The following is a 115,343-nucleotide window of genomic DNA, read 5'->3' as shown; positions in this document are numbered from 1 at the left end:
GACCGAGGCGCGCAGGAGGCTGAGAACGTCGCGGACATGCGCGGTTCTCGTGATGCTCATTCCTCCGACAAAGACATACGGAATCCCCGCCGCGATGAGTTCGGCCTCTATCGTGCGACTTCTCCATGCGGTGCGCGTCAGGATCATGATGTCTCCAAGCGCCGTTCCGCTCCCTCTGACGGACAGTACATCGCGGACGATCCATCGCGCTTCGTCGAATTCTCCGAAAAAGTCGAGGAGCTGCGGCGTCATGCCGTCGCCCCGGAAAGCGCGGAGTTGCCTGCCGTACCCCAGCGGAGAGGCGGAAAGCAGCCAGTTTGAAAGATCCAGGATCCGCTGCGTGGAGCGGTAGTTCGTTTTGAGCTTCAGGACTGTCCCTTCCGGGATTCGTTCCCTGAAAGAATGGACGTTTCTGAAGTCGGCCCCGCGGAAGGCGTAGATGCTCTGGGCGTCGTCTCCGACGCAGAAAAGGCGCGTCGGTTGTCGCATTCCCTCGAGGATCTTCCACTGGATGGGGTTCGTGTCCTGCATCTCGTCGACGAGAATGTGATCGTACAGGCCTTTCACGTACCGGGAGGCATCCGGCGAGCTGTGGATTTTCTCCGCAAAAAGACAGAGGATATCGTCGAAATCCAGATAATGGTATGTTCGTTTCAACTGCTCGTAGAGCGAGAAGATCATCATCGCCTTGTCCATAGATTCTTCGTCAAGCGCGGTGTATTTCTCGAGATACGTCTGAATTTCCCTGCCGGTGTTCCGCGCATAGGAAAGGATGTCCAAGAGTTCCCGAACCCGGGGGAAGCACACGGACGGTTTCTTTCCCGCTCCGAACACTTCTTCGAGTGACAGCCGGAAGAGGTTCTCGGCGTCGTCCCGGTCGATGACGGTCGCGGCGTCGAACGAAAACAGCCTCGCGGCGCGGCGCATGGCGATGAGGCAAAAGTGATGGAACGTTCCGGCCGTGATTCTGGAGCTTTCTTCGCCAACGACCGATTCGATGCGGTTACGCATCTCTTTCGCTGCCCGTCTCGTGAAGGTCATCAGGAGGATTCTCTGCGGAAGGACGCCGGAACGGATGAGATGAATCGCCCGCGCAATGATGGTTTTCGTCTTCCCCGTTCCGGCTCCCGCAAGGACAAGGATGTCGGAATCCGGGCAGGTCGCCGCCGCCATCTGTTGTTCGTTGAGCCCCGGATAGCTGAGCGAGGAAGTCGCGGAAGCCTTTGTGTCATGAGAGTCCATTACAGCATTCCCCCCTTGGGAAAGCATCGCTTCCACAGAATCTTCCCCGCTCTTTCCATATCGACTGTTTTCCTGAAGGATTATGAGGCGGCAGGCAGCACCCACGATTTGCCGATATCAGACATGTTGCCGTCTGTCGCCCTGGCGGGCTTGAGCATCAGCGTATTGTGCTTCATATCGCGAATGAGACGCAACGAAGGGCACATCTTCTCGATGAGTTCGAGATCCCTTTCAAGCTGTCTCATTGCGGTTTTTTTCACCTTGCCGCCTTCGTCATATCCCACCCCGTTGATGACGGCATGAAGAGGCGTCGGTTTTCCGAGTCTCATCTTGCTTTCGAGAAAGACGAAAAGGTTGTTGATCCGCACGAGTCTCGAAGACGAAATGTCCCTGCTCATCCACGATCACTCCTTTCATGAATATGCCCCTCGGCGCTTCGGCGACACGCCGATTTCGGCAACGACGATTCTCCGCTTGTCCCGCGTTCGGAGCATCCCCCAAGATACTTATGAAGGACATAATTCCCCCAAAACGAAACAATGTATCCTTTTTGCTTTTTGTCGAAATCGATGTCGAAATAAAAGTCTTTGTTGAGGCTTTCGATATCTTTTTTCATCCGCGCCTTCGCCGATTTAACGTTTCTGCCGTCCTCTCCATACCCCGCCATTCTGGCGAGTTCCTCCGAAGAAACCGGAAGGCGTCGTCGTTCGCAAACTTCCAAAGAACGCACAAGGTTGTTGAACCTTTCGACTCTGTCTGACGAATGTCCGTCCATACGAAATCACTCCTTCTTTTTTTCGCAATTACCCGTCACATACAAAAGTTACGGCCTTCGCTGGAGAGAAACGTATGGGAGACACACGGAACACAATGTCAACGCTATTTGCACATACCACGACGCAACAAAAAAAGGTCCTCCGCAGAAACAAAGATCCGATATTCCCGAAATCGGGACTAAAGAATTTTCGTTCAGTCAGAAGACCTTTAGCGCTTTTCTCTTTTTCTAAAAAATCATCACAAGGGATTGGGACCGCCGACGCGCATTCTTCGCAATAAAGAAGGCTAATGGGAGAGGAATTATACATCTTTTTTGCCGACTGTCAACAGAACTGTTGAACGCATGAGCAATAATAGCACAACACGGCGACATCTTACGTCGGTGCGGATGTCTCTTTTCGGACGTTCGAGCGTGGCCGGGAACGATCCTCCCGACTTCCGGCTCCCGCCCGCTTCCGGAACAACCTTCAACGGGAAGGTCCGTCCGAAAGCGTTGCGGAAGCCGGTTCCGCCCGGGTGAGAGCGATCAGCTCCCGGAAGCTGCGACCAGTCGCCCGCGAATATCCTCGAGATCGAAACGCGTCGCTTCGGGCAAAGCCATAAAGCGATCGGGGTGACACGTCAGGATCAGAATCTGAAGCTTCTGCGCCGCATCGTCGATGATCTCGAGAATCCTCTGGAATCTGAGGGGATCGGTCGCCATGAACGCGTCGTCCAACACGAGCAACTGCCGTTCGTCGTTCCCCACGGACGTCGCCAGCGCCAATCGGACCGCGAAGTGGAGCTGTTCCTTCTCTCCTCCCGAAAGCGAGTCGACGTCAACCGTCTTTTTGATCCCCCTGGGGAGAAAACCGGCGGGTTTCAGGGACTCCTCGAGGATCAGATCCCCGGAGGGACTTCCGACGATCCGGGAATAGATGCCGGAAGCCGTTTCCGTCGCCTTCCGCGTGACGGTCTCGGAGAGTTCCGACCTGCATTGACTGAAGGTATCACGAAGGAGCCGGATCGCCTCCGCCTCGAGCTGTTCTTTCCGGTGCTGTCTCTCGAGTTCCGCGAGACGCTCTTCGAGGACAGCGACCGTGCTGTACGCCCCTTTCGGGGAGATTCTGTCGAGGAGCGCGTTCTCGCGAATGAGATCTTCGTTCGCGGACGTGTGCTCTTCTTCTTTTCTCCGAAGAGCGTCGAGAAGCTTTTCGAGCTTCTTGACAGGGTTCCCGCCGTATTCTCCGAGCTTTGTCCGGTACGCCTCGGCTTTTTCGTTCGCGGAATCCCACGACATCAGAAGCTTCGTCAGGTCAGTCCGGCGTTGCTCGATCGTTTTCCCGTCGCCCTCGAGCTTCCCGAGGCGCTCCAGGGCTGACTTCAGATGCTTTTCTTCCGTCGTTTTCTGCTGGCGAGCGAGCAACAGCGCCGCGTTCTTCGCCGAAAGAGATTCATTCCCGGCTTCACGGCATTCTTCGGCTCTCCGCACTCTCTCGTCAGCGCCGGCCTTTCGTTCCGCCGCGTTGCACATACGCTCCTTCGCGTCGGGAACCTCTCGCTCCCATTCAGGGAAACTTGCGAGAATCCCGTCTTTGTCGCGGTTGAGACCATCCCGCCCGGCGACGAGTTCTTCAAGGGTATCGTTCCCCAGGATGCCGTTCAGTTCCGCCCGCTCGCGTTCGATATGCTGGTCGAGAGACGCCCCTTCTTCGAAGAGATCCTCGATATCCGACTTCTCGGATTTTCCGAAGGCCGACGTCAGCTTCCCGACGAGACGTTCCGCCTTCGCTACCTCTTCGCGGGCTTCCTCGACCGAATCGCACGGCCCGAATGCGCGGATGCTCCCGAACGACTCCACGTCGATGCGGACTTCCGGAGCGCCCTGCACTCGCGTGGCCTTTCCCGCCTCAAACGTGACACATTCCTTCTCGCCACCGGCCTCCACCCGGCCGGAACAGGAAACCGCCGGCTCGATCTCGAGCGTAATGAGCGATGATTCGAGGCGGACTGTCGCCTTCTCGAGATCCGAATACGCCTTGCGGATCTTCCGGATTCCCGCAAGGTCAGGGAACGCTCTTGAGGCCTTCTCGTTTTCATGTTTCGCGAGAAGCGTCCGGACGTCATTCGCGGCCCTGATCTTTCCTTCGAGGAGGTGGAGTTTCTCCCGCAATTCGACAAACCGACTCGCCTCGCCGGACTGTCGGAGCAATTCGTCCGCCTCCGTGCGTTCGTTGCGTGCGGCCTCAAGCTCCCGCGTCGCCAGATCCACCCGGGCGCGAACGTCCTCGAGTTCCGCCTCGAGCTTCGGCATCGACGCATCGAGTTCCGATAGACGCCGCTGCGCCGAGTCCCGCTCCTGCGTAGTTTCTTCGATTCTGTCGATCTCGGCTTTCAGGCGTCCGTATTCGGATTCCGCCGTCCTTGCGACGGATGTCCGCCTCTCCAGCTCGGCCGTCAGTTGCGTATATTCCGTCGCCTTCGCCTCGATTGCGGCGTGGTCTGAACGAAGGACGGCGATTTCGTTCCGCAACGTCGCAACCCTTTCCGAAAGCTCCTTCACCTTTTCGGAAACCGATTCGGCCTCGAGTAACTCGCGTTCGGAAACCCCGAGATCCTCCCTGGCTCTCTCGATCGAGCCGGACACGCCCGAATCCTTTCTTTTGCCCGTCGGCGTGAAATGGATCGCGTAGCGGTCGAGAAGCCGCGTTTCGACGCCCCTCGTCTGGTCGTCGATCACCTGCTCCGACAGCGATTGACGAATATCCGAGAGCAGGTCGCCGGAGAGGTCGCCGAGTTCGAGCCGCCCCTGCGGCGCCCAGAGGACCTGAAGAATCCCCCAGTGCTCCGGCCGCGACATGCCTCTCTTCGGAACGTCCCGCGTGAAGAGATTCCGGGTCATCGCATCCGCATGCGGCCCCTCGGCGAGTGGACTGTATTCTCCGTTCTCCATCCGCTCCAGGAGCGACTCCGGCTTGTCGAGGAACCCCTTTCTGACCCGGTACCGCACCTTTGCGACACTGAACTCGACCGTCACTCTCGGGGAAAGGTCACGCCCCCATGGGCGCAGCTTCTGAAAGTCCTCGCCTTTCGTCGTGTGATTGTCCATCAGGGCGCATCGCAACGCCTCGAAGAGCGTCGATTTTCCGGTCGCGTTCGGAGCGTACAAGATATTCACCCGATCGGAAAAGGGCCCGATCTCATTCTTCTCAAGAAGGCACCGCCAGTTTTCGACCGTAATGGAATGGAGAATCATGCTCTCGCCTCCTTAATGAGCGAATAGAGTTCAAGCAACGCTTTCGTCCTGACCCTGGAATCGACCGACTCCGTCCGAAGCCGTCTCCCGACCTCCCGCAAAACGCCCGGAGGAAGCTCCTCGATCCAGGAATCGTCTTCCGGGGCGGGGGCGAGCCCTCCGAAATCCGTTGCTCCCCAGAAGAATCTCGACGCGACGACACTTTCGATATCGTCGAGGCGCTCCCTTCCCTCCGGCGTGATGAAACCCGAGAGCTGAAGCTTCAGAAGCGTCGATTCGGCGTTTTCCATCTCCCGAATGCGCGAAAGGATGCTCTGCAGATCATCCGACCTCGAGATCCGTTCGTCGACCGTCACCCAGGAAAGAGCGCCCGTCCGCACCGGAGTCACCGACGGCGCAGCCCCTCTTCCGTCGATTTCGACAAGCGACACGTTCCCGCTGTCGCGCTCTCCGAACGACGTCGCTTCATGAGTTCCCGGATAGGCCATACGTCCGGCGCTTCCTTCCGCGCCGAACACCGCAAAAGAATGCCAGTGGCCGAGCGCAAGATAATCGAGACCGGAGCGCGCGGCGGCGTCCCGCGGAATGGGGTGGTCCCACTCTCCGATAGGCGCGCCCTCGACGGAACCGTGCGCAAGGCCTATGGCGATTCGTTCTTCGTCCTCCGCATGAATCCATGCGGTCGGGTCCTTCGCGGACTGCTTCTCCGCAAGCGGACAGGGGTAGAGGACTGCGCCCGGCAACGGATACGGCGCATTCTCCCTGAAGACGACGACGTTTTCCGCCGCCTGCCAGGAACGATCCTCCCACACCGATCCCGGAACGAGAGGATCATGGTTTCCCGGAATGATGAAAACCGGACAATGGGCTCGTTTCAAGATATCCACGACCTTCTGGATGAGGGCGCGGTCCACGCTGTTATCCTCGAAGAGATCACCCGTAATGAGGATAAAATCCGTCCGGTTCTCCTGCGCAATCTGGAGCGCCCTTTCAGCAGCCGAAAGGCGTTCTCCGCGGATACGCTCTCCCATCGCGCCGAATCCCGTGAGTTTCATTCCGATCTGCCAATCGGCCGTGTGAAGAAACCGCACCATTGAATCTCCTCCTCCTGTCCCTCGTATACGAAGATTGTATCGAACGCCGACGACCGGTTACGGAGTTCACCCGGACGAAATTCGGGGCAAATAGAAAAAGCGGGGCGATCGCGGCGTGAATCCCCGCGATCGCCCCGCTTCCGAGTCATTCCGACAAAAAAGTCTGAATTACTTCCGGATCAACGAGAAGAGAAGCGGCGCAGCCAGAAGGATGACGAACGGAGACGCTCCGACGGTGCATCCGCCGCCACCCGAACCTGCCGCGGAAGACGCGGCCCGTCCGAAGACGTAATCGGCGTTCACGCTCTTTCCGAGCACCCTTCCGCTCCGACGGGCGCTCGCGTTCTCATCGTCGAAAAGCGTGAAGTCGAACCGACTGTCCTGTCCCGAACCAAAGATCCTGATCCAGAAGGTCTTGCTCGTCACCTTCAGTCCGCCGTTCAAATCCGCCCGCGTCAGCGAGTAATTGTCGTTCAACAGGACATTGCCGGCGCCGTCCCGGATCGCGCCGCTATAGGCGAAATCCGTCACAACCTCATATCCGTCGGTATCCACGTACGACCCGATCGTGATGGTTCCGGAATCGTAGACATAGAGATTCCCCCAGGTCCCCTCACCGCGAACGTTCCACGATCCGCCGAGTGAAGGGATCCCGTTCCCGCCGGCGGAATCCGCAGAGACGGGAACCTCGTCGCAGAAGCCCGCAAACGATGATGTCGCAAGAAACACCAAGACAACCGCCGCGAAAGCAACAATTCGTTTCATTCATCGTTCCTCCTTTTCGTTTTCAACTCGTCGATTGACGACGACATGAAAAAAGGGCCTCCGGGAAAACCCCGGAAGCCCATTCCACAAAGCGCGGATAATAAAAACGCCCCAATCGGATCAGCTATCGTTCCGTTTATCTATGGCCTATCCCCTCCCCGACGGAATCCAGAACGAACACATTTCCGTCAAAATGTCCGAATCCTCTCCACCCCCTTTTGTCTGTCCAGAGATCGAACTCGTGCGTCGCAGGCGGCTTCGGATTCCCTTCCAGCGTCTTGAAATCAAGGCGCTTCACGTTGGCATCGCCGCTCCTTCCGGACTCCAGAAACCGGGCGAGATCGTCGAGGCGTTCGTTGAACTGTGACCGTCGCTCCATGTCGAAATCCTTCATCGTCTCTTCGGCGGCTTTCGTGAAACGGATTTTCGCGGACGACGACGGAAGAACCCTTTCAGCGTACAGATCAGGGCGAATCCGGCGCCAAAGCAAATCACCCCAGGGGGAAAAGACACATTCCTCTCCGGCGCAATACACCAACGTCTCGGGAAGCGACGCGCACTCCGCCCGCTTCACTCCGTCGCTCCAACCCAGACGCCGGAAGAGGTCGATATTGTCGCGAATCACCCTCTTCGTGCCATCGTCCAGGTCGAGCGGCAGGCGGGGAATCCGAAGAAGGGACTCCTCTCCCTCGAACACGTAGACGCTCTCGTCGGCGAAAAACATCCCAAGAGTCTGCAAAAACCCCTGCAAGACCTTGAAGCCGCCGACGAGATTGAAGACGACGCGATACTTCTGGTCACGATAGCCCCTGATCGTCTCGTCGCACCATCGCACGAGGCGGGACATCCCATCGCGGAACGAGTCCGCGTTCTTCGTATTCAGCCCTTCGACCGCTTGCGATTGCGCGCTTTGATTCTGCTTGAGCATCCAATCGACAAGAATCCCGGCCACGCATTCTCCCTGATAGGTGTCCGTATGCAGGAAGATATGGGTGTTCCGGTTCGCGTTCGAGAGCGTATTCCCGTAGTACGAGATCAATCCGTGAAGCTCCGCACTCACGCGTTTCACGTCCTCGGGCGAGGAGGAAAACAGCTTTTCACGGACACACCGCACCCGGTCGTCCACCTTCTGACGATCTTCCTCGCTATACTCCCGTTTGCCGTAATTCGCCGTCCTTCTGAGAAGATCCCTCATTTCCCCGTCCGCACCGTTCGTCAAAGAACTCGTCCCGCATGACGACACCATCACGAGTTGCTCCATTCCATCACGCTCCTTCCATCTCGATCACGACAACCACAACTGCAAGAATCCCCCTTTACGCCGCATATATTATGAAGGGGTCTGATCGGACCTTGAGAACGCACTCTTATTTTGAATGCCCCTGTCGCTCAACGATGACATGAAAGCCTCGGCGATTTCCATGAGCATACGCTCCTGCACCCTCTGGACGACCTCCTTCAGGGTGCTCTCACTTCGAGCGAGCGCCTTGGCGACGCGGCTGTGTCGTTCGACATGCTCGCTGACCCAATTCAGCGGGTCGCCGGCGTACGCGTCGCTCGAGCAGACAGCATCAACCAGGACGTCTTTGTAGTGCGTGTTTCCGATGATCGCGTCAAGGCAGCAATCCGCCGCCCAGAGGCCCCAATCATCGTCGATCGTGCACCTGGTGCAATCCGTCAGGAGCTTCCGCACCCAATCCGGGGCATCGGGGCGCAATCGGACGAAAAGTCGGCCTTCGTCGTTATTGTATCGCTCAAGAAACGAACTCACTTCTTTCGCACATTCATGAATTTCCTTCCATTCTTTCGATTCCCTGTCCATGTCAATTTCCATTTCCATTTCCTTGCCCATTCCCTTTTCCCCCTCTCCGTATCGTAGAGCCTTCATAACGCATGCAGTTTCCTCGGGAAGAAGCGCCTCCCCCGGCGAAACGGCGCACTCCCGCGCCTATGTTTCAGCCCCAACACGACTCGATCGAAAAATGAGCCTGACCCCCCGCATCACGCCGCGCTTCGTGTGTACTATGAAATGTTTTAGTGAATATATGTGTGTATTGCATGCAAGCGTTCTCCGACACGGCTTTACGCTCGAAAATTTCTTGATCACATTCGCCGTTGCTCCTTCCGCGGCACGTTAATGGCAAGGCCAACGGAAGCGTATTCGACGAATCAAAACAGCTCTCCTTGGACCGGAACGGCGTTCTTCTTGTGGTTTGCGTGTATCCGAATAAACTCTTCGGGCGAAGACATCGCCGCGTCGAAGAGCCCACGCACCACAAGCGCTTTGTAGAGGGCGGCGGACGCGGCCTGACAGTTTATGGATTTCTGCGGGTTGAACTCTATGTCCGAAAACCCGTCGTATTCCAGTATTTTCGCCGCCAAGATCGGATTTTGTCGCAACGCCGACACATAGAGCCAGTCGTAAAACACCGTCTGCGGATATAGCGGCCAATCCCGGTTGTCGCACCGGAATCCGATGAGCTGTCCCGATGCCCTCACCCTCTCATCCTTTTTCGCTTCCCTCGAATCCTTCAGGTAGATGTCCGTGAACGGACCGCCGTTTGAAAAGACCTTACTTCCCTGAAAAAGCGCCTCGACAGAGGCGATCACGTCATCTATCAGCTGTACCCGCAAATTGAACGCACTCAGCAGAACTCCGGTTTCGTCTTCCGACTTGCCGGATATTTCCAGAATCCTGCGTATGCTTTTCGTTTGCGCGGCAGCCTCGTGCAAGGAGCGAATCGACCTCTGTTTCTGGCTCTTCGACATCCCGGGATGCCAGACGAACTCGACCGGTATGGCCGTCACCAAAACCGGACCGCTCATACTTGGGATAAAGACAGGTCTTTGAGCCATAATCAAAAAGAAAAACAAGGTACATCGAATCCATTTTGATTCGACGGTTGCTTCAACGATCTCCAGCGCCAAGAATCGTAATCGCTTCGCATCTTAAACAGTTCAGAAATTGGTTCCACGATTACATTTTTGCAATTACGAATTAGTTGTTTGTCGGAATCACATTGCACAGCTATTTTATCTATATACTTTTTCGGAACTTCATTTCGAATCATCACTTCCGCCTGAGGATCAGTCGTAAACGAATCCGGGATGCATTTGCTCCGTTCTGCCTCCGTAAACATTCTCTCAAAAGCCTTGACGGAAGAATACCCGTCCTCCTGAAACTCCCGAACTCCGACACAAGCGGCATTGGTCGGAACAAATCTGCAATCCAGCTCCCAGAGCGCCTCTTTCCTGATTAACAGAACCGCCCACCCGGCAACATTTTTCTTGACGAACACTCTTTTCTTCCAGAACATCCCGCAATTCGGAAAGCTTACAGAGAACGAAATCCAGTCGAGCCCCCCGTCAAACCGTTGCTCATCCGTACAAATGAACGGTACGCCCGCAAGAGCGTTTCTGGAACGAAGACCGATCCTGAGGATGGATTCCACGTTTTCGATAGGCGTGAAATGCACCAGGTGACGTATCCCTCTGGCGTCGACGCGCGATCGCATCGGCTCTGAAAGTTTCCATCGCAGCTCTTCGGTAAGAATACGTCGTCGCCGCAACGCATCCTCGCGTTGGCGATCCTGAAGCGCTTCATAGAGACTGTTCTTTTCCGCCATACAGACTCCTCCTCCTCTTGTCCCCTTATTCATTCCTGAGTCCCATGCCGGCACGCGCACACAGCGATTTGAACCTTCACCTATTTATGGTGTCTTTCGGAGAAGATTCTCAATGCCGATACCATTCGATTTGAACACACCGGGGGAATAGTTTGGGCGAAGCTTCTGTTTCGTTCATGGATACAACGAAATCCATCGTCACAGCGCTGAGATATTTGTCGCAGACGAGAAACGGCGGAAAGGCAATGCGGTCTTTCCATTGGACAAGCGCGAGTTTCAACCCCGATACGGTTCGATTTGAACTAGCTATCAAATTGTGTTTAGTTATACAAAAGAGTTTCAACCCCGATACGGTTCGATTTGAACTCGCGTGGATCAGCAATCTCTGCCACTGTCACAAAGTTTCAACCCCGATACGGTTCGATTTGAACGCATGGGGCGGATGAGTCTCTTCCAGTCGTGCGGGGTTTCAACCCCGATACGGTTCGATTTGAACTTACAGGGGAGAACGAAAAAGAGTACCTTATTTTGTTTCAACCCCGATACGGTTCGATTTGAACTTCTGCTGGTTTTGACAACGCAAATCTGATCACCAGGGAGAGCCGAATTTTGACCACCGCGATCAATCTTCCACGCCTGCCGTTTTGAGTTGTATGTGGCTTCTCTTTCTTCCCTCCTTCAGCGTTTCCTTCAGCCTGTAGCTCTCCCACGCGCACTCGATGATGTACGCCTTGTGGGTCAGGCGGTCGAGCAAGGCCGCCGTCATGTTCGGGTCGCCGAAGACCTCCGTCCAGCTGCCGAATCCAAGGTTCGTCGTGACTATGACCGATCCGCGTTCGTGTCGTTCCGCGAAGACTTGGAACAGAAGCTCGCCTCCTTCCTTCGAAAAGGGGACGTATCCGAGTTCGTCCACTATCAGCAGGTCGTACCGGGTGTACTTCCCCAGTGTCCGGGCAAGGGTTTTCTCCCCCCGGCTCTCCAGAAGTTCGTTGACGAGGTTGCAGGCCGTCGTGAACCGCACCCGCATGTTCTTCCGACACGCTTCTATTCCCAGGGCGGTGGCGAGGTGCGTCTTCCCACAACCGCTCTTGCCCAGAAAGAGGACATTCCGATGCCGGGAGATGTAGTCTCCTGCGGCCAGTTCCCCGATGAGCCGCCTGTCAAGCTGCGGGGCCTCTTCGAAGGTGAATGTTTCCAGTGTTTTGACCAGGGGGAACCGGGCTTCCTTCAGCCTTCTCTTTTCCCTGTTCTCCGAACGGATCTGGAGTTCCACTTCCGTGAGGTCCAGAAGAAATTCTTCGTAGCTCGCGCCCCGTTCCTCGGCCTGGCGGAGGCGTTCTTCAAGGTGTCGGGCTGCGTTGCCGAGGGTGAGGCTCCTCAGGTTTTCATGAAGCTGCAGGAGGAGTCCCGCGTTCATTGTCCGGTCTCCAGAGCGGAATAGGCCGATACGTCCGCCGGAGGAAGCACGGTCCACCGCGCCGACTCGAGGGGACGGACAAAATCCTCCTGCCTCCCGGCCGTTTCAAGCAGGCAACGGATTCCGGCGGCGTTTCCCAGTCCGTTCTCCAGCGCTCGTTCCACCGCGTCTTCCACCTGCTTTTGCCCGTAATTTCTGGTGAGGAGCAGGACGTCGATGAATTCCTTGATCCCCCGGTTCTCTCCCCGACGTTCCTGAAACCGTTCCAGAAGGGTGTTCATGGATTCGCTCCACGTCTTTTTCCATTCCGTTAGCGGGCGGGCGTCCCGGAAGGCTCCGGGTCGTTCCCGGAGCAGCTCCAGATAGTGGTCCGCATCGAGGATCCAGTGGTTGTTTCCGTATTGTCGTCCGTGGACCGCGAGCCGGGTTTCTCCGCTGTAGACCGATATCGTGTCCACGGTGAGGATCGCCCTGAGCGGTCGCCCCGCGTAGGAGGCGGGGACGGAGTACCGGTTCTTGTCCACCATGACGGTGGCGTATTTGTCCGCTTTCACCGATACGGTCTGTTCGTTGCCGTAGGGGTAGCGGGGAAGCGGCATGAGGGTTTTCCTTTCCGCCTCGTGCAGTTCCCTCACGCTTCCTTCCCGGCCGGTGATCCTGTGGGAGCCGTAGGCGAGACATTCCTCCACAAGCCTGTCGTTGATGTCTTCCAGACTTTCTCCCTGGGGGAGGGGCACAAGGAAGTTCCTTCGGGCGAATCCCACGAGTCCTTCGACTCCGCCCTTTTCGTTTCCCCGTCCCGGCGAGCAGAAACGGCCGGTGAAGGTGTACCAGGAGCGAAACCGGACAAAGCTTTCCTGTTCTTTCCGCTCTTTTCCGAGGAGGACCTTCTTCACCGCCGCGGTCAGGTTGTCAAAGATCACTACGGGAAAGACTCCGCCGTAATAGAGGAATCCCCGGCTGAGCCCGTCGAATAAGGCCTGCTGTCGTTCGCAGGGGTAGAGCCGGACAAAGGGGTTTCCCGAGTACTTCGATCTCATGCAGAAGCATTTCACCCGCACAGCTTCTCCGCCGAGGATCACCGCGGCGGTTCCCCAGTCCGCCTCCGCTTCCCCTCTCGGTGACGGCTCCAGGGGGATGAATGCCTCGGAACAGTTCAAGCCGAGCGTTCTCTTGACCGCCGCAACGTGACGCCGCACCGTCGTTTCGCTTCCTGCAAACCCGCATTCGTTCACCAGACGGGTGTATATCCGCTTCGCCGTATGGCGCTGCTTCTTCGGACTTTCAAGGTCCCCTTCCAGCCATTTGTAAATGATCTCGTGATAGGGGCCGAGTACGGGATACGGCTGGGTCTTCCGTGCGGAGTATCCCGTAAATTCCCCCCGCAGAACTTTCTTCACCGTGTTTCGCGAATGCCCTGTCTCCCTGGCTATTTCGCTCACGTTCTTGCCGTAGACTCGCTGAGCCGTCCGTATGTATTCGTATTGATCCACATTGAGCATCCTTTCCCCTCCGGTTTCATCGTCGTGCTGTTCGTCCCCGCCGATGATATCCGGAGCAAGGGTCAGGTGGTCAATTTTCGGCTGTCGTTCGCCTCTAAAGTGGTCAGTTTTAGAGTACCCCTATCTGTCACAATAGAAGTCGCGTAACCGAGTGGTTTCAAGTATATTGAGAGGTGCTCGGGAGGTGCGATGGAAATGAAACGATACAGCCCTGAATTCAAGGAAGCCGTCATCCGGAAGATGATGCCGCCGGCGAACGTGCCGATCATGCGACTGGCGGAGGAGAGCGGTGTTTCCTACGTGACCCTTGCGAAATGGCGGGAAGAGGCGCGAAGCGGCGGCGAAGCCGCACCCGGAAACGGAGAGCAGCCCGAACGCTGGAGTTCCGAGGACAAGTTCCTGATCGTTCTGGAAACGCACCCGCTCAACGCGGCGGAACTCGGGGAATACTGCCGCAGCAAGGGGATCTTTCCCGAGGAGATAGAAGCATGGCGGGAGGCGTGCCTCCAGGCGAACCGGCGGGATCTCCTGAAGCGGCAGGAGATGCAAAAAGAGATCCGGAGCGAGAAGAAGCGGAGCAAGGCCCTCGAGAAAGAGCTGTTGCGAAAGGAGCGGGCGTTGGCGGAAACGGCGGCGCTCTTGACGCTGAGAAAAAAAGCGCAGGCGATCTGGGGGGAAGACGAGGCCGACTGATCAGCGCCCCTGATCGCCTGAAAGCAGTGGAACTGATCGACGAAGCCCATCGGGACGGAGCGAGGCTGCACATGGCGTGCCGCGAACTTGGAATCACCGTGCGCACCCGGCAGAGATGGCTCAGGAACAGGGAACCCCATAGGGTGAGGGAAGACGGCAGGAAAGGCGCGAAACGCAGGAAACCGACAAATGCGCTGAGCGACGACGAGAAGCGTAACGTGCTCGAAATCGCGGACAGTCCCGAATATGCGAGCAAACCGCCGGCCCAGATAGTGGCGGACCTCGCGGACAAAGGGCGCTGGGTGGCGTCCGAATCGACATTCTACAGGATACTGCAGGGAGCGAACCAGCAGCACCATCGGGGCAGATCGAGGAACCCCGGAAAACGGCCGTCCCCGTGTCACGCGGCAAGCGCGCCGAACCATGTATGGACCTGGGACATAACCCTTCTGGCGTCGCCGATTCGCGGGGCCTACTACTACCTCTACATGGTCGTGGACATCTTCAGCCGCTGCATCGTGGGCTGGGAGATCCACGAGGAAGAGAGCGGAGAATGCGCGAAGCGACTGATCCGGAAGGCATACATCAGAGAAGCGCTCTGGAAAAACGAAACCCCGCTGGTGCTCCACTCCGACAACGGAAGCCCCATGAAGGCGTCGACCTTCAGGGCTACACTGGAGAAACTCGGCATATCAAGGTCATACAGCAGGCCGAGGACAAGCGACGACAACGCGTACTCGGAATCGCTCTTCCGGACCCTGAAATACCGGCCCGAATACCCGCCCTGCGGATTTGAAAGCCTTGAAGGCGCAAGAGAGTGGACCTACGGATTCGTTCATTGGTACAACGAGATCCATCGTCACAGCGCCTTGAAATACGTGACGCCGGGACAGCGACACCGGGGAGAATCCGCGGCGATTCTTGAGGCGAGAAAACAGGTGCTTGAAGAAGCGAGGCGAAAAACCCCGGAACGATGGAACACCCGACCGGTGAGGAACCTTGAGGAAGACACAGTGGTATGGCTGAATCCTGAGAAGGATGAAAGAGCACGGGAAACTTTAACACCGGAAACGCGACATGTCGGTTGACAGACACCGGTACCAAAACCACCGAGTGGCGGAAGCATGGAGCGGAGGTCGTTGTTTCAACCCCGATACGGTTCGATTTGAACGCGCATTGACCGACTGGATGCTGCGTGCTGGATTTGTTTCAACCCCGATACGGTTCGATTTGAACTACGTTGTTTCTCTGGTATGGTTGCTACACGTGAGTTTCAACCCCGATACGGTTCGATTTGAACCTGTGCCCTCGAAAGTTCGTGGGAGTGGGAATTCGTTTCAACCCCGATACGGTTCGATTTGAACGTCCTGTGCCCTCGAAAGTTCGTGGGAGTGGGAATTCGTTTCAACCCCGATACGGTTCGATTTGAACAGTATACGAGGTTGCCGTCATAATCGGCAATCTCGGTTTCAACCCCGATACGGTTCGATTTGAACATAGGTTTCTGTCTATGGCCCCCGTAACAAGGGCGTTTCAACCCCGATACGGTTCGATTTGAACCTTCACTTCTGACTGACGGGTTGCCTCATGGAACAGTTTCAACCCCGATACGGTTCGATTTGAACATACCGCTTCCCACAGTACCACTGGATACCCAGTGGGTTTCAACCCCGATACGGTTCGATTTGAACGCGTTCGGGGGCATTCCCCGGACGTTTGAAGTGGTTTCAACCCCGATACGGTTCGATTTGAACACACCTGCCCCTTGCCTTCTGGGGCGGAGACGTTGTTTCAACCCCGATACGGTTCGATTTGAACGTTTATGTACGCAAGCATGGAGGTTTTAAAAGAGGTTTCAACCCCGATACGGTTCGATTTGAACTTTGTAGTCCGGAATGTCCGTGTACAGATGTACGTTTCAACCCCGATACGGTTCGATTTGAACCGCACCACAAGGAGGAATTGGTTATGCACGCAAGTGTTTCAACCCCGATACGGTTCGATTTGAACTACAAAAACCACTTTACAAACACGTTTTTAGTTTCAACCCCGATACGGTTCGATTTGAACCTTTCGGTTCGGCTGGCGCTTGGTGAATGGAAGGTGGTTTCAACCCCGATACGGTTCGATTTGAACGGTGGGAGGACGGGTGGGAGTTTTAGTTAGGGGGGGGTTTCAACCCCGATACGGTTCGATTTGAACCCACAAGGGAGAGATTGATTATGTACGCAAGTCTTGAGGGTTTCAACCCCGATACGGTTCGATTTGAACTCCCGGTGGAATGTAGAGCGAAAGAATCTATTCCGGTTTCAACCCCGATACGGTTCGATTTGAACGCGCGTGGCCTATCACTGATCTGAAAGGAGAGATAGTTTCAACCCCGATACGGTTCGATTTGAACCTATGCCGTAGCGTTGATCCTCGTGCGTTTGGAGAGTTTCAACCCCGATACGGTTCGATTTGAACGCTGGCGCTTGGTGAGTGGCGTATTCTGCACAATATGTTTCAACCCCGATACGGTTCGATTTGAACGAACGTGGTATCCAAGAAGGAAAAAAGGCGGATAGGTTTCAACCCCGATACGGTTCGATTTGAACCCCGTTCCCCCTAGTGGTGCCGTTTGCGTCACCTGTTTCAACCCCGATACGGTTCGATTTGAACAGAGAGAGTGCCGTCAAAGCAGCGCCCGCTAACGAGTTTCAACCCCGATACGGTTCGATTTGAACGCGGGATCAGGGGGGCTTCGGCTCCCCTTCTTTGTGTTTCAACCCCGATACGGTTCGATTTGAACTGCCGTGCATGGAGCTGGTCGAATACGTGTTGAGGTTTCAACCCCGATACGGTTCGATTTGAACATAGCAGAAGGAGGAATGAAAATGATCCTGAACCTGGTTTCAACCCCGATACGGTTCGATTTGAACGTAGAACGCCTGACTCAAGTGAGGCCGCTAGAAGCAGTTTCAACCCCGATACGGTTCGATTTGAACCCGTGAACCCGGTTGACAAAGAAGCACCGGAAGGTTTCAACCCCGATACGGTTCGATTTGAACCACGTTAGCCCCAATGTTGGGGGCTCCAGAGATGTTTCAACCCCGATACGGTTCGATTTGAACTTCCGAACGCGCATGACGTGCGTAAGGTCGAGGAGTTTCAACCCCGATACGGTTCGATTTGAACCGAGATGCGCATAGCTTGCGATAACCTTTGCCCCGTTTCAACCCCGATACGGTTCGATTTGAACATCGTATACGGCCTGTGTGCGCAGATCGTCCGGGATGTTTCAACCCCGATACGGTTCGATTTGAACTCTCAGCGAGCGCGACAAAGGATCTGCCGCCATGCGAAAGTTTCAACCCCGATACGGTTCGATTTGAACATTCGTTGTTAGAGGTGTTAGGGTGCAAATGTTCGGTTTCAACCCCGATACGGTTCGATTTGAACCTTGTTTTGTGCTTGTAGACTCCGTTGACGGTGTCTGTCAACCGACATGTCGCGTTTCCGGTGTTAAAGTTTCCCGTGCTCTTTCATCCTTCTCAGGATTCAGCCATACCACTGTGTCTTCCTCAAGGTTCCTCACCGGTCGGGTGTTCCATCGTTCCGGGGTTTTTCGCCTCGCTTCTTCAAGCACCTGTTTTCTCGCCTCAAGAATCGCCGCGGATTCTCCCCGGTGTCGCTGTCCCGGCGTCACGTATTTCAAGGCGCTGTGACGATGGATCTCGTTGTACCAATGAACGAATCCGTAGGTCCACTCTCTTGCGCCTTCAAGGCTTTCAAATCCGCAGGGCGGGTATTCGGGCCGGTATTTCAGGGTCCGGAAGAGCGATTCCGAGTACGCGTTGTCGTCGCTTGTCCTCGGCCTGCTGTATGACCTTGATATGCCGAGTTTCTCCAGTGTAGCCCTGAAGGTCGACGCCTTCATGGGGCTTCCGTTGTCGGAGTGGAGCACCAGCGGGGTTTCGTTTTTCCAGAGCGCTTCTCTGATGTATGCCTTCCGGATCAGTCGCTTCGCGCATTCTCCGCTCTCTTCCTCGTGGATCTCCCAGCCCACGATGCAGCGGCTGAAGATGTCCACGACCATGTAGAGGTAGTAGTAGGCCCCGCGAATCGGCGACGCCAGAAGGGTTATGTCCCAGGTCCATACATGGTTCGGCGCGCTTGCCGCGTGACACGGGGACGGCCGTTTTCCGGGGTTCCTCGATCTGCCCCGATGGTGCTGCTGGTTCGCTCCCTGCAGTATCCTGTAGAATGTCGATTCGGACGCCACCCAGCGCCCTTTGTCCGCGAGGTCCGCCACTATCTGGGCCGGCGGTTTGCTCGCATATTCGGGACTGTCCGCGATTTCGAGCACGTTACGCTTCTCGTCGTCGCTCAGCGCATTTGTCGGTTTCCTGCGTTTCGCGCCTTTCCTGCCGTCTTCCCTCACCCTATGGGGTTCCCTGTTCCTGAGCCATCTCTGCCGGGTGCGCACGGTGATTCCAAGTTCGCGGCACGCCATGTGCAGCCTCGCTCCGTCCCGATGGGCTTCGTCGATCAGTTCCACTGCTTTCAGGCGATCAGGGGCGCTGATCAGTCGGCCTCGTCTTCCCCCCAGATCGCCTGCGCTTTTTTTCTCAGCGTCAAGAGCGCCGCCGTTTCCGCCAACGCCCGCTCCTTTCGCAACAGCTCTTTCTCGAGGGCCTTGCTCCGCTTCTTCTCGCTCCGGATCTCTTTTTGCATCTCCTGCCGCTTCAGGAGATCCCGCCGGTTCGCCTGGAGGCACGCCTCCCGCCATGCTTCTATCTCCTCGGGAAAGATCCCCTTGCTGCGGCAGTATTCCCCGAGTTCCGCCGCGTTGAGCGGGTGCGTTTCCAGAACGATCAGGAACTTGTCCTCGGAACTCCAGCGTTCGGGCTGCTCTCCGTTTCCGGGTGCGGCTTCGCCGCCGCTTCGCGCCTCTTCCCGCCATTTCGCAAGGGTCACGTAGGAAACACCGCTCTCCTCCGCCAGTCGCATGATCGGCACGTTCGCCGGCGGCATCATCTTCCGGATGACGGCTTCCTTGAATTCAGGGCTGTATCGTTTCATTTCCATCGCACCTCCCGAGCACCTCTCAATATACTTGAAACCACTCGGTTACGCGACTTCTATTGTGACAGATAGGGTTGATGGAAAGTTTCAACCCCGATACGGTTCGATTTGAACAATGGGTCAAGGATTTGGAAATGCAAAATGCGGATTCGTTTCAACCCCGATACGGTTCGATTTGAACTCTCCAGATCCTCGTGAACGCGAACGCTCCGGCGTGGTTTCAACCCCGATACGGTTCGATTTGAACTTTTTCTATCTAGTGAAAGGAGAGTGCTTCAAAGTTTCAACCCCGATACGGTTCGATTTGAACATCAGAGTTGATGGCAATGGCGAGGTTCTTTGGTTGGTTTCAACCCCGATACGGTTCGATTTGAACTTTTCAAGGCGTTCGCCTACAACGCATCATTTGATGTTTCAACCCCGATACGGTTCGATTTGAACGTTCGGAAGGTTGAGGATACTATCCTCAACAAAGTAGTTGTTTCAACCCCGATACGGTTCGATTTGAACTTGGCACATTCCTTCACAAAGGGTACAGGGATATTTGTTTCAACCCCGATACGGTTCGATTTGAACGTGTTGTCCCGAACAATGTCTTTGAGGGCATCGTGTTTCAACCCCGATACGGTTCGATTTGAACGTGCCGGCTGGCTCTCTTTGAAGGGAGCCACAAAGTTTCAACCCCGATACGGTTCGATTTGAACTCAAGCACTGACTGCATGGATTCAAGTATCTTGGTTTCAACCCCGATACGGTTCGATTTGAACCAGTAAGCGGGAGCCGAGCAAGCTGTTCGGCGTCTTCGAGTTTCAACCCCGATACGGTTCGATTTGAACCGGATTCCTCGCACGCATCCTGTTCGTTCCGCACACGGTTTCAACCCCGATACGGTTCGATTTGAACACGTGGGATAGGGCCATACAGCGCGGCATGGACGCCTGTTTCAACCCCGATACGGTTCGATTTGAACCACAATGCAGGATCTTCATGAGATGTACGAGGCGCGTTTCAACCCCGATACGGTTCGATTTGAACGGGGCCCCCTACCTGATGGGGCCTCTTGAGTCGGCGGTTTCAACCCCGATACGGTTCGATTTGAACTCTACCAAGACGGGGAAGTCAATAAACTTTTCCTTGTTTCAACCCCGATACGGTTCGATTTGAACCTGTGAGGTGGCGGGGATCCCCCCGAATGGGCGAGTTTCAACCCCGATACGGTTCGATTTGAACAACGTGTACCCGACGCGAGCGGCAGCCCGCGACGTTTCAACCCCGATACGGTTCGATTTGAACATGTTACAGTAATTGAATCAATGATCGAAAAAAGTTTCAACCCCGATACGGTTCGATTTGAACTGCTGAGCAAGACCCTAAAGAGGACGGAAAATTTTAGTTTCAACCCCGATACGGTTCGATTTGAACAGTAAAAAAAGCGGATTCAATTCGTGGATGTGTAAGTTTCAACCCCGATACGGTTCGATTTGAACCAATGATATTATGTTTGGTGCTATGCCATATCATTTGGAGTTTCAACCCCGATACGGTTCGATTTGAACGTCGATTCTACGTATAATGGAATGCTTTTGTCAAAGAGTTTCAACCCCGATACGGTTCGATTTGAACGTTTGAAGCGCGGCCGAATCATTCCGCGCTTGCGGGTTTCAACCCCGATACGGTTCGATTTGAACATTGTAGCATGCAGAGTGTTCTGTTTCTGGATACCGAGTTTCAACCCCGATACGGTTCGATTTGAACCGAGAAAATGGTTCGATTAGTAATACTGTTATCAGTTTCAACCCCGATACGGTTCGATTTGAACTCGAGGATCGGCTGGTGTCTCGGATTTGCTCTGCTGTTTCAACCCCGATACGGTTCGATTTGAACTGGCACTTGTCTGAATTGTAGTTGTTTTTCTATACAGTTTCAACCCCGATACGGTTCGATTTGAACTGGAAAGCGACTTGCAAGGAAGCGGCAATCGAAGGTTTCAACCCCGATACGGTTCGATTTGAACTTGCGGAAATTCTTGCAGATACAAAGACGACGAAGAAGGTTTCAACCCCGATACGGTTCGATTTGAACGCAATATAACAAGGTGCTATTCCATGAGCTTCCAAAAAGTTTCAACCCCGATACGGTTCGATTTGAACGCTAAACGTGTAGGATTTTGTAGTGGCAATATGTTTCAACCCCGATACGGTTCGATTTGAACCAAAGAATCACAGGCGGCCAATGCCAACGCAATTCCGTCGGTTTCAACCCCGATACGGTTCGATTTGAACCGTGAAATTGGGCGAAATTGAGCGCAATTTATGTTTCAACCCCGATACGGTTCGATTTGAACGTTGGCAACAGTTCACAACTGGCGGTGTGGTAGAGCGTTTCAACCCCGATACGGTTCGATTTGAACGCGCCGGCTGAGGTTCAGATCACGCTGAGCAAGTTTCAACCCCGATACGGTTCGATTTGAACAATGAGCAGAAAAGAGTATGTTATTCGCGAGTTTTGTTTCAACCCCGATACGGTTCGATTTGAACCAAAAACAGCAGCCTTGGCGACCTTGGCGGCCTTGGGTTTCAACCCCGATACGGTTCGATTTGAACTGATAGTGATGGTGTTGAAATGAGCAGAAAAGAGTATGTTTCAACCCCGATACGGTTCGATTTGAACCGGGTCAAGCTTGAAACCTGCTACATGGAAGGTGGGTTTCAACCCCGATACGGTTCGATTTGAACCCGGAGGACAGCGACTTGGCAGAGTCGCAGAGGGGGGTTTCAACCCCGATACGGTTCGATTTGAACGAAAGGAACTGAAGATCCGGTCCTGCGTGCATGTTTCAACCCCGATACGGTTCGATTTGAACGAAGATGAGGGAGGAATTTAGAATGTTGCAGAGTTTCAACCCCGATACGGTTCGATTTGAACTTTGATCGAAAGTTTGATCAAATTCGACTTTTCTGTTTCAACCCCGATACGGTTCGATTTGAACGATAAAAAAGAGGAGGCGATTAAATGCAGACACCACGAGTTTCAACCCCGATACGGTTCGATTTGAACTTATCGATGACGACGGCATCGAACTTTCGCGCAAAGAGTTTCAACCCCGATACGGTTCGATTTGAACTGGGATAACACCAGTTAGCGAAGTATTGCCCAATGTTTCAACCCCGATACGGTTCGATTTGAACTGGCCAGGTGCGGTAGAAGATGGAATCGCATTTCTGCGTTTCAACCCCGATACGGTTCGATTTGAACTAGTGTATGGGGGGGGCTTCGGCTCCCCTTCTTGTTTCAACCCCGATACGGTTCGATTTGAACTGGAAAGCAGTTTGCAAGGAAACAGCGGCAGAGGTCGTTTCAACCCCGATACGGTTCGATTTGAACACATCACGCTGAGCAAGCGGGACAACAGAGTGTGTTTCAACCCCGATACGGTTCGATTTGAACCGGACTCCCCCTCGGGGTCTACGCCTCCGCCGACGGGTTTCAACCCCGATACGGTTCGATTTGAACCCAATGCCGACTCCAGTGGGCAAACCTGCAGCCACCAACGTTTCAACCCCGATACGGTTCGATTTGAACCCGGAAGGAATGGGTGCTCAATAAGTTCGCCGCCGAGTTTCAACCCCGATACGGTTCGATTTGAACTGTGGAGGGCCCCGTCCTCCGAGGTTGGTGGAGTTTCAACCCCGATACGGTTCGATTTGAACGTTGATGTTGATGTTGATGTTGATGTCGGCATCGAGTTTCAACCCCGATACGGTTCGATTTGAACTACCAGATCAGGCAGACAGGGACAGATGATCGTCGTTTCAACCCCGATACGGTTCGATTTGAACGTACGTGCACTGCCGTTGGGCGGATCGACAGGTAGGGTTTCAACCCCGATACGGTTCGATTTGAACCAGTACCTGGAGGGCAACTTCACCCAGGAGCAGGCAAGTTTCAACCCCGATACGGTTCGATTTGAACCGAACGTCATGCTGATACGTCTCTTTCTGCTCAAGTTTCAACCCCGATACGGTTCGATTTGAACTCATTTCTTCGCCACAAACCATCACAGGCGGACGGTTTCAACCCCGATACGGTTCGATTTGAACTTGTGGAACCCTGAAGAATATGTAGAGGCAACTAATGCGTTTCAACCCCGATACGGTTCGATTTGAACGTTGATAGTGATGGTGTTGAAATGAGCAGAAAGCAGTATGGTTTCAACCCCGATACGGTTCGATTTGAACAGTTCTTGTGAGTATAGCATCCATGCGGCTCCAGGACAAATGTTTTCTTTCACAATATTGTGTCATTCTCATGAACGATATCCAGCATGATATTTTCAGCTCCCCCAAGGCTTTTCACGACACCAGTCTTCCTTGTGATTCAATATGCTATGTTTATTATTTTTCAGTGAATACGGAATCGACGAGTCACGGACCGACCCGTCGATTCCGTATTTCGTTCCCGAACGATCCCGGCCGGTAACTAGGCGACGAGGCTCATCGTCCCGGGCGTCTTTCCCCAATAGTCCATCGTCAGGTTCCAGGGGTACAGCAATTTGTACAGGACAACACTGTCCTTCGCGGGGTTGATGATGCTCGTCAGTGTGAACTCTATCCTCGCGAACGCTCCCTTCCCGACGTCTCCCCCGAAGACGCTCCGCTGCATCCAGTAGAGTTCTTTCGAGAGTTCCCTGTGGATCTTCATGTCCCTTTTGGCTTCAACATCATACACGATGATGCAGTTCAGGTTTTCGTCGAGGATCATGCGATGATGTCCACCCTTCCCTTGTCCCGTCCGAGAAGCTGCTTTCGCCAGGCGTTCGACGCTTCGGTCCATGCGAATACGAGCGAATCCTCTTCCGGATCGAGCATGGATGTCAGGTCCCTCGTGAGAATCCGCTTCTGCGTCTGGGACATCTCCCCCTCGAACGTGCTGTTCTGGATCCAGAACATCCGTTTGGAGAGCATCCGGTGGACCTTCTGCACTCTTTTGACGTTGACGTCATAGAACAACAGACAGTACATCCCTTTCTCCCCCTTTATTCGAGAGTCCAGTCGACCGTGCTCGCTCCGGCGAGTACGTCTTTCACGATACGGTTCGCAAGGTTCGACATCGCTCCGAGAAATCCGAGCGGCCATCCCTGCCGGTCACCGTTTTCTCCAGGTATCGTCTGCGCCATGACGGTCATCATCTTCCTCAGGGCTTTTCTGCCCTCTCCGTTCAGGTAGCACGCGCCCTGCTGCTCCGTCGTCAGAGCGGTTGTGAATGTTCCGTCTTCAACGAGTTTCCATATCGCGCAGTCCACGAGGAACGGCTTTATCGGTTCCGAGAAGTCTAACGCGAGCGAATGACGTCCAACGCCCGGTTCGTGAAGGAATCCTATCGCCGGGTTCATTCCCGATTCGGCGATCGGAGGAACACAGAGTCCGTAGACGATGCTGTTCCCGTAGGATATCGCGGCGTTCACCGGATCTTTCGGGGGGCGACGGTTTCTTCCGGAAAACCCAAGGTTTTCCGGAAGACGCTTTTGCAGCTCTTCGTAGAATCTCCGGCTGGCGGCTCCCTCGATGCCGCGAAGATCGTCGACATTCGCGGCGGCGTTCGTGCTTTCGAGCGCGTTTCGTAGTGTCTGCGCAAGCGCTGCGTTGTTCCATCGCGTGAATTGTATGTACCCCTGCAGGGCGGCGATTTTTCCGCGAACGATCGCGCGCGCGAAGCCCATCCGCATATATCCGGAGGCGCAAAGGACCTGACTGCGCCTGAGTATGCTGCGGATCCCAACGTCGCCGCCTGCCTTCCATCGGAGCGTGCAGTATGGCCCGCGATACCCGTGGATTACTTCTGTTGCGTTTTCCAATACGCTTCATCCTCCTCTTCAAACGCTCCTGTTTCCCGGCAGCAATCCATGAAAGGGCACCGTGCGCAAGTCCGGACGTTCGGTATTCTCCGTTTTCCGGCGAGCGCCGTTCGTATCGCCGCGTCGGATTTTTCCGTGCGCTGGACAACGATGTCGGTTTCTTCACATCTGAGGATGCCGAGCGTTTCGCCCTTTTCGAGCATCAACGCGAGCATCGCGCCGACCCATGCGGAGACCGGGGGCCAGGGCAGGACGCGAAGGACGAGGTCGCATCGTTCCGTCCGAAATGCCTCGCTGTCGAAGATGTCTTCCTGCGGCAGCTCGACATCCGTTTCCGCCGCCGTTTCATCCTGCATCCGCCACTGCATTTCGCGCATGTGGTCGGTGCGCTCTTCGGGAACGATTCCGCAGGTCCACCAGGCGACCGCCCTCGGGCAGAAGAGCGCGAATCCGGTTTCGAGCGCCTGCTCAAGCAGCACGGGGAATCTCCACGCGGTTGACCGCTCTGTACGGCGTTCCGGCGATGCAATGGGCGACGATCGCGTATCCTTCGCGGACGGCGAGACCTCGAAGGCTCCAGGTCCGCCCTCCGTCTTTGGCCCCGGGCCGGGATATGTGGCTTCGAAATCGTTCCGCGCGGCACATCGGGGATTCTTTGACCGGGGGAAATATGTTCCATGTGTCGATGAGTATGGGTTCGAGCAGGAAGAAGAGGTCTTCCGCAAGCGGCGGCAGAACGCCGTCTTCGTGAATCACTCCGATCCACGGGTCAAGCGAGAGGCGGGCGAAGGCTCCCATGACGACGGCTCTCGCAAGGCTCACCGCGATGTCGAGCGATTCCTTGTTCCACCCTTCCTCCAGTCGGCGCTGCGCGTCCAGCAATCGGAAGCGTTCGACCGATGTTCGCGTGCTTTCGAGTCCGCCGACGTAGGTTGCGCTGAGGATTTTGAGATAGGCGTCTTCCCACGCGTCGGCCTTTCCCGGGTTTCGCAGACGGGCGATTGCCGTGCGCAAGCGTGCGCCGCCACGGAGGATTTCCTTCGCTATTTTCCATCTCCTTTCGGGATCTTCGAGCGTGAGGATCTGTTCCACGTTCGCTTTTCCCGAGACGACTCCGGAATAGGGCATCCAGCTTTCCTGATAGATGCCGTTTTCGAACCCGTGCAGCGGGATGGAGTATTGGGACAACAGCGAGAGAAGCGCAGGATCGGGCTCGACCTCTCCGAAGGCGAATATTTCCGATATTTGCAGCACCGGGATCAGTTCCCCGCGCGGCTGCCCCTTTTCGCGGATTTCTATCGTCCCGTTCTTGCGACACAAGTGCGACGGCCGGGTGATACATATCAGACGCGGCATTCGCGATTCCTCCCCTCGCAGATCGTTTTCTCCGCAGGAATACGAAGGGCGCAGCCTCCGGGAGACTGCGCCCTTCACGTGTTCCGAACTGTGATCGATTGTATCAATGCGCGATGTTCACCATTCCGAATCCCATGCTGTTTCTGGAGCCGAATCCCGTTTCGTAGGCGAATCGCAGGATCTCCGGGTCGCCCTCCGCTTCAAAGGGAACCATGTGTCCGATGACGATTTCCCCCGGTTTGATGGTGATGGCTTTACTCGTTCTTCTCCGCTGTATATATGCAATGTCTGGGTGAAATATGCACTCGTTCTTTGGGTGCTCGCCGGTGAATGACTCCCATTTGCGCGCCAGATTTTCACCGATGACCTTCCAGAATCCGTCCGTGTCCGGCGAAAGATACCGGTGACGCAGGACGGGGTCGCTGACGCTCGCCACAAGCGGAGATATGGCGACGAAGCGTTTTCTGCCCCCGGAAAAGTCCTGCTCCCGGTCCGTGCTCACCGATTCGACCCTGGCCCGCATCCTTCCGATCGTGACCGTCTGCGCGTCGAGCAGTCCGTGAGCCAGCATTTCCGCTGTTCGGTCGGCAGGGGACGCGAATTTCCACTCCAGCCGTTTTGTTACGAAAACCAGCCTCCCGTTTTCGACCTTCGTCGTTCCCGGGCCGCCCCGCAACTGGCTGAACGTAAAAAGTTTGAACGGGCGGTCGTCCGAACTCCAGTGTCCGTGATCGTGTAGCACCTTGCTCCACTCGGGCGCGGCGTTTTCGAGGATTCCGTATATCAGGCCGACGAGAAGGTGGTTGTAGTTGACGGGGATCGTCGAGCCTTCGCCGATGCCGAAAGTTATCGAAAGTCGCATGGGCGGGTTACGTGAGTTTCTTTGACGTAACCAGATACACTTCTTTTGGCCTGATCTCGAGAATCCGGAATTGCCGGATCTCGCCCTTTTTCATCGTCGGCTCGATGACTTCCCCCGGGGGCAGAACGCATCGTATGTTGCCTCCCGTCTTGAGTATGGGATTGCCCTTATTATTGAACCCGTTCATGGTGACTTCAATAGTCTTTTCGGCTTCGGAAGCATCGCAGCAACCACCGGATTCTTTTGTATCCCCGACAAGCTTCATACGCCCATATCCCGCAAGAGTCTTGCCGCCGACGCCCCAGGATGAAAGGGCTTCTTTGAGAATTCGGAACGCCAGCGCAGCCCAACGGCTTCCGTTGTCGCTCGCTTCAGAACAGGAAACGGCGATATGGAACTGGCCCGTCACCGTAAGGAAGAGAACCGGGTTGGGATCGTCGTAATCCGTCGGGGCGCTCTTGCCTTTCGACGAATAATAGTCTCCGTGATGCGGCGTCATGACGTCTTTCATCAAGCCCGAAGTCTGTTGCGCAACGCTCTGCGGCGTGATCCAACCGTCGTAAAATGTGATGAAACCGGCTCCGTCCGCGTCGCCGAACAGGATTTTCGCAAACTCTCCCGCCTGTTTTGCCGCCCCTTTGCCGTTATGGATTAAAAAGTCGGGATTCTGCGGCCCCCAGACCTGGGAACAGTAGTGCGACGCAAGCCCCTTGAGCGCACTTCCGGGGATGATCGGCGTCCCATACGTATGTTCCAGCGTCAGTCCCGTTTCGAGGACGTTTTCCCCGCCGAGTCCGATCACCATGCGGCCTTCGGTCTCGAAAACCCCGTGGAGCGTTCGCGTTTTCGATGTCTCGATGCACTTTTTGCGACGTGCGAATGCCTGTTTGTAGAGTGTGTCCATTTGCCGGGAGGCGGTGCAGACGTTTTTGAACAGCTTTTTTCTCTCTATAGCGTGCAGGTCTTTTTCTCGGACGTTCGCATCATCTGCCTGTTTTGAATTGACGGGAACACGAAGATACCGCGCCAGCAACAGTCCGGCATTGGCGCATTCACTCCGGTCAAGGCCGGAGACGGCTTCCCGGCAGCATTCAGTCATTCTTCCCCGCTCCCTCCTCTTCCTTCAGCAGCGCCTGTGCGTACCGTTTCACCCATCCGGCGGCTGCGAGAACCTCCCGGGACAAAAGCATGTACGCCGCAAGAGGCTTCGATCGCGCATGAACCGTCAATTCGTCCAGCGGTTTGCCCAATACGCTTGAAATGTCTTCAAGAATTACGGCTTTCCCCTTCGCCTTGGCGAAGGCCACAGCCTGGACGAGTCCGCACGAATGAACCAGCGACGGAAAGGAATTCGCAAAGGAAAGGTAATCGCCCGCATCCTTGCCGGTTCGCTTTTCGACGCACCGGCAGGCAATTTCGGCCATCCGCTGCTCGCGGGTCCGCAGCACATCCTGCTTTTTGGGTTCGTTATTCGCCACGATTCGCCCCTCCTCCGAACAGGCATCGCACGAGTCCCTTGCCGACCGTCGTTTTTCCTCCGATCTGAAGATCGAGCGGTTTTCCGCAGAATGTCGCGAGGAGTTTTTCAGCGGCGGCGTCTTCCTTGTCGCCCTTTCCGTAGACTTTGTCGCACCAGACAAGACCGGCGAGGATCGTCTCCGTCGGCAGCGACTCCTCGTACCAGAGGGCGCCGCGAGCCACCGTCTTTTTCTCGTCATCGATCCGCACTCTGGCCGCGACTTCCGTTCCCGTTTCGCACAGGAATGAAAAGACGTCGTCATGAACGATCACGAAACGATCCCTGAATGTCTTCTTCCAGTCCGTATCCCCTCCAAAGACGAATGAGGCGATGCGATCAGCCCAGGCGTCCGCTTCCTGGGAGGGAAGCGCCGTGAAGTCCAGTTCTTCGAGATAGACCTTTCCGTCGAGCGCAATGGAGCTGTCTTTCGAGACGATTATCGCTTCTTCGCGTTTTCCGTTTTTCGGCGCTGCGGTTTCGTCCCCGTTGTCGCGCGCAAGCCTCGCAAGACATAATGGTGAAGTTACCCATGCGAAGGCCCCGGCGAAGCTGCGGATCGGAAGGCAGAGTATCCTGGCGTCGGTGAAGACAAGGGAGCCCGAATTGCCTTCGTCCCCGGCCTTGCCGAAAGCCCGGACCTTATCCGGATCTTTTTCGCGTTCGTTCTGGTCGGACGCGCCGAAGTTGTCGGCAAGGACGCCCTTGATCGCCGAACCCGGTACAAAAGGCCAGTTGGTGATCTTTTCGCGCATGATCGGAAGATCGATGTATCCCACTCCCCGGCCTGCGCCGACGTGGAGCGGGGTTACCGCATGCAGCCAATAGGTGCGTTCGTTCTTTTTCATGATTCGCTCATCACTCCTTGTCGAATGTGTGTTACCAGGTTCCCCAGAGAGTCAGCCCAAAACCGTCCTGCCGATCCTGTGCATCGTCGCAAACGGATTTCAGCCAAAGATCCGACAACGTCGCCGGATCTCCCTTTCCGACTTCTAAGAAATAGACGCTTCCGGCGGGAGCCATGCGTCGAAGCGCTTTCGGCCCCTGCGGCTTGCCGCGCTCGATGCTCCATCCGGAAATCGGCTGCCAGCGGTTGACGACCGCCGAAACCAGCCGCAGCTCGACATTCCCCCCGGGAGGCGTTCCGAAATACGCCCCGTCGCGTTCGCAAAGCCAGCCGGGGAGCCATCCTTTTTCGAAGGGCGCCGGCGAGGCGAGGATCATGCGTACCCGTTTCGTTTGAGGAAGATGTTTCCGAACGTCCGGAGGACACTCCCAGAGCGCATCATGGTCGCCGTCCCGTTTCCAATGGGCGAGTCGCCGTTCGCTGCCCATCGGATGGTGATCGCCGAGTCCCTTGAGCCGCTCGTTCAGGAACCCGTCCCCGGTCCGGGCGTCCATCGCCATGCGCAACGGCCGCAGTTCTTCCCCGGCTTTGCAAACGAAGGTCAGCCCCGATGTCGTAAAGAGCATCCCTTCACTGCTCGCCCCGCTTTCGGGGTCGATTTTCACGTGCGTTCTGCCGTCTTGTTCCAAGGATCTGAGGAATCCATCCTTCAACATGCCGCTTTCTTTTCCGTCGTTCGATTTCCAGGATGAGGCAAAGTCGTTTCCGAATGTCTCTTCCGTCAGCCACTTGGCCATTCTGTCAAGCGACCAGAAAAGGGGCGGCTTCAAGGGCTTGAAATCGGGTTCGTCCGTTCCAAGTCCTTTGGGGAAGCAGAGACGAATGCCTCCGGGGAGATTGGTCCCCTCACCTTCCCGAAGATCGTCCCCGGGGCGCAGGGGAAAGATCTTTCCGTCGTCCTTTCGAGCAACGAAATCCAGCGGGAAATGAACGAACATGTCCTTCCCTTCCATCGGGAACGGGCCGCGTACTGTGATGTCCTTGAGTTTCGCGATCATTGCGGGGTCGAATCCTCCGCCGAGCTTGCCGAGCAACGAGCGCAGCGATCCGGCTCCCACGGAGGGATTGAACCATTCCATCGTGCGCGCGCCGTTTCCCTCGCCGAAACTCCGGGCATCACGCGCGACGAGGGGGTCATGCGGTGTGATCGTCAGATGCACTGGTGCTCCCTCCTTTTGCCTTTCCGATGCTTTCGGAGATCCACTGGCCGATGATGAGTTCGTCGGCCAGACGCTCCAGGTCTTTCGCAGATGACACGCGCTGCACGATCTCTTCGAGGACGGCATCCTTATTCGGGATCGAGATTTCCTTCCGCTCGAAGATTCGCGCGAGGTCTTTCCGAAGCGCACTCGTGCACGCGTTTTCGTCCGTCCAGTTTGCGTAAAACGCCGCTGTCAATCGCAACTCGTAGCCGAATTTGAACGGAAGCTCGCCATTCGCGTAGGCATCGGCCCAGAAACGCAGCCTTTCGTCAATCGGGCGACTCCCGTTCTCCGCACCGGCAACGCTCCACCGTTCCCGCACGAATTGCGCCGAACCGCCCCGGGAGCGGACGACAACCGCAAGGCCGTCGCGTTCCACGTCCTTTCTTCCGTCCGCCTTCGCACGGCGCTCCGCATCCCGTCCCCATTCGAGGAGATCGGCGAGGTCTTCGAGCGCGTGACCGATCGCGATGCCCACCGATAGCGTCGGACTGTCCGAAACGCCCTGCTTGGGGCACGCATTTTGCAGCATTTTCCCAAAGTCGTCGTGAAGCTCTCGCGCGCAGGGTAGGGCCGTATCGCACGGCAGGAAGGCGAGGACGTCGTCCCCTCCGGTGTAGACGCAGACACCTCTGTGGTTTCTGACTATCGTCCTCGCACTCGACGCAAACTCCGACAACGCCAGTGAGATCGCACGGTGCTCATCCGGAGACTCTGCTTCCGATATCGCCTTGCCCATTTTGTCGCCGTCGGCGCAGAGGACGACGAAGTAGGGGGAGGGAGCGCCGAACTTCTTTTTCTGCAGTGTCAAAAGGCTTCCCCGGATCTTTTCGAGGATATCGTTCACATCGCTTCCGACCGGCGCTTCCTTTCCGATGCTCACGAGCCTGTCGAGATAGAGCGCCGTTCCCTCATAGGGGAATTCTTCGAAGAGCCCGCCATCCACGCGCACTCGCGACAGCGCTCCAAGCCGCACAAGTGCGTCGCACTGCTCCTTGATCGCTTCGATTTCGTTCCAGGCGGCGGATTCAGCCTTCAGTCCGCGGATCCACGGATCGACGGCGACGCGGGAAACAGACGGGAAATACCCCTTTCCCGCCGCCCGTTTGGTCACGCCCACGGCGCACAGGGATTCACCGGGTTTGATGCGCAACGCGCCTGTCGAGCGGGCGTTTTCTTTCAGAACCGTCTCGCGCAGACCGTCAAGCGACGATTTCGGCAGTCCGGCCTGCCCAAGGAAGGGCGCGAAGTCGCGACAGTTCTTCCGCGCGGCAAGCAGACGCATGACCCTGTTGCGGGCGTCCTTGTATTCCCCGTTTTCGACCGTCGCCCACGCGGCGTAAAATTCGACGACATCCGAAAGCTGTTTGTCCCAGACGTCGTCGCGGATCATATTTCCCGCTTTCTTCCGGGCTTCCTCGGCGAATTCCAGCCAGCGACCCTGCGCCGCGGCTTCCGCTCTTTTTGCCGCTTCTTCCGGGTCTCCGGTTTCGGCGAGGATGACGTTCGCAACGGTGAAATCCGAATCCGGCGCGAGATCGCCGGAAGCCGCCGGGTTCGGGAAGATCAGCTTTCCGCCGGCTTCTTTCACGGCGCGGGCCGCGTCCTTCGCAATTTCCGAGAGCATGTGGGAGCCGAACCACAGATCCCGCGTCCGGCGGGCGGACTTGATGAAGTCCTGCACCGGGCCGATGGAAATCGCAATGAGGCTCTGTTTCATGGTTTCACCTCCTGAAAGCCGTTTTCCTTTGCGAAGGACAGAAAGCCTTCGATAGCCGAACCACCGGGGGAACGTTTTACGTTTTTCCCAAGCGGGGCGCCGAGCGGGGACTTCGGATACGAGGCAAAACGCTCGTGGACTATCCCATCCCTCTTGAACACCTTCGGTCCGAGGGCGACCGATTCAAGCCGCGGTGTCCGGAGTTGGAGAATCATTGCCGCGGCCCGCCTCCCCTTGAAGAGGAGCGGGCGCAGAATCATCGGGCTTGCCATTCTGTTTCCGGCCGCACCTGAGACGAGAGGAAGCAGTTGCGTGTCCTGAGGATCCGTTCTGGACTGGAAGTGAAATATGATGGGCAACCCAAATGCCGCTCTCGGGAACCCGTCCTCGGGAATTGCGGCCATCCTTGCATGTATCTGATCCCGTTTGCGCGTGACCGCACGAATCGTTTCAGGCTCCGGCCACCTCGACCGCCCGGGACGGTTCAGCATGTCACCGGAATTCCTGCCGACTTCAGGTCCTTGCCGGAATGTCTGTAACAGGCGAATCGAGTCATTCCAGGAAGGGATAGCACCCGGTGCGCCGTTCTCTTTGAGAAGGATCGCGGTGAAAAGCTCCGGCCAGGCATGAACGGGACCATCCGCCGCGTGGCGGTACGTCTTCATTTTTGACGAAAGTTCCGAGGCGTCTTTGGGAGCGAAGTCTTCGCAGAAGACGGCCCCGCAGCCGCGCCGCGTCCGGGCGCCGAGTCCTCCGAAGTTGCACCACGCCCAGAGCGCGGCTTCGACATCGTTCCAGACGTCGTTCGGGCAGGAAATTCGAAGGTCGAAGACAAGATTCGTCCACGCTTCTCTGATTGGGATATTATTGCCGTCCTTCTCGCTCCCATGAAATGGGAATGTAACATACCCACCGTGATACTTCGCTTTCACGTAAGGTAACTTCTTCCCAGGGATACGATCGGCGCATCGTTCTTTTTCCCCTTTTGAGATCAGAGTCACGGAGACTGAGACTTTGCTCGGCTCTTCCGTCGTTCCCCATATCGCGCCTTCCCGTTCGGCCAGTCGCACGGCATCCGGGAACACACACCCTCGCGTCGCCCGCCACCAGAACCGCAGTTGTCCCCGTATGGAACTGACTCGCACCGGGGTCACGTCGTCCGGAATCCCCGGGAAGACGCCGCCGAACATCGGGGTCACCACTTCGACGCGATAGGTCTCTTCCCGCCTCCCAAGCGGAATGACAGCGTTCTCTCCGCCTGGAGCACTCGGTGCTTCACACGCGATCTTTCTCGGCACCATGGTCACTCCTTTCAAATTTGAGTTTCCTGACCTTTCATTAAATGATTCTCGTCTATTGCGACTCCTGTGTGCGAGGTGTTCCTTCGCACACAGGCGTTTCTTTACATTTTCTTTTGAATTATACTCCGCCTCCAGTACTATTGAAATGAAGGCTTTCGTCCTATTTCCAATTATTAAATTCGGCGCTTCGATGTCTACGCTTCCCTGCTTTCGCCGGTGTTGACGTTATAGTGCAGCATCTTTGTATCCGCAGAGGGGATGACGATATTCCAAGGAACTGTCCAGCGAACCCCCTCCCGTTTCGGCTCCAGCGTATATATGATTCCTTTGGGAGTATATGCGTACGACATTACGCGGACGTCTTCATAGATATGCGTGACGCCGTCGTGAAGCAACGCGAGTTCACCCGGGGCCACGACGCGGACCCATTCGTTTTCGTCGCTTCCTTCGAAAGATTCTTCGGTATATTCGTTTTGTCCCGTGGCTTCGTGAAGCAACGGGATTTCTGTTTTCATTTCGAGGATGCTCCGTGCGATGGCCGGAGCGTCGTTCTTTTCGGCAAGCCGCCCCGCTTCGTCGAAGATTTCCTCCAGGCGCGAGGGAATCTGCTTGGTGAGCCGCATGGATCCAAAAGCGGAATCGTAGATCGAAAAGCCGCGGACGGGGCGCCCCACGCCGAGCGGCGACGAATTGCCGAAGAAACTTCCCCAACCGACGTCTCCTTCCCTGATTTGACAAATGGCGCAAAAGGCGTCGCACACATAGCGCCCGACGTGATCGCGCATGATTTCTTCCGGAAAGGAGAATGTCACGCCGGTCGTGTGGAGGAAACGATTCAGCGGCGTTTGGGAGTAGCTGCTGGCTGTCCCGTAGTTTTCGTCACGGATCAGTTTTCGCCCGATGGTTTCGCGAAAACCGACAACCCGTTCTGAAACCTGGATGTTGCTTTCGCAGACGAAGGCCGAATCGGACTTCAGCAAGACGTAGGGATCCGGAAACGACGGGAAGACCGCTTTCTGGGTTTTGGCCGTCGTTCGCGCGATGGTCCGCGTGGCGCGAACGCTGATCTGTCCGGCGCCGTGCATGATCCGGTTCACGCGGTAGGGTTTCGCGAGGTAGCGATAGATCGCGCCGGGATACCCTTCGCGAAGAACCTGCGAATAGGTGAGGGATCCCATGTTCCCTCCCGCGAGCGCGACCTGGTAGTTTCTTTCGACGCACGTCCGCAGCGGAAACGCGTGGTGCGGGCTTTCGGAAGCCTGCTGTTTGAGGGGATACAGATCCAGCGGTATCGGCGATACCGGGTGACGCTCGTTTTCGAGCAGGTCGCGGAAGGCCTCGTTGAGATCAGAGAACGGCGCGTCGGAATAGGCGTCCGTCGCCGGATTTTTGCTTTCTTCGGCCGCGCACAGGACGTTTGCGTACCGGATGAATTCATTGTCCAGGTAGAGCCAGTTCGGCGACAGGGGACGGTCGAGGTATTGCCGGAGCCCTATCCGCGCGACCCGGTCGTCCGTATCGATCACGACGATGAGTCCGGGGCAGTGGCGCCCGGCTCTTCCGGCCCTCTGAAGAAAGGACTGGGCCGACGATGGCGCCCCTATCATGACGACGAGAGCGATGTCTCCGATGTCGATTCCCAGTTCCAGCGCGCTCGTCGACACGACGCCCCTCAGGCGCCCCTGCATCAACGCCTGCTGGATTTCGGAACGGCACTCGTCTTCGTAGCCGGATCTGTAGGGCAGAACGCCCGGTTGTTCGATACACTCGGCGCCGTTCGCCGTGTCTTCGTTCTCTCCGTCCCCGGGTTCTCCGTCACCGGGGCAGTTCTCGGAGGCTTCGGCCGAGTCAACAGGATACAACGGCGTTCGGGTTTCGGAAACAAGCTCCTCGACTCTCTTTCTGGAATCGGTGAAGACGATGAATCGTCCGGTGTCGCCGGATTCGTCGCCGCTCGCGATCCGCCTCAGAAACTCACGCACCGCGGCGCTTCTCGACGCCCCCGGGCAGAGGAGGATTGTCTTCCCGTATGTTCGGGCCCCGTCATCCTCCGGGCCGATCACGTCGAACGAGAGTCCCGTGAGCTGCCTGAGGAAGCTTTCCGGCGCTTCGATGGTCGCCGTGCCGGCGATAATCTGCTTCTCCCCGGCGAGCGCCCGGAATCTGCGGACGAGATAGGCCATGTTGGTTCCGAAAACGCCGTCGTAGATATGAGCTTCATCGAGGATGACCAGTCCCGCGTTGCGAAGAAAGGCGCCGGCTTCCGGCTCGCCCGCAGCGGGAAGAAGCCAGGCATGGAGCACATCGGGGGTCATGAGGAGGATTCGCGCCTTTTGAAGGCGTCTCTTCCGCTCCCGCACCGGAACGCTTCCGTCGATGATCTGGACGTCGAGCCCCGCGCCCTCGACGGCGGACCGCCATTTAATAGCCTGGTCGTGCAGAAGCGCCCGCATCGGGTACAGGGCGATTGCCGTCGATTGACGGTTTCTGAGAAGCATCGACGTGGCAAGGGCCGTGAAGACCAGCGTCTTTCCCGACGCCGTTCCGGTCGAGATACACACATTCCGGCCGTTGAGCCCGGCTTCGATGGCCGCGCTCTGATGCGAATACAGCCCGTCGGGGTATTCCCGCGACAACGCTTCCCGAACAAGAGGATGAAGCGCGGGAATCGGAGCGAATGAGGGGGCTTTCGGAGAAAGACCCGCCTCCTCGATGACCGGAATCCCAGCCTCTTCAAGCGCTGTTCGGACGAACTGATTCATCGTCATTCGTAACGCCTCCTTTCTGAGATTGTTGCGCCATATCACCTCATTCCGCTCGGACGCTTTCCTGCCCGCGGCGCGCGTTACTGACTTTTGCGCCGATATTCCCTGATGATTTGCCCGGCATTGCGACGATGCCCCTTCGAGGCCGCGCGCTTGACCTTCAGGCGGGCGCGCCTCGTCGACGCGGTGTACATCCATGAATCCTGCTTGCACATGGGCTTCCCCATGAGCCTCACTCCTTTCCGTACAAAGAGTACGCTTTTCAGACGACAGGTTATGTCGGTGTCCCTTTTCTCACAAAGGGGTATACTTGGATCAAGAGTATGCCTTCTATTTAATAATTCATTCGGTGAAGGAACGAGATGTGAAGGGGGCGGTTGTGTGTCGGGGACGAGAAAGGTGTGCATGCTGTGTCCAGTCGGAACGTCACTTGGTGGAAACCTGGACAGGAATGACACAAAAACGAAAGAGGCGACTGAAACGTTGTCCAAGCCTGAATCGGCGGCTCTTTTCCAACGGGAAAACGTTGATACGCAGGCATATCCCTTCTTATCGGGGTATCTGAATCCACGTTCGAAAGCGTCCTGGGAGCTCATCTATCGCGGCGTCCCAGAGGATTCGAGCGGTCACGTCAGGGCGAAGCGGTATCCGACGGCAGAGTTGCAGAGCACTGTCCGATGGCTGGCGGATCTTGAAGACAAAGATGCTTTCTCTCACCCCCTCTCGTTGCGTTTCGTCTTTTTCCATTCGGAAGCCTTGATGTCCAGAAAAACGGCGGAACTCGCCGGACTCTATCTTCAGCTTCTTCTCGGTCCGGAGAGAACAAACAACTTCTTCCGATCCTCTCTTGCAGAGAAAAATCCAATCGAGATCGAGGAACTCGCTATCAAGGTGAACGATCGCCAGTCATTCCTGAAGAGCGTCTCGGAACTGTTCGAGAGGTTCGATTTTTATCTCGAAGAGGCGCGAAAGAATGACGAAGAGGTGATCATCAACACTTCGGGGGGCTATAAAGGACTCGCCGCGTATTCGGTTCTCTACGCGCAACTTCACGAGCTTCCCGCCATTTACTCGTTTGAAGCCGAGGATTCCCGGTCTGTCGAGCTGGCAGCCTTGCCGGTTTCCTACGCAATTTCCGAACTCGACGAGGAGATGAATGTCCTCAAGGCGCTGCATGCAGGAGGACCGGAGGTTGAAGGATTTCTCGAAAAATGCGCGGGATCCCTTCCGCCATGGATGCACAGCCTTCTGACCGATGAGAGGAAGCCTTCTTTCGGCGGTCTCACGAAAACGCTTCTCGAGCGCCACGGAAAGAAACGCGAGTACGAAGGCGGACACGGCCGTTTTCTTCTTGGAAAGCTGCGCGATTGCGGGAGCGAAGGTCGCCGCTATGCCGAGTATCTTCAGAAGCGAATCGCCGGCAACTGGTCGGAGCTGTGGCTCGGCGACCAGATACCGGAAACCGTCGAACACAGCCGAAGACATTCCAAGCGCCTCATGGAGGTCGCGGGGAATCTTTTCCGCTGCGTCCCGGATACTCTGGAGAAACTTGGCATGTTTGAACCGAAAGTATTGGCGCTTTTCATTGCGTGCATCTACCTTCACGATATCGGACATACGGCGGTGAGTTTCCCGGTCCGAAAAGACGGGTCGGGTGCCTTCCCGCTCGGACTCTTCCCCTCTGCGGTTCGAGAAGTGCATCACATCCTTTCCCGCGACATGATCCTCGAATTCGCGGACGACCTTTTCGATTCCAAAGGGTCGGAGGAAGCCGCTCTTGATGTCGGTTTTCTCAAGAAGCTCGTCCCGTTGGTATGCTCGTATCACAGAGGCTATACAAAGCTGGAGAATGATGGCGTGGCCCAGCCAAATAGAGCGATCCAAAGCGTCGGTCGCTTCCTGTACGAAGAGAGCTTTGAAACGACATTGAGCCCTCTGGAGAAAACTTGCGCCTCAGAATATATATACAATCTATCAGTGAATAAAGTCTTGATTGCGGCCGCATTGTTGCGGATAATCGACGGTTGCGACGTTCAAGTGGACCGAACCGTCGATGCCGTGTATTTCGACGCGCGGAAGCGGCGCACGCTTCTTGAGGCGCGGCATCTTGGAAACCGTCTTGCCGGACTGAAGGGAACTCTTCCGGATTCTCTCGAGAAAACCTGTCTTGAAGTCACACAAACCGGAGAACGACTCTTCGGGAATAACTCCGAAAATGAAAAAGAATTTCTTGATGCCTTCGGAGAGACAATCAAAGGAATTTACCCGAAGGTGTTTGAGGCTCTTGACGCTCTCAAAAAGACGGCGGGCGGCATGCGACTGATGGAGAATCATTCGCCGAAACTCTTCCATGCCCTTTCGCTCGCGAACCGGGTCGCGTTCAAATGGGAACAGTTTCTTCACTTCGACAAGCACCGCCTCGTGAGCACAGTGCTCCCCGTTCCGGGCGACACAGAAAACAGCGTCGTGATGACGATCTTCCCGCAAGAAACAGGAGGGGATTCCAGGAAGGAGTTTCAGTCGCTTCGGGACGACAAACTGAAAGACATCCGGAAAGACATCCAGAATGAATACGACAAGGTTTCTCATATTTTATTAGGCAATCTTACGGTGAAAGTTGATGTCGCGTCCTCATCGGGCAAGCTCCGAACGGAAGAAAATGATGGCTCAATCATTCATTGACAATCGCATCCGTCCGTTTCTCGACAGGATGGAACGACTCTGCGGCGTGTCTTTCACGGTTGAAACGGCTTCTGCGCTTCGTTCGCCGTCGGGGGGCGCTGAAATGTGTTCCAGCGTCCTCGATATCAGGATGACGGATGACCGGATTCCGGAGCTTCCGCTCATGGGGGACTCCGGTGAAGGAATGCATTCGTGGACTCTACGATGGATTCTTCCCGTCCCGCTTCCTGAATCGGACGCTCCTGAAGGTGACGAACGAAATCTCTTCAGTCTGCCGGATGGTCATGCCTACAGGACTCCCCTCCTTCTCGTCCGCCCTGGGAGCGGGACAACGGACGCCCCGGAAGACAAGCCGGGGCTCGCATTTGACGCAAGCGATTCGCACGTCGTCTCTTCCTGGTGGCTCTTTTGCAGGAAATGCTGGAAGCATTTTGCGGATTCGGTGAACCGGGAGGCGTCCGAACCGATCCAAATGGATCAGATTATTCGTCTTGAGGCAGGTTTGAATGCCCCGTGGACCGATTCCCGCGCCAGGGGACGGCTGTATGCCGAAGCTCTTGGCGATGATTCAAACCCGCTTCTGGCGATCGAATGCGAGCGGAAGATCGAAATCAACTGGAGAGGAGAACACGGAGGCGAAACTTTTCGGCGTCCGCACGAAACCCATCGGCGCCGCATCTGTCCGTTTCAGACGCCGGAGTCGAAACGCATCGGGCTCTCGCTCCATCTCGCCGCGGATGCCGCATGGAACAGCGACTCGCTTTCGATCGACCGGGGGCGACAGACGCTTTCGATCGCATGCGGGATGATTCCGTATCCGAACCACACGGACGGCCCCCGCCTTTTGATGGGAGGGAAGAATCTGAAACAGGCGGAGACCGGCATCGCCGCGCCGGAGCCGCCGCGTGTCCCCGGTGCGATCGAGGGTAATGTGATGCAGGAGATCCCCGCTCTTGTCGATGGAAACCATCACGACGAAGCATGGCGTTTTTCCCCGTACCTCGGCAGAAACCTGATGGTTGCAATCATGCCGTACGAAGGCTTTACGTATGAAGACGGCCTTGTGGTCCGCTCATCGGCCGCTGAGGCGTTTCGGATTCCCGAGTATTGTTTCAGGCTGCGGAAGATATTCCGGGAAATATGCATTCCTCTCTCCGGCGGGCATGTCCCTGACGAGGCATCCGTCCGGCGAATTCTCGCCGATCGTTTTTCCGGCGTGAGGGGGAAAATATACGGTTTTTCGACTCCTCTTCCCTCCCTTGCGCCGCTCGCACGACAAACGGAACAGGGATTCAAGGATCTGGACTGCGGCGTGTACCCCTTTTTTCTCGAGGGAAAGCTCGCGGATATCGAAGCGGGAATGACGCTCGGACGCCCGAAGGGCGAAGACTCTGGACGCTATCTTCCGATCGATCTCGAGCTGACGCTTCATTTCGTCGCGGACCTTCCTCTGGGATTCGGGGACAAGATGACCGGACGCCACGGAAACAAGGGCGTCATCACCCGGATTCTCGAGGATCGGGAGGCTCCCGTCGCAATCATCGATGGAGAGGAAGTTCCCGTCGATCTGATGATTTCACCGTGTTCGGTGATCGGCAGGAAGAACCTCGGACAGGTTCTCGAGATGGTGCATGGTCTCCTGCTCATGAGAACGAAGTCGTCGGGTTCGTTCAAGGTTCCGTCAAACAGGCTTCTGACGTCGGAAGAGTTCGTACGGCTTCTTCCCCTGTTGAAGGAGATGGGGAGCGACGATTCGGGACTTTTCGAGGTTCGTCTCGCTGACGGGCGTTCGGCCCGCGCCTTTGTCGGCCCGCAATACTTCGCGCGGTTGCATCACCACGCCCTGCGAAAACTCCAGGCGCGCGGAGCGTACGGACCGGTTTCCTCATTGACCGGCCTCCCGGAGCGCGGCGGCGCGAGAACGGCCCAACGAATGGGCGAGATGGAACATTGGTCTGTAGCGGGATATCCGGTGAACAGCGGGGCTCTCCCTCTCGGCGAGAAACTGCTGTTCGATTTGCGGAAAAACCGTTCGGGGAGAGAAGAATCCGTATCTTCTTCAGGTACGGATTCTTTGCGTTCCTTCGTCCTGGATGTCCTGAGGCGCCTCGGGATGTCCGTTTCAACGACTCGGGGAGAACACGGGGAATCGCTCTCAATCTCCCGCCCGGGCGATCCCGGAATCGACGCAACGGCGGAACGCGAATGCGACGCGTGGGCGCTTCGCATTCCTGCGGATGAAAAGGGCGGACCGGATGTTCGGCTCGTATGCCGACGACTCCCGTCTTCAAGGACTCCGGGCGATGTCGCCCGCACGGCGCTCGGCGGAGCGGACATCCCGCTTCCCTTCAGGGCCGACGGGGCTCTTTGCGTCGTCCCATCCGTCCTCCAACGCATCGGGAACGAAGGATTTTTGGCGTTGCGCCGTCTCACCGACGCGCTCTATTCGTGTGACGCCGAGCTTGGAACAGGAGAGTCCATCTCCGAAAGCACCAAGGAAAAACTCAAGAATGAACTGAAGCGATACAGGGGATTCCTTTCGAGTCTTCTCTTCGGAAAGGAAGGCGTTCTTCGCGCGGATATGATGGGGCGGCGCTTCTCTTCGAGCGGGCGCGCCGTCATCATCCCGCATCCGTCTCTCCGTCCGGACGAAGTGTTGCTCCCCTGCGTCATGGCTGCCGAGATCCTCTCCGGCGCTCCGGACGTATCCAGGCGTCTGAATCTCAAGCACCGGCCGGCTGACTGCGACACTCTCCGGCAGGCCTTCGAGGATTCCCCCGTCTGGGTCCTTCTCATCAGGCAGCCGAGCCTGCACCGCCACAGCGTCCAGGCTTTTCGCGCACGCCTGTGGGACAGGCCGGTCATCGGCATTCCCCCCCTTGTGACACCAGGATTCAACGCCGATTTCGACGGCGATACAATGGCTGTCTTTCTACCGCCGGAACCCTACGCGAAAGACCTTCAGGCTTTTTCGATCCTTGAGAACCCGGGCCTTGTCGGAACGGGAGAAATCGCGTTCCAAAGCGGCCTCGATCTTGCGCTCGGCTGGCATTCGATGGCCCCCGGTCGCCGAAAAGCCTGGATCGACCGCCTGAAACCGGAGGACAGAACTCCGGAGAAGACGGAAAAACTCAAAGGATACCTCCCGCGGCTGATCCGCGAACTTGCCGACATTTCCTCCGATGCCCGGGGCGAGATTCTTCGGGACTTGCAGATGGATTTGTGCGCCGCCTCAACCGGCGCCGCGAGCATTCCGCCGCTCGATTTTGAACGCCTGGCGTCGCTCGGGCTTTCCGATACACCCGTTCCCGCTTCGCCGGAAGAAGAGACGAAGGCGAAACAGAACGCCGACAAACGGATTGATTCCGCCCTGCGACGCTTCGGCCGATCGGACATCAGCGTTCTCGTCACAAGCGGGGCAAAGGGAGATCCCGACGGGCTCAGGGCGATGACGGGTTTTCTGGGGCATCAGGACGTGTACTCGAAAGACCGGTTCGGTGAGGACATCTGGAACAACGATACGTGGATCAAAGGGAACCTGTGGAGAGGGCTGACGGACGACGAATTGTTCCGGTTTTCCTCCGTTTGCCGGGACGCCATGACGTCGAAGAAGCTCTCCGTCGCCGAGGCCGGGTATCTCACACGCCTGCTCGCCGAGGGGCTCTTTGAGACCGCGGTGACGCAGGAAGACTGCGGCGCAACGAAGGGGCTGTCGGTTTCGTTCGCGGATGGCCGTCTGTTCATCCGGGCGAACGGCGAGGCGATTCCCTTCCCGTCTTCCAACAATACGGCCGCCGATCTGGAACGTCTGGCCTGGGGGCGCGTCCCGACGGGGTTGAACACGCCGCTTTCCATGAGCGACCTGCAGACCGTTCTGTCGTTCTGGAACGCCGGCTCGGCTCGTCCGGAGAACGCACAGAACTCGCCTCTCATCGATCATCTCGTTCGGAATTCCGGCGTATTGCAGCTCCGCTCTCCGCTTTTCTGCACGGCGGAGGCGCCGGGGCTGTGCCGATTGTGCTGCGGCGCCGACATCTCCGGGAAGCCATACGACCGCAGAACGTTGCTCCCGATTGGAACACACGTCGGCGTGAACGCAGCGCAAGCCATCGGAGAACGGGGGACACAGCTTGCGATGAAACGCTTCCACAGCGTCGGCTCGGTCGCCGCGCCGATCGACAGATTGAAATCCGTTCTTCTGAAACATTCCGAGCTTTCCGGAAGCGAGGCGCTGCACATGAGATTGCGCGAACTTTTGACGGATGTGTTATGTGAATCGGGGAAAGAGCCGGGAACAGCCCGGAAGGATCTGCCACAGCAGTTCATCCACTACGAAATCGCGCTGCGCGACGCGCGTGGGCTCAGGCAAGCGGCGCTGGCTCGGGGAGACGGCGATATTCTGGCCCGACTCGCCTACGAACAGGGGCTTTCCGTCCTGGGAAAAATTGCCCCTTCCGAGAGCCGGACCGACACGTTAACGTCTTTCAAAAGCAGTCTGCTCTGGAACCAACCGCGTGACGGGAGGGACGATCGATGACGCCGATTCAGCGAAACCGGTCCGGAGAACGCAACACGGAGAGACAGAGAGATGTTCAGCGCAAAACGACGACCGAAACAGCACGGAAACACCAGCGGCGACGCGGAGTCTCGTCGATTTTTTCGGTTACTCAGGAAGACGAGGCGCTGCCGCTGGATCTCTTCGAGCCGGTAGTCGAAGATGAGGCGGAGTCACCCGACTTCGAGGACTTCGCGGACGATGAGGATGATTCGTTCATCCCGGAGGACGAAGACCGACATGACGCCGAAACCGGAAACGTTATGCCGATCTGGCTCTGGACGGGATCACGAATCATTTGGAGTTGCGGGAAGTTCGGCTGGGGCCTGCGGCATCGCGAAACGTTCCGCCGGGCCATAGAGCGCTTTCTTCGCATCCTTTCCGAGGACGCCGCCTTTCATCCCGCGCATCCGGCATACGCTCTCGGCGTCTTTCGGGGATCCTGGTTCCCTCTCCTCGATAATGCGAACGTCGGAAAGAAGAAGGGGTCTTGGGTCGAAAACTGTTCAAAGGCAGGTCTCCTCGTTCCCGGAGAACGGGGCATGATCCGGCTCGACAGGTTCTTCGCCGGACAGGGGCGCGGAGCCGCAAGTCTGCCCACGGTGATTGAACGGAGGATGATCGAATTTTACTGCGCGGATCTGAACGAACGCGGGACCGGGAAGCTCCTCTGGAAAAGCGACGTTCCGGAGCGAATCCTTGACGTCCACACGCGTACGGTCGAGCTTGCGGCGAAGGCGTTACGGGGCGTCTTCGGAGATCTGTTGCCGGAAGACGCTCTTCCGAACGTTCTGGAAGCATCGACGCTTCAGAGGAAGCGCTTCTCGCAATACCGGCAATGGATCTCGAACGTCCCTTCTTCAAATCGGAGGGGATGAATCGCCATGAGAAAGAAAAATGCTTCCGGGGGACAAGAAAGCACTGAAACGACAAGAATCCCGCAACAGAAAAACGACGACCTGAAACGTCTGACAGTCGGAATCCGTATGGGGCAAGACGCTGCTGGCGACGCTATTCTCGACCTTGTTCAGCGAGTCATCAAATATCTTGAGGGAACGGCGTCCGAGAAATCGGAGTTTGAAGGGATAAGGAATTCGGATATCACGGATCAGGATCGTCCGGCTTTTGATCTGTTGATCGGCACGCCCCGTCCTCTCAGGATCTTTGCGGATTCCAACAACCGAACGGCACGACCGGTCGTCTCTTCCATTCCGACGATCGTCCTGATTCCTCGGGATCACGAAATATGGGACGCCGATTTGACGGGCGTGCTGCAATCGAGCGTCTTCGATGTCAGGTGCGTGTGCAGGGTCCGTCGCCTTCTCACCGGCCCCGGAAATGAGTGGCCCGATCCGGAAGAGTTCGGAATGTTTGTTGAGGTTTTCAAGGTGCTCTGGCGGAACAAATTGCGGTGTCTCGAAATCGGCGAAGAACGAATGGTTAAGGACATCCACTGGAAGGCGCGGGTCTCTGAAGACAATTTGTCTCCGGGGTATACCAGCCTCTTCGCCGATCCGGGAACGCAATCAATGTCGCGCTCCGTCAAGGACGCGATCTCGCAGATGCGGGAGAAGGCCCGGTCGTTCGACATCGCCGCAGAGCATTTCGATCCGCAAGGCAACTGCTTTGAACGATATGAAACGGCGATACGGGAACGAAAGAAGGGCTCGGCGACCGCGGCCGTCAGGGGCGCACGCATCCCGTCGATCCTGCTTCTCGGACAGACGGGCACGGGGAAGACCCTGCTCGCGCGCTGGATCGCGCGAGAGATTCTCGGCGACGAAGCGTTCCACCGCGTCAATATTTCGACCTTCAACAAGGAATTGATCGACGGCGAACTCTTCGGAGTGACGAAGGGATCGTACACGGGTGCCGATTCCGAAAAGCTCGGTGAGTTTCTGAAAAACCGGGGCCGAGTCGTCTTTCTGGACGAAATCGGCGATATGGATCCCCGGTGCCAGGTGCGTCTCCTCACCTATCTCGACGAGGGAATGGTCCGTCCGCTCGGATGGAGCGGCGACCCAATCCCTGCGCCGTGTGTGGTCGTCGCCGCGACCAACAAACCCGTCGACCGTCTTGCCGAGACGGACGATGCAGCCTTCCGACGGGATCTATTCCACCGATTCGATCACGTCGTTCGCATCCCCTCTCTTTCGGAACGTCGGAAGGACATGCGGCTCCTCATCAGCCTCACGTTGCAGGAGGACGAGGTCAATCCGCAGAGGGCCGTCAAACGCATCAGTCTCGATGCGGTGTACGCGCTCGAGCAACGGGACTATCCGGGGAATTTCCGGGAACTCCGGAACGTTCTCCGGATGGCCTGCGCCCGCGCATTTCGTGAAAGAAGCGAGTGCCTCTGTCTCCGACATCTTCTGTAACAACGGAGAGCATCGTCTCTGTCCGGAAATGATTCCGGCCCCGATCACGGGAGCCGGCATCATTTTTTTCCGACATGCGGCGCTTTCCGACATGACGCCGTAAAGTGTCGCCGGAATGCGGTATTGTAGTCCTGTCGGAAGGACGAACGCAGGGGGGCTTGGGCTTCCCGAGACGAACCAACCAGGAGGGCTCGAACATGAAAATCATCGAAGGCATGAAACGTCTCAGAGTGATCGAAAAGCGAATGGAATCGCAGGAGCGAGCCATTACCGAGTATTCATCGAAGCTCTCCACTGAGATGCCGCGCTTCCGGACGAAGGAGGATCAGGCGAAAGAGGTCGCCTCCCTCATTCAGTCGAACAACGATCTGTGCGCGGAATACCTCAAGACGAAGCGCTCGATCGAATACACGAACCTGAAGGTGACCGTGGAGCTTCAGGGAAAGTCCTACTGCATTTCCGACCTTCTCGTGATCAAGCGGAAGCTGTCGAAAATGATGGTGGCGACCTACCGCTCCCTGAACGACTGCATGGCGCAGAGCCGCCTCAGGAGCGCCCCGAAGTTCGACGGAGAGACCCCGAAAGTCGAGGTCCTCTACGACGAACGGGAAAAACTCGAGAACATCCGCAAGTGGCAGGATCTCGAGGACGCGATCGATTCGAGGCTCGAGGTCGTGAACGCGACGACCGATCTGGTCGATATGGAGTAAGCTTCCGGGAGGAGGCGCTTCCGCAGGACTCCTCTCTTCCTTCCTCACGGTTCCGCGCACCTTGAAAAAAGAAGATGAAGCGGCGACGTAAAACGGAAAAATGGGAAAGACCCTGGTCGGGGTGAAGACGCTTGCTTGATACAACACACGCCGGATTTCTGCGGAATGGGCGTCGTGCAGCGCCCTCGCCTGCACCCTCAAGGCTCACGACTGAAGACTCAAGACTGAGACGGCCCCCACGTCGATAACCAGGGGATCACGACTCAAGGGTTATGATTCAAGCAGCCGATGATCGGCTCTTCGGAAGGGCCGGACATTTGACGGAAAAAACCGGATCCGGTGCGCCCTCTCTTTCCCGGGCATTCTCACCGCCGGCTGTCGTCGCTTCACTTTTTCTCAAAAACAACTAAACATGCAGAAACTCCAAGCGCCACGGGTTCGGGATGTCGATGATACGGACGATTTCCCCTTTCACCTGTGTCCGGCGAAGGCCGCTACCATTCAAAATGGACGGGCGGGAAATCCGCGTTGATGATCTCAAACCGCACCGGTTCCTCAAAATGAATCGCAAACATCGCCTGGAATCGTTGGCCGCAGCCGGTGCATTTGTATTCTTCAAGAATGGTGACGCTTTTGTAAGGGTTGCCGGTCGGCGGCAGGAAAATGTCGATGGTCTGCGTGATGTCGTTCGGATGGGAACAGGCGGGACAACGGACGATAAGTGCGGTCGCAGCACTCCCGAGTTTTTTTCCCGAGAATCGAAATTCGCCGCACCGGCACAGGACGGACTGTGTGTAATAGAATACCCACCAGACCGAATACTTCGGTTCCCTTCCCAGGCGTACATCCCTGAGATTTTCGAGAAGTTCTTCGATCATCCCGATGTCGCCTTTCAGCCTGTCGTCGCTCTTTTCCGAAAGCAGGTCCCTGAATTCCACGACGCGCTTCGCGACGTCGTCGAGATGCCGGAGAAAATCGTTGCGATGTTTCTCGCGGGCCTCCCGGAGCCGCGCCCCAGCAATTGTTTCCGCCTTTTCCAGGCTCTCTTTGTAATGCCGGAGCCTGTCGGTTTCCCGATCGTCGAGATATCCCCGCTCATCGGCGAATTCCAGCCCGGATAGCTCGTTGGAGCAATCCTGCACTTTTTCTGAAAGGTAATAAATATCGAAGAGAACAGATTGGAAATCCATGCGATCCTCCTCACTGTACGTGGCTCGTAGTTCTCACGGCTTTTGAAGCATCAAGCCCGTCTCCGGTTTTAGAACGGCGGGCGCATCGCCTCTTCGTCGGAAACGAGATGAATGGCTCCGGGATAACGGGGCCGGTAGTCGGGCGCAAGGCGGAACGACAGCCATGTGCGCCAGTCCCGCGAGTAGGCGCACAGGCCTTCGCCCGGCACGACGGGCATCGTCGATCCGTAGGAATCATGCAGAAACTCCGAGCGCCACGGGTTCGGGATGTCGATGAGACGGATGATTCTCCCTTTCACCGGCACGGCGGCAAGAATTTCGGCGAGGTTCATCTCGAAAATCCCCTTTCATACGGCATTTCGCGGACTCTCTCGAGGTATTCGCGGGGGCCAAAGATCCCAAGGCGCTCCATCAGCCCTTCCTGGAGGACGCGGGAATAGTTCAGCCCCGCGGCCTTGCTCTCGCGGTCCAGCCAGAGCGGAAGCGAGACCGCTCTCGTCGTCGCCTTGTGAAGCATCCGGTCCCGGTACGGCGGCATCCAGACGTCCAGAAGGACCACCACCGAATTCCTCCCGTGTTCCAGTTCAAGAACGGGCGTCGGACGAGGGGCCTCTCCCCGGTCTTCCTCCAATTCCCACAGACGTTTCAAAAGCGCCTTCTTCGCGTTTCGCAGGGCATCTTCATCATTCCGGCCTTCCGCGACGCATCCGGGAAAGTCGGGAAACGCGACGCCGATCCCTTTCCCCTCGCAGCGCGTGAAAAGGGCAGGATACACGTAGCTGTCGTTCATGTTTTCACCTCCGGCAACGCCTGAACGATAACATATAATATTATATGGGTCAAAGGCGACGACCTACGGCAATAAGGCCGTTTGAAAATCCGGGAGGGTAAAACGCAGAAAGCCCCCTCCTCCGTTGCTATACCATGTCGCTGATATGCAAAAACGAGGAGGCGGATCATCAATGAATATCTACATCACGGGGGACACGCACGGAATAATCGAGGCGCATCGAATCCTGGACAACGTCCATGCGTTTCCCCAGTTGCGAACGCTCGCGCCGGAGGATGTCGTCGTGGTTCTTGGCGACTTCGCTCTGCCGTGGATGGCGGACGAGAGAGAAAAAGAGATCATCGCCGGTCTTGCGGCCAAGCCGTGGACGACCGCGTTCATCGACGGCAACCACGAGTGTTTCCCGGCGCTGGCCTCCATGCCGACCGCGAATCGCTGGGGCGCGGACGTTGGCGTGATTGCGCCGAACATCCTCCACCTCAGACGCGGGCGCGTCTACGACATCGGCGGAACCACCTTCTGGTGCATGGGCGGGGCGTTGAGCATCGACCGCGCGATGCGCGTGCGGGGCGTCACCTGGTTCGAGGAGGAGATGCTCTCCCGCGCCGACGAGAAGCGCGGACTCGAGGCCCTCGCCGCGAGGGACTTCACCGTGGATTACGTTCTCACGCACGCCGGTCCGTGCGGCGCCTTTCCGGAAAACAACCTGCCCTATTATTACCAGAACGACGCGGTCGCCCGATACCTCGATTACGTGTATCGCTGCCTCGCTTTCAGGCGATGGTTCGTCGGCCATTATCACAAGGACCACGCCGGAAAGCGCATCCGTCTGCTCTACCAGGACTTCGTCCGGATCACCCCCGACAGCGACGGCGGCGTCTACAGGGATTCCGTCGTCTTCCACGGCAGCTCCCGCGTCCGCCTCGGGTTCACGGGAAGCCGCTACCCCGTCGCGAAAGACGACTCCGAAACCGAAGAAATGTAGCGCAACGAAGGGATCCTGCCAAATCCGGCAGGATCCCCCGAATTTTGGTGGGAGTAAAACGCAGATAGGGTCCGTCTCCCGGTCGTAGGATGAAATCACGGAACACAATACGAACGGGAGGCGACAGCGATGAAAGAAACCGCAGGCTTTCTCGGAGGAACGGATCTTCGGCGCAGAGGCTACCTCGCAGAGGTTCTCAATGTCCTTCGGGAGAACACGACAACGATCTTTTTGTTCAGCAAGGCGGATTCCTGGAAAGGGATCTACCGGACCGGAGATCCGTTCATTGTTCCCGGATGCGAGAACTCCACGCGGATCGATCCGCTCTCGGAGTTCATGGGAGGGCGCTTCGCAGGCAGGACTGCGGTCCAGGCATCCGACCACCTTGCGCAGCTCTTCATCAGCGACAGGGAGATCAGGAATTCCGGACAACTGAGCTGGTGGGATCAATGCGCGCGTCAGCTCCTCTCCGCTCTTCTCCTCACGTCGATGCGCGCATATGCGCATTCCGCCGGAGTCGACGAGCCGAATGTCTCGGGCCGGCTTCTCGGGCTTTTCAACGATCTTTCGGGTTCAAAGACGGACGATATGAGAAAGACCACGTTCGACCCGCCTGACTGGCTGGACTGCATCGAAAACGAAGAATCGAAAGCGACGATCATGAGGCTGATCGGACGGAACTCCTCGGTCACCGCCAATTGCATCATCGCGAGCCTGTCGCCGTATGTCGATTGCCTGAAAGCATTCAGCGGCCTGTATTCCGAGCCCGTCTTCCCCGCTCTCTCCGGCCGTCCGCTCTTCATCGACGTCTCCGCGTTACCGCTCAAGGCTGCCCGTCTGATTCTGGAAAGCGCCTTCGTCAATTTTCCGGAAGGGACGATCGTAGCGGCCGACCTCGAATCGTGGCGCGAAGAGAGCATCATCGAACTTTCGGATTGCGGAAACTCCGAGAGTTCTTCGGGCTGGGATCTTATCTGGACGGCGCGACGAACTGGAGGCATTCCCAACCAGGCGACCGGAATCGCTCCGAAGAGCATGACCTGGGGACATACGAGAGACGTGGAGATGCTCAGAGACTTTGCATCCGTCGTGAAGAATGTAACCGGCGAAGCCTCCGGGCGCCTCACGAGGCTTCCGGCGGAGGCTCCCGACGAACTCGACGAGAAAAAAGCGATCTTTCTCTCCCCCTCGGGTTTTGAACTTGTCGACATGCCGGAAGAAATCGCGCCCGGAGATCCGACGCCCGAACGGAAGCACTTTCGCACGCCGTCCTTTTCGTTGATTGAAACTGAGGGAGCGTACATCCGGAAAAGATACGAGGAAGCCGAAGAAGCGCCCGAGGAAATGTCCGAATCGGACTCCTTACTTCAGGCGTTTTTGGAATGATGCCCCGGCGATGCCGGAAAAAAGGAGGAAACCACGATGATCCCGAGCCATGAGACTCTGACGATTCAACGCATTGCGGCCGATCTCGCGAGAAAGGCGGGCGCGAAAAAAGTCTCCTACGCCCATATCAAGAAGGTGAAGTCATCAATCGACAAGAAGGTTTTCTCAGGGGGCGTTCCCCTGCCGCTCACGTACAGCGCCCGGAGATATTTCGCGAAATGCCTTGAAACGGATCAAAACAAGGATGACGCGGCGTCCGCCGCCGCTGCGACGTCGACGGCCGTAAAGCCCGTTTCGATTTTCGACTCCGTCGGAATCGACCTCACGGCGCGAATGGCGCAGATGATCGCAAACGGAGAGCCGCTTCCCAAAACGATCGGGCGGGATGAGATCGTAACCGCGATCATCGTCACCCTTCTGCGCGAGGGGAAGGGAAACGCGATTCTCACGGGCGTCGCGGGCGTCGGCAAGAGCGCCATCGCCGAAGAACTCGCCGCGCGCACCGCCAGGGAAGAACTCAAAGGTCGCCTGAAAGACGCGCGCGTCGTCCAGTTGAAGCCCGACCAACTCAAGACGCTTGCACAAAACGGAATCCTCGCGGAAACACTGCGGCGGCTCCTCAAGGAATGCCAGGCAGTGGGAAACGTCATCCTCTTCATCGACGAATTCCACGTCGTCATGAGCATCCCGGGGATGGCCGACCTCCTCAAGCCCGAAATCGCTCGCGGGGGCGTCCGTCTGATCGGAGCCACCACCCGCAGCGAATTCCGGGAACTGGTCCGCGCCGACGCAGCGCTCGAGCGTCGCTTCGAGATCATCGACGTTCCCGAGCTGTCCGAGGAGGCGAGCATCGAGGCGCTCAAAGCCAACGCCGGCCGATACGAGGCGCATCACGGCCTCCGGATCGAACCGGAAGCGATCGTCGAAGCCGTCCGGACAAGCGCTCGATACATCACGGCGCGCCGACTGCCGGACAAGGCGTTCGACGTCCTCGACAGCACGTGCAGCAGGAGCGTGATGAAAGGCCGCGACACCGTGACGGCGGTCGACATCCGCGACTGCGTTTCCGACATGACCCACATCTCCCTCGCCGGGCGGGAGGACTCGCACGCACGGATGCGCACGCTCGAGAACACGCTTCGCGAACGCATCATCGGACAGGAAGAAGCCATCCGTTCCATCTGCGACGTTTTTGTGCTTCGCGAAACGGACATGGCCCCGACGAATAAACCGGCGTCGCTTCTCTTCGCCGGGCCCACAGGAGTCGGAAAGACCGAGACGGCGAAGGCGACCGCATCGGCGATCTTCGGAGACAAGGACAGCTTCATCACGCTCGACATGACCGAATACTCCGATTCGATGGGCCTCTCTCGCCTTATCGGATCGTCCCCCGGTTACGTCGGTTATGGAAAGGGCGGGGTACTGACCGAACGCCTCCGCACCAGACCGGACTCCCTGATCCTCGTCGACGAATTCGAGAAGGCGCATAGTGATGTGCAACTTGTCTTCATGCAGCTTCTCGACGAGGGACGCCTCACCGACGGACAGGGCGAAACGGTGAACTGCGCCAACGCAGTCGTCGTGATGACGACAAACGCGGCTTTCACGGAAGAGGGGGCGATCGGGACAAGGCAGGCGGCTATCGGATTCAGCTCTGACCCGAAAACCGCGTACGAAGACACGGACGGCAAGGCGCGGCTTTTCCTGTCGAAGTTTTTCGCGCCTGAGATTCTGAACCGGTTCGACAGCGTCGTCCTCTTCAATCAACTCGGCAAGGGGGACATGGGGCGGATCGTCGATATTCGCATCGCGGAAGCGGTCCGGACCGCCGAGAGGAAAGGATACTCCGCAACGGTCGGCGACGATGTCAGGAGTCTCGTTATCGAGCGTTCCAACGTCACGCGGTATGGAGCTCGCGGCATCGTCCGAACCGTTCGGAAACTCGTCAAGCTGCCGATGGCCCGCTTCATGCGATCCGACGAAGGCTTGACGGAACGGCGCTTCACGCTCTCCGTCACGGAGAACAACGTGACGGCGCACGCCGCGCAGGAGCCGGAACCCGCGCCCGGCGGAACGGCGTCACAAGGGGGCTCTCAATGATCCTGTAACGACGGTTCTGCCGCCTGCGGCGTCGAAGAAGGGCCCTCGTGCAAACGGGGGGCCCTTCTTCGACGGACAGCCTGGAGAATAAATCCATGAAGTGCGGAAAGAACTATAATTACATCATTTTAATTAAACATTGTTGACGATTATAAATTTGCGTCATATAATTTCCATAATATCTCTTTCAAGGAGCTGGGCCAATGTCTGATGAACTCTGGAAACACCGCCGTTCCGGGGAGGAAAGCGCAAAGGAGAACGATCCCCGGAATCCGTATGAACACGACTACGGCCGCGTGATCCATTCGGCGGCGTTCCGTCGCCTCCAGAACAAGACGCAGGTTCTGGGCCTCGGCGACAGCGATTTCTACCGGACGCGCCTGACGCACTCGATGGAGGTCGCGCAGGTCGGCGCCGGGATCACGACGTATCTCAGCCGAAATACCGAAGAAGATCGCTCCAAATATCAGGCTATTCTGCCGGAAGACCGCCTGATCCAGGCCATCTGCCTCGCGCACGACATCGGCAATCCCCCATTCGGCCACGGCGGCGAGATAGCGCTGAACGAGATGATGCGTCAACACGGAGGTTTCGAGGGAAACGGCCAGACGCTCCGGATCCTCTCGAAGCTCGAAAACTATTCCAACGGCTTCGGCATGGACCCGACGCGGCGCATGTTGCTAGGAGTCCTCAAATACCCCGCCTCATATAGCGAGGCCTGCAACGAAGAAGCGTATTCCGGCGGCCCCAATCCGAAGCGCTTCAAGCCGCCGAAGTGTTATCTCGACGACGAGCTTGACGTCGTCAAATGGATCATCGAGCCGCTGGAGGAATCCGAACGCGAGCTCCTGACAAGTTGCTTCCCGAAGGAAGAGGGAAAGCATTTGAAGACGCGGTTCAAGTCGCTCGGCACCTCGATCATGGAGCTGGCGGACGACATCTCCTACGGCGTTCACGATCTCGAAGACGCCGTATCGCTCAGACTCATCACCGAAAAGAACTGGAACGAGACTCTGGAAGGCTTCAAATCGTCCATTCCGAAGGGGCTCATCGATCTCGACGGAATACGGGAAAATCTCTTCAGCGAACGCGAATATCTCGTCAAACACACGATCGGCGAGCTGGTGCATTTCTTCATCTCTAACTCGAAGATTATCGAACAAGATGCCGGCTTTACGATGCCACTCCTGAAATACATCGTGACGCTGAACGAGAATGCGCGCAAGCTGCTCGAATTCCTGACGAGGCTCGTCCAGGAAAGGGTCATCGCCAGCCAGACCGTACAGCTTCTGGAATTCAAGGGACAAAAGATCATCAAGCGGCTTTTTTCCGCGCTCAATGAAGACCCGAAGAGTTTTCTGAACGAATCCGCACGGAAGAAGTATTCCGAAGCGCCGAATGAACAGAAGATGCGCGTGCTCTGCGATTATGTCGCGGGGATGACCGACGAATACGCTGCGCGCCTGTACTCGATGATCTTCCAGCCGCGTTCCGGCTCGGTCTTCGACCGTCTGTAGCCGGCTTCCCGGACGGAGGAAGGAGCAGGCATGGATTCAAAACGGGACGGCCTTCTTGACGAGCATATCAAACGAGATATCGCCGTCGATATTATGTCGATGATTCTCGCCAAGAGACTGAGGGAGGGCGCAACGGATGAAGAGATGAAATTCCTCATGTCCGAGCGCTATGCGATGTACACCGGCGACGCGAAAACCATTGAAAAGATACTGACGGTGTACGCCGAGGAGATTCGCGACTCGTTCTAGCACGCTTTGGAGGATTCAAGGCCGACTCCCCGAGCGGATGGAAAAGGCGCCCGCGCCGCCGGAGATTCAGGTCGTGCTCGTATTTAGGGCAGACTCGTCAGGACTGGAGGGTATTGCATGAAACCGAAAAAAGACGCCCCCATCGAAGATACGTTTCCGCGGAGCCTTACCCCGGAACGCGAAGCGGATCTGTGGAGGACTTGCGTCAGATGTACTCTCAAGAAACGAGTCCAGAAAAATGTCGCATGGGCATACGAACAGATCTGTCGCGACAGTTTCTCGCCGAACCCCTCCTCTCCCGATGTTTTCGATGTCGACCCCCGCACGATGGCGGACCTCCGGATGGCCGTCCGTGCATTCTGGAAATATGTCGACGTGAAGAAAGCGCCGACGGCCGAGGATACAAAGACTCTTCTCGAAACCGTGATCCGCGCGTGTGAGCCTCGCAGCCAAAGGAATACGTCTTCCGAGCCCGAAATGAATAACAGAATGGAGCTCATTGTATTCGCGGAAAACAGAAATCTCTTCTCTGGCCCCGCCGGCAAGGCTGACTGCGCCCCTTTCGAGATCTGCGACATCGCGCCCCTGTATCAACGCGTCGAACCCCAGGTCGAGCGCATCCTGAAAAAGATAGAACAAGAGCCGGATACCTACTGGAGGAACACGCTCACGAAGGTTCAGTTTGTCAGCCGCGTCCGGGGCAAACGGAGGGGAACCTGCTACACGAAAGAAGTTTTCGATCTGCTCTGCGATTATGACGAATTCCGGACGATCCGCCGTATGAAAAAGCCGCGCTCCGCAGAGGAGAAGCAAGCGACGTGGAACTTCTGGAAAGCCAGCAAGAAGAAGCTCAGAGAACCGGCGGAATGGATGGACCGCGTGAGCGTTCCCGGTGTTGAATGTCTCCCTGACGAACCGGACCGATGAACGCCGGGGGAGAGACTTTCCGAAACGACGCAACGGATTCGTCGAATTCACGCCCGGAATTTATTGTGAAGCAGGATATCCGCCAGCCATAAGGGCATTTTGGGTGCGACCGACACAAGCCGGTCGAAATCCTCGGGCTCCATGTTTTCCTTGATGGTCTTCATGATGTCCTCGTCGACCTCTTTCGGGCCGAGATAGAGCAATGCGATGGCCGCCGCGCCGGCCATGCTTCCCATAATCGGAGCTATGGCTTTTTTTCGTGGCGCCGATTTCAGATATATCGGTTGTCCTTTATCGAATCGAAGCACGCGCGAACGTCCCGTAGTACAACATACTAGAGCCATCTGGTTTTGCGTCGTCAGCCTCAACGCGGAGAGCGCCCGCTCCGGGCTGACCTCGAAGACCTCTTCCGTCAACCGCGAGATCGCTTTCATGATTGCTTTTGGCAACGCAGATACTTTGCCGAAAAGCTTGGACATCTTCGGTAAAACGTACAACCCCCGCATCAGACGAAACAGTTTCTCCGCGCGAACCAGCCTCGACAACGCGTGCGAAACCGTCGTCCTCTTTCCGAGGTGCGATAGCTCGCACGTCCAGAAGGGGTTTCCCTCGCCCATCTGTCGCGCAAACTCCATGATGCGCTCGTCGATTCCTCCGGGCGTCTTCTCCGGGTTCTTCGTATCCGTCGAATTTGATGTGTTCATGAAATGACCTCTTTTTGCCGGATATAATACCGGTTTTTCTGATCAATACCAGAGAGCGATATTACGACCGAAGCCTGGGACGTTCCCGCCGCCGGATTCATATTCGTTTCGGCTCCGTTTCGCGGAACCGACACCGCGGAAGAAAAACCGGGGGGAGTAAAACGCAGACAGGGTCCTTTGGGGTGTTGTACGATTGCCCCGACGAAGAAGATAACGACATTATATCCCTAAGGAGGGGTTCTGATGAAGCGAGGTCTGATCTGCGAAGATGCGGCGGTTGTGCGGGAATGGTTCGACAGGGAGGTTGCCTGGAATCTCACACAGGGCAACCCGATCGTCGTCGTATCCGACACCGTTTCGAACCTCCCCGACGCTGCGGCCACCGCGCCGGTGTTCGCCGCCGGCGCGAATGTCGTCATCGACCCGGCGTTCGAATGCCTCCTCGCCTCCAGGTCCATTCTCGGAGCCGCCCTGCGGTTCTCTTGCTTCGCGCGCAGAAGAGAAGACGAAGCATCCGCGGATTTCGACACCTCCCTCTCCGCCGCGGGTTCTTTGCTGGAATCGCTTTTCACCGACGTCCTTCCGGCATGGATCGATGCGGGGGACACGGTGTCGCTGACCGAAGCGATCTTCCGCCGGTGCGCGGATCGCGCCGCAATCGACGACAACTACAAGATGCCGATGGGCATTCTCGAGACGATTCCGCCCGTCCTCCGTCAGGGGAGGGGCGGCGTCAAAATGCGCGAATGGGGGCCGAAAATCCTCCGCGTCCGCCCGTCGGATTTCGGCGGCCGATGGCATTTGCGTTTCCTTTTCGACGCGCTCCGTATCGCGTTGCAGCCGTTCACGATGCTTGTTCCCGACATCGACCGTCTCCCTGCGGAAACCCAGAGGGAGATCGAACGCTGCATGCGTTTCGGATGCAGCGTTCCCGAAACCGATCAGGACACGGCGTTCGGACTGTGGAACGCAGAAGGCTGCAATCGTGTCGAGCCGCTGCTGTACAACGAAGACATTCTCTTCGGACGGTGCCGGAAGAAGGAGAATCTCCGGCTCTTCCGGAAGCTCGTCAACGCCCGTCTGCGCACACGGAGCGGAAAAATCTCGTTTCTCGGCGAAAAGGATCCGACGGAGCTTTCGGGCGGAGTCCTGCTCTTCAAGCATTGGGGGCTCTGGTCTCTCGTGTCGACCGAGACGCCGCATCCCTATTATGCCGATGATGCCGCTTCCCGCGTCGAGTGGGAGGAATCCGAGGACAGGGACTCCGAAATGGAGAGCCTGAAAGCGCTGCTTTCCCGTGCGGATTGGCGCGACACGGAGGAACGCACCGCTCTTGCGCGCAATATCCTCACAGGCGAAGGCGCATTCGCCAACTGGTATTCTCCGGAGGAAAGAAAGACGTTTGAAGCGACTCCGGACACATTGGAGGCGTGGTTACTCCCTACGTCGCCGTATACCGTCATGCTGACCAAGAGCGAGACTCCGGAGGAGGATAGCGAGAGTCTTTACGAGAGGTTTGCGGAAATCGAGAAAGCGCAGGCGCTTTCCGATACCCCTGAGGGCTGCCTGAGAAAAATGGAACGAGAGGCGGAAACCAAGCGGAAGCGGCAGGAGCTGATGGATGCCGATCCCGAGTTTTCCGGGCTTGCGGAGCGCGCCCGGGAGTATGTTCAGCGGATTCCCGCCGAACTGCTCCCCCTCCGCGACCCACGGACGGAACCGCGCAACAGCGATGATGTCGATCCCGAAATCCTCCTGGAGATGGCGAAAGACTCCGCGATCGGGGGCATTTTCTTCGCACAGATTACGGGTATCTGCCCCCAGCAGTTCTACGCCTACCTCGGGACGCGGAGGGTGGGATACGTGCGCCTGAAATACGGCTGTCTGACCTGCGAGTACGACGGATGCGGGGGCGAGGTCGTCTTCCAGGCGACGACCGAAGGGTATGACTGCTTCGAGAACGATGAGGAGAATGTCTTCCTCGTCGCGATCGCGAAGGCGATCCTGCGCCGTTTCGTGGCCGATTGCGACAAGGTCGCGCAGACGCTTCCGGGAGGGGCGTCGTCCGTTCGCGCGCAAAAGTCGGAGGAAGCGGGTGCATGACGTGCGACCGGCGATGTTTTTTTCGACGGTGTTCTGCTGCTCCATGATGTTGGGTTATTTCGGGACGCCGTTTCTTGCCGCTTCGCGGCCGGAGACGGCGATGCGCCTCATGATGCGGACCGGGAAGGAACATGCCGGGGTGCAGGCTTTGGAGTGGTTCCGGTATGATGCGGAGAAGGGATGCGCCGAAGCGCAATACATTCTGGGACTGATGCGTGAGAGCGGTTGGGGGTTGCCGAAGGATGACGCAAAGGCCGCCGTTTGGTACCGCAAAGCCGCGGAACGCGGGCATGCCGCTTCGCAGTACAGCCTCGGCCTGATGGTCGCAAACGGCCGGGGCGCACCGAAAAGCGACGCGGATGCCATTGAGTGGTTCCGCAAGGCTGCCCGACAGGAGCTTCCCGACGCGCAGGTCCGCCTCGGCGTGGCGTACTCGGAAGGCCTGGGCGCGCCGCAGGACGACGCGGAGGCGATGAAGTGGTTCCGCAGAGCCGCCGAACGGGGGGATCCCCGGGCTTTGTTCCACCTCGGGCTGATGTACGCGGACTGCCGGGGCATTCTTTTGCCGGACGTGATACTGGCCGAAGAGTGCTTGCGCAGGGCCGCCGAACAGGGGCATACAGGCGCCCGGAACCAACTCGGCCGGTTCTACCTGTACGGCCCGGTCATGCTGCAAAACAGACTGCGGGCCGCTTCGTGGTTTCTGAAAGCCGCCGAACAGGGGGACGCCGAGGCGCAGAACAACATCGCCATGATGTACGCGAAGGGGACGGGCGTGCCGCTGGATAAACGGGAGGCCTACAGCTGGTTTTTCATCGCGGGGAGATTGGGCCACGCAGAAGCTCGCCGTCACGCCGAAAAACTGAGAGTTCATATCCCCGACGCGGAAGAGATCGAACGCAAGGCCGACGAAACGATCCGCCGGAACGGGTGGAAATGACGCGCCGGTTTCCGGATCGTCGATGCGGAAGTCTCCGGAGACAATTCCCGGGCGGTGACGCCGTTCACCATTCGTTGTTCAAAAACCGCACGACGCGCCGCTGCAAATGCCTTTCGATCGTCCGGAGTCTCTCTTCGGGAAAGGCGTATTCCGGATGCCTTTCAAACGAGAAGTCGACGAGCCGTTTCACTTGCCTGCGCTGAAGTTTCTTCAGAGAGATCGCGCAGAGTTCGGAGTACGTTTCCCTGTAGGGCGGCCTGCGCGTCTGCGCGTAGTTTTCGAGCTTTTCCCCGGTTTCGATCTCGTCGGCCATCGCGTAGCAGAAGAGCGACGCCCCGTTATCGAAGACGGGGGCCGGCGCGGTGATTTTTCCGATGCGGTTGTCCCTGAGGACGCCGAAGTTGCCGAAGTGCCGGTCCTGCTGGTACACAAGGGCGTCGAAGACGATCATGCTGCGGATCGCTTCCGAAAAGCGGGCTCCGAGACTATCGAAAAAGCTGATGCAGGCGAGGATGCCGCCCTGCGGAACGACGACGCCCGCGGACACGAAGGATGTGTCGATATCCGTGAAGAGTCCGCACCGCGACACGAGGCGCCCTTCGCGGAACGTCAGGCCGTATTCGACGGCGTCGAGCTCCATCTTCCGCGCTATCTGCGAGGCGAAATACTCGCTGTACGGTTCGAGCCCGGAGTTGGCGAAGCCGGAAGTTCCGCCCTTGTACAGGTAAATGCCGGTTCCTTCGATCCCCCACGCCTTCGGAAGCATCCCTCCGGTCGTGAGTTCCGGAGTGACGGAGGCGCGGCGGCAGGGCGTGGCGCGTCCCGTGAGGGCGACGGCGCCGAGGGCGTCGTCGAACGGATTTTCATATGCGTTGCATTCGGCGAATGATCCCGTTTCGTCCGACCGCGACACCCGGTAGCTGTCGTTGAGCGACACGCCCTTCGAGGCGTCGAGGATTCCCTTCATGTCGGACCGGCGAAGCCCGAGAGACTCCAGGATCTCGTCGGCGTGGTATCTGTTTTCCGGAATGATCCGGTCGCGCAGCCACGATTCGATCCCCTCGCAAGACGCCGTCAGGCCGTACGGGAACAGGTGCGTCTTTTCGGACAGCACGATCGCATCGCTCACGGCGCATCCGTTTCTCCTCCTCGCGGGGTCTTCCGGGGAGAGGACGAATTCGAGAAGGGGCTCGTCGTACAGCCGCAGCGTGTACCGCGCCGCGTCCTCCGGGCGTCGGACTATTCGAGCCATCGGCGCGCCGTGGCGGTTCGTTCCGTCACGTCGCTGAGGATCTTCGACGCGAGGGACGCGTCGATGCGCGATACGGGGAGCATCTCCGGAAGCGCGTCGTCGATTCGCGCAAGGAGGTCGAGCATCCGTTCCGCGCTCACGTATCGCCGGACGAAGGCGCAGAGCGTTTCAACGTCCTCCGGTTCTTGAACGGCGAGTCGGCGCGCCCCTTCGTCCGTATCGAACAAGAGCGCGAAGTAGGGCAGATTGTAGACCGCGAGGTTCGACACGTCGTACAGCGGCGCGGGGCGGAGTTTCATTCCGTAGGCGGGGGAACCGGACACGACGAACGAGAAGTTCCGAAGGTGCATGTCCGTGTTGCCGATGCACATCGAGAAGAAGAGCCCTTCCGCGAGACTCCCCCGGGAAGCCGCATCTTCTTCATGAATTGTCGTGACGAGTTCTTCCGCCCGGAAATCGTACTTCTCGCTGTCGCTTCCTAGGCCGGTCCCGCATATCACGGGCGCTTCGACAAAGAGTTCGGGTTCATCTCCGGCGACGTCGAACCTTCGCGACAAAAGCCCGTCTCCGATGTCCGGCAGTCCGGTATCGACGAGAACGCTCTTCGCGCAGTCGAGGCCGATCCGGGCGGCGAGCGAACAGAACAGATGCTCGTTCGCGACGAATTCCGGAAGCGACGCATGGCGCGACCACGAAGGGGCCGTCTTGAGGATCGCGTTCCCCCGCTCCCCCTCTTCCGGCAATCGGATGACATCCGGCCCCGCAACGACGACGATCTTGTCCTGCGTTCCGGAAAAGAGCGAAACGTCCCGGGCCCGCCTGGATGCGACGCTCCGGAGGACATCTTCAGGAATCGACAGCGTTCCGGCGACGACGTCGCCGAAAGGGACTTCCGGGAAGTGTTCCGGGACGTCTTTCGCGAGCGCATCGTCAAACGATAGCGCCGGGTGATCGCGGATCGACGTGAGGAGACACAGCGGGTCGGCCCGCCCGACCAGGCTGATCAGGCGGTCGTACCGCCGCCTCTCCGACAGGAGCGACTTGAAAACGCCGAAGAGCCGGTCGCTCTCTCCGGAAAGCCCGGGAAGGCATCCTAATGTCGACGCCCGCCCCGCTTCCGACGGCGCGAAACGGAAGACGCCCCGGTCGTCATGGGAGAGCGTTCCCGCATACGCCCCGCGGAAGTACACGGGAACGTCGCCGGATTCCCGGAGCGGAGAAAGCCCGTCGTTGCGTTCGCCCTCGCGAAGCCATTCGTCGCGCGAGGAGATCCATGAGGACATATTCATCACCGCCTTTGCATTGAACGATAACATATGATATTTTATATGTCAAAGACGCAGGATCGTCCCCGCCCCGGGAGACGAGAGCGCAACATCAGGAGAGATCGGAGGCGAGGGACACGACGCAGGCGGATTCCGGTTCGGCCGTAACGGACATTCTCGACATCCCGTGCGGCGCGGGAGTGTTCCTCTGCGCCGACCACCACCTCGGACACGAGGGCGTGACGGATTTCGAGGACCGCCCCTTTCCTTCGCTCGACGCAATGCGGAACGGTCTCATCGAACGGCACAACGCCGCCGTGACGCGGGACGATGCGACCGTGCTCTTTCTCGGAGACCTGTATTGGGGGTGGGTCGCCGAAGATCCGAAGCATCTGCGGATTGTCCGGGAGTTTCTCGCCCCGCTTCGCGGACGCAAACTGTTGCTGCGGGGCAACCACGACTGCTTCCCGGCGCCGTTCTATCTCGAGGCCGGGTTCGACGCCGTGGCGACGAAGGAGATCCTGCTGCGCTGCGGCGAACGGCGCGACCGGATCGTCCGGTGCGTTCATTCGCCGCAGCCGGTCGTCGGACATCTCGTTTCGGGCTTCGAGGACATGCCCGAAGGATACGGCCGCGTCGCCGCGGTGCTTGAACAGGGCGCGGCGCTTTCCGGCGAGTGGTTCTGCGGCCACGTCCACAGGACGTTCCGAAAGCTCGGCCCGATCGTGAACGTCGGCCTGGACCTCTGGGACTTCGCCCCGGTTCCGCTCGATGCGGCGCTGGCGCTCCTTGACGATCCGGCGACCGTGATTCCCGGGCCGCGAGGCTTCGTCCGGAAGCGGAATTTTTCGCTCTTCTACGACGACGTCTGACCGCGCCGTGCGACTGAAGGATATGACGACCGCGCCCGACTCGCCTCTCCTGGCGAAAAAGCGGAAACAGCTTGCGCTCCCGAGGGATCTCGACCTTTCGTCCCTCGTGCTGACTGCGGACTGGCATCTCTCGCACGCGAACATCCTCCGGTACTGCCCCAACCGGAAGTCCGCCACGATCGAGGAGATGGAAGAATCTCTCGTCACGCGGTACAACGAAATCGTCCGGCCCGGTGACGTCGTCATTTTCGCGGGCGACTTCTTCTGGAAGGGATGCAGGGGGGATTCGGCGTCGTCGGAAACGGTGCGGTTCCGGCTGGAGCGGATGCGGCGCTGTCTCGATCGGCTTCGCGGAAGGAAGTATCTCGTTCGCGGAAACCATGACACGTTCCGCGAAGACGAATATCTCTCCGCAGGCTTCCTCGGGTTCGGCGACGTCGCGGTCCTTCAGGCCGATGGGGACACGTTCACGGTCCTGCACTCGCCCCGGGATGTCGTCGCCCCGTATGTGAAGCGGGCCGGATGCGCCGGCGACCGCTATAGGGGCCGTCCAGAAGATTACGGGGCGCTAAGCGACGTTATCGCGGAAATTCCGGGGCGGTATGTAAGCGGACACGTCCATCGGCTCTGGCGGCGCATCGGTCCGTTCGTCAATGTCGGCGTCGACGTGTGGGACGGGCGCCCGGTGCGGTTCTGCGAAATCCCGCCGCTGTTCTCCCGGGAGACGCAAGCGCGTCCGCCGACATCGATGGGAGATATATGAATACATTATCTCGAACGACTGTATAACATACTACCTTATCTTTAAATTATAAAATATAATTTAAAATAGGAGGTCTTCGTATGAAACCGGGAAACGCCGCTCACAACGAGACGCCGAACCCCTTCGCCCTCACACCGGAGCGAAGGGCGGAGCTGCGCGAGATTCATGCCGGCTGCAACCACAAGAGGCGCGCCATGAAAAGCCTCGCGGAGGCATACGCGCAGGTGTGCAACGTCAGCTACACAAACGACCCCTTTTCCGGCGTTCTCGATGTGGATCCTCTCACGATGGGCATCCTCAGGGCCGCCGCCGAGGAGTACTGGAAACTCGCGCCCCGGGCGGAGGCGCCGACGACGGAGGAAGCGCTGAAATTCCTCGAAAACGCCGTCGAGTACTGCAACGAGCACCTTGACCGAAGAGAACGGTCTACCGACCCCAAGATGCAGAACAGGATGGAACTCCTCATTCTCAAGAACGACCGGAAATTCTTCTCCGGACCCCAGGACAAGGCTGAATTCGCTACGTTCGAGATCCGCGATATTGCGCCTGTCTTCGGGCTCGACGACTCCCGGATCAGGCACATCCTGAAAGCAATCTCGGAGGAGTCCGAAACGTACTGGAGCGACCGGCTCAAGGGCGTTCAGTTCGTCAGCCGCATCGAGGGCAAACGGCGGGAAACCTGCTATACGATCGAAATCTTCGATCTCCTCTGCGATTACGTGGAATACCGGAAAATCCTCCGGATGGCGACTCCTCCAAACAGAGAGCCCCGCTCAACCGAAGAGATGCTGGAGACATGGGACTTCTGGAAAGAGCGCAAGAATAAATACGAGGAGAATGTGGAATGGATGGAAAGCGTCGATCTTCCCTTCGTTCCGGACTCTCCCGACCGGTGAAGTTCGCGCCGCGCATACGGGAGATGATCGAAACGTCTCCCTCCGAAGAGGCGATCTTCACGAGCGACCTCGTCGCCCGGTGCGTGCGCGAGACCGGAACATGGCTTCCCTGCGCGTCATTCCGACGGTTTTATCGATCATGTCTCCCAGTCTGTACCGTTTCGTCCGGATGTACACGCCTCTGGCGCATCGTCGTACAACATCGTCCCTGACGAGCCGCCCAAGCGCCCAGTAGACGATTTTTCTCGCCCGTTCCACCGGAATTTCCGGGCGCCGTTTGACAAAAAGCCTGACGACATCCCCGGTGAGCAACGGCTTGTCGTAGGGACGCCCCCGTACGATGTTCCTGACGACGTGTTCGTATTCGCGATGTTCGACGGTCATTGTGCAACTCCTGTCAGCGCCTTGTCGAGCAGCGCGTTTCTGTTCCGAATTTCCCTGACGCTCTTCTCGACCGAGTGATCCGTTGATCCGACGGCGAAGCTGCGAAAGGACGTTGACGTAAGAAAACAGCCCCTCAAAACACGGGGGCTGTTTTCTTACAGAAGCGCGACGAGTCCCTTTGTTTCTAGGATATGGAGCAGCTTTCGAGCTGCCCCGACAGGCTTTTTCGCTCCTGTCTCCCATTTCTGCAAAGTGGAGACACTGACGTTCAGGAGGGATGCGAGATCCGTCTGCTTCAGCTTCGTTCGACACCTGAGCGCCTTGATGTTTTCCGCAGAATAGGTCGGGATCCTGGGGAGACACAAGGCATCGAATTCGTGCATGTCATCATCCGACAGGAGTCCGATGTCGTGCAAATCCCGAGCGGTTTCATGCACTTCCGAAAGAATCCGGCTCATGGTATCACCTCCCTGATTATATTTTTCTGAATCACTTTATTTAGTTCCTCATCTGAGTATCTCAAAAACTGCTCCGCCAATTTTGTCAGCGTCCTTTTTTCTTTGGCGGATATACTTGCTTTTTCGTTTTTGTTGAATCCGTAGAGAAAAAACCATTTCTCCTTAAAAAGAGTTGCTATAATGGTCCGTGCGCCTCCCCGTTTCCCCATTCCAGAAAGAGAGATTCGTTTCTTGTAGAGAGAGCCGCCAAGCTCAGCGTCAATCAGGCCGGCTTCCATTTCTCCAACCGCTTTGACCAACGAGGCATCCACAATGTCATTCTTGCGCATCCAATGCGAAAAGCTCTTCGTGCTGAAGATTCGGCTCATGGAATAATAATAGCACTGAGTGCTATTATTTCCTAGACCCAACACCCCAGTCGGTCTCACAATGCTCTTTCTCGAAGAAACGGAGAAAGCGATCCAGCGCCGCTTCATCACCGACTGCGAAAAGGAGGCCCCATGAACAACACCGTTCTCGATATCGGCGATGCGACGTATTTCGCCGCCGATCACCACTTCGGACACAGGAACATGCTCGCGTACGAGAATCGCCCGTTCGCAGACACTGCGGAGCTGCGGCGCGCCCTGATCGAACGGCACAACGAAACCGTTCCCGTGCGCGGCGCGACCGTCATCTTCCTGGGAGACTACCTCTGGGGGGAACGTGACGACGAGGACGAGCTCCGGAAGATCACGAGGCAACTTCACGGCGATACGAAGATTCTGCTGCTTGGAAACCACGACCGTCTTCCGACGGAGCGGTACGAACGCGTCTTCGACCGCGTCGTTCCGAAGGATGCGTCATTCTCCGTCCGCCGGGGCGGCCGCGAGATCGGGTGCGTCCACTCCCCCATGACGATCTACTCCGGCATCGTCCCGGACGCCGACGATCTGCCGAGCGGCTACGACATGATCCGCGTCGTTCTCGAGATCGACGCGCCACGTATCGGAGGCGAATGGCTCTGCGGACACGTTCACGGAGTCTTCCGAAAGCTCGGGCCCGTGGTCAACGCCGGAGTCGACGTGTGGGACTACCGCCCGGCGGCGATCGGCGACATCCTCGCCACGCTCGACGATCCGACCGTCGTCATCCCTGGGCCGAAGGGGTTCGGGGTATAGCCACGCTGACTTCGCAGACGCCAACTACGTGCACATGCTCCGAACCCGGCGGAACCCTGTCCGGCGCCGTCAACCATGTACGCCGGAATCACCGCGAACACTTCTACAAGGAAAAAACGTCCGCTTGTTCTACACTCCCCGCACTTGCCAGAATGAAGGAACAACGCTCTCCGGGAAGTCGAACCGGGTGAACTCTCTCCCCGCATCGTCGCTGTAGGAGCGCAGGGGGGCGGAGTGTTTGCGTCGCCACGGACAGAAGAAGCTGTACTCCCGCCCTCTCTGCTGCGAGCCGTCGGTCAGTATGAGAGCGCCGTCGACGAAGGTCCGGCAGATTTCGCCGAAGATTTTCGAGCCGAGCCACCAGATGCCGCTTCCGCCCTCTCCTTCGCTGTCGCCCCGGTAGAAGAAGACGCCGAGCGAGCGGTTCTCTCTGCCAAACTCTCTGCGGAAGACGACGAGGCCGTCTCCGCGGCAGCGGCGGACGCTGATTCTTCTGCGCGTCGGGATGTGCAGGTAGGTTTCCTTCAGGATGCAGATCGAGGACTCCGAGTGGCGGACGCTACTGTCTTCGACTGGAGGGCCGTCTATCTCGGTTTTCAGGAGTCTGTAGTCGATGTCGTCCGCGAGCAGATGAGGCAGGCTCCATGCGGGGCGGTCGAAGCCGTAAAATCTTGTGTCCTGGTCGCCCGGCCTGAAGTACCCCCGGTCGACGAAGAGGAAGTCCACGACCCACGGAGAGAAGATGCGAATCGGGTCGTACAGGTCGTTTCCGCAGCAGGGGTAGAAAAGAGTGGTGTCCAGAACTCCGGGGAGGAGGCCGTTCCAGATGAGCGAGTCCTCGTCCTGGGCGGGATTCGGTTCTTCCGGAAAATGGCGTTCGAAGAGAAAATGCGAGGGAGAGCGTTCGCCGCCGCAGAAGAAATTGTCCTCGATTATGCCGCGGATTCGCTCTCTTTTGACGGCTGTCGCCCCCTCTTCGCGTCGGAAGATCGAGCAAGGTTTAAGGGGGACGCTTTCTGGCGTTGCGGCGTGCTGCCCGCTGGCTGTCGCGGGAACCGGAGACGGCGCGACGTGCGCATCCTTTTCTTCCTTCATTCCTGAGCGGGATGTCATTCTCTTGGATCTTCGCGGCCGTCCGGAGGGGGAGGTTTCCGCGCCTCCCTCAAGGCAGCGGCGGAGGTATTCCGTCTTCGGGTGATCCGCTCCGAAGAGTCGCTCATTCATCGCAAGAGCGCAGGCAAGCAGTTCGTCTCCTCTTTCGCGGACGCCTGCGCTTCTGTGAAGCAGTCCGAGCGCGCCCATTGCGTTGACGGTCTTTGGGTGTTCCCGTCCGTGCGTTCGTTCGCGGAGCGAGAGGACGCGTTCCAGCAGAGGGAGTGCTTTGTCCATTTCGCGTCGCGCCTGGAGACGAGATAGGCCGCGTATCTGCCGAGAAAGCGCGTCAGCCTGCTCATCGCATCGATGATTTCGGAATGGCCGGGCGCGAATAGCGCCTCCGTGATAGCGCACACTCGTTCGTAGAAGGGGAGAACCTCGGCGAAGTCCTCTATCGGTCTGTGCAGGGAGCACTCTCTCTTTCGTTTGACGGCGACGTACTCTTCCTTGGTGGGAACACGATCGAAGATCTTTTCCTCGCAGTAGAAGTCGAGGAGCATTGCTTCGAGCTGCTCTCTCTTCTGCTGAAGCGTCTCCCCAATCATCGAAGAAAGACGGTGGTTCGCCGAAAGCATCTCTTCACGGAGGCTTACAGCGCGTTTATAGAAAGAAAGAGCTTCTGCGCGGAATTCCGGGTACCTATAGAAGCTGTCGGCGAACCTTTCGTACGTCAAAATGAGGCTGTCTTTCAGTATTCGGGGGGTCCGTTCGCGAAGGCTCATTGCCCGCCTGCGCAGCTCGAAGGCCTCGGCTCGGCGATTCTCGTCCGCCCAGTGATCTTTTGCGAACACGTCGAGGTAGTCGGCGAAGGGCCTTCCGTCGAAGATTCCGCTCTCTTCGCGAAGTTCCATCGCCCGTTCGAACATGGCGAACGCTCTCTCCCGGTCTTTCGCCTCCCTGTAGTGCTTCGCGGCGAAATTCTCCAGGAGCGAAGCAACGGCAGTCCTGTCTACGCCGAGTGCTTTCTCTCTCTGCGCACGAGCCTTTTCGAAAAGAATGTTGAGCGTGTCGCTCGACGCGAAGGGGGCGCAGCGTTCGGCGAAGCGCTCCATGCGTTTCGCGAATGCGACGCGCTCTTCGCTTTCAACGGGGGCGTTTGCGATTTCGTTTTCCCGGACGGCGACCCATCTGTTGAAAAGGAGAAGCGCCTCCTCGCGGATCTCTCTCGAACATTTGGAGGAACTGCCGGAAGCGTTCGCTCTCTTGTCGTGGAATTCGGCGAGTTCATAAAGGCTGAAGGCGGCGTCCGCAAGGGAGGCGAACGACTCCTTTCGTATTTCCACGCCCCGGCGATAGAGCGCGTCGGCCGCCGCCGCGTCGCCGCGCTCCTCGGAGAGCGAGAGCACCTCGCCGAAGGCGTCAAAGGTCGACGGATGATCAGGGCCGAGCGATTTCTCGAGCACCGTGAGAGCCCGCAGAGCGAGCTTCCGGGCTCCGGAGACGTCGCCGAGGGCGTAGCGGAAGAGTGCGAGTGACCTCTGGGCGGCCACTGTTTCGGGGTGAAATACGCCGAATACTCTCTCCCGGCGCTTCAGCGCTTCCTCCTGGAGCGCCGCCGCCGCTTCGCCCTCTCCGAGGAGCAGATGGAGGTGCGAGAGCGCGTCGAGCCTTTCCGGAGGGAGATCCGTCACGGACTCCGTGCGCACCCCGGAGAGCTTCAGAAGTCTTCGGGCGGCGTCGAGGACCGCTTCTCCTTCGTCGCATATTTCGCGTATCTTCGTCAGCGTCTTCCGTATGCCTTCGGTCTCCGGGCAGTCATTCCCGAGGTGTTTCTCGGAACTCCGCAAAGCCCGGCGAGCGTATTCCGCGGCCGTGTCGAGGCTTTCAAGAATTTCGTCCGTGACGGACAGATGCGACGACGTTTCGGTTCCGCCCGCTCGAAGATGCGGGGGCAGACTCTTGCGGATCGTCAGCACCCGCAGCATGTTCGGGTTCGCGAGTCGGGCGCGGATGTCGAGCCCCCTCTTCAGATGAAGCAGGGCGAGGCTCTCCTGGATGCCCGCCGCTTCGCCGGCGTCAATCCGCGGTTCTTTGCGCAACGAGGAGTTCGCGCGTTCCATCCAGCGCATGGCCAGAGCGTCCAGCTCCTTCGTGGCTGCCTCCGGTCGGACGTATCTTGCTTCGCCACTCCGTTTCATCTCCATGCGTTGTTCGGAGATGGCGAGAAGTCGGTTCACGCAGGCCGAAAAAAGCTGCTCGAAGGGGAGAGAGCAAACTTCCTCCTTCAGTCGCTCGCTGAGAGCCGGAGGATGGGAGGGGGAAAGCCCATCTCCTTCCAGTACGCCGCTTCTGTCCGGAAAAGCCGGGTAGTCCGTCACGTCGTTTTCCCCCTTCATCAGCAGAGCAGGCGTGCGAAAACATTTGCTGTACTGCGCTTGCGATCGCCATGCGAATTTTACCTTTTGCCCGTTTCACTCACAAGTTCGTTCAGGGATGCTGCGCGATATGGCGCTTTCTTTGTAAAACCGTTCAAAGAGCGCGGGGCGTCCGTCACGACGCCCCGCGTCGCAGTTTTTCGGCGCAGTTTCTGAGCGCGAAGACAATCCCCGAGGAGTTCGCCGTCTATCTCCACGGAGGCGCAATAGCCGATGAACATGCGGAGTCCGCGGCGCCGCACGCAAGCAGTTCGATCACTTCTTCCAGCGACTTCGTGTCGTCGACGGGGATGATTTCATTTTCCGGTTCCTCGACGGGGACGACGGCGCCGCTTTCGTACCGCTCACTGACCTTTTTCGACCAGGTGCTGAAGTCGGAGGGTACGGGAGGGTCTTTCACGATGATGGGTTTGCTGTGCTTTTTAATCAGATCCAACGCCCTGTGCGACTCGTTGCTGAATCCCCTGTCGTCATTTACCTCGTCTGATCTTCTGTAGATATTCTTGTTTATTCTGACGCCGCAGTCGAGGCAGAAGCCCCACCAGTAGTTCATGCCGCTCAGCGGACTACCGCACCAGTAGGTCACGCGGCAGGTTCCGCCGCATTCGGGGCAGGGCGCGGTCCAGTAGCCGGCGTCCCACAGTTCCAGCAGGATGCCGAGGGAGAGGGGGCCTCCGCCGAAATAGGCGCAGGAGAGCGCGGGGAAGGAGAGTTTGGCGTCGTACAGTTCGGGTGTGGCGAAGATGCGCTCCCTGTTCTCCCAAAAAAGTTGGTAGTTGGCTATGAACAGCTCTTTGTCACGCTCTTTTTTCTCCACCGTCTCCTGAGGCGTTGGAGAGCTTACGTGAATGCCGTTTCCCGTGAACACCAGTCCGCCCTTGGGGTGCGCGCCGAATGTGAGCATGGGCATTCATCTCCTCTCAGAGTTCGAATAGAAGTGTTTCCGTTCGACCGGAAAAACCGTTTCTCCGCCCGCTTCCGCTATCATGCGCACGATCGCCTCCGCGTCGTTGCGCCGCGCGAGCGCCGCGAGCGCCGCATGGAGCGCCGTCTCTCCGAAGGAGTCGACCTGGTTCACGAAGATCCCCGCCTCCAGCAGCAGCCGGATCACCTCGGGGGAGGAGGTATGGCGAACCGCATAGTGCAGCGCCGTCCTGTGGTAGGTTTCGGAGGCATTCGGGTCGGCGCCCGCTTCGAGCAGGATGCGGACGGCGGCGGGATCGGAGTTCCTTCGGCGGGCCGCCGCGTACATCAGCGCGGTCGCATCCGTTTCCGTCCCGGCGTCGATATCGGCTCCGGCGGCGAGAAGCGCGCGGAGCACTCCCGTGTTCCTGTTCAACTCGGCGGCATGGATCAACGCCGTTTTGCCGTTCTTGTCACGGGCGTGTACGTCGCTTCCGGCTTCCAGAAGACATTCGACAACGCAGAGCTGTTCGTTCATCGCGGCGGCGCGCATGAGCGCCGTCATGCCGTTCTCGTCGCGGGCGTCCACCCCCGCCCCCGCTTCGAGGAGGGCTTTCAACGAGTCGGCAGACCGCGCCCCGGTCGCGGCGTAGATCAACGGCGTGCAGCCTTGCACGTCCCGCGATCCGACATCCGCTCCGGCTTCGATCAACAGCCGGGCGGCCACGACGTTGGTTGCCGCATTCATCAGAGGCGTACGGCCGTATCTGTTTTCCACTCCCACTTCCGCTCCCGCATCCAGGAGCATCCGGAACGTCTCCGCAGTCAGGCGCGACGCTCCTTGCAGCAGCGCGGTGTTTCCCTTCTTGTCGCGTGCGGCGGCGTCCGCTCCTGCGGCAAGGAGGAGCTGCAGAACGTCCTCGTCCAGAACGCGGGTCGCGCACAGAAGGGGCGTTCGCCCGTCTTCGTCCCTCGCGTGGATGTCGGCGCCGGACTTCAGGAGCATTTCGACGACTCCGGCGTTCAGTCCGTCCTCCAGCGCCTCCATAAGAACGGTACGGCCCCGGTTGTTTCGCGCATCGACGTCGGCGCCCGCCGCGAGGAGCATTCCCACAAGTCCCGTATCGGAGCTGTTCACGGAGCAGGTCGAAACACAGCGCATCAGCGCCGTCCACCCGGTGTCGTCCCTGCCGTCGACATTCGCCCCGGCGTCCAGAAGCGCGCGCGTCGTCCCGGTGTTGTCGTTGGATTGCGCGGCCTTCATCAGGGCGGTCGAGCCCCGGAAATCTCGGGCTTCGATCTCCGCGCCCGCCGCAAGCAGCGTCCGAAGGACTTCGGGGTTCGTCGTGTGTTCCGCCGCGACGATCAGCGCCGTCTCCCCGGCGAGGTTCCGGGCGTCAATATCGGCTCCGGCGGCGAGCAGCGCGGAGACAACCTCGGGGCGCGCGTTGTTTCGGGCGGCCCACATCAGCGGCGTCAGCCCGCTTTCGTCGCGGGCCTCCAGTTCGGCTCCGGCGGCGAACAGCGTACGCACAGCCTCAGGATCCGGGTTCCTCCGCGCCGCCCACATGAGCGCGGTCATTCTGTCCTCGTCGCGGGCGTCCGGAGAGGCTCCGTTCCTTAGCGCCTCCGCGATCTCCTCGGGAGAGGCGGTTGTGCACAGCGTGTGAAAGGCCTTTATGCGCTCCAGCGTGTTTCGTTCGCTCATGACGCCGCCTCCCCTCCGGAGTTCATAAAAACGTTCCGGTTCCTCAGGCCGTTCGCCCGTACAACGCCCCGAGGTCAATCCACCGGATGCTCTTCATTGGATACCCCCGAGCCGTAGCTCTCCGCATCGTACTAGCGTGCGGAAATCATTCCGCCCTTTTCGTTGAAAGTGTAGACGGTATTCCCCTGCTTGACGCTGAACGTCGTCGAGGTATACCCCGTCAAGGTTCCCGATCTGGCGCAGATCTGAGCGTTTCTTTCGTCATACACGTACACTGTGCTCCCTTTTTGTACCGCCGTGCTTATCGCCATGCTCTCTCCTCCTGTCGATTCATCTGAATGTTCCATCCACCGTCGACTATACACAATGTGTGCGACCGCTTACGGGGGTTTGCAGCTACATTTTGAAGAAGAAAAAGAGAATCGCTATGACGATCGCTATCGCAAAGATGTGTTCCGCGACCCAGAGCAACGCTTCGCTGAGTACGGGTATCATCAGGACACGATCCGTGAGAAAGAATGCAACGAACAAGAGCAGCTTGTGTTCACTCGCGCCGAAGAGCGCTCTGCCAACTAACTTTTCAAAAAGACATGCCACGACGACGCCCAGCATGGCGACAACTGTTCTGTATCGAAAACTTGTGACGTCGCCTAAAAAAGAGTAGAAATTAAACGAGATGTTATAAAACAACAGATACGCGACTCCGAAGAGGAGAGCGCAGCCGGCAAAGAACACCCAATTTGCTTGTAGATATTGAGCTTTTTGCGCCAAACGCGGTTGATTCGATGAAAGCAGCGCGGCGATACTGTGGTTCAGCACCAAAGCCATGAGACCGTGCAAAGCGCCATAAAGCAAATTGAACCGATTCATCTCATCGCCAAGCCCATCGTCGTCGAGTTCGTATTCATCCATGAAGCATCATCCTCCTTCTTTCGTGTTCCCGCATGGTGCGCTTCCGCCGTTCGCGGGGGATGCGCATTGGGGCCGGAAGGCGATCTCCTCCAGGTCGGCGAGCTTTTGTTCCAATACCGCGCCGTCATCGTCCGCTCCCAGGTCTTTCTCTTCGATGCGGGCCCCGGCGTCGATCAGCAGCCGCATCGACTCCGCATTCGTGATGCGGTAGGCCGCAAGCATCAGCGGAGTCTGGCCCTGGAAACCCCGTGAATCTATTTCGGCGCCCGCGCCGATCAGGACGTTCAACACCTTCGGATTCGGGTTGCACCGGGCGGCCTGTCCGAGCGCCGTGACGCCGAATTTCGTTCTGAAGGCAACGTCCGCTCCCGCGTCGAGAAGAAGCCGCACTATCTCGTGGTTGGGATTCTGTTCCGCGGCTACAATCAGGAGCGTTCGCCCGTTGTGGTCGCGCGCTTCAATATCCACTCCCGACTCCAGCAGCTTTTTCAACGTCTCCGGATCTTCGCAGACCCCTACGGCTTGCCACACCGGCATGCTTTTGAGCTCGGAGAGCGGGATAATCACCTTGGCTTCCAAGGAAACGTGCGTCGTTTCCCGGCTCATGAATTCTTCATGCGTATTCCGGCCTTTTGAATTCGTCATGAGATCATCCCCCTTTCGTACTGCCTCGTACATCGACAACACAGCCATGATAGACGCTCATGGCGACCACTTACGTGTTATGGGGCCGGGATTCCGTTCCAACCGACCGGGCCTTCCCCGAAAACGGCTAAAAACTTTTTTCAGCGCTCGGGGCGACGACGTGAACGGTTGCCGGACGGCGCAATACTTTACGAAGGAAGACCAGGCGAAAGAGGTGGCGTCTCTTATCCAGTCGAACAACGATCTGTGTGCGGAGTACCTCAGGATCAAACGTTCGATCGGGTTCACGAATCTGAAGGTGACCGTTGAACTTCACAAGCGGGTGTACAGCATCTCCGACCTGCTTTTGATCAAGAGAAAACTTGCCGACAGGATGCTGGCCACCAACAGTGCTCTGAACGACACGTAGCCCAGAATCGTCTGCGGAATGCTCCAAATTTCAACGGCACGACTCCGAAGGTGGAGGTTCTTTACGACGAACGGACAAAACGGGGTAAATTCCGAAAGTGGCAGAATTTGGCTGATATGATCGATTCGAGACTTGAGGTCATCAATGCCACGACCGGTCTGATCGAAATGGAAGAGCAAAAAAGGGCGCGGAGGCCATTCCCTCCGCGCCGCATGAAACACCCGGCCGGCTGACGACAATTACACTTCCCCGTCGGGAGACCCCGGAAGAGAAGAAGGTGTGCGGACACGTTCACGGAGTCTTCCGCAAGCTCGGGCCCGTGGTCAACGCCGGCGTCGACGTGTGGGACTACCGCCCGGCGGCGATCGGCGATATCTTAGCGACGCTCGACGATCCGACCGTCGCCATCCCGGGGCCGAAGGAGTTCGGGGCGTAGCGACGCTGACTTCGCAGACGCGAACCAGGAATCCCCCTACGGTTCCCTGTCAGGGCACAAGAACCTGCCAATTTCCCTTTGTTCTCAGGTGGGGATTGAGCAGCAAGGTGGCTCCATCGTCGAAAAAAACCTTGATGTCGGTGACATTGGCGAGAAGCGAAAGCTCCCCGGCCATCCCAACACCCTTCACAACAGAGCATACCACGAAGAGAATTTTCTTCTTCCAGGTGGGATCAACCTTCAGACAAATTTTGGAATGCTTGTCCACGGCAACCGTGAACTTCTGGGCCAATGTTGGGAATGTACCCGCATTCGCATTCAAGAGAAGGTGGAACCATACTGCTTCGGGAGTTTCTTTCAGCAACTTCTGGATGTCTTTATCGATGTTATTATAACTAGGATTATTAGCCTTGAACTCTATATTTATTAGTTGATTTTTGCAATCTAAACTCCAAAGACTTAAGTCTGTTTGGGCTCTTCTACTGCCTTTACCCTTAAACCTATATTTATATCGAGTCGGCGTCTCTACCGCGTAACGATATACTTTCCCTCTCTCTACAGACGCGGCAAAACAAAAGCGCGCTTCTTGCTCACTGAGCCTACTGGAAGGGAAACAAAACTTCGTACGGGCGGGATGCCCGTGGTACAGGTTGATCAGATCTTCGCAGGTTTCCTTGATCAGATCTCGGATCGGCATTTTGTTACCCCCTTCATGGATTCATTCAGTCTCTTAAAAAAGTCGAAAAAATAGTCCGATAAGCTTATATTTTGAATCCATATAAAACGCCAACAGAAACACCAAATATGTTTTGAACAAAAGTACTCATAGGCATTTTTGCTATCATTCTTCCATGCCTGTAGCGCTCCAAGAACTCGGCAATAGATTTACTAATTATTTTACCTTGAAATTGTATTGTCTCGGCAACCGCCAAGAACATCTCGCCCGTAAACTGATATGAAAGCTCAGCAAACACCTGTATTGCTGTCGCATGCCCCCTCTTCCGGCCGTTTCTAATTTGCAAAAAATCACTCGGGTCTGTGATCAACGCCGGCGTCGACGTGTGGGACTACCACCCCGCGGCGATCGGCGACATCCTCGCCACGCTCGACGATCCGACCGTCGCCATCACGGGGCCGAAGAGGTTCGGGGCATAGCGGCGCTGACTTCGCAGACGCCAAACAGGAATCGCCTCTACAGTTCCCGGTCACGCACAAGAACCTGCCAATTCCCCTTTGTTCTCATGTCGGGATCAAGCAGAAAGGTGGCTCCATCGTCGAAAAAGTTCTTGATGTCGGCGACATTGGCGGCGGGAAGCGAAAGTTCTCCGGCCATCCCGACGCCGTTCTCAACAGAGCATACGGCGAAGAGAATGTTCTTTTTCCAGGTGGTATCATCTTTCAGACAAGTTTCGGAATGCTTGTCCAAAGCAACCGTGAACTTCTGGGCCAATGTTCGGAATGTTCCCGAATCCTCATTCAAGAGAAGGTGGAACCATACTGCTTCGGGGATCTTCTTTTTTTGAATCATTTCTCTCCTGGCGAGAAATATTATAAATGAAGGGCCATATTCGTATTTCAATTTCTGGCTCAGCAACTCATATATATCACTATCTATTTTTTCTTCGCCAGGATTATCGGTTCTAAATATGATTTTACTTAATTCATCTTCGCCATCTAAACTCCAAAGGCTCAAATTCGTTTGAGTATCTGTCATACCTGTGTCCGAAAAGTTGCACGGCTCTTTGTCCGGCGTCTCTGCCATGTAACGATATTCTGTCCCTCTCTCGACAGATGCGGCAAAACAACGGCGAGCTTCTTGCTCACTGAGCATACCGGAGGGGAATAAAAACTTCGCACGGGTGGGATCCTTCCGGTGCAAGTTGATCAGATCCTCGCAGGTTTCCTTGATCAGATCTATGATCGGCATCTTGTTATCCCCTTCATGGATTATTCGGTCTCTTAAAAAGCAGAAGAAGATAGTCCGAGAGGAGTATTTTTACTAAAATTATATATAACACCAACAAAAAATCACCAAATGCATTTGGACAAGAGTGCTCATAGGCATTATTTGCTATCATTCTCCCATGCCCGTAGCGCTCCAGGAACTCGGTAATAAATTTACTAATTATTTTACCTTTAAATTGTATGTTTCCGCAACAGCCAAGAACATCTCGTCCGTAAGCTGATATGAAAGCTCAGCAAACACCTATATTGCTGTCGCACGCACTCCTTCATCTCCGTGACAGAGGCAGCACATCACTTCTCTCAATATCGAAATCTTGACGCATCACGCAACGGCGATTATCGACTCGACGGCCGTTCGCCTTCCGTCTTCGACGGCATTTTCTATCATTTGCAAAGGAGAAGTGTCATTTTCGTTGACCACATCCTTCAGACCCGAAAGATCTCACCGTCGGCAACGGGCTTGACCTGGATGGGCTTGAAGTATTTCGCATAGGCATCTTTCTTTTCCGTATGTATCGGTACAAGGAGTTTCGGGTTCATGGCGTCGGCATAACGCTTCAGGTCCGGCCTGAAGGCGTGTCCGCCGGTGTGAATCTCATGGAACGCAACCCTCGGGTCGTCCCTGAGGTTCGTCAGTTTCCAGCTCTGAGGGTTGTATTTCTCTTCAAGGTATCCGCTCCATTGCGAATATATGAGGCTGCACTGTGGAGGATTAAGCGCTTTCAGCAGAAGATCGACGCGACTGTTTTTGACGAAATAGCGCCTTGGAGATTCCCCGATCCGAGCCTCCGTAATGACGTTGTCTCGCTTGTAGATCTCCCGTAAGAAGTCGTCGAAATCCGAGTCGCCCTTGATTGACAGATAGTGGCTCCTGGCGGTCGCTCCATGTGCCAAAACACGGATGTCCTCCATGCGGAAGTGAGGGGTCGTGTCAAAGTGTTCCGATAGAATTTGCAGTATCCAGGCCGTGTAGATATCGACCACAAAGATCCGCCCGGACCTTCGGCACGCTCTATAGGCGGCGCACAAACGATCCACATGCTGCCCGGAGCAGACCAGAAACGCAGGCCCGGTCTCATTGATCAAAACCTTCAGCATCTCTTCTTCTATGTTTTTTTCCCGCTTGTACGCCTCATTTTCACGCCCCATCATCGTGCCTTCCATCAGGAGCAAATCGACATTCCGAGGCGGCCTGGCGAGAAAGGCCTCGAATGCTTTTTCCTTGCTGCCATGCGCTCGGAAATCTCCGCTGTAGAAGACTTTTTTCCCATCGGCTTCGATCAGGAAACCGAAGGAATCGACGGATGAATGATCCATCAGATACGGAGTGATACGGAACGGGGAAATCTCGAAAGGCGTCCACGCCTTGAAATACGTAAAGGTGTTGTTGAGCGACTTTCGGCCCGTGAAGACTCTGGCTGCGGCAATCATCTTACCGGCGATTTCGCCTATGTAGACCGGCATGGCCGGATCAAGGTTCTCGATCAGGCCGTAATGGTCCTGATGCGGGTGACTAATCAAGACCGCGTCACAATTGATATCCGAAAGATTGACTTCGCTCCGGGTTTCTCCGAGGGGCGATCCGGCATCGATCAATATCGAACGTCCTTCCGAGAAAATCTGCACGCAACTGCCGCCGATCTCCTGTGTCCCACGATGGATTGTTATTTCCACACAGATTCCCCTTCCTTTACCGATGCAAGAATCCGTTGCGTTGTTTCCGGATTCCCAGGATAGAAATGTTCGAGAAGCTTCTCCCCCTGAGTCATTCCGTCAATGCGTTTGTGCGGCCCCGGATTTTCCTTCCCGGTCGAATATGCGACTACTTCGTTTATTGTCGCGTTTCCCTTCCGGATCATTCGTCCGGAAGCCCCGGACCGATCTCCTTCGGCGACGTCAGGGTTGAAAGGGGCCGCTTGAGAGCTTCCTCACTCTGACGCGTCTGGAACGCATCGTCTACGGTTCCGCAGGTCCGGTATCCGAAGTCGCTCCAGTACAGAAAATATGCGCCGCACGCGGGGCATTGCCGGAGTTGCAGCATGCGACTGCTCAGGGGCCCGAAATCCCGTACGATCCTGAGGGATTGTATGTCGGCCGGCAGCGTGGCGCTGCTCTCCGGCAGATCGTGTTTCCGAAAATCGAATCTCCCCTTCGGCTCCGAACACGCGCCGTATTTCGCGCGGGCGCCCCGTGCGATTCTCCTTTCTTCATCGTATCTCTCCGTTCATGAACTCTCGTCCCACAAAAGCTCTCTTCTCTCAACAGGAAATACGCCTTCCGGGGTCGTATCGCACCCGACGGGTTCCCGACTCTCGTCCAGTGAGACAAGATCCTTTTGAACCGTCCAAACCGTCACAACGGGTTCCCGGGCAAAATCTGAACTCCGGCAAAGTTTGCAGGGTTGATCGTTTTCTCGACGTGCATTTTTCTCACCACTTTTTTGACATTCCATTCATACAGGCGACAAAGGGATGTCGCGATTACAAACAGGAGAAAAGATTGAATTTCGCAAGTTTACGTTTTCTTTCTTCTCCAAAGAATACCATTCCCGAACGACATGATACGACGTTCCAGTGGAGCGACGCGAGAAAGAGCGGCGTCCTTTCCGGGGGATGCAAGGGGGCGAAGCCCCCTGCCGAAAGGGAGTGTTGCCGTCAGGCAACGCACCCTTGAGCCTTGCGGGACAAGGACGGAAAATCCCGTGGAGTTTCACTCGTTCGGAACGCGGGATCGAAGCTTTGGTATGGCGGAGGGGGCACGAAAGGATCGAACGGCCGGGCGGACGAAGGGAGCCGATGCGATCGATCCGCGAAATGAAGCGGGCTCTTCGAAAAGGGGAGCCGGACGCACGCTTCTCGTCCGGCTCGTATTCTTTTACCGCGGGATGTCTTCGAGTATTCGTCCGGAGCGTTGCGTGTCTCCGGTTTTTTCAATTTTGCCGAGCGCGGTCATCATTCGATCGACATCCGCCTCCTTCGCACCGAGGATCCGCCGGAGCGCATATTCCTTTCCCGCGTCGTCCTCGAGAACCCAGGTCGTTCGTTTCCCTCGCCGCTTTTTCGAGAGCTTCCAGCCTCTCGAGTCCAGGACTTCCTGAAGGGACGCACGCTTTTCTACGGTCGTCAGGGCTTCGAGGTGTTCTAGAACGATCCGCCTCGCCTCTTCGCGAAAGATCATCGATACGTCCCTCTTCGCCATCGTGAGATCGGCCTGAAGCTGTTCCTCCGCCGACGCGAGCGTTTCGCCCCGTTCCGCGATGGCGATCTTTCCTGCCGAGATGTGGCGTCTCGGCCCCGGATGGTCGAGCGCGTTCCGGTCAATCTCGCACCCGTGTCGCTCGAGCCAGAGGGCGAGTGTTTCGCGAAGACGCACGACGCTTCTCCTGATCGAAATCCTGTGTTTGAGTCCCTTTTCGCCTCTCGGGCGGTAGCAGATATGAAGATGGAGGTTCTTCTCGCGAGAGGAAGTCGCGCCTCCTGTGGTTTCCTTCGGGAGTCCCCGGTGAAGCGACCAGAGGACGTCCGTCGAGTCGAGCGAGAATCCCTCCACGAGGTTCCCGATGGAACGCCGCTTTTCGTCGTCCGTCATTCCGTCAAGGATGTCGTTCGGGAGCGGAAGAAAGAGCCGGACCTGGATGCACCCGTCGCTGCGGGAGCGCCCCGCCTTCGTGTCAAGCGGCGCTCCTCCCGTCTCCATTCGTCCCACGGCGACCCAGCGCTTCTTTGCGTCCTCTCTCCGGAAGACGTGTCTGCCGAAGGACGTCATGTCCCAGAGAAGGCATTCTTTTTCCCGCGTGAGATACCGGACGTGCGCGCCGGCCTTCGCGACCGCGTCGACGCCCGACGCGAAGGAGCTGAAGCGGATGTAGGGCTTCCACATCGGCTTCACGCCTGCCGCTCCGCGGCGTTTCCGGACGCGATCTTCGCGATGATTTCTCTCGACTGACGTTTCGCTTCGTCTCTCTCTTCCGGGGAGCTCTTCGGATTGCGGACGACGGCGTCGAGGTCGATCAGGCGTTCGTAAAGCGCCTCGCGTTTTTCTTCTTCGACGTGTTCGATCAGGACCGCGCCCATGAGGATGAGTCCCCGCGTCCGCACCCGTGCGTTTTCCTCCCGGGCCCGTTTCTCGAGTTCCGCGACGCGCTGTTTCGCCTCCGCCAGCGCCTCCCGAAGCGTTCCCTGAATGACGAACCTGACGTTTTCCCGTTTCATCACGAACGTCCTCCCTGCGATAACTCCGACATGACGTCGTTCATCCTCGAGACGAACCGGATGACCGTCGCGGGATCCGACCGGAACAGCTCGGCAAGCGTTTCCATCGTTTCGTCTCCGCCTTCGGCCGTGCGCGGCGCTCTAGTCTTTCTCCCGGGAAGGACGCTCTCGTTCCCCGGTTTTCTGATGTCGCGCCCGCGCGGTTTCGGGCTTCCGCCGAAAAGCTTTTGGACGGGGCTCGCCTTGACGTGGTCGGTCCGGAGATCCTCTCCGTTGAGCGAGATGTACCGCTGCGTCATCTGGAGCGTCTTGTGGCCGAGAATGTCCTTGAGGGCAAAGACGTCTCCTCCGTTCCTGAGATACGCCTGGCTGAAGTAGTGCCGCAGATCGTAGGGACGGATGGGGTTGTCGGACATCACGCGATATTCCGCGATTCGATCCGCCCATTCGCGCTCGGAAAGCGGTCTTCCGTCGAATGTCGGAAACAGGGGAACGTTCCTCCTCCACGACCGTTTCCTCTGTTGAATCAGCTCTTCGAGCGTGCGCGCAGCCTCCGGGCTGAGGAACAGAATCCGCTGTTCCCGCGTCTTCGAAACGTCGGCACGGATGGTGACGGTCCGTCCGTTCAGGTCGATATCGTCGCGCATCAGATGGAGCGCTTCGCTCGGTCGGATTCCCGTGTCGATCGAGAGCATCATTAGCGCGTAATCGCGTTTCCCGACGAATGTGCCTCTGTCGGGGCGGTCGAGAAGATCCAGAACGGCCTCGTCCGTAATCCTCGAGAATCGGCCGGCGTCCTTCTTCTTCGAGAAGAGGTCCATCGGGTTCGTTTCGAGAAGACCCCTTTCCCGGCAGTACTCGAAAAAGTTCTTCAGGTTCGAGAGGCGAAGGTTGTACGTCGCAGGGGCGATTCTCTCGGACATGTACTCGATCACCGCGTCACACAGTTTCTTCTCGTCCACGGCTTCCGGATGCTCCCGGAAAAACTGACGGACGTGCTTCGCGTAATCTTTCAGCGTCCGTTCGCCTCGCCCCTGCGCAAGCCGCAACCTGAGAAACTCCGTCAGGGCGTTTCCCGGTTCAAATGACGCCTTCTCCGGCGCTCCGACCGTCGCCATGCAATCGAGAGAACCGCGCACGGTGTTCTTCGCCCTTTTTCGCTGCAACTTCCCCGCTACTCCCGCCGGATACTCCATCGACATCATGGTCATGTGACCACGTCTCCTCGTGAATGGAGCGGATTTGCCCGAAGGCCCCCCATTCTTATAGAAACCTATGAGTCGGGCCTTCGGGAAACAAAACGTGGTCGTCTTTTTTTGAAATAGCTATTCGGGTTTTTTGATTTTCGCCACCTTCAGCACGGTGATCCGCTTCTTGAAGATCCCTTCGACAGGAGACGCCTTTCTGTGTTCTTCCCGCAGGTCGTCGTCGTTCAGGGCGATATACCGGCGCGTCATGGAGAGGTCCGTGTGCCCCATCGTCCGCTGGAGGGCGAAGGTGTTTCCGCCCCTCTTGAGGTACATCAACGCGAACGTGTGACGAAGGTCGTAGGGGCGGATCTTTGTTCCGAGTATTTTGGAGTACATACAAATTCGGTCTTCCCAGTCCCTCAACCCGAATGGATTCCCCGTAGCGGCGCAAAATACGGGAGTTCCGGAATTCCAGAGCGGATGACGAACCCGCATCAGATCTGCGATCGCAGCGGCGGTGGTATTGCTGAAGGGGAGGGTTCGGGACACGCGAGTCTTGGCGGATTCCGCACGGATATACACTTCATACGCCTTGAGATTCACGTCGTCGGTCGTGAGCGCGAGAGCTTCGCTGGGGCGAATTCCGGTGTCCAGGGAGAGTAATATCAGGGCATAATCCCGGGTCCCGCTGAAGTATTCCCTGTTCGGAAGTTTGAGAAGCGCGGTCAGAACGTCCGGCCCGATCCGCACAATGCGCCCCTCGGCTTTCTTCTTTTTCAAGCCGCGGAAAGGGTTCGGGTTTTCCGGCAGGTAGCCCTCGGCACGGCACCAGTCGAAGAAAACCTTGAGATTGGTGAACCGGATGTTGTATGTCGCGGGTTTGACGGGTTCGGAGAAATAGGCGAGGAGCGATTGGCGAAGGGCAGGGCCTTGCGCGAACGCGTCGGGGTATTTCTTGAAGAAAAACCTGATGTGTTTCCCGTAATCGGAAACCGTCCGCGGACTTCGCCCCTCGGCGGTCTTGAAAATGATGAAGTAGCGGAAAGCCTCTTCCCAGCCTGCTTGAGCGCCGTTTTTCGCTTCTTCGATACCTGACATTAAAAAACCTCCCCGATTTCCGCCGAAAACGGAATCCGGGAAGGTCGTTGAAAAATCCGTCGCGGTTCTCCTGTTTTTACCACGGTGGATTCACCGTTTTTTCGAGGAAAAACCGCTTTTGCTTTCGTGCTTTAAAGCGCATTGCCAATCCTGTCGCTATCAAGGTTTGGTGCCGAAGGGGAGACTCGAACTCCCACAGGGTCGCCCCCGGCGGATTTTGAGTCCGCTGCGTCTACCATTCCGCCACTCCGGCAGCGGACACTTTTTTATCATAAAACCGTTGTTCCGTCCAGTAGCGCAGCCGCGGCTGCCTCCGATACAAACGAACGGGCGAAAGCTGCCGACTTTTCTCCCTCATGCAGGGATACATTATTTGTCGACCAGCTCTTCGTATACCGGTATCGGCTTCGTTACGAGCGCGGTCGCACGCCGGACATACGCATCGGGAAACGCGCGCCGGGCAAGCTCCAGGTTTTCCTTCGACGGAGCGTTCCGGTACGCCTCCATGACGATCCACCAGTCCGGTTTCAGGCTCCGGAAACCGTCGCTTCGCTGAACGATGAAATACGACTGCATATCGCCGAAGAACGGGAGCGCCCCGCGGTCATAACTGTCCGTAGCGCTGGTGTCCGGGACGAATGGTCGAGCGATCCCACCGACCCGTGAAGAGATAGGAGATCAGGGAATCCGCTTCGTCGCCCGTGAATTGCGCGAGGCACGAGAGTCCGGCGACCCAGTTCGAGTTGACGCTGTACGCCGCGCCGATCGGTTTCACGACGGTCATCTCCGCCCAGGGGTCGTCAAGGGACGGCTCCATCGTGATGGATCTGATGGCCGCCGGTTCCCACGAGGAATAGTCGGTCACGCTGTCGTAGTTGAGAAGGGTCGCCTCCGGAAACGTCATGTGCCCGTCCGGCGCCGTATCCGTCCGGTAGCGGAACAGGAAGCACGCTCCCCGTTCCCTGCGGCCGGGGCCCGCGTCCGGGTGGAGTTCTCCCATGAGTGGTTCGTTGTAGCCGCCGAGTTCGATCTCCGCGTCGAATATCCGCCGTCCCTTGCTTTCGATGACCGCGTGCGCCAACGTGTCGTTCCGTTCGACGACGATCTTCTCGCAGATTTTCTTCGGCAGCCCCGAAAATTCCCGGCCGCTGTTCATTCCGGTGCAGGCCCCCGGGCCGCTGAGCTGAAGGTTCAGCATATAGGCTCCCGTCTTCTCGCGGTAGCGGGCGAGCATCATGATGCCGCCTTCCATGTACCACGAAGCGAAGGTGGGCTCGCGGATGTCGACGACGTACACCATCACAATCGGGTGTTCCGCGCTGAAGAGGTCGAGCTGCGGCGGCAGCACGCGGCGGGCGGTCGCCGGGTCGGTCTCCCACGCGAGATACAGCCCCTCTTCGTTGTTCATCGAACCGGGGTTGAAGAACGGACGGATCTGTTCGCGCGGAACGAAGAAACTGCCGTTTCTCATGATTCTCCCTCCTTGCCGGTCGTGAATTGCATCGGACTTCGTACCTATACGGCCCATTCGCCCCTCTTGCGCTTGCGGGCCACGTTCAGCAGGTAGTCGTCTATCGCCCCCGCGGCTTCGGGGTGGAAGCAGGTCTTTGCGCCGTCGAGGTCTCCCGCGTCGCCGAGGACGAGGCGTTCGTTTTTCGCCACCCCTTCGAGGATGGTGGTCGCGGACTGCTGCGCCGTCTGCGCCCCCTTCGGCGGCTCGCTCCCCTTCCAGATTCCCGTGATCGTCGTGCCGGGAGTCGTCGAGGTGAAGCGGATGTTCTCGTCCCAGTATTCGTACCGCAGCGCGAGCGTCAGCCCGTTGAGGGCCGCCTTCGTCGCCGCGTACATCGTCTGCAGCGCCATGGGCATGAAGGCGATGCCGGAAATCACATCGACGATATGCCCGCCCCCCTGCGCCCGCATGATCGGCAACACGGCGCGGATTCCGTACAGCGCTCCGTAGAAGTTCAGCGCGAAGGCCTTTTCCCAATCTTCGTTCGTCAGCGTGTCGAAGCCTCCGCCGAAGCCCGCCCCGGCGTTGTTGAAGAGGATGTCGACCCGTCCGTCGCCGAGCCTGGCGGCCTCGCGGATCGTCGCCGACACGTCCGCTTCCTTCGTGACGTCACACCGAAGACCGTGCACACTTCCCGGATGTTCCCCGTTCAGTCTCGCCGTTTCCCGTTCGAGGTTCTCCGCGTTGTAATCCGCGAGGATGACCTTTTTCGCCCCGTATGAGAGCATCCTCTCCGACAGCGCGAGTCCGACCCCCGAAGCGCCGCCCGTCACGACCGCGATCTTTCCCGAATAGTACTCGCCCGTTCTGCTCATCTGTCCCGTCCCCTTTCAGCTGTCCTGAGGTTCGAAAACGAATGCCCGCCCGTACGCGTCCTGCGTCGCGTCAATGATCCGTCCACCGCGCACCGCGTCACCGAGAACCACCGCATCGGGAAAGTCGTTTCTGAAGGCGTCGATGACGTCCTTTCTCGGCCTCACCCCAAGCGCCAGAATCACCGTTTCGGCCGTGACGGACACTTTCTGTCCGCTTTTGATGCATTCGAGTTCGACGCCGTGCGGGGTGACCCGCAACAGTCTGTGTCCGGGGAGATAGGTCGGAGAGTGCGGCTCCATACGGTTCATGATGTCCGCGATCACGCCGGGGAACGCTCCCGCGCCGATTTCCGGCAGCATGTCGACGATCGTCGTCCTGTGTCCCGCGCCGAGGACGACCTCCGCGGTCTCGAGGCCCGTCATCCCGGAACCCGCTACCACGCAGTCGCCGACGACTTCCGACCGGCCGAGAAGGACGTCCTCGGCAGTCGTCACGTTCTTTCCGTCGATTCCGGGGATCGGGGGGATGAAGGGCCGGGCGCCGCAAGCCAGAAAGACCCCGCAGGGAGCGAGCGCCTTCACCTTTCCGACGGTCGCCTCCTCGCCGAGTCGCAATTCGACGCCGCTCCCCTCCGCCTGGACGACCATCGAGTCGACGAGCCGCGTGATCTTTTCCTTGCCGAGGCCCCTGTCCGCCACGTTCAGCATGCCTCCGAGCCTCGGGGAGCCGTCGAAGAGCACGACCCGAAAGCCGCGTTCGCGAAGAACCCGCGCGGCGGTGAATCCCGACGGGCCGCCGCCGACCACGACGACGGTCCGTCCGGTGCCGTCGCGCTCCGGGCGGGCGAATTCGCGTTCCCGTCCCGTTTTGGGATTGACGGCACACTTGACGTGCCGCAGATGGCAGATTTCGTCGAAACACGCGAGACAGCCGATGCACTTGGTGATGCTTTCGCTCTTTCCCGCCTTCGCCTTGTTGCACCAATCGGGGTCAGCGAGGTGGGCGCGCGCGACTCCGACGATGTCGCAGCAGCCTTCTTCGAGGATCGCCTCCGCGACTTCGGGCTCCTTGACGTTCGCGACCGCGATGAGGGGAATGGTCACGTGTTTCCGAATTTCCGCCGCCATGTACTTCTTCCAGCCCTGTTCGAAGGTCCCCGGCTCGATGCAGACGATGGCCTTCGGGCTGTCGGGGATGGAGCAGCTGATATCGAGGAAATCGGCGCCGGCCTTTTCGAGTTCCGCGGCGATCCGGCACGTGGCGGCGAGATCGTTCCCCCGGTCCCCGAGGAATTCGTCGGCCGAGAGCCGGAACCCGACTGGAAAGTCCGGGCCGCAGACTTTCCGGACTCCCGCGAGAATCTCGAGCGGGAAGCGCATCCGGTTCTCGAAGCTCCCGCCGTAGCGGTCGGTCCGCCGGTTGAGGTAGGGCGACAGGAAGCTGTTGACGAGGTAGCCGTGCGCTCCGTGAATCTCGACGCCGTCCGCTCCCGCCATTTTCGCGACGAACGCGCCATTCACGAACGCATCCCGGATGCGTTCGATCTCCGGAATCGTCAGCTCCCGGGCCATTTCGCCGCCGCCGGGATGCTCGACGACGGACGGCGCGACGGGCTGTTCGCCGCCGATCGCGGCGTGCCCCTCGCGTCCGGGGTGATGCAGCTGGAGGAATACCTTCGCGCCGTACTTTCGCACCGAGTCGACGAGCCGCGCCAGTCCGGGGACGTCGCAGACGCTCCGCACGGAGAGCTGGCACGGGTCTGCGGCCCCTGCCCCGTCCATGACGCGGCAGAGTTCGCTGACGATGAGTCCGACCCCTCCCCGGGCCCGGGCCTCGTAGAACGCGATGATGTCGTCGGTAACGCCGCCTCCGGACGCGCCGAGGTTGACGCCCATCGGCGTCATCGCAACGCGGTTCCGGATCTCGACCCGCCCGATTCGCACGGGGCTGAACAGCAGATCGAACATCGCACTCGCCGCCTTTTCAATTGAGTCTCAAATATTTATAGAGATAGTAATATTCTGATTAAAACTCTGTCAAGTAACCGCAGTCACGACGGGAGGGTCCGAGGCAATTACGGTATCTCTGAAAGGAGACGGGCTATCCGTCTTTCAGGTTTCTTTTGAGCGCGTCCTCCTCGAGACGGTTTCTCGAGTTGATACGTTCGACGATCGCCTTTTCAAGGAGGGCGTCGTCGAGCTGTTCGGCATCGAAGATCCGTTTCTCGGCGAGTTTTTTCCTGATGTATTCCATGGTCATCTTCTGTGACTTGGCAACCATTTCGTGGTGCCGGTCGAGGATCGCGAGGCGTTCGTCGTCGATCTCCGCGAGGGCCTTGCGAAGGCGTTCGAGAACGTCTTCGCCGGAAAGTCTCCCCGGCTCCCTCGGTCCCGTCTCTTGCGGCATTTCTCCCTGAAGCTGCACAGGCACGTCCGTGTGCGGCGCGACGCCTGCGGGAATACGTTCCATGTACCTCCGCTCCTTCCGTGGATTCCGGGTGATCTGGCCCTTATGCTTCGGACACGGAGCGCATTCCCTTGAAATCCCCGCTACTTCGCGTTTCCGGCGTCGATGGAGACGACGAGCGAGTCGATATCGACCCTCTTTTCCATCATGCCGTTTTCGATCAGGAACTCCTGCGTCTTCCGGAGATCGTCGATATCCGACGGACGGATCGTCACGTCGAAGTCGTAGAGCGGGTACATCGCCGAAACGGCTTCGGGCGTGAGTCCCGTTTCCTCCGCCGTGAGGCGGAGCGCCTCCCGTTCGTTTTCTTTCATGAACGCGAGTGCGCCTTTGTGAACTTTCATGAAGCGCGCGACGAGATCGGGATGTTCCTTCAAGAACTGTCCGCCGACCGCGATGACCGTACTCGCGTCGAGGAGTCCCTTCCCCGTCGCTAGGATCCGGGCCCCCTGTTCCTGCGCCTTCGGAACGGCCGCCCCAGCCGCGAGCGCCGCATCGGCGCTTCCGGCGAGCATCGCGGTGACTCCTTCCATGAGTCCCATCGAGAGGAACTCGACGTCCGCCGCTTTCAGTCCTTCCTTCGCGAGTGCCGCGATCAATAGTTGGTGAAGCAGCGTTCCCTTCGGTCCGACGACTTTCTTCCCTTTCAGATCCCGGACCGATGCGATTCCCGGAGCCTTCGCGATGATCGTGAAGGCCTCCGGAGCGCGGCTGAAGATGCCGATGATCTTCAGATCCACGCCTCCGACGGCGGCGAGCAGCGCGGAGGTATTGCCGAGACAGTTGGCGAATTGCACGGACCCTGCCGCGATCGCCTGGGTCTGTTTCGGTCCCGCGTTGAGATCGGGGTGCGTGACCGTGATTCCGTCCGGACCGAATTCCTTCTCGAAGAGCCCGAGTTTCATTTCGACGATCGCCGGAACGTTCAGCGGCGACTTGACGTATGTGACGCCGATTTCCTTCACTGCGGCGGACGCGAGAGTCGGGAATGCGCACGCGAGCAGCAGCGCGATCGCCGAAAACCTAATGTGACGCATCGATACCAGCCTCCTGACGATGTGATGTGTCCGGGGAGAATCGGACCTCTCCGGTGATTGCGCGAAGAATCCGGCGGCGCAGCGGGATGAGGACGGCTTCGCCTCCATCGTCGCCGCTTCTTTCGGGAAGTGCGATGTCGTCGACAATCCGCCCCGCTTCGAGGACGATGACGTTCCGCCCGAGCCCGAGCGCCTCGTCGATGTCGTGCGTCACGAGCACGAAGGTTTTTCCGGTGCGCGCGTGAAGGTCGGCGATCTCTCGCTGGAGCATCCTGCGCGTGAAATAGTCGAGGGCGCCGAATGGTTCGTCCATGAGGACGATTTCGGGATCGAACGCGAGCGTCCGTCCGAGGGCGACGCGCTGGGCCATCCCCCCCGAGAGCTGTTGCGGGCGGGCGTCCCGGAAACGTTCGAGCCCCAGTATCCGAAGGATCGACGTCGCCTTGCGATCGGCTTCTTCCCTGTCGCGGCGGCCATCGAGCGCGAACCGGACGTTCTGTTCGACCGTGAGCCACGGCATGAGCCTCGGCTCCTGGAAGACGATGCCGACCCCCGCGTCCCTCCGTTCGACGCGACGGCCGTTCCGGAGGAATTCTATCGATCCCGAAGTCGGTTCCTCGAGTCCGGCTATGAGTCTCAGAAGCGTCGTCTTGCCGCATCCGCTCCGTCCGACGACCGTCACGAACGAGCCGGGCCCGACGGTCAGCGAAACCGCGTCGACCGCCCGGACCGGACCGTCCGGCAGGATGTAGGTTCTGCCGGCACGATTCAGCCTAATCCCAACCGTCACAGGAAGCGGACGCCTCCTTCCAAGGCGTCGCCGCGCGGGCGAGACGGAAAAACAGATGGTCGGAAAGCGCCCCGACGAGGCCGAGCGCGAGAATTCCCACGACGATGACGTCGGAACGCGACAGGGATTCGGCGTCGTGGATCATGTATCCGAGACCCGACGACGCGGCGATGAGCTCCGCGCCGATCAGGGCGCGCCAGCTGTACCCGAGTCCGAGCCGAAGCCCGGTCAGGATGGAGGGAAGCGCCGAAGGGAAAACGATCCGGCGGAAAATCCGCGTTCCAGTGAAACCGAGGCTGCGTCCGACCTCGACGAGCCCCGCGTCGCACCGCCTGACGCCGTCGAGCGTGTTCAGGAACACGGGAAAAAACGTCGCCAGAAGAATTACGACAGTCTTCGACGCCTCTCCGATGCCGAACCAGAGGATCAGCAGCGGCAGCATCGCGAGCGGCGGCACGTGGCGCAGGAATTCGAGCGTCGGGTAGAGGAGTTTTCCCAAGGACGGCCGAAGCCCGAGGATGACCCCGAAGGGCAGCGCGAGACCGCACGAGAGGCCGAATCCTGCGACGATCCTCCCCATGCTCGTCAGAATGTTCATCGGGAGTTCTCCCGAGAGCGTCAGTTTCCACGCCGCGGAGAGGACAGCCTGCGGCGACGGCAGGAGGAACGGATTCCAGAGTCCCGCCCTGCTGCCCGCCCACCAGAGCAGGATCACCGCGACCGGGAAGAGCGCGCCGGAAACAAAAGAGCTCGCCGTGGTTCCGATCGAGTCGCGGCAGGTCCGCGTCGGCTCCTCTCGCGCACGCCGGAAACGACGGACGGGGGCGGAGTCCTCTCCGTGGATCATTGCGTCAGTTCACCGCGCCGATCGCCTTCGGGAGGCCGGTCCGCGCCGACGACGAACGGGAGTCTCCGCGATCGTGGCGCATCGTCCGCCCGAGCGACCTCAGGCGCTCCCCGATCTCCCCGAGTTCCTGAACGCCATCCTGTCTGATCGTGTCCTTTCCGGGGTACAGCAGGTAACACGTCCGGACGTCGAGCGGCGTGATGTTGGGCATGAGGACGTTCGCCCCGGCGGCTAGCATCGCCTCGCGACCGCCCGCCGCGAGCGATCCTGCCGCCGTCGTCGCAGGAATGTTTGCGTCCGGCAGGATGATCCTGAGCAGCGCCGTCATCCGGACCGTTTCCGCGATCGTTCCGGGAAGGGCGTTCCCGAGCGGCGTGTCCGGATTCGGAATGAACGGTCCGATGCCGATCATGTCGAGTTCGAGATCGCGGCAGAGAAGGAGGTTTTCGAAACGGGTCCGTTCGGTTTCGCCAGGGAGGCCCACCATGAAACCCGACCCGAGTTCTATTCCGGTTTCGCGCAGGTCGTACAGCGCCCGGAGCCGGAGATCGAACGGGACGCCGTCACGAAGACATTCGTGAAGCTCCCGGTCCGATGTCTCAAAACGCAGCAGATACCGGTCCATTCCGGCGTCGCGGAGCGCGGCGTATTCGTCCCGGGACCGGATGCCGCAGCTCAGGGTCACCGCGGCTTCCCCCTTCGTCTTTCTCTTGATCGCGCCCACGAGCGCGCAAAGCCGTTCCGTGGTCCAGAACGGATCTTCGCCGCCTTGCAGGACGAAGGTACGGATTCCGACGTCGAAGGCGTCGCCGACGGCCGAAAGGACCGTGCGATCTTCGAGCGCGTATCTGCGAATCCTTCGGTTGTCGCGGCGGAGGCCGCAGTACAGGCAGTTGCAGGCGCACCGGTTCGTGAATTCGAGCAACCCACGGATCCAGACGCCGTCCCCGTATCGTTCTTTCCGGATCCGGTCCGCCTCCGCAACGAGAACATCCGTCGGGAGATCCATCAGTTCCCGGATCGCCTCATTGTCGAACGTCATCGTTCTCTCCTCCGAAGCTGTTGTACAGCGCGTGCTCGAGCGGGAACGGTTCGAGCGCGCGCGGAAGCAGCCCCTTCGCCCACGCCAGGAACAGACCGTAGTTCGTTCCTGCGAGCCCCGCGTTCCGGAACATGGCGATACGGCGCATCATGTTGTTGCGCGTCGTCATGCACCCGGCGCAGTTGATGACGAACGAATAGTCCGTGAGGCGCTCCGGGACGTCCTGAAGCAGCTCGAACGTGACATCTGGGCGGACCTTTTTCCGGAAGAGGGTCGGGATCTTGACCGTTCCGATGTCGTCGTCGACGCGATGGTGCTTGCAGGACTCGAGAATCAGGATACGTCCGCACGCGGGGACTTCGGAAAGCCTTCTCAGACCCTCGACGAAGTACGCAAGATCTCCCTTCTTTCGGGCGAAGAGGATCGAGAACGATGTCAGAAGCTGATCCCGGGGGATTGCTGCAGCTACTTCGGTGAACGCCTGGCTGTCCGTTATCACGAGAGACGGGCGCTCTTTCAGCGAGGCGTAACACGAAGCGAGCTGTAACTCCTTCGTAACGGACATGAAGCAATCCTTGTCGAGAATGTCCCGGATAACCTCGACCTGGGGCAGGATCATGCGCGCCTTCGGCGCGGAATCGTCGATCGGGGTCACGAGAAGGATCGATTCGTCCGCCTGGACGAGCCCCTCGAGTGGCGTGATCTCCCGTTCGACGAGGTCGGAGAACGATTGCAGTGCCGCGTTCAGGTCCCGGATGCCGCGACGTGAAAGGTTATCCACGTGGATCCTGCGATAATGGGGCGCGAAGCGACGCTTCTCCCCGCAGACGCCTTTGTCGGCGAACGTCAGGACGATCAGCGCAGGCTTCCTCCGTTCGATCAGCCTTGCGACGACCGCTTCTTCCGCAGAGGTCGGCGGGACGTCTCCGCGTGTGACGAAGAGCACGATATCCGCTGTTTCGAGCCTGAGATTCGTCCGCGAGACGCGGAGCGCACCAAGCTCGTCGTCGTCGTCGTCGAACCCCGCGGTGTCCGTGACCGAAACGGGACCGAGCGGCCCCATCTCGATGCTCCGGACGACGGGATCCGTCGTGGTGCCCGGGCGATCCGACACGATCGATATGTCCGCTTCGAGCATATTATTGACGAGTGACGACTTTCCGCTGTTTCGCAGTCCGTAGAGGACGATGCCGATCTGTTCCGCCAGTGGGGTGGTGATCATGCCGAGCTCCTCGTGTAAAAGTTTGATGCTACATACAAAGCAATCATAAAGTTTGTGCATAACATGTCAAGTGCCGGAGAGGGGAAGTGTTCTTCTCTCCGGCATGATTTCTCGTCTTTTCCCGTACTATGTGCCTCTTTCGGGCTTTTTCTAGAAAATACGATCCATAAGGAACGAGATGAGGCCCATCGCGGCAAGGCGCTGGGTTCCCCCTGTGGGATCCAGATTCGGCGCGACCTCGACGAGATCCAGCGCGAGAACCGGAAGGCGCGAGAGGCATTCCATGAGATGGAGGAAATTCGCGGATGTGATGCCTCCGAAGACGAACGATCCCGTTCCCGGCGCGAAGGCGTGATCGACGACATCGATGTCGATCGTGAGGTAGACGCCGTCGGCGCCGTCGGACGCGATTTCTCCGGCCCTCGAGACGACCGCCTCCACTCCGAGCCGTTCCATTTCGCGGACGCTGAACACGGTCGCCCCGCTCGACCGGACGTAATCCCACCGTTCCGCGGTCTGGAAACTCCCGCCCGTGCCGATCCATACCATTCGTTTCGGGTCGACGCCGGGCAGTTCGCCGACGCGCCTCGCGATCGAGCCGTGATAGTGGCGTCCCCATGCCTCCGTGTCATCCGTAAGGTCGAGGTGCGCGTCAACGTGGACGTACCCCATTTTCGCGCGTCCGAAGCGTTCGGCGCAGGCACGTTCGACGCCCCGCACCGCCGGATAGGTCACGTAATGGTCTCCTCCCATGCCTACCGGCAACGCTCCCCTGCGCGCGATTTCGAAGACATGCTCTTCAATCGCCGCGGCGGTTCGGCCGACGTCAGCGGGGAAAACGTCCGCATCCCCCGTATCGACCACGATATCGCGAGGCGGAAAGCGAAAGGTCTTTCCGGTGTGGATATTGACCATTTCCTTTCGGTCCGTCGTCAGCGCCCCCATCTGATACATGAAATGCAACGATTCCTCGCGTATCGCCCTCGGCCCGAAGCGCGCACCCTGCCGGGAGCCGCACGTCGTGTCGAACGGCATTCCGTATATCCCTATATCTCCGGCATTCACGTCTTTCGTTCCACCTGTCCGCGCACGAAGAAATGTCGCAAACCCCGCATAGGCGGGCGCACACCTGCAATCCATCCGGAAGCCCCTTCTTTCGCGTTCTGAAATTGCTTTCGTCAATTGTATCAGAGTCCGTGAAATCCTCACTCCGCTCCTTCTTCCGCTCCTTTCGGCGCAAGGGTGCGTTCGACAATATCCGTGGAAAGGTACGCGAACGCGGAGACGATTATTCCGGGGACGACAGGATAGACCGGCAGACGCCGAAAGACCAGCAACTGCCAGATCACGCATGTGGTGGCGGACGCGACCATGGACGCGATGGCGGCGCGGCGGGACGGCCTGTGGCAGTAGAGTCCGGCGAGCAGCGGAACCAGATAAACCGATGAGATCACTGAAAAAGACAGCCCCACTATCGTGACGATTATTCCGATGGGACGCAGCGCGATAAGGGGAGCGATGACGCCCGTACCGAGTACGGCGAGACGCGTCAACGGAACGCTCGAATTCCCAAGGAGATCCTGCGTGAGCGAACTGGCGGCAACCATGAGGGTCGAACTCAGAGTGGACATCGCCGCTGCGATCGCGGCAACAAGCAGCAACGTGGAAACCCATCCCGGGAAAACACATCTCATGAGCGACGGAATAACGAGATCCGGATCCCTGATGCCCTGGACGAAGAGATGGGCGAAAGGTCCTGAAGAAAAGACACAGAACGCGAAGATCGCGATCAGAAGCGGGGTAAGAAGCATCCCCTTCCGCACGGTTCCCGGGTCTTTCGCCGCGAAAAAGCGGATAATGAGCTGTGGGCTCGCGATCTGCGCCACGCTGATCGCGAAGGTGAGACTCAGCAGAAACGGCGTCATCATGCCCGAATCGACAAGCTCTTTCGGCCCGGTGGCACCGAGGCGCATCAAAGCCTCCCCGGTCAGTCCGCCGCCGATCGGCGTGGATGCCAGCCTTGCGAGTCCGGCACCAATTCCTCCCATGGAGACGACAATGGTTCCGAACAGCAACACTCCTCCCGCAAGCAGGATGATACCCTGTATGAGGTCGGTGATTACAACCGATCGGAACCCTCCCATGCACGTGTAGGTCACGACAGGAATCGCGACGATGGCAACGCCGGCGGGATACGATACTCCCATCGTAATTTCGAGAAGATTCGACGCTCCCTTGTAGATCGAACTCATATAGAGCTGGAAGAAAACGACAATGATCAGCGCGGCAATGACCTGGATCACCCGCGAGTTGAACTGATGCCGAAAGAACTGCGGAACCGTCAGGATTCCTTCTTCCTGGACGACCCGTCGCAGCCGCGGCGCCACGATGACCCAGGCGAGAACAGCGAAAAGGACGTGGAAAAAAAACAGATACGCGCTGAACCCGAATCCGAACAGATACCCCGAACCGCCCCCGCCGAGCAACGAGCTCGTGCTGAAATATGTGGCGACAAACGACATCGAGAGCAGCACGGGACCGAGGGTCCCTCCCGCGAGAAGAAAATCCTTCGCGTTCCGTGCGTTCCTGCAAGAAAACCCTATCGCCAACATGGCGGCAATGTAGACGCCAAGGACGATCGCGATTGTCATGATTGTCTCCCCTCCTTTCCTGAAAGCGCGTAGCACATTCCCGCTATCAGACAAATCCACGCTGCCGCATACGCAATGACGATCGAAACATCCATGTCCGAATCCCTCCTCTGAGGCTTTCAGCCCCTCTGAAATACGAAACGGGCGGAAGGGAGATCAATCCCCTCCGCCCGTTCGTTCCGATGGTGTTCGGCTCGAGAAAGCGACAGGGGCCGCGAAGGCATCACCCACCTCCGCGGCCCCTGTCGAAAACTGCGACGTCACAAGGCGCTACGGTGGCGGGAATCGCTTCGCCACCACCAGAGCCGAACATTTATGCCAATTTCGACGGATCGTACGACACCGGTACTTCGCATCAGAATCCCGCTTTCTTGCCGAAAATTGCGGTAGAACATACAGCATTCTCAAGGTCGTGTCAACTGTCATGTTGACATTTCAAACGAAGGAGCGTTGAATTATCCGGGAACAAAAAACTGCCCATTCATCACAACAGGGAGGGCGAGACTATGAAAAAAACCGCTCGCATATTTGCTCTGCTCCTTCTGGTGCTCCTGATCGCCACCGGCGCTTCGGCCGACGTCATCCGTCCGAAGATCTTCGTGTTCACGATGTTCGAGGTCGGAGCGAATACCGGAGATTTCGCCGGAGAATTCCAGCACTGGTACGAAAGATATTTCAAGGACGCGACACCCGTATCCATCCGCGGCGCTTTTGCCCCCGTGTACTGCTCGGCCTCGGGGGTATGCGGCACCATCATCGGCGTCGGCAAGGCGAACGCCGCCGCAACCATCACCGCGATTCTCTCCGATCCGAGATTCGATTTCTCGTCGACGTACTTCCTGACATCCGGCTGCGCCGGAACACCTCCGGAGCAGGGCACGCTCGGTTCTGTTTTCTGGTCCGACTGTGTCGTCGACTACGATCTCGGGCAGCGGTGGTCTCCCCTCGACGTCACCGACAGGGCTCCGGTCTTTCAGCCGCTCGACGGTACGGCGAAGAAAACGGTTCTCCGGCTCGATCCGCTTCTGACAAAATGGGTATACCACCTGAGCCGCACCGTTCCACTGGATGACTCCGTCGACGCCGCCCTCTACCGTCTGCGGTACCGCGAAGAACAGGCGCAGCGGAAGCCGTTCGTGGGCATCGGAACGACGGTTACGTCCGACACCTGGTGGCATGGCCGCACGCTGTCGCGGGAAGCGAGTTATATCTGCACCCTGTATAAGGCCGGAACCTACGTAACCACGCAGATGGAAGATTCGGCGGTCGCGCTTGTGCTGGAGCGGTACGGCGTACTCGGCCGGTATATGATCGCGCGCGACGTCGTGAACTTCGACCGGCCCCATGCGGGACAGACGCCGAAAGAAAGCCTCGCCGCCCCGAACGGGTCGTTCTCGATCGGAATGAAGAACGGATTCCGCGCCGGAGCAGTCGTAGTCGACTACATCGTCGACAACTGGGCCGTCTGGGAGAAGGGCGTTCCGCCGCTTCCCGCCGACTTCCCGAACTAGCGGCGGATGCGAATCGACCGAAAAGGAGGAGTATCGATGACTGCCGACTGGATCACGACAAAGGGCGGAGACAGGGGAGAAACGAGCCTCGGAGACGGAAGCAGGATTCCCAAGGACCACCCGAGGGTCGAGAGCTACGGCACGCTCGATGAATGCCAAGCCGCCGTTGGACTCGCTCGTTCGATGTGCGAATACCCGGAGATCTGCGAACATCTCTGTGTCCTCGAACGCGATCTCGGCACCCTGATGGGACATCTTGCGTTGTACCCCGGGCTGGAGTGTCCCTCGATCGGGGCGATCGAACAGATAACGGGGAAGGTTCGCGAGGTCACGGGCGAGACATTTCGCTTCGTGAGACCCGGAGATTCGAAGACGGGGGCGGCCCTCCACATGGCGCGGACGATCGCCCGACGCGCCGAACGCATCCTGGTGGGGCTCTATCGGGCCGGCGACGTGAATGATGACGTGTACCGCTATGTCAACAGGTTTTCGGACGCCCTCTACGCATTGTCCCTCTGGTACGACCATCTGGAACGCCTGCGAAAGGGGCGGAATGCGTCGGACGGATGTAATGCTGTATAATGCGTACATCATCGCATTGGAGTCCATCTTCTGCGACATCCACGGAAATCCTCCGAAAGGGCTTTCATGCGAAGGATGCACGCCATGAACGAGAACAGGGGTGAACTATAGTGGCTGTAATCAATCCGTTGACGCCGGCAAGCAACCAGGGACTTCGTCAGATCGTATACGAAAAACTCAAGGATGCGATTGTCAGCGGCGTTATCAAACCCGGTTCAAAACTTTCGGAGATCGATCTCGCGGAACAGCTCGCCGTCTCCAGGACACCCGTCAGGGAAGCGATCAGGCAGCTCGCGCAGACGGGGCTCGTGACGCTGACGCCGAGACGCGGCGCATACGTGACGCTCCCCACGGAGAAGGACGCGTCGGACCTGTACGAGCTCCGCATGGCGCTCGAAATCCTCGCCGTCGCCGATGCGGGCAAGCATATTCCGAAAGAAGAACTTCTCCGTTTCAGGGAAATCTTCCAGGCCATGACGGACCACACCAGCCACGAACAGTACGTAACGGAAGACCGCGCATTCCATCAGTTGATCTACACATACTGCTCCAACCACTTCCTGAGTCGCACGCTCGTCAACATTTCCGACCTGATCAACCTGTGCCGCCCCTATTCCATCGAGCGCGACCCGATCACGAACTTCGCCGGCGGACACGTAGCCATCATCGAGGCTCTGCTCGAAGGAAAGGAAGACAGGGCGATGGACGAGATGCGCCGGCATATCACCGTGAGCAAGGAAGGGCTCCTCGGGTATCTCAGGAACCGTCACAGGGAAGGCTCGAAGACCTTCCGCTAGAGACCGGGGGTTATGTCCATCTCCTATGTTCTGTACAAACTTCTCGGGGCTGCGGTAACACCACCCGGTTTTTTTTGTTTCCTGCTTCTGGCGATTTTCGCGTCTCTTCTGTCACGTCGCGGAAATCGGGGCATTGCGGCATTCGGGATCCTCGTCGTGTCATGTCTGGCTCTTTTGTCGACTCCCGCCGTGTCGGATCTCCTGCTCACGCCGCTTGAATCGGTCGAGCGTACGATCCCCGGCAAAACGGCATCGTCTGCGGTCCTCGTACTCGCCGGGGGGATCCGGATAGCTCCGGATTCCCCCGTGCCGCAGATGGAACCGGAGACGCTCGTTCGTTTTCTCGAAGGACTCCTTCTCGCCCGGAAACACGGATGGCCACTGATCTACTCCGGCGGATACCCCGAACGCACGAAGGCGGACGGCATCAGGAACATGGTCCTCTCTACGGCGGAACGACTCGGGGGCGGGGTCGACATTACGGTCGAGGGCGCATCTCGAACGACATGGGAAAACCTCGGATCCGTCGCGCCGGAGATCAGGAAGGGCGGATTCACGGACGTCGTCCTCGTCACATCCGCATACCATATTCCCCGGGCGCTCTATTGCGCGACGCGCCTCCTGCCCGGTCTCCGGATCCACGTATGGCCCGCACTGCGAAAATCGGAGCCGGGGCGCCCCTCCGCAACGAACTGGATCCCGTCACCCGGCGGCCTTTACAATACATCCGTGGCGCTCCGGGAATACATCGGCCTCTTCGCGTACCGCTTCTTCCGTCACTGATCGCCCTGTCCGGACGCCTGCCCGTCGTCGCGGAATCGCTTCCAGAAACGCTGCATCCGCGCGAGAATACGGGCTTCCCGTTCGTTCCGGCAAGGGAAGTAGAAACGTCCTGGTTTCGTCATGTACTGTTGCGGAACCCAGTGCCTCGGGTCGTCGTGAGGATATCTGTATCCGCTCCCGTGCGGATTCAGGTGATCCGGAACACGCTGTACGTCACCTGTGCGTATCGCTTCCTGCGCCGCCGAAATCGCCAAATAAGCGCTGTTGCTTTTTGGAGCGGTCGCGAGATACAGAACGGCTTCGGAAAGGATGATTCTCGCCTCGGGATACCCCGTGAAATCGGCCGCGTACGCCGCAGCGGCCGCTACCCGAAGCGCTTCGGGATCCGCGAGCCCGACGTCTTCCGCCGCGAAGATAACGAGTCTCCGCGCGATGAACCGGACGTCCTCGCCCCCCTCGACCATCCGTGCGAGCCAGTAGACTGCGGCGTCGGGATCCGATCCTCGCATACTCTTGATGAGCGCCGATATGATCGTGTAGTGATCGTCGGCGTTTTTGTCGTATCGCGTGCTCGCCGTGGGAAGAAGCCTCATTGCGGCCTCGCGCGTGAACCTCGAAGCCCCCGTGAGCGCGACACTCGACGCGATGACTTCGAGGCGTGTCAGTGCCTGCCTGGCATCGCCACCCGAAGCCCCCGCGATGAACGAGAGCACATCCTCGTCTGTCTCGAGGCTCAGTCGTCCGAGCCCCCTCGGATCGGTCATCGCCCGCCGGAGCAGCTTCACGATGTCGCTCTCCCCGAGAGGATGCAGTTCGAAGATCACCATTCGCGAGAGCAGCGTCTTATTGATTTCGATCCATGGATTTTCCGTCGTCGTTCCAACGAGGATGATATCTCCCCGTTCGACCGACGGGAGCAGAACATTCTGCTGGCTCCTGTTGAAATGGTATAGCTCGTCCACGAATGCGATCGCCGTGAGTCCGCCCGCCATCGACTTGAGGCGTTTCGCCTCCTCGACGAGATCCCGAAGTTCTGCGACTTTGGCGGTTACGGCGTTGATCTCGAGCAGCGATCTTTCGGTCACGGACGCCATCAGCCGCACGAGCGTCGTCTTGCCGACTCCGGGAGGACCGTACAGAATACAGCTCGGGACGCGGCTTCCCTCGAGCAGCACCCGAAGCGGAGCCCCGGGCGCGAGCAGATGTTGCTGCCCCGCGAATTCGTCCATCGTTCGCGGACGCATCCTGTCCGCAAGGGGGCTTTCGGGAATCAGACCTTCAATCCGCTCCACGAGACCGCTTCCTCCAGAATTCTCTCGACGCCCTCCCCCGAAGAGGATACAGGAACTCCTCCCGTTCCTTCGGACACTGTCGCCATCGGGAAACCGTTTCGCAGGATCGCCCCGAGGGCCTCCGCAAGCGGCTCTCCGAGACGGGAAGGGGGACATACAGGAGATGAGCGGAAGTGTTCCGGTCCGAAGATTCCATCACGTGCGACCTCGAAAAAGAGAACTCCAAGGGAGGCCGCCTCGAGCATGACCCGGACGATGCCGGGATCGCCCGGATCGAGCGCCGCGGTGACACCGCGCAGGGCAAGCAGCCAGTTTCGTCCCTTGTCGCGCTCGACGGTCGCGTACTCCCATGGGATACACGGTTCCGGATGTCCGAGGGAAGCGACGAGATCGCGAACACTGTCGTAGGCGATATCCGCCCAATGCGCATACGCGGCGCCCGGACGCTCGACGAGAACCGCCCGCATTCCCGCGCGTCGTGCCCCGACGAGATCGTAGACGAAATCACCGACCATCACACACCGCCCGGGCTTCGTCCCTATAAGGGAAGCGGCCTTCCAGAGCGCCTCGGGATCCGGTTTGATCGGACCGGATTCGCGACTCATGACGACCTCCGGAAGTTCGAACCCCATCCTCCCGGCCGCGTAATCGATGGAATCCCGACAATTTCGCGAGACGATCGCCCAGGGGATACGCTCGCGTCCGAGCCACGAGACGAGATCGATCGCCCCTTCCACGGGAGTCGCCCGTTCCGCCCCTTCCATCTCGATCGTGCACATGTCGTCGATCGCCTGCTCTCGAAGGTCCCGGGGGAGATTTTTCAGCTCCTCGAGGATCGCAACCTGACGTCCCCCGAAATACTTCTGCCGGAAGGGAAGAAAGTTCAGTTTCGTGTCGGCCAGAACACCGTCCCAATCAAGGATCCATGCGGCGCTGAGAGCCGGATGCCACAACGGCGACAGAATGTCGCTCCTCACGAACACACCTCCCCTAAAAAAAGAGGCGCGACACACGTCGCGCCCGAATCTATCCCCGCAATGTCGTGTCACGAACGTCTTGACCCGGTCCTCATATATTCGGAGTCCGCCGATTCTTGGCATTTGCGGCGGACACCGCCGCTTCCGCCGAACCGGACGTCAACCCCGCTAAGGTCAGGTGTTGGCTCAAGACAGTTACTGTGATCACGGGCACCGCAGGGCTTCCAGTCCAATGTTATTATAGCACAACCGGCGCTCATGCGGGTTTACGTAGTTCTGGAAAATTCCGACTATTTATCGGAAAGACGTACTGTGATCAGTTATGGAACGCCCTTTCTCTTCATGACATTTCACCAATATGTGGAATATAAGGAAAGCGGGGAAAGCTTACAAATGACACGAGGAACCGTCACCGCTTTTCTCAAAATGGAGCTATCTCATGAAATCCTGCTTCCGTTGTTTCTTACCGTGAAAAGAGCGGAAGGAGCGGCAAATGGGACAATCTCGATCTATGAGCATCACATCAATCGGTTCCTTCGGGAATACTATGTATGTCGCTCAACAACGATTACAATCTTCGAAGAACGGAACGGTATCTTGGGATCGCGTGGGGCAACGAAGCCATTCCCGTCATCGTGTGGTTTTGGTACTCTAAAATTGACCACTTTAGAGGCGAACGAGAGCCGAAAATTGACCACCTGACCATAGCTCCGGGTATCATCGGCGGGGACGCACACCACGACGATGAAGCCGGAGGGGAAAGGATGCTCAGAGTGGACCAGTACGAATACATACGGACCGCTCAGCGGATTTACGGCAAGAACGTGAGCGAAATAGCCAGGGAGACGGGGCATTCACGCAACACGGTGAAGAAAGTGCTTCGGGGGGAATTCACAGGCTATTCTCCAAGAAAGATCCAGCCTTTTCCGGTGCTCGGCCCCTATCACGAGATCATATTCAAATGGCTGGAAGGGGACCTTGAAAGTCCGAAGAAGCAGCGCCATACGGCGAAGCGGATATATACCCGACTGGTGAACGAATACGGGTTTACCGGAAGCGAAACGACAGTGCGGCGCCACGTGGCGGCGGTCAAGAGAACGCTCGGCTTGAAAAGTTCCGGGGCATTCATCCCCCTGGAGCCGTCACCGAGAGGAGAGGCGGAGGCGGACTGGGGAACCGTCGCTGTAATCCTGGGCGGAGAAGCCGTACGGGTGAAATGCTTCTGCATGAGATCGAAGTACTCGGGAACGCCCTTTGTCCGGCTCTACCCCTGCGAACGGCAGCAGGCCTTATTCGACGGGCTCAGCCGGGGATTCGTCTATTACGGGGGAGTCTTTCCCGTAGTGATCTTTGACAACCTGAGCGCGGCGGTGGAGAAGGTTCTTCTCGGGAAAGAGAGGAAAGAGCGGGAAAGCTTCGTCCGGTTTCGCTCCTGGTACACCTTCATCGGCCGCTTCTGCTCGCCGGGACGGGGAAACGAGAAGGGCGGAGTCGAAGGGCTCGTGGGATTCGCGCGCCGGAACTTCCTGACGCCCGTCCCGCAGGGAGAAAGTCTGGAGGACATCAATGACAGACTTGTGGAGGAATGTCTCTCCTACGGCTCCCACAGGATCGCCGGGCGGGAAGGAACCGTAAGGGAGCTTCACGAGGCGGAAAGGGAGGTCCTCATTCCCCTTCCGCGCCACCCCTACGGCAACGAACAGACCGTACCGGTGAAGGCGGACAAATACGCCACCGTCATGGTGGACAAGAACCGGTACTCCGTCCCCGCCTCCTACGCCGGCCGGCCGCTCAGGGCGATCCTCACGGTGGACAGGATATCGGTCTACAGCGGAGGAACCCGGGTCGCCGACCACGGAAGGAAATACGGGAACAACCACTGGATCCTCGATGCGGACCACTACCTGGAGCTTCTCCGGGAACGGCCGGGAGCCTTCCGGGACGCCCGCCCGCTTACGGAATGGAAAAAGACATGGAGCGAATCCATGAACACCCTTCTGGAACAGTTCCGGGAACGTCGGGGAGAGAACCGGGGAATCAAGGAATTCATCGACGTCCTGCTCCTCGCCAGGAATTACGGGCAAAAGCCGGTTGAGGACGCGGTGGAACGGGCTCTTGAGAGCGGACTGGGCAGCGCCGCTGGAATCCGCTGCCTGCTTGAAACGGCCGGGACGCGGGAGGAGTTCGTCCGTCCCCTCGAATCGGAACGGTGGACCGTGCTTCCTCCGGCGGACGTATCGGCCTATTCTGTCCTGGAGGCCAGACAATGAACGCGGGACTCCTCATGCAGGTTCAGGAAAACCTGAAGAGCCTCACCCTCGGCAACGCCGCCCGACACCTTGAAGAACGCCTCCGGCAGGCCGAGGAACGGGGAGCGAGCTACGAAGAATTTCTCCTTGACGTCACGGAACTGGAACTCCAGATCCGCTCGGAGAACAGGGAAAAGAGAAGGTTGAAGGAAGCCCGGTTCTCCCTGGTCAAGACACTGGGAACCTTCATCTTCGAAGAGGCTCCGCAGCTTGACAGGCGGCTCATCGGGGAACTGGCCGCCGGAGACTACATCTCCCGGCGCCGGAATATCCTCTTCCTGGGCAAAAGCGGGTGCGGGAAGACGCACCTCGCCACCGCCCTGGGAATAGAAGCCTGTCGGAAGAACATGCGGGTGCGGTTCACGACGGCCTGCAACCTCGTCAACGAACTTCTGGAAAGCTGGGGAGAGAAAACCCTTGCGCGGACCCTCGGAAAGTACACCCGGTACGATCTTCTGATCGTGGACGAACTCGGGTACGTTCCTTTTTCGAAGGAAGGAGGCGAGCTTCTGTTCCAGGTCTTCGCGGAACGACACGAGCGCGGATCGGTCATAGTAACGACGAACCTTGGATTCGGCAGCTGGACGGAAGTCTTCGGCGACCCGAACATGACGGCGGCCCTGCTTGACCGTCTGACCCACAAGGCGCACATCATCGAGTGCGCGTGGGAGAGCTACAGACTGAAGGAAACTTTGAAGGAGGGACGGAAGAGAAGCCGGATACAACTCAAAACGGAAGGCGCGGAAGAATGACCGAGGTGGTCAAAATTCGGCTATCACTGGTGATCAGATTTGCGTTGTCAAAACCAATCGTGCTTACGAAGGCGGACACGTGTGGATCGCTTCCTCGAAAGCTGACGGAGATCAAAGCGATCGCCTGTGGGGTCGACATTCATGCGACTTCGAGTCTGACGGAAGATGGTTACGCGTCTCTTCTGGGATACATCGATAGTGGAAAGACTGGCGCGTTTATCGGTTCGTCGGGCGTCGGCAAGTCGACGCTGATAAACAGGATCATGGGACTCGACCTTCTTCAAACCCGGGATACGGGAAACGACGACAAGGGAAGGCATACGACGACCAGAAGGGAGCTTTTCGCCGTTCCAGGCGGTGGCGTCGTCGTCGACACTCCCGGGATGAGAGAGATCGGCATTGGGAGTGCCGACTTCACGAAGGCATTTGCCGATATCGACGAGCTGGCGACGCGTTGCAGGTTTCACGACCGCACTCATACCAGAGAGCCGGACTGCGCCGTACGGGATGGCCTTCTGTCCGAAGGCCGCCTTGCCGGTTACTTCAAGCTACAGAAGGAAGCGAGCTACGAAGGACTGAATTCGAGACAGATTGAAACCGAAAAGATCACCGCAATGTTCGCTCCTATGGGCGGAATCAAAAACGCCCGAAAGTTCGCCAGAGAAAAGAACAGACGGCGGGGACAGTAATCGAGGCCCCCGATACGTCCGGAACCTTGCCGGAAAAAGAGCATCTCGTACGAGGCGCTCTTTTTTTGCACTGTGTTTCCGACTTGTGTCACAACAGTGCAGCGGAACACCCGGGGCCGAAAGGATTCGTCTCGCGCAGACTCTGCGGTCCTTGCGCCGCGTCAACGGTTACATAGCCGACATATCCTTCAGAGGAGAGCAACCTCATGACGATCACGTGGCATATGGTCACGGACTTCACGCCGCACATCGCGCTCACGACCGGCCCGTGGAACCCCCGTTCCTGGCGTTGACGAAGGCACGGGAATGCGTTCTCGCCGTTCCGGCGGTCGACATCGCGGAGGCAGTCGTCCGCATCGGCGACTGTTCCGGCGCGGACATCGACAAATTCACATCTTTCGGACTGACTTCCCTGCCCGCCGCCAAGGTAAGGCCTGGATCGACACGGATAAAACCGAGCGCCGCACGTTCCACGCCGTAGGGGACGGGGCGTTCGTCGTCGACGGGGAGACGTTCAGTCTCCGGCATCTCATGGAGGACAAGCTTCCGCCGGGGGTCCGACCCCGCGATTCGCTCACTCTTCCTGCGTTCCTCCCGGGGAGGATGGCTCCTGTTTCCCGATGCCGTTCATGTTCTCCCGGATGTACTCACGGATCCAAAGCGCCACCGAAGGGTCGCGAAGCGCCTCATCGTCCCCGAGCGCCTCGAGGACATCCCGGCTGTCGAGTGTCCATTCCCCGTCGGGAGTCGCGTACCGAAAGAGCCACCTGACGTCCGGATGCAGGACAATCATCATTCCTACAGAGGCCGGAACATCTCCGAGCGGCGGAAGATCGATGCTGTCCGTCCGGAACTCCGCGCGGACGTGTGTTCCGATACCTTTTTCCGACCGGATCTCCAATCCTCCGCCGCACAGTTCCGCGGACTGTTTGAGAAACGGAAGGCCGAGTCCTACGCGGCGGGTCGTCCTGCTCGTACAGAAGGGATCGGTGACGCGACGCAGAAACCCCGGATCCATGCCGCGTCCGTTGTCACCGATCTCGAGCACGAGGCGTCCGGCAACCTCTCCGTCCGCCAGCGAGATCCGGATTTCCGTCGCTCCCGCTCCGAGACTGTTTTCCGAAATGTCGAGAATATGCTGTGAAAGGTCTTCGAGCATCCCGCGTTCCGTCCCCTCTCCTCTATCCGATTTTCCTGCCCGATGTGATGGACTCGAGGATACCGAGGATGAGCGCATCTCGTTCCGAAGCCTCCATTCTTCCGGTATCCCCGGCTTCGAAAAGTCTCGTCTTCGCCTCTTCGAGGATATCGTCCAGGCGCAACGATTCCGAAAATATCCGGAGCGTTTCCTCCGGAATCGCATCGAACCGTTCCGTCAGTTCGCCGAAGAGCAACATGCCTCCCGTGAGCCAGTTTCTGAGCGGAACCGTGACGGACCAGGCGTCCGCGTAGAATTCTGCGAAGGCATCCGTTTCCTCGTCTCCGCTCGTATCGAGATAGCCAAGCATCAGAAAGGGAATTGCGGCTTCCGTCCGAAAGACCTCCCAGAGTGCCTTCCACGATTCGGGCGAAACTCCCTCCATCAGGAAGGCTGCTATCGCGCGCGAATGCTCCCGCGCCGGAGACGGGTCCGGATCGGAAAATGATTCCTCGAGGACTTCCGAATACCGGCCGTCTTCGATCAGACAGCGATAGAGCAATGTACGGGCGAGAGTCATGTTGTCGGGATCGTATTCGAGGATCTCCCTGCTGACGTCGATGCCCTCTGCCGCACGGCCTTCGGCGAGCAGGGAGACCACGAGTTCCTGCATGATGTCGACGAGAAGCCCGATATCGCTTCCGATTCCCTGCTGGCGCGATTCACAGTTCTCGCGGGCCCGTTCGAGAAGATCGATGCGCTCCTGGTCGGAATCGCTTGTCTTCGCCAGCAGCAAAAGTCCTTCGGGGTTATCCGGATCTTCCTCGAGCATCCGCCGCGCGAAGTGCGCCGTTTTTTCAGAACCCCGGGACGACCGGGCTTCCTCAAGAAGATGGCGCATGTCGTTTTCCGCGTCGTTCCTGCGCATCGAATCCTCCCCTTTCCGCCGCGAGTCTACTTGATCACCGAGCGTGCGTCAACGAAGGCGAAGTTTTATCTTCTCCCGGAAATATGCTAGAGTACGCGGGAACATACGACCAGGACAGGGAGGGGATTACGGATGGCAGGGAAATACGGGCAACGGATACGACACATACCGGGCATCGTCTTCGCGCTGTGCCTCTTTCTCGCGTGTTCGGCCGCATGGGCGGCCGGACCGACGAAACTGATCGGCGAAAGCGCGAAGGTTCTGAAGGAAATGTCGCTCCAGAAGGACGCGGGAACGATGGGAGACCTTCTTTCGAAGGCGAAGGGCGTCGTGGTCTTTCCGTCCGTCGTCAAGGCGGGACTCGTCTTCGGCGGAACGTACGGCGAAGGGCTCGTGCTGAAGCGCGACGGCTCCGGGCGCTGGTACGGGCCGAGTTTCGTGAAGATCGCCGGGGCCTCTTGGGGGCTTCAGATAGGGGCGCAGTCAATCGCACTCGTTCTCGTCATCACGAATGACCGCGGACTCGAAGGGTTCATGGGAAACAACATGAAACTCGACGGCGATCTCGCCGTCGCGGCCGGACCGGTCGGGCGCCGGGGAGAACTCGGGACAGATATCAACCTGAAGGCATCGATCTACAGCTACTCCATGACGAAGGGGCTCTTCGCCGGGATCTCGCTCGAAGGCGCGGCCGTCAACGTCGACACCACGTCGAACAACGAGTACTGGAAGACGACCATGAGCGCGAAAAACGCGCTCGCGAAACGGGCTTCGGACGCCCGCATCCGTTCCGTTACCGCCGAACTCGACCGGATCATTTCGCGCCGTTGACGGGCGCCGATGGGGTATATTCCGGGACGAGGCTTTCCATGACCCGGAGTATATCCCCATCCTCCATGGAGACGATGCCTTCCACTTTTTCCGTTACGCTTCCGGGTTCGGAACTCCGGATCGCAAGGTTCGAGACGAAGATCTTCTCGTGCGCCGTCGTCTGCACGCGCGACGGGTCGTAGAAAAGCTCCTCGAAAAGCTTCTCCCCCCTCCGGATCCCGGTGAAAACGATCGGAACATCCCTGTAGGGCTCGTATCCGTGCAGGCGGATGAGCATTTCGGCCATATCGACGATTCTCACGGGATCCCCCATATCGAGAACGAAGAGCTCTCCGCCAGTCCCGAGGGCTGCGGACTGAAGCACGAGGTTGACGGCTTCGGGGATGAGCATGAAATAGCGGCGCATCTCCGGGTGCGTCACGGTCACGGGAAGCCCCGAGGAAATCTGGTCCTCGAACTTCGGAATGACGCTTCCCCGGCTTCCAAGGACGTTTCCGAAGCGGACCGCCATAAACGCCGTCTTCGCGTAGTCCCTCCCGACCTCGTGAAGCACCATTTCCGCGACGCGCTTGCTCGCTCCCATCACGCTCGTCGGATTGACTGCCTTGTCCGTCGAAATGAGCACCATCTTTTCGGCGCCGTACCTTCCCGCCAGTCGCGCGACCGTAAGCGTTCCGCCCGCGTTGACGCGCATCGATTCCCTCGGGTTCATTTCCATCAGGGGGACATGCTTGTGCGCCGCGGCGTGAAAAACGAGCCCGGGAGCGTGAATCCGAAAGACCGATTCCATCGCCACGGGGTCGGCGACGTCGGCGATGACGGGGCGGTACGGCACGCCGATGCGTTCACGCGTGAAGGTCTCGAGAAGCGCGTAGATCGACTGCTCTCCGTGTCCGAGAAGGATGAGCTCTTTCGGGGCGTACTGCGCGACCTGACGTGCTATTTCGGCGCCGATGGAGCCTCCGGCGCCCGTCACAAGGACCGTCCTGCCCCTGATGACGCCCGAGATCTCCTCCAGATCGAGCCTGACCTGTTCGCGCCCGAGGAGGTCTTCGAGCCGGACCTTCCTGAGTCTGCTGATGGAGACCTTTCCGCCGGCGATCTCGCGAAGGCTCGGAAGGACCCGGACCTCGACTCCGGTGGGAACGACGGAGTCGAAGATCTTCCTGATACGCGTTCCCGAGGCCGAGGGAATGGCTATCACGACGACGCGGACGTCTTTTTCCCGTATGATCCCGCCGATTCTGTCGACGGAACCGAGAACGGGAATTCCCGCAACCGTCTTTCCGCGTTTGTCGGGATCGTCGTCGACGTACCCGACCGGGAGAAGATCCGACACGTTGCGGTTCAGGTCTCTGGCAAGCAACGTCCCCGCCTCGCCCGCCCCGACGATGAGCGTCCGGATTCCTTCGCGGGGAGCGCGGCCGCCGGACGCGAAAAAGCGCCATGACGCGCGCACGGTCCCACAGAGGATGATTCCCGAAAGAAGCAGAATCGCGAGCGATACCCTCGGGAGCAGGAGCCCCTTCCAGAAAATCCCGACCAGAGAGAATATGAGTGCCGCGATGACGTAGAACCGGGAGAGCCGCGAATACTCCTCGACGCTCGCCTGGGGCCAGTACACGGAATAGATTCCTCCCGCGGCGAAGGAACAGCACACGATCAGGCAAAAGAGCGACGTGCTGCTGAGAAAGATTCCGATGTAGACCGAGGGGAGAAAAAGCGTGAGCCGAAGGGCGAACCCCAGATACGACGCGATGAAGCAACAGACGATATCTATCAGGACAACATTCCTGGTTCTCCGGGCCAGCCCGACCCACCAGGAGACGAAACGGACATGGAGCGTGTTCACGGGATCATCCTCCCAGCCGGTGCGCGCAAAAAGCGCGCACCCTCGAAACGGAACGTACTCCTAGAGAATGATCTTCTTCCCTCCGCCCTGCTGCGGACCGCCCATGCGATTGAGCTGCTGAAGAACGGCAGGCGAAGCGACGTCGATTTTCGGCTTCTGCGTCTGCTTCGACATAGCGTCCTGAAGCTTCTTTTCGTAGTCTTCCATGCTTTTCTTCAACGCCTGGACATCACCCTTGATCCACAGAAGAATGCTTTCGGCGACGGCGTTCACCATGTCATCCGAAGGCTCCTCCTGAATCAATCCCAGTTCCTTCAGGATCCGGTGCTCTTCCTTGATGGAGCCCATGATGTCCGCATCGGTGATGAGGCCCTTTTTATAGAGAACCCGCGTCACGATGTTAAAGCGGCTTTTCATGTTTTCGTCGCTCATGGCCAGCCCGTCGAGACGGGCGAGCATCATGGAAATCAATTCGTCGAAGCTGATTTGCATCGGCATTCCGGCAACCTCCTCAGTATGGCGTGTGTCACGCGAGCCATTCTATAGCAACTCTTCCTTCCATGTCCACCGATCGCGGACATGTCTCCACTAGACGTTGAAGCGGATCTCGATCATATCGCCGTCGCGGACGACGTATTCCTTTCCCTCGAGACGAAGGACTCCTGCGTCCCGGCACGATGCAAACGAATCCTTCTGCGCAACGAAGTCGTCGTAGCGGACAACCTGCGCACGGATGAATCCCCGCGCCAGATCCGTATGAATCGCTCCGGCAGCGTCGACGGACGTTGCTCCCTCGTGGAGCGTCCAGGCTCGGACTTCGTCCTTCCCCGTAGTGAAGAAGGAAATGAGGCCGAGAAGCCCGTACGCGCTCCTGATCAGCCTGTCTCTTCCCGGTTCCCTGATTCCGAGCCCCGTCATGAATTCTTCCTGATCCTCCGGAGACAATTCCGCGATATCCATCTCCATGCGCCCGTAGACATACACGAGCCCCAATCCGCGGGCCTCGACGATGGCCCGTAAGGCCTCGCCGCAGACGACGGTTTCCGGCGTCTGCGTCTCATCGAGGTTCAGGACGACGAGCTCCGGTTTGAGCGTCAGAAACGCGAATCCGCTCAGCGACCGACGTTCCTCCCCGGTCAGGGTGACCTCGCGCAACGGCTTTTCATCCATAAGCTCGCCCTGAAGTCGTTCGAGCAGCGCAACTTCCGATTCCTCGGCGGCCTGGAGCTTCTTTTTAGCCTTCAACCGGGATATCCTGCTGTCGATGACGCCGAGATCCCTGTAGATGAGCTCCATCTCGACGATCTGCCAGTCTCTCGAAGGATCGATGCTGTTTTCGGAATGAGGAACGTCGGGATTGTCGAACGCCCTGACGACATGAACGAGCGCATCCGACTCCGCAACGAACGACAAAAACGCGTTTCCAAGTCCCGCACCCTTGCTCGCGTCCCTGCTCAGCCCTGCGAGATCGACGAACTCCACAGTGGCGGGTGTCTCCTTTTTCGGTTCGAAGACGGACACGAGATGATCGAAACGGGTGTCCGGCACCGCCACCATAGCCCTGTTCGGGTCGGTCTTCCCGCTTGCGTAGGGCTTGACCTCCGCCCCGGCCCGCGTGATCAGATTGAACACGGTGCTCTTCCCGCACAGAGGCAACCCAACGATACCACACTTCAACATGCCGTACTCCTCCTGCTCCGAAAGGTGTGCAGCCTCTTCCAGATGCATTATAATCGTTTTCATCCACGCATGAATACTTCATCGAGACGAGAGGAGAGGAACACGAATGTGCGCGATTCTTCAGACGCTACTCAAACAGGGATATGAAATCGCGCCCTCCGGAAACAAAAACACCCCGGTTTTCCCGGCCCGGACCAACGACGGACGGTCTCTCCGATCGTGAATTCCCTTTCCTGGCTGACAGTCCCCCCGGTCCTCTCGATTCCGCTCGCCCTTCTGGCACTGTTCCTGCAGGGGACAGGAGACCGGTTTGTCTATTCCGGGGCGTCACTGCTGCTTCTCGGGTCGCTTTACCTGTTCCTGACTGCGTTCTACACGTTCTCGGCTCTTCGACAGTCGCCGTTTCCGCGTTTCCCGATCCAGCTCATCGCACAGGGAATCTTCGTGAATATCATATCCCAGCATCTTGGAACCTACCCGATCCTAGCGTGGGCCGCAAACGCCGCGACCGTGTCGGGCCTGTTGCTTCTTGCCGGGTCCCTCGTCCGGAATTCCGGGGAACCCCCTTCACAGCCCTTCGCGCGTCCCCACGACGATACAGCATCCACTGAAGACGCCATTTCGGTCGAGGATATTCCCGTTCCCTTTCTCTCGGCGTCCGAGGACGGCTCAGTCATCGCAGCCAACGAACGGATGCTGGCGCTTTTGGGAAGAGATTCCGCGGCGACGCTCGGAAAACCGGTGACCGATATGCTTCCGCTCGGAGAGAACGAGGTCTCCCTGCAGGGACGCGTCTTCCGCATGGAAAACCGGCAGGTCGGCAACGTTTTTCACTTCTCTCTTCTCGAACAGCGGGAGTCGGGTGACGTTGCGGGGAAAACGCCGGCAGCCGTTCTCGACATCGTCGATCAGGCAACATCGCTTTATACGAAGGCGTACGGAGACGTGAGAATACCCGAAGAAATCAGCAGGGCTTCACGGTATCGCCGCTGGCTTTCGTCGATCCTGATTCGCGTGGAATTTCATTCCCTGCCGGGAATGAGCTCGGATGCGACGTGGGAAAACCGCTTCATGACGGAATACTGCGGATTCATTAAGACGAACACCCGGGCAAGCGACCTGCCCTTCATCATGCCAGACAGGCAAATAGTCATCTTGCTGCCCGAAACGCCGCAACAGGGCGCGAAGGACACCTCCACGAAACTGCTTCAACTTCCGGAAGGATTGCAGAATTATGTGGAATCGAGCCCGACAAAGGCGATCATCCGGTGCGGACTGTGTTTCTACAACGGAAATACCCCGTTCTCTTTCGACCAGATGATGCAGAGGCTCTACGCTTCGCTCGCGGAAAGCGACTGAGCTCTTCTCCGCCCCTCTTCACTCCGTTGCAGGGAAGGGAACGGCGAGTGCCGCCGAAAAATACCGTCTACCCGGCGAGCCCGAGCCTTACGTCGGTTTTCAGAAAAGCCACCTGCAAAGACTGATACCATGTTCCGTTCTCGTCTTTATTCCATGACGAAGTTCGGGCGCTTCCCTCGGGAATGGCCACGATTCCTTCCACGAACCATTCGCCATTTTCGTCCTTCTGCCACATTCCGTTCGCCTCCCCTTCGGATGTCGACGTCACGGTCGCCTCAACCGGACACGCGAGTACGATACACCATGGAAGGCAATTTGTCAACTTATGTTTATGACTAAGACAATCAATAAACTATAATTTATTTATCTCCTCGAGCAACAGTGGTATCCTGACTTGCGACGGAAGCGGCCCGCGATCTCCGATGAGGTTCATGAGAATCCTGGCGGATGCCGTACCGACTTCGAAGGCCGGCCAGCGAAGGATGAAATCGCATTCCCCGGGGGAGTCCGCGGGGCGGATGACGGGGACGTTCCCGCCAGTTCCGTCCGGGGCACCATCGAGAATAACCGCTTTCGGGTTCGGGCACTCCGCGGAAAGCACCCTCGACAGGCCGGGCATCAGGGGTTCGGCCCCCGCCAGATAGGCCGGTTCGCCGCCGAATCGGGCCGTGAGCATCTCGACTGTTTCCTCGAACGCCGGGACAACACAGGGCCCCTCGGAGACACAGTCTCCGACTGTCACTCTCCGGATTGCGCCGTCGGCGAAAATCGCCGCATCCGGAGCCGTACCGAACCAGAGAATCCCGTCCGCGCGCCGCGACGAGATCTCACGGACAATTCTGGCGGCCTGGTTTTCCTCCGCAGCCTCCTTGAGAAGGACGTCCACGCTCTGTCGCTCGAGAACCCGGAGCACGCCACAGAGAACGCCGCCGATCCAGGGAGAATCCAATCGCCTGACGACGATCGCGACCATATCGCTCCTCTTCGAGGAAAGTCCCCGGGCTACCGCGTCGGGATGGTACCCGAGCACCTTGGCAGCCTTCCAGACCTTCTCCCGGGTCGCCGCCGAAATCCGGTGATCGCCCTTCAGCGCGCGGCTCACTGTGGCCTTGTTCACTCCGGCGAGCCGCGCGACATCGTCCATTCGCGGCAGATGCCCCGCCGACGACGTCTCAGACATCGAAGCAACTCCCTCCGATGAACTCCCTGATGATGGAATTGTTCGGGATCGCCTCGGACGGGATCATCGGCACAAACTTGAGCATGCCGAGAAGGCGGCGGGCCTCGCCGTAGACCGGGGATCTT

General features: G+C 58.2%; 101 protein-coding genes, 1 tRNA gene, 3 pseudogenes and 3 CRISPR repeat arrays (2 of these 108 cut by a window edge). Of the genes and pseudogenes, 30 read left to right on the top strand and 75 right to left on the bottom strand.

Annotation, left to right across the window (positions count from 1 at the left end):
- The 12 genes from ACZ5IU_RS13125 to istA (ACZ5IU_RS13070) form a co-directional block, all read right to left on the bottom strand.
- On the bottom strand, positions 1–1,242 hold the 5' portion of the coding sequence (locus ACZ5IU_RS13125) for an ATP-dependent helicase (protein ID WP_464418045.1). Its footprint begins 678 nt before the window's first position; 1,242 of the gene's 1,920 nt are visible here — the first part of the coding sequence; it begins with the start codon at positions 1,240–1,242; the stop codon falls past the left edge of the window.
- A gap of 80 nt (positions 1,243–1,322) precedes the next feature.
- Positions 1,323–1,640, bottom strand: a complete 318-nt coding sequence (locus ACZ5IU_RS13120) for a hypothetical protein (protein WP_464418043.1) — start codon at positions 1,638–1,640, stop codon at positions 1,323–1,325.
- Positions 1,637–2,017: a hypothetical protein gene (locus ACZ5IU_RS13115; RefSeq protein ID WP_464418041.1), complete on the bottom strand. Its 381-nt coding sequence runs from the start codon at positions 2,015–2,017 to the stop codon at positions 1,637–1,639. Before ACZ5IU_RS13115 ends, ACZ5IU_RS13120 begins: the two co-directional genes overlap by 4 nt.
- A 528-nt stretch (positions 2,018–2,545) precedes the next feature.
- On the bottom strand, positions 2,546–5,254 hold the full coding sequence (locus ACZ5IU_RS13110) for an AAA family ATPase (RefSeq protein ID WP_464418039.1): 2,709 nt from the start codon (positions 5,252–5,254) through the stop codon (positions 2,546–2,548).
- Positions 5,251–6,348: a metallophosphoesterase family protein gene (locus tag ACZ5IU_RS13105; RefSeq protein WP_464418037.1), complete on the bottom strand. Its 1,098-nt coding sequence runs from the start codon at positions 6,346–6,348 to the stop codon at positions 5,251–5,253. Before ACZ5IU_RS13105 ends, ACZ5IU_RS13110 begins: the two co-directional genes overlap by 4 nt.
- A 168-nt stretch (positions 6,349–6,516) precedes the next feature.
- Positions 6,517–7,113 carry a hypothetical protein gene (locus tag ACZ5IU_RS13100; RefSeq protein ID WP_464418035.1) on the bottom strand — a complete coding sequence of 199 codons (597 nt, stop codon included), beginning with the start codon at positions 7,111–7,113 and terminating at the stop codon, positions 6,517–6,519.
- A 136-nt stretch (positions 7,114–7,249) separates the two neighbouring features.
- Entirely contained in the window at positions 7,250–8,374 is a 1,125-nt protein-coding gene (locus tag ACZ5IU_RS13095; protein ID WP_464418033.1) for a putative CRISPR-associated protein, read from the bottom strand.
- 69 nt (positions 8,375–8,443) lie between these two features.
- Positions 8,444–8,965, bottom strand: a complete 522-nt coding sequence (locus ACZ5IU_RS13090; RefSeq protein WP_464418031.1) for a hypothetical protein — start codon at positions 8,963–8,965, stop codon at positions 8,444–8,446.
- A 317-nt stretch (positions 8,966–9,282) separates the two neighbouring features.
- Entirely contained in the window at positions 9,283–9,921 is a 639-nt protein-coding gene (locus tag ACZ5IU_RS13085; protein WP_464418029.1) for a DarT1-associated NADAR antitoxin family protein, read from the bottom strand.
- 50 nt (positions 9,922–9,971) lie between these two features.
- Positions 9,972–10,739 (bottom strand): DarT ssDNA thymidine ADP-ribosyltransferase family protein, encoded by a 768-nt coding sequence (locus tag ACZ5IU_RS13080; protein WP_464418027.1) that lies wholly within the window; start codon positions 10,737–10,739, stop codon positions 9,972–9,974.
- A gap of 273 nt (positions 10,740–11,012) precedes the next feature.
- Positions 11,013–11,299: direct repeats of the CRISPR family, unit length 30 nt; unit sequence GTTTCAACCCCGATACGGTTCGATTTGAAC.
- Positions 11,300–11,361: 62 nt separating this feature from the next.
- Entirely contained in the window at positions 11,362–12,156 is a 795-nt protein-coding gene (gene istB, locus ACZ5IU_RS13075) for an IS21-like element helper ATPase IstB (protein ID WP_464418025.1), read from the bottom strand.
- The gene (gene istA, locus ACZ5IU_RS13070; protein WP_464418023.1) at positions 12,153–13,658 is read right to left on the bottom strand and encodes an IS21 family transposase; all 1,506 of its coding nucleotides are present in this window, start codon (positions 13,656–13,658) and stop codon (positions 12,153–12,155) included. The genes istB (ACZ5IU_RS13075) and istA (ACZ5IU_RS13070) overlap by 4 nt, the downstream gene beginning before the upstream one ends.
- Positions 13,659–13,853: 195 nt before the next feature.
- Between istA (ACZ5IU_RS13070) and ACZ5IU_RS13065 the strand changes: the two genes are divergently transcribed.
- On the top strand, positions 13,854–14,351 hold the full coding sequence (locus tag ACZ5IU_RS13065; protein ID WP_464418019.1) for a transposase: 498 nt from the start codon (positions 13,854–13,856) through the stop codon (positions 14,349–14,351).
- A 26-nt stretch (positions 14,352–14,377) separates the two neighbouring features.
- Complete coding sequence (locus tag ACZ5IU_RS13060; protein ID WP_464418021.1) at positions 14,378–15,439, top strand: IS3 family transposase; 1,062 nt, start codon at positions 14,378–14,380, stop codon at positions 15,437–15,439.
- A gap of 53 nt (positions 15,440–15,492) precedes the next feature.
- Positions 15,493–17,792: direct repeats of the CRISPR family, unit length 30 nt; unit sequence GTTTCAACCCCGATACGGTTCGATTTGAAC.
- Positions 17,793–17,829: 37 nt separating this feature from the next.
- Here ACZ5IU_RS13060 and ACZ5IU_RS13055 read toward each other — a convergent pair.
- The 16 genes and pseudogenes from ACZ5IU_RS13055 to ACZ5IU_RS12980 form a co-directional block, all read right to left on the bottom strand.
- On the bottom strand, positions 17,830–18,891 hold the full coding sequence (locus ACZ5IU_RS13055) for an IS3 family transposase (RefSeq protein WP_464418021.1): 1,062 nt from the start codon (positions 18,889–18,891) through the stop codon (positions 17,830–17,832).
- A gap of 26 nt (positions 18,892–18,917) precedes the next feature.
- Positions 18,918–19,415 (bottom strand): transposase, encoded by a 498-nt coding sequence (locus tag ACZ5IU_RS13050; protein WP_464418019.1) that lies wholly within the window; start codon positions 19,413–19,415, stop codon positions 18,918–18,920.
- 87 nt (positions 19,416–19,502) lie between these two features.
- Positions 19,503–23,656: a CRISPR direct-repeat array (repeat unit 30 nt; unit sequence GTTTCAACCCCGATACGGTTCGATTTGAAC).
- A gap of 241 nt (positions 23,657–23,897) precedes the next feature.
- Complete coding sequence (gene cas2, locus ACZ5IU_RS13045) at positions 23,898–24,179, bottom strand: CRISPR-associated endonuclease Cas2 (RefSeq protein ID WP_464418017.1); 282 nt, start codon at positions 24,177–24,179, stop codon at positions 23,898–23,900.
- Positions 24,176–24,439, bottom strand: coding sequence for a CRISPR-associated endonuclease Cas2 (gene cas2, locus ACZ5IU_RS13040; RefSeq protein WP_464418015.1), 264 nt, complete (start codon positions 24,437–24,439; stop codon positions 24,176–24,178). The genes cas2 (ACZ5IU_RS13045) and cas2 (ACZ5IU_RS13040) overlap by 4 nt, the downstream gene beginning before the upstream one ends.
- Positions 24,440–24,453: 14 nt before the next feature.
- A complete protein-coding gene (gene cas1 / locus ACZ5IU_RS13035; protein WP_464418013.1) occupies positions 24,454–25,137 on the bottom strand; it encodes a CRISPR-associated endonuclease Cas1 in 684 nt (227 codons plus the stop codon).
- A gap of 113 nt (positions 25,138–25,250) precedes the next feature.
- Entirely contained in the window at positions 25,251–25,751 is a 501-nt protein-coding gene (locus ACZ5IU_RS13030; protein WP_464418011.1) for a hypothetical protein, read from the bottom strand.
- Positions 25,741–26,628, bottom strand: a complete 888-nt coding sequence (locus ACZ5IU_RS13025) for a CRISPR-associated endonuclease Cas1 (protein ID WP_464418009.1) — start codon at positions 26,626–26,628, stop codon at positions 25,741–25,743. Before ACZ5IU_RS13025 ends, ACZ5IU_RS13030 begins: the two co-directional genes overlap by 11 nt.
- Positions 26,629–26,731: 103 nt before the next feature.
- A complete protein-coding gene (gene cas6 / locus ACZ5IU_RS13020; RefSeq protein ID WP_464418007.1) occupies positions 26,732–27,490 on the bottom strand; it encodes a CRISPR-associated endoribonuclease Cas6 in 759 nt (252 codons plus the stop codon).
- A gap of 7 nt (positions 27,491–27,497) precedes the next feature.
- A complete protein-coding gene (cmr6, locus tag ACZ5IU_RS13015; protein WP_464418005.1) occupies positions 27,498–28,589 on the bottom strand; it encodes a type III-B CRISPR module RAMP protein Cmr6 in 1,092 nt (363 codons plus the stop codon).
- Complete coding sequence (gene cmr5, locus ACZ5IU_RS13010; RefSeq protein ID WP_464418003.1) at positions 28,582–28,968, bottom strand: type III-B CRISPR module-associated protein Cmr5; 387 nt, start codon at positions 28,966–28,968, stop codon at positions 28,582–28,584. Before cmr5 ends, cmr6 begins: the two co-directional genes overlap by 8 nt.
- Positions 28,958–29,854: a type III-B CRISPR module RAMP protein Cmr4 gene (gene cmr4 / locus ACZ5IU_RS13005; protein WP_464418001.1), complete on the bottom strand. Its 897-nt coding sequence runs from the start codon at positions 29,852–29,854 to the stop codon at positions 28,958–28,960. The genes cmr5 and cmr4 overlap by 11 nt, the downstream gene beginning before the upstream one ends.
- 31 nt (positions 29,855–29,885) lie before the next feature.
- Positions 29,886–31,073 (bottom strand): type III-B CRISPR module-associated Cmr3 family protein, encoded by a 1,188-nt coding sequence (locus tag ACZ5IU_RS13000; protein ID WP_464417999.1) that lies wholly within the window; start codon positions 31,071–31,073, stop codon positions 29,886–29,888.
- On the bottom strand, positions 31,048–32,835 hold the full coding sequence (gene cas10, locus ACZ5IU_RS12995) for a type III-B CRISPR-associated protein Cas10/Cmr2 (RefSeq protein ID WP_464417997.1): 1,788 nt from the start codon (positions 32,833–32,835) through the stop codon (positions 31,048–31,050). The genes ACZ5IU_RS13000 and cas10 overlap by 26 nt, the downstream gene beginning before the upstream one ends.
- The gene (locus ACZ5IU_RS12990; protein WP_464421990.1) at positions 32,832–33,326 is read right to left on the bottom strand and encodes a hypothetical protein; all 495 of its coding nucleotides are present in this window, start codon (positions 33,324–33,326) and stop codon (positions 32,832–32,834) included. The genes cas10 and ACZ5IU_RS12990 overlap by 4 nt, the downstream gene beginning before the upstream one ends.
- A gap of 276 nt (positions 33,327–33,602) precedes the next feature.
- A pseudogene (gene cmr1, locus ACZ5IU_RS12985) lies at positions 33,603–34,025 on the bottom strand (type III-B CRISPR module RAMP protein Cmr1); the annotation flags it as partial.
- 305 nt (positions 34,026–34,330) lie between these two features.
- A complete protein-coding gene (locus tag ACZ5IU_RS12980) occupies positions 34,331–36,904 on the bottom strand; it encodes a DEAD/DEAH box helicase (RefSeq protein ID WP_464417995.1) in 2,574 nt (857 codons plus the stop codon).
- A gap of 150 nt (positions 36,905–37,054) precedes the next feature.
- On the opposite strand from ACZ5IU_RS12980, the gene ACZ5IU_RS12975 reads away from it, so the two are divergent.
- From ACZ5IU_RS12975 to ACZ5IU_RS12955, 5 genes are all read left to right on the top strand, one after another.
- Positions 37,055–39,583: an HD domain-containing protein gene (locus ACZ5IU_RS12975; protein ID WP_464417993.1), complete on the top strand. Its 2,529-nt coding sequence runs from the start codon at positions 37,055–37,057 to the stop codon at positions 39,581–39,583.
- Positions 39,584–39,686: 103 nt separating this feature from the next.
- The gene (locus tag ACZ5IU_RS12970) at positions 39,687–44,120 is read left to right on the top strand and encodes a hypothetical protein (protein ID WP_464417991.1); all 4,434 of its coding nucleotides are present in this window, start codon (positions 39,687–39,689) and stop codon (positions 44,118–44,120) included.
- On the top strand, positions 44,117–45,016 hold the full coding sequence (locus ACZ5IU_RS12965) for a hypothetical protein (RefSeq protein WP_464417989.1): 900 nt from the start codon (positions 44,117–44,119) through the stop codon (positions 45,014–45,016). The genes ACZ5IU_RS12970 and ACZ5IU_RS12965 overlap by 4 nt, the downstream gene beginning before the upstream one ends.
- A 6-nt stretch (positions 45,017–45,022) precedes the next feature.
- Positions 45,023–46,516, top strand: a complete 1,494-nt coding sequence (locus ACZ5IU_RS12960; protein ID WP_464417987.1) for a sigma 54-interacting transcriptional regulator — start codon at positions 45,023–45,025, stop codon at positions 46,514–46,516.
- Between the two features lie 197 nt (positions 46,517–46,713).
- Positions 46,714–47,226 (top strand): hypothetical protein, encoded by a 513-nt coding sequence (locus tag ACZ5IU_RS12955; RefSeq protein ID WP_464417985.1) that lies wholly within the window; start codon positions 46,714–46,716, stop codon positions 47,224–47,226.
- Positions 47,227–47,720: 494 nt separating this feature from the next.
- Here the strand turns inward: ACZ5IU_RS12955 and ACZ5IU_RS12950 are convergent, their stop codons facing one another.
- The 3 genes from ACZ5IU_RS12950 to ACZ5IU_RS12940 form a co-directional block, all read right to left on the bottom strand.
- Positions 47,721–48,416: a hypothetical protein gene (locus tag ACZ5IU_RS12950; protein ID WP_464417983.1), complete on the bottom strand. Its 696-nt coding sequence runs from the start codon at positions 48,414–48,416 to the stop codon at positions 47,721–47,723.
- Between the two features lie 68 nt (positions 48,417–48,484).
- Positions 48,485–48,748 (bottom strand): hypothetical protein, encoded by a 264-nt coding sequence (locus ACZ5IU_RS12945; RefSeq protein ID WP_464417981.1) that lies wholly within the window; start codon positions 48,746–48,748, stop codon positions 48,485–48,487.
- The gene (locus ACZ5IU_RS12940) at positions 48,745–49,206 is read right to left on the bottom strand and encodes a type II toxin-antitoxin system HicB family antitoxin (RefSeq protein WP_464417979.1); all 462 of its coding nucleotides are present in this window, start codon (positions 49,204–49,206) and stop codon (positions 48,745–48,747) included. Before ACZ5IU_RS12940 ends, ACZ5IU_RS12945 begins: the two co-directional genes overlap by 4 nt.
- 172 nt (positions 49,207–49,378) lie before the next feature.
- On the opposite strand from ACZ5IU_RS12940, the gene ACZ5IU_RS12935 reads away from it, so the two are divergent.
- From ACZ5IU_RS12935 to ACZ5IU_RS12910, 6 genes are all read left to right on the top strand, one after another.
- Positions 49,379–50,191, top strand: coding sequence for a metallophosphoesterase family protein (locus ACZ5IU_RS12935; protein ID WP_464417977.1), 813 nt, complete (start codon positions 49,379–49,381; stop codon positions 50,189–50,191).
- A 129-nt stretch (positions 50,192–50,320) separates the two neighbouring features.
- Positions 50,321–51,577: a hypothetical protein gene (locus ACZ5IU_RS12930; RefSeq protein WP_464417975.1), complete on the top strand. Its 1,257-nt coding sequence runs from the start codon at positions 50,321–50,323 to the stop codon at positions 51,575–51,577.
- A gap of 36 nt (positions 51,578–51,613) precedes the next feature.
- On the top strand, positions 51,614–53,677 hold the full coding sequence (locus tag ACZ5IU_RS12925) for an AAA family ATPase (RefSeq protein ID WP_464417973.1): 2,064 nt from the start codon (positions 51,614–51,616) through the stop codon (positions 53,675–53,677).
- Positions 53,678–53,880: 203 nt separating this feature from the next.
- A complete protein-coding gene (locus tag ACZ5IU_RS12920) occupies positions 53,881–55,194 on the top strand; it encodes an anti-phage deoxyguanosine triphosphatase (protein ID WP_464417971.1) in 1,314 nt (437 codons plus the stop codon).
- 30 nt (positions 55,195–55,224) lie between these two features.
- Positions 55,225–55,443: a hypothetical protein gene (locus tag ACZ5IU_RS12915; RefSeq protein ID WP_464417969.1), complete on the top strand. Its 219-nt coding sequence runs from the start codon at positions 55,225–55,227 to the stop codon at positions 55,441–55,443.
- A 117-nt stretch (positions 55,444–55,560) separates the two neighbouring features.
- On the top strand, positions 55,561–56,370 hold the full coding sequence (locus tag ACZ5IU_RS12910) for a hypothetical protein (protein WP_464417967.1): 810 nt from the start codon (positions 55,561–55,563) through the stop codon (positions 56,368–56,370).
- 47 nt (positions 56,371–56,417) lie between these two features.
- Here the strand turns inward: ACZ5IU_RS12910 and ACZ5IU_RS12905 are convergent, their stop codons facing one another.
- Positions 56,418–57,074 carry a DUF6088 family protein gene (locus tag ACZ5IU_RS12905; RefSeq protein ID WP_464417965.1) on the bottom strand — a complete coding sequence of 219 codons (657 nt, stop codon included), beginning with the start codon at positions 57,072–57,074 and terminating at the stop codon, positions 56,418–56,420.
- Positions 57,075–57,317: 243 nt separating this feature from the next.
- Between ACZ5IU_RS12905 and ACZ5IU_RS12900 the strand changes: the two genes are divergently transcribed.
- On the top strand, positions 57,318–59,177 hold the full coding sequence (locus ACZ5IU_RS12900) for a hypothetical protein (RefSeq protein ID WP_464417963.1): 1,860 nt from the start codon (positions 57,318–57,320) through the stop codon (positions 59,175–59,177).
- A complete protein-coding gene (locus ACZ5IU_RS12895) occupies positions 59,170–60,117 on the top strand; it encodes a tetratricopeptide repeat protein (protein WP_464417961.1) in 948 nt (315 codons plus the stop codon). Before ACZ5IU_RS12900 ends, ACZ5IU_RS12895 begins: the two co-directional genes overlap by 8 nt.
- Before the next feature lie 64 nt (positions 60,118–60,181).
- On the opposite strand, the gene ACZ5IU_RS12890 is transcribed toward ACZ5IU_RS12895, so the two are convergent.
- The gene (locus ACZ5IU_RS12890; RefSeq protein ID WP_464417959.1) at positions 60,182–61,369 is read right to left on the bottom strand and encodes a HipA domain-containing protein; all 1,188 of its coding nucleotides are present in this window, start codon (positions 61,367–61,369) and stop codon (positions 60,182–60,184) included.
- Positions 61,357–62,652, bottom strand: coding sequence for a HipA domain-containing protein (locus ACZ5IU_RS12885; RefSeq protein WP_464417957.1), 1,296 nt, complete (start codon positions 62,650–62,652; stop codon positions 61,357–61,359). The genes ACZ5IU_RS12890 and ACZ5IU_RS12885 overlap by 13 nt, the downstream gene beginning before the upstream one ends.
- A 182-nt stretch (positions 62,653–62,834) precedes the next feature.
- Between ACZ5IU_RS12885 and ACZ5IU_RS12880 the strand changes: the two genes are divergently transcribed.
- From ACZ5IU_RS12880 to ACZ5IU_RS12870, 3 genes are all read left to right on the top strand, one after another.
- Positions 62,835–63,506: a metallophosphoesterase gene (locus ACZ5IU_RS12880; protein ID WP_464417955.1), complete on the top strand. Its 672-nt coding sequence runs from the start codon at positions 62,835–62,837 to the stop codon at positions 63,504–63,506.
- Positions 63,507–63,513: 7 nt separating this feature from the next.
- Positions 63,514–64,269, top strand: a complete 756-nt coding sequence (locus ACZ5IU_RS12875) for a metallophosphoesterase (RefSeq protein ID WP_464417953.1) — start codon at positions 63,514–63,516, stop codon at positions 64,267–64,269.
- An 80-nt stretch (positions 64,270–64,349) separates the two neighbouring features.
- Positions 64,350–65,165: a hypothetical protein gene (locus ACZ5IU_RS12870; protein ID WP_464417951.1), complete on the top strand. Its 816-nt coding sequence runs from the start codon at positions 64,350–64,352 to the stop codon at positions 65,163–65,165.
- Between the two features lie 57 nt (positions 65,166–65,222).
- On the opposite strand, the gene ACZ5IU_RS12865 is transcribed toward ACZ5IU_RS12870, so the two are convergent.
- From ACZ5IU_RS12865 to ACZ5IU_RS12855, 3 genes are all read right to left on the bottom strand, one after another.
- Positions 65,223–65,549 (bottom strand): hypothetical protein, encoded by a 327-nt coding sequence (locus ACZ5IU_RS12865; RefSeq protein ID WP_464417949.1) that lies wholly within the window; start codon positions 65,547–65,549, stop codon positions 65,223–65,225.
- A 155-nt stretch (positions 65,550–65,704) separates the two neighbouring features.
- Positions 65,705–66,007, bottom strand: a complete 303-nt coding sequence (locus ACZ5IU_RS12860; protein ID WP_464417947.1) for a helix-turn-helix domain-containing protein — start codon at positions 66,005–66,007, stop codon at positions 65,705–65,707.
- Positions 66,004–66,336 carry a type II toxin-antitoxin system RelE/ParE family toxin gene (locus tag ACZ5IU_RS12855; RefSeq protein ID WP_464417945.1) on the bottom strand — a complete coding sequence of 111 codons (333 nt, stop codon included), beginning with the start codon at positions 66,334–66,336 and terminating at the stop codon, positions 66,004–66,006. The genes ACZ5IU_RS12860 and ACZ5IU_RS12855 overlap by 4 nt, the downstream gene beginning before the upstream one ends.
- Before the next feature lie 171 nt (positions 66,337–66,507).
- Here ACZ5IU_RS12855 and ACZ5IU_RS12850 point away from each other — a divergent pair, with 171 nt between their 5' ends.
- On the top strand, positions 66,508–67,167 hold the full coding sequence (locus tag ACZ5IU_RS12850) for a metallophosphoesterase (RefSeq protein WP_464417943.1): 660 nt from the start codon (positions 66,508–66,510) through the stop codon (positions 67,165–67,167).
- Between the two features lie 129 nt (positions 67,168–67,296).
- Here ACZ5IU_RS12850 and ACZ5IU_RS12845 read toward each other — a convergent pair whose 3' ends face one another.
- From ACZ5IU_RS12845 to ACZ5IU_RS12810, 8 genes and pseudogenes are all read right to left on the bottom strand, one after another.
- The gene (locus ACZ5IU_RS12845; protein ID WP_464421987.1) at positions 67,297–68,280 is read right to left on the bottom strand and encodes a hypothetical protein; all 984 of its coding nucleotides are present in this window, start codon (positions 68,278–68,280) and stop codon (positions 67,297–67,299) included.
- A 135-nt stretch (positions 68,281–68,415) separates the two neighbouring features.
- Positions 68,416–68,556, bottom strand: a pseudogene (locus ACZ5IU_RS12840) (tetratricopeptide repeat protein); the annotation flags it as partial.
- A 1,091-nt stretch (positions 68,557–69,647) separates the two neighbouring features.
- Positions 69,648–70,247 (bottom strand): annotated as a pseudogene (locus tag ACZ5IU_RS12835) (tetratricopeptide repeat protein); the annotation flags it as partial.
- A gap of 637 nt (positions 70,248–70,884) precedes the next feature.
- Positions 70,885–71,601: a hypothetical protein gene (locus ACZ5IU_RS12830; RefSeq protein WP_464417941.1), complete on the bottom strand. Its 717-nt coding sequence runs from the start codon at positions 71,599–71,601 to the stop codon at positions 70,885–70,887.
- Between the two features lie 6 nt (positions 71,602–71,607).
- On the bottom strand, positions 71,608–73,308 hold the full coding sequence (locus ACZ5IU_RS12825) for an ankyrin repeat domain-containing protein (RefSeq protein WP_464417939.1): 1,701 nt from the start codon (positions 73,306–73,308) through the stop codon (positions 71,608–71,610).
- Positions 73,309–73,439: 131 nt separating this feature from the next.
- Positions 73,440–73,619, bottom strand: a complete 180-nt coding sequence (locus ACZ5IU_RS12820; RefSeq protein ID WP_464417937.1) for a hypothetical protein — start codon at positions 73,617–73,619, stop codon at positions 73,440–73,442.
- 85 nt (positions 73,620–73,704) lie between these two features.
- Positions 73,705–74,220 carry a hypothetical protein gene (locus ACZ5IU_RS12815; protein ID WP_464417935.1) on the bottom strand — a complete coding sequence of 172 codons (516 nt, stop codon included), beginning with the start codon at positions 74,218–74,220 and terminating at the stop codon, positions 73,705–73,707.
- A 6-nt stretch (positions 74,221–74,226) separates the two neighbouring features.
- Positions 74,227–74,865 carry an ankyrin repeat domain-containing protein gene (locus ACZ5IU_RS12810; protein ID WP_464417933.1) on the bottom strand — a complete coding sequence of 213 codons (639 nt, stop codon included), beginning with the start codon at positions 74,863–74,865 and terminating at the stop codon, positions 74,227–74,229.
- A gap of 160 nt (positions 74,866–75,025) precedes the next feature.
- On the opposite strand from ACZ5IU_RS12810, the gene ACZ5IU_RS12805 reads away from it, so the two are divergent.
- Positions 75,026–75,274, top strand: coding sequence for a hypothetical protein (locus tag ACZ5IU_RS12805; protein ID WP_464417931.1), 249 nt, complete (start codon positions 75,026–75,028; stop codon positions 75,272–75,274).
- Between the two features lie 277 nt (positions 75,275–75,551).
- Positions 75,552–75,710, top strand: coding sequence for a hypothetical protein (locus tag ACZ5IU_RS12800; protein WP_464417929.1), 159 nt, complete (start codon positions 75,552–75,554; stop codon positions 75,708–75,710).
- 49 nt (positions 75,711–75,759) lie between these two features.
- Here ACZ5IU_RS12800 and ACZ5IU_RS12795 read toward each other — a convergent pair whose 3' ends face one another.
- The 20 genes from ACZ5IU_RS12795 to ACZ5IU_RS12700 form a co-directional block, all read right to left on the bottom strand.
- Complete coding sequence (locus ACZ5IU_RS12795) at positions 75,760–76,407, bottom strand: hypothetical protein (protein WP_464417927.1); 648 nt, start codon at positions 76,405–76,407, stop codon at positions 75,760–75,762.
- A 495-nt stretch (positions 76,408–76,902) separates the two neighbouring features.
- On the bottom strand, positions 76,903–77,637 hold the full coding sequence (locus ACZ5IU_RS12790; protein WP_464417925.1) for a hypothetical protein: 735 nt from the start codon (positions 77,635–77,637) through the stop codon (positions 76,903–76,905).
- 464 nt (positions 77,638–78,101) lie between these two features.
- Positions 78,102–79,349, bottom strand: coding sequence for an MBL fold metallo-hydrolase (locus tag ACZ5IU_RS12785; protein WP_464417923.1), 1,248 nt, complete (start codon positions 79,347–79,349; stop codon positions 78,102–78,104).
- Positions 79,350–80,549: 1,200 nt separating this feature from the next.
- Positions 80,550–81,563, bottom strand: coding sequence for a hypothetical protein (locus ACZ5IU_RS12780; protein WP_464417921.1), 1,014 nt, complete (start codon positions 81,561–81,563; stop codon positions 80,550–80,552).
- Positions 81,560–81,886, bottom strand: coding sequence for a hypothetical protein (locus ACZ5IU_RS12775; RefSeq protein WP_464417919.1), 327 nt, complete (start codon positions 81,884–81,886; stop codon positions 81,560–81,562). The genes ACZ5IU_RS12780 and ACZ5IU_RS12775 overlap by 4 nt, the downstream gene beginning before the upstream one ends.
- Positions 81,886–83,097 carry a tyrosine-type recombinase/integrase gene (locus tag ACZ5IU_RS12770; protein ID WP_464417917.1) on the bottom strand — a complete coding sequence of 404 codons (1,212 nt, stop codon included), beginning with the start codon at positions 83,095–83,097 and terminating at the stop codon, positions 81,886–81,888. The genes ACZ5IU_RS12775 and ACZ5IU_RS12770 overlap by 1 nt, the downstream gene beginning before the upstream one ends.
- Before the next feature lie 114 nt (positions 83,098–83,211).
- Complete coding sequence (locus tag ACZ5IU_RS12765; protein WP_464417915.1) at positions 83,212–84,174, bottom strand: tyrosine-type recombinase/integrase; 963 nt, start codon at positions 84,172–84,174, stop codon at positions 83,212–83,214.
- Positions 84,175–84,341: 167 nt separating this feature from the next.
- Positions 84,342–84,427 (bottom strand) — tRNA-Leu (locus tag ACZ5IU_RS12760).
- Positions 84,428–84,543: 116 nt separating this feature from the next.
- Positions 84,544–84,750, bottom strand: a complete 207-nt coding sequence (locus ACZ5IU_RS12755; protein WP_464417913.1) for a hypothetical protein — start codon at positions 84,748–84,750, stop codon at positions 84,544–84,546.
- A 28-nt stretch (positions 84,751–84,778) separates the two neighbouring features.
- Positions 84,779–85,645 carry an acetoacetate decarboxylase family protein gene (locus ACZ5IU_RS12750; RefSeq protein ID WP_464417911.1) on the bottom strand — a complete coding sequence of 289 codons (867 nt, stop codon included), beginning with the start codon at positions 85,643–85,645 and terminating at the stop codon, positions 84,779–84,781.
- A gap of 44 nt (positions 85,646–85,689) precedes the next feature.
- A complete protein-coding gene (locus ACZ5IU_RS12745) occupies positions 85,690–86,502 on the bottom strand; it encodes an SDR family oxidoreductase (RefSeq protein WP_464417909.1) in 813 nt (270 codons plus the stop codon).
- 15 nt (positions 86,503–86,517) lie between these two features.
- Entirely contained in the window at positions 86,518–88,470 is a 1,953-nt protein-coding gene (locus ACZ5IU_RS12740; protein WP_464417907.1) for an oxidoreductase, read from the bottom strand.
- A gap of 133 nt (positions 88,471–88,603) precedes the next feature.
- Positions 88,604–88,972 carry a hypothetical protein gene (locus tag ACZ5IU_RS12735; RefSeq protein ID WP_464417905.1) on the bottom strand — a complete coding sequence of 123 codons (369 nt, stop codon included), beginning with the start codon at positions 88,970–88,972 and terminating at the stop codon, positions 88,604–88,606.
- A gap of 80 nt (positions 88,973–89,052) precedes the next feature.
- Positions 89,053–90,006, bottom strand: a complete 954-nt coding sequence (locus ACZ5IU_RS12730) for an ABC transporter substrate-binding protein (RefSeq protein WP_464417903.1) — start codon at positions 90,004–90,006, stop codon at positions 89,053–89,055.
- Positions 89,993–90,796: an ABC transporter ATP-binding protein gene (locus ACZ5IU_RS12725; RefSeq protein WP_464417901.1), complete on the bottom strand. Its 804-nt coding sequence runs from the start codon at positions 90,794–90,796 to the stop codon at positions 89,993–89,995. Before ACZ5IU_RS12725 ends, ACZ5IU_RS12730 begins: the two co-directional genes overlap by 14 nt.
- Complete coding sequence (locus tag ACZ5IU_RS12720; RefSeq protein WP_464417899.1) at positions 90,780–91,643, bottom strand: ABC transporter permease; 864 nt, start codon at positions 91,641–91,643, stop codon at positions 90,780–90,782. The genes ACZ5IU_RS12725 and ACZ5IU_RS12720 overlap by 17 nt, the downstream gene beginning before the upstream one ends.
- Positions 91,644–91,647: 4 nt before the next feature.
- On the bottom strand, positions 91,648–92,685 hold the full coding sequence (hydE, locus tag ACZ5IU_RS12715; RefSeq protein ID WP_464417897.1) for a [FeFe] hydrogenase H-cluster radical SAM maturase HydE: 1,038 nt from the start codon (positions 92,683–92,685) through the stop codon (positions 91,648–91,650).
- A complete protein-coding gene (gene hydF / locus ACZ5IU_RS12710) occupies positions 92,669–93,907 on the bottom strand; it encodes a [FeFe] hydrogenase H-cluster maturation GTPase HydF (RefSeq protein WP_464417895.1) in 1,239 nt (412 codons plus the stop codon). Before hydF ends, hydE begins: the two co-directional genes overlap by 17 nt.
- A gap of 150 nt (positions 93,908–94,057) precedes the next feature.
- Positions 94,058–94,972 carry an agmatinase family protein gene (locus ACZ5IU_RS12705; RefSeq protein WP_464417893.1) on the bottom strand — a complete coding sequence of 305 codons (915 nt, stop codon included), beginning with the start codon at positions 94,970–94,972 and terminating at the stop codon, positions 94,058–94,060.
- Positions 94,973–95,112: 140 nt separating this feature from the next.
- Positions 95,113–96,558, bottom strand: a complete 1,446-nt coding sequence (locus tag ACZ5IU_RS12700) for a sodium:solute symporter family transporter (RefSeq protein WP_464417891.1) — start codon at positions 96,556–96,558, stop codon at positions 95,113–95,115.
- Between the two features lie 506 nt (positions 96,559–97,064).
- Between ACZ5IU_RS12700 and ACZ5IU_RS12695 the strand changes: the two genes are divergently transcribed.
- The 4 genes from ACZ5IU_RS12695 (at position 97,065) to ACZ5IU_RS12680 (ending at position 100,231) form a co-directional block, all read left to right on the top strand.
- Positions 97,065–98,069 (top strand): purine-nucleoside phosphorylase, encoded by a 1,005-nt coding sequence (locus ACZ5IU_RS12695; RefSeq protein WP_464417889.1) that lies wholly within the window; start codon positions 97,065–97,067, stop codon positions 98,067–98,069.
- Between the two features lie 36 nt (positions 98,070–98,105).
- The gene (locus ACZ5IU_RS12690; RefSeq protein WP_464417887.1) at positions 98,106–98,651 is read left to right on the top strand and encodes a cob(I)yrinic acid a,c-diamide adenosyltransferase; all 546 of its coding nucleotides are present in this window, start codon (positions 98,106–98,108) and stop codon (positions 98,649–98,651) included.
- A gap of 110 nt (positions 98,652–98,761) precedes the next feature.
- Complete coding sequence (locus ACZ5IU_RS12685; protein ID WP_464417885.1) at positions 98,762–99,448, top strand: GntR family transcriptional regulator; 687 nt, start codon at positions 98,762–98,764, stop codon at positions 99,446–99,448.
- 12 nt (positions 99,449–99,460) lie between these two features.
- Positions 99,461–100,231, top strand: coding sequence for a YdcF family protein (locus tag ACZ5IU_RS12680; RefSeq protein WP_464417883.1), 771 nt, complete (start codon positions 99,461–99,463; stop codon positions 100,229–100,231).
- Here ACZ5IU_RS12680 and ACZ5IU_RS12675 read toward each other — a convergent pair.
- Together ACZ5IU_RS12675 and ACZ5IU_RS12670 are read right to left on the bottom strand one after the other, a co-directional pair.
- Positions 100,225–101,475 (bottom strand): replication-associated recombination protein A, encoded by a 1,251-nt coding sequence (locus ACZ5IU_RS12675; protein ID WP_464421922.1) that lies wholly within the window; start codon positions 101,473–101,475, stop codon positions 100,225–100,227. The two genes, ACZ5IU_RS12680 and ACZ5IU_RS12675, sit on opposite strands and share 7 nt — an antisense overlap.
- Positions 101,476–101,501: 26 nt before the next feature.
- Positions 101,502–102,500, bottom strand: coding sequence for an HAD family hydrolase (locus tag ACZ5IU_RS12670; RefSeq protein ID WP_464417881.1), 999 nt, complete (start codon positions 102,498–102,500; stop codon positions 101,502–101,504).
- Between the two features lie 764 nt (positions 102,501–103,264).
- On the opposite strand from ACZ5IU_RS12670, the gene istA (ACZ5IU_RS12665) reads away from it, so the two are divergent.
- From istA (ACZ5IU_RS12665) to rsgA, 3 genes are read left to right on the top strand one after another with little or no spacing between them, the layout of a single operon-like run.
- Positions 103,265–104,770: an IS21 family transposase gene (istA, locus tag ACZ5IU_RS12665; protein WP_464417879.1), complete on the top strand. Its 1,506-nt coding sequence runs from the start codon at positions 103,265–103,267 to the stop codon at positions 104,768–104,770.
- Entirely contained in the window at positions 104,767–105,561 is a 795-nt protein-coding gene (gene istB / locus ACZ5IU_RS12660) for an IS21-like element helper ATPase IstB (protein ID WP_464417877.1), read from the top strand. The genes istA (ACZ5IU_RS12665) and istB (ACZ5IU_RS12660) overlap by 4 nt, the downstream gene beginning before the upstream one ends.
- Positions 105,558–106,250: a ribosome small subunit-dependent GTPase A gene (gene rsgA, locus ACZ5IU_RS12655; protein ID WP_464417875.1), complete on the top strand. Its 693-nt coding sequence runs from the start codon at positions 105,558–105,560 to the stop codon at positions 106,248–106,250. Before istB (ACZ5IU_RS12660) ends, rsgA begins: the two co-directional genes overlap by 4 nt.
- Positions 106,251–106,824: 574 nt before the next feature.
- On the opposite strand, the gene ACZ5IU_RS12650 is transcribed toward rsgA, so the two are convergent.
- Positions 106,825–107,409 carry an ATP-binding protein gene (locus tag ACZ5IU_RS12650; protein WP_464417873.1) on the bottom strand — a complete coding sequence of 195 codons (585 nt, stop codon included), beginning with the start codon at positions 107,407–107,409 and terminating at the stop codon, positions 106,825–106,827.
- A gap of 22 nt (positions 107,410–107,431) precedes the next feature.
- A complete protein-coding gene (locus tag ACZ5IU_RS12645; RefSeq protein ID WP_464417871.1) occupies positions 107,432–108,316 on the bottom strand; it encodes a tetratricopeptide repeat protein in 885 nt (294 codons plus the stop codon).
- Between the two features lie 132 nt (positions 108,317–108,448).
- On the opposite strand from ACZ5IU_RS12645, the gene ACZ5IU_RS12640 reads away from it, so the two are divergent.
- Positions 108,449–109,147, top strand: coding sequence for a lipid-binding SYLF domain-containing protein (locus ACZ5IU_RS12640; protein ID WP_464417869.1), 699 nt, complete (start codon positions 108,449–108,451; stop codon positions 109,145–109,147).
- Here the strand turns inward: ACZ5IU_RS12640 and ACZ5IU_RS12635 are convergent.
- The 3 genes from ACZ5IU_RS12635 to ychF all read right to left on the bottom strand — a co-directional run bounded on the left by ACZ5IU_RS12635 (position 109,131) and on the right by ychF (position 112,679).
- Positions 109,131–110,999, bottom strand: coding sequence for a polysaccharide biosynthesis protein (locus ACZ5IU_RS12635; protein WP_464417867.1), 1,869 nt, complete (start codon positions 110,997–110,999; stop codon positions 109,131–109,133). The genes ACZ5IU_RS12640 and ACZ5IU_RS12635 overlap by 17 nt on opposite strands.
- 60 nt (positions 111,000–111,059) lie before the next feature.
- On the bottom strand, positions 111,060–111,497 hold the full coding sequence (locus ACZ5IU_RS12630) for a hypothetical protein (RefSeq protein ID WP_464417865.1): 438 nt from the start codon (positions 111,495–111,497) through the stop codon (positions 111,060–111,062).
- Positions 111,498–111,587: 90 nt separating this feature from the next.
- On the bottom strand, positions 111,588–112,679 hold the full coding sequence (ychF, locus tag ACZ5IU_RS12625; RefSeq protein WP_464417863.1) for a redox-regulated ATPase YchF: 1,092 nt from the start codon (positions 112,677–112,679) through the stop codon (positions 111,588–111,590).
- A gap of 219 nt (positions 112,680–112,898) precedes the next feature.
- On the opposite strand from ychF, the gene ACZ5IU_RS12620 reads away from it, so the two are divergent.
- On the top strand, positions 112,899–114,038 hold the full coding sequence (locus tag ACZ5IU_RS12620; protein WP_464417861.1) for a PAS domain-containing protein: 1,140 nt from the start codon (positions 112,899–112,901) through the stop codon (positions 114,036–114,038).
- 67 nt (positions 114,039–114,105) lie between these two features.
- On the opposite strand, the gene ACZ5IU_RS12615 is transcribed toward ACZ5IU_RS12620, so the two are convergent.
- From ACZ5IU_RS12615 to ACZ5IU_RS12605, 3 genes are all read right to left on the bottom strand, one after another.
- A complete protein-coding gene (locus ACZ5IU_RS12615) occupies positions 114,106–114,273 on the bottom strand; it encodes a hypothetical protein (protein WP_464417859.1) in 168 nt (55 codons plus the stop codon).
- Positions 114,274–114,390: 117 nt separating this feature from the next.
- Positions 114,391–115,218: a LacI family DNA-binding transcriptional regulator gene (locus ACZ5IU_RS12610; RefSeq protein ID WP_464417857.1), complete on the bottom strand. Its 828-nt coding sequence runs from the start codon at positions 115,216–115,218 to the stop codon at positions 114,391–114,393.
- Positions 115,211–115,343: the 3' end of a uridine kinase family protein gene (locus ACZ5IU_RS12605; protein ID WP_464417855.1), read on the bottom strand. Its footprint extends 1,526 nt past the window's final position; 133 of the gene's 1,659 nt are visible here — the last part of the coding sequence; the start codon falls outside the window, past its right edge; it ends in the stop codon at positions 115,211–115,213. Before ACZ5IU_RS12605 ends, ACZ5IU_RS12610 begins: the two co-directional genes overlap by 8 nt.

This window comes from Lactivibrio alcoholicus, assembly GCF_055390895.1.
Note: the sequence above shows the minus strand (reverse complement) of the source record. Positions and strands in the feature narration are given on the sequence as shown.

Excerpts from the sequence above, each read along its gene's own strand:
- ACZ5IU_RS13120 (WP_464418043.1), bottom strand. The coding sequence starts at position 1,640 with ATGAGCAGGGACATTTCGTCTTCGAGACTCGTGCGGATCAACAACCTT.
- ACZ5IU_RS13115 (WP_464418041.1), bottom strand. The coding sequence starts at position 2,017 with ATGGACGGACATTCGTCAGACAGAGTCGAAAGGTTCAACAACCTTGTG.
- ACZ5IU_RS13110 (WP_464418039.1), bottom strand. The coding sequence starts at position 5,254 with ATGATTCTCCATTCCATTACGGTCGAAAACTGGCGGTGCCTTCTTGAG.
- ACZ5IU_RS13105 (WP_464418037.1), bottom strand. The coding sequence starts at position 6,348 with ATGGTGCGGTTTCTTCACACGGCCGATTGGCAGATCGGAATGAAACTC.
- ACZ5IU_RS13100 (WP_464418035.1), bottom strand. The coding sequence starts at position 7,113 with ATGAAACGAATTGTTGCTTTCGCGGCGGTTGTCTTGGTGTTTCTTGCG.
- ACZ5IU_RS13095 (WP_464418033.1), bottom strand. The coding sequence starts at position 8,374 with ATGGAGCAACTCGTGATGGTGTCGTCATGCGGGACGAGTTCTTTGACG.
- ACZ5IU_RS13090 (WP_464418031.1), bottom strand. The coding sequence starts at position 8,965 with ATGGGCAAGGAAATGGAAATGGAAATTGACATGGACAGGGAATCGAAA.
- ACZ5IU_RS13080 (WP_464418027.1), bottom strand. The coding sequence starts at position 10,739 with ATGGCGGAAAAGAACAGTCTCTATGAAGCGCTTCAGGATCGCCAACGC.
- istB (WP_464418025.1), bottom strand. The coding sequence starts at position 12,156 with ATGAACGCGGGACTCCTCCTGCAGCTTCATGAAAACCTGAGGAGCCTC.
- istA (WP_464418023.1), bottom strand. The coding sequence starts at position 13,658 with ATGCTCAATGTGGATCAATACGAATACATACGGACGGCTCAGCGAGTC.
- ACZ5IU_RS13065 (WP_464418019.1), top strand. The coding sequence starts at position 13,854 with ATGAAACGATACAGCCCTGAATTCAAGGAAGCCGTCATCCGGAAGATG.
- ACZ5IU_RS13050 (WP_464418019.1), bottom strand. The coding sequence starts at position 19,415 with ATGAAACGATACAGCCCTGAATTCAAGGAAGCCGTCATCCGGAAGATG.
- cas2 (WP_464418017.1), bottom strand. The coding sequence starts at position 24,179 with ATGATCCTCGACGAAAACCTGAACTGCATCATCGTGTATGATGTTGAA.
- cas2 (WP_464418015.1), bottom strand. The coding sequence starts at position 24,439 with ATGTACTGTCTGTTGTTCTATGACGTCAACGTCAAAAGAGTGCAGAAG.
- cas1 (WP_464418013.1), bottom strand. The coding sequence starts at position 25,137 with ATGGGCTTCGCGCGCGCGATCGTTCGCGGAAAAATCGCCGCCCTGCAG.
- ACZ5IU_RS13025 (WP_464418009.1), bottom strand. The coding sequence starts at position 26,628 with ATGCCGCGTCTGATATGTATCACCCGGCCGTCGCACTTGTGTCGCAAG.
- cas6 (WP_464418007.1), bottom strand. The coding sequence starts at position 27,490 with ATGCGACTTTCGATAACTTTCGGCATCGGCGAAGGCTCGACGATCCCC.
- cmr6 (WP_464418005.1), bottom strand. The coding sequence starts at position 28,589 with ATGACTGAATGCTGCCGGGAAGCCGTCTCCGGCCTTGACCGGAGTGAA.
- cmr4 (WP_464418001.1), bottom strand. The coding sequence starts at position 29,854 with ATGAAAAAGAACGAACGCACCTATTGGCTGCATGCGGTAACCCCGCTC.
- cas10 (WP_464417997.1), bottom strand. The coding sequence starts at position 32,835 with ATGAAACAGAGCCTCATTGCGATTTCCATCGGCCCGGTGCAGGACTTC.
- ACZ5IU_RS12990 (WP_464421990.1), bottom strand. The coding sequence starts at position 33,326 with ATGCTGAACCGTCCCGGGCGGTCGAGGTGGCCGGAGCCTGAAACGATT.
- ACZ5IU_RS12980 (WP_464417995.1), bottom strand. The coding sequence starts at position 36,904 with ATGACGATGAATCAGTTCGTCCGAACAGCGCTTGAAGAGGCTGGGATT.
- ACZ5IU_RS12970 (WP_464417991.1), top strand. The coding sequence starts at position 39,687 with ATGTGTTCCAGCGTCCTCGATATCAGGATGACGGATGACCGGATTCCG.
- ACZ5IU_RS12965 (WP_464417989.1), top strand. The coding sequence starts at position 44,117 with ATGACGCCGATTCAGCGAAACCGGTCCGGAGAACGCAACACGGAGAGA.
- ACZ5IU_RS12960 (WP_464417987.1), top strand. The coding sequence starts at position 45,023 with ATGAGAAAGAAAAATGCTTCCGGGGGACAAGAAAGCACTGAAACGACA.
- ACZ5IU_RS12955 (WP_464417985.1), top strand. The coding sequence starts at position 46,714 with ATGAAAATCATCGAAGGCATGAAACGTCTCAGAGTGATCGAAAAGCGA.
- ACZ5IU_RS12950 (WP_464417983.1), bottom strand. The coding sequence starts at position 48,416 with ATGGATTTCCAATCTGTTCTCTTCGATATTTATTACCTTTCAGAAAAA.
- ACZ5IU_RS12945 (WP_464417981.1), bottom strand. The coding sequence starts at position 48,748 with ATGAACCTCGCCGAAATTCTTGCCGCCGTGCCGGTGAAAGGGAGAATC.
- ACZ5IU_RS12940 (WP_464417979.1), bottom strand. The coding sequence starts at position 49,206 with ATGAACGACAGCTACGTGTATCCTGCCCTTTTCACGCGCTGCGAGGGG.
- ACZ5IU_RS12935 (WP_464417977.1), top strand. The coding sequence starts at position 49,379 with ATGAATATCTACATCACGGGGGACACGCACGGAATAATCGAGGCGCAT.
- ACZ5IU_RS12930 (WP_464417975.1), top strand. The coding sequence starts at position 50,321 with ATGAAAGAAACCGCAGGCTTTCTCGGAGGAACGGATCTTCGGCGCAGA.
- ACZ5IU_RS12925 (WP_464417973.1), top strand. The coding sequence starts at position 51,614 with ATGATCCCGAGCCATGAGACTCTGACGATTCAACGCATTGCGGCCGAT.
- ACZ5IU_RS12920 (WP_464417971.1), top strand. The coding sequence starts at position 53,881 with ATGTCTGATGAACTCTGGAAACACCGCCGTTCCGGGGAGGAAAGCGCA.
- ACZ5IU_RS12915 (WP_464417969.1), top strand. The coding sequence starts at position 55,225 with ATGGATTCAAAACGGGACGGCCTTCTTGACGAGCATATCAAACGAGAT.
- ACZ5IU_RS12910 (WP_464417967.1), top strand. The coding sequence starts at position 55,561 with ATGAAACCGAAAAAAGACGCCCCCATCGAAGATACGTTTCCGCGGAGC.
- ACZ5IU_RS12905 (WP_464417965.1), bottom strand. The coding sequence starts at position 57,074 with ATGAACACATCAAATTCGACGGATACGAAGAACCCGGAGAAGACGCCC.
- ACZ5IU_RS12900 (WP_464417963.1), top strand. The coding sequence starts at position 57,318 with ATGAAGCGAGGTCTGATCTGCGAAGATGCGGCGGTTGTGCGGGAATGG.
- ACZ5IU_RS12890 (WP_464417959.1), bottom strand. The coding sequence starts at position 61,369 with ATGGCTCGAATAGTCCGACGCCCGGAGGACGCGGCGCGGTACACGCTG.
- ACZ5IU_RS12885 (WP_464417957.1), bottom strand. The coding sequence starts at position 62,652 with ATGTCCTCATGGATCTCCTCGCGCGACGAATGGCTTCGCGAGGGCGAA.
- ACZ5IU_RS12870 (WP_464417951.1), top strand. The coding sequence starts at position 64,350 with ATGAAACCGGGAAACGCCGCTCACAACGAGACGCCGAACCCCTTCGCC.
- ACZ5IU_RS12865 (WP_464417949.1), bottom strand. The coding sequence starts at position 65,549 with ATGACCGTCGAACATCGCGAATACGAACACGTCGTCAGGAACATCGTA.
- ACZ5IU_RS12860 (WP_464417947.1), bottom strand. The coding sequence starts at position 66,007 with ATGAGCCGGATTCTTTCGGAAGTGCATGAAACCGCTCGGGATTTGCAC.
- ACZ5IU_RS12855 (WP_464417945.1), bottom strand. The coding sequence starts at position 66,336 with ATGCGCAAGAATGACATTGTGGATGCCTCGTTGGTCAAAGCGGTTGGA.
- ACZ5IU_RS12850 (WP_464417943.1), top strand. The coding sequence starts at position 66,508 with ATGAACAACACCGTTCTCGATATCGGCGATGCGACGTATTTCGCCGCC.
- ACZ5IU_RS12845 (WP_464421987.1), bottom strand. The coding sequence starts at position 68,280 with ATGACATCCCGCTCAGGAATGAAGGAAGAAAAGGATGCGCACGTCGCG.
- ACZ5IU_RS12830 (WP_464417941.1), bottom strand. The coding sequence starts at position 71,601 with ATGCTCACATTCGGCGCGCACCCCAAGGGCGGACTGGTGTTCACGGGA.
- ACZ5IU_RS12825 (WP_464417939.1), bottom strand. The coding sequence starts at position 73,308 with ATGAGCGAACGAAACACGCTGGAGCGCATAAAGGCCTTTCACACGCTG.
- ACZ5IU_RS12820 (WP_464417937.1), bottom strand. The coding sequence starts at position 73,619 with ATGGCGATAAGCACGGCGGTACAAAAAGGGAGCACAGTGTACGTGTAT.
- ACZ5IU_RS12815 (WP_464417935.1), bottom strand. The coding sequence starts at position 74,220 with ATGGATGAATACGAACTCGACGACGATGGGCTTGGCGATGAGATGAAT.
- ACZ5IU_RS12810 (WP_464417933.1), bottom strand. The coding sequence starts at position 74,865 with ATGACGAATTCAAAAGGCCGGAATACGCATGAAGAATTCATGAGCCGG.
- ACZ5IU_RS12795 (WP_464417927.1), bottom strand. The coding sequence starts at position 76,407 with ATGCCGATCCGAGATCTGATCAAGGAAACCTGCGAAGATCTGATCAAC.
- ACZ5IU_RS12790 (WP_464417925.1), bottom strand. The coding sequence starts at position 77,637 with ATGCCGATCATAGATCTGATCAAGGAAACCTGCGAGGATCTGATCAAC.
- ACZ5IU_RS12775 (WP_464417919.1), bottom strand. The coding sequence starts at position 81,886 with ATGAAACGGGAAAACGTCAGGTTCGTCATTCAGGGAACGCTTCGGGAG.
- ACZ5IU_RS12770 (WP_464417917.1), bottom strand. The coding sequence starts at position 83,097 with ATGACCATGATGTCGATGGAGTATCCGGCGGGAGTAGCGGGGAAGTTG.
- ACZ5IU_RS12765 (WP_464417915.1), bottom strand. The coding sequence starts at position 84,174 with ATGTCAGGTATCGAAGAAGCGAAAAACGGCGCTCAAGCAGGCTGGGAA.
- ACZ5IU_RS12755 (WP_464417913.1), bottom strand. The coding sequence starts at position 84,750 with ATGCAGTCGTATTTCATCGTTCAGCGAAGCGACGGTTTCCGGAGCCTG.
- ACZ5IU_RS12750 (WP_464417911.1), bottom strand. The coding sequence starts at position 85,645 with ATGAGAAACGGCAGTTTCTTCGTTCCGCGCGAACAGATCCGTCCGTTC.
- ACZ5IU_RS12745 (WP_464417909.1), bottom strand. The coding sequence starts at position 86,502 with ATGAGCAGAACGGGCGAGTACTATTCGGGAAAGATCGCGGTCGTGACG.
- ACZ5IU_RS12740 (WP_464417907.1), bottom strand. The coding sequence starts at position 88,470 with ATGTTCGATCTGCTGTTCAGCCCCGTGCGAATCGGGCGGGTCGAGATC.
- ACZ5IU_RS12735 (WP_464417905.1), bottom strand. The coding sequence starts at position 88,972 with ATGGAACGTATTCCCGCAGGCGTCGCGCCGCACACGGACGTGCCTGTG.
- ACZ5IU_RS12730 (WP_464417903.1), bottom strand. The coding sequence starts at position 90,006 with ATGCGTCACATTAGGTTTTCGGCGATCGCGCTGCTGCTCGCGTGCGCA.
- ACZ5IU_RS12720 (WP_464417899.1), bottom strand. The coding sequence starts at position 91,643 with ATGATCCACGGAGAGGACTCCGCCCCCGTCCGTCGTTTCCGGCGTGCG.
- hydE (WP_464417897.1), bottom strand. The coding sequence starts at position 92,685 with ATGACGTTCGACAATGAGGCGATCCGGGAACTGATGGATCTCCCGACG.
- hydF (WP_464417895.1), bottom strand. The coding sequence starts at position 93,907 with ATGATCACCACCCCACTGGCGGAACAGATCGGCATCGTCCTCTACGGA.
- ACZ5IU_RS12700 (WP_464417891.1), bottom strand. The coding sequence starts at position 96,558 with ATGACAATCGCGATCGTCCTTGGCGTCTACATTGCCGCCATGTTGGCG.
- ACZ5IU_RS12695 (WP_464417889.1), top strand. The coding sequence starts at position 97,065 with ATGAAAAAAACCGCTCGCATATTTGCTCTGCTCCTTCTGGTGCTCCTG.
- ACZ5IU_RS12690 (WP_464417887.1), top strand. The coding sequence starts at position 98,106 with ATGACTGCCGACTGGATCACGACAAAGGGCGGAGACAGGGGAGAAACG.
- ACZ5IU_RS12680 (WP_464417883.1), top strand. The coding sequence starts at position 99,461 with ATGTCCATCTCCTATGTTCTGTACAAACTTCTCGGGGCTGCGGTAACA.
- ACZ5IU_RS12675 (WP_464421922.1), bottom strand. The coding sequence starts at position 101,475 with ATGCGTCCGCGAACGATGGACGAATTCGCGGGGCAGCAACATCTGCTC.
- istA (WP_464417879.1), top strand. The coding sequence starts at position 103,265 with ATGCTCAGAGTGGACCAGTACGAATACATACGGACCGCTCAGCGGATT.
- istB (WP_464417877.1), top strand. The coding sequence starts at position 104,767 with ATGAACGCGGGACTCCTCATGCAGGTTCAGGAAAACCTGAAGAGCCTC.
- rsgA (WP_464417875.1), top strand. The coding sequence starts at position 105,558 with ATGACCGAGGTGGTCAAAATTCGGCTATCACTGGTGATCAGATTTGCG.
- ACZ5IU_RS12650 (WP_464417873.1), bottom strand. The coding sequence starts at position 107,409 with ATGCTCGAAGACCTTTCACAGCATATTCTCGACATTTCGGAAAACAGT.
- ACZ5IU_RS12645 (WP_464417871.1), bottom strand. The coding sequence starts at position 108,316 with ATGCGCAGGAACGACGCGGAAAACGACATGCGCCATCTTCTTGAGGAA.
- ACZ5IU_RS12640 (WP_464417869.1), top strand. The coding sequence starts at position 108,449 with ATGGCAGGGAAATACGGGCAACGGATACGACACATACCGGGCATCGTC.
- ACZ5IU_RS12630 (WP_464417865.1), bottom strand. The coding sequence starts at position 111,497 with ATGCCGATGCAAATCAGCTTCGACGAATTGATTTCCATGATGCTCGCC.
- ychF (WP_464417863.1), bottom strand. The coding sequence starts at position 112,679 with ATGTTGAAGTGTGGTATCGTTGGGTTGCCTCTGTGCGGGAAGAGCACC.
- ACZ5IU_RS12615 (WP_464417859.1), bottom strand. The coding sequence starts at position 114,273 with ATGTGGCAGAAGGACGAAAATGGCGAATGGTTCGTGGAAGGAATCGTG.
- ACZ5IU_RS12610 (WP_464417857.1), bottom strand. The coding sequence starts at position 115,218 with ATGTCTGAGACGTCGTCGGCGGGGCATCTGCCGCGAATGGACGATGTC.